The sequence below is a fragment of the Kocuria sp. UBA5001 genome (assembly GCF_002398425.1).
Lineage (GTDB): Bacteria > Actinomycetota > Actinomycetes > Actinomycetales > Micrococcaceae > Kocuria > Kocuria salsicia.
Genome location: NZ_DGYR01000002.1, coordinates 1 through 113,376, shown reverse-complemented (window position 1 = coordinate 113,376; position 113,376 = coordinate 1). Strand labels below are relative to the sequence as shown.

At 69.4% G+C, this 113,376-nt stretch carries 107 protein-coding genes and 4 pseudogenes (1 of these 111 only partly in view); 40 read left to right on the top strand and 71 right to left on the bottom strand.

What is annotated here, in order from left to right; translation table 11 throughout:
- A protein-coding gene (locus B3G12_RS02170; protein WP_290498869.1) for a GntR family transcriptional regulator crosses the window boundary here: on the bottom strand, nt 1-65 show its start. The gene continues 625 nt to the left of window position 1, outside the view; 65 of the gene's 690 nt are visible here — the first part of the coding sequence; the start codon lies at nt 63-65; the stop codon falls past the left edge of the window.
- 47 nt (nt 66-112) lie between these two features.
- Nucleotides 113-1,645, bottom strand: coding sequence for a fumarylacetoacetate hydrolase family protein (locus tag B3G12_RS02165; RefSeq protein ID WP_290498868.1), 1,533 nt, complete (start codon nt 1,643-1,645; stop codon nt 113-115).
- 314 nt (nt 1,646-1,959) lie between these two features.
- On the opposite strand from B3G12_RS02165, the gene B3G12_RS02160 reads away from it, so the two are divergent.
- Nucleotides 1,960-3,846 (top strand): FAD-binding monooxygenase, encoded by a 1,887-nt coding sequence (locus tag B3G12_RS02160; protein ID WP_290498867.1) that lies wholly within the window; start codon nt 1,960-1,962, stop codon nt 3,844-3,846.
- A gap of 90 nt (nt 3,847-3,936) precedes the next feature.
- On the opposite strand, the gene B3G12_RS02155 is transcribed toward B3G12_RS02160, so the two are convergent.
- From B3G12_RS02155 to B3G12_RS02130, 6 genes are all read right to left on the bottom strand, one after another.
- Complete coding sequence (locus B3G12_RS02155) at nt 3,937-4,737, bottom strand: family 1 encapsulin nanocompartment shell protein (RefSeq protein WP_102613629.1); 801 nt, start codon at nt 4,735-4,737, stop codon at nt 3,937-3,939.
- 46 nt (nt 4,738-4,783) lie between these two features.
- Nucleotides 4,784-5,824 (bottom strand): Dyp-type peroxidase, encoded by a 1,041-nt coding sequence (locus tag B3G12_RS02150; RefSeq protein ID WP_290498865.1) that lies wholly within the window; start codon nt 5,822-5,824, stop codon nt 4,784-4,786.
- A gap of 105 nt (nt 5,825-5,929) precedes the next feature.
- Nucleotides 5,930-6,259 carry a DMT family transporter gene (locus tag B3G12_RS02145; protein WP_102613631.1) on the bottom strand — a complete coding sequence of 110 codons (330 nt, stop codon included), beginning with the start codon at nt 6,257-6,259 and terminating at the stop codon, nt 5,930-5,932.
- Nucleotides 6,256-6,669: a DMT family transporter gene (locus B3G12_RS02140; protein WP_290498858.1), complete on the bottom strand. Its 414-nt coding sequence runs from the start codon at nt 6,667-6,669 to the stop codon at nt 6,256-6,258. Before B3G12_RS02140 ends, B3G12_RS02145 begins: the two co-directional genes overlap by 4 nt.
- Nucleotides 6,666-7,241 carry a TetR/AcrR family transcriptional regulator gene (locus B3G12_RS02135; protein ID WP_290498857.1) on the bottom strand — a complete coding sequence of 192 codons (576 nt, stop codon included), beginning with the start codon at nt 7,239-7,241 and terminating at the stop codon, nt 6,666-6,668. The genes B3G12_RS02140 and B3G12_RS02135 overlap by 4 nt, the downstream gene beginning before the upstream one ends.
- 184 nt (nt 7,242-7,425) lie before the next feature.
- Entirely contained in the window at nt 7,426-8,439 is a 1,014-nt protein-coding gene (locus tag B3G12_RS02130) for an NAD(P)H-dependent flavin oxidoreductase (protein ID WP_290498855.1), read from the bottom strand.
- Between the two features lie 23 nt (nt 8,440-8,462).
- On the opposite strand from B3G12_RS02130, the gene B3G12_RS02125 reads away from it, so the two are divergent.
- Nucleotides 8,463-8,984: an NUDIX hydrolase gene (locus B3G12_RS02125; RefSeq protein WP_290498853.1), complete on the top strand. Its 522-nt coding sequence runs from the start codon at nt 8,463-8,465 to the stop codon at nt 8,982-8,984.
- Here B3G12_RS02125 and B3G12_RS02120 read toward each other — a convergent pair.
- The 4 genes from B3G12_RS02120 to B3G12_RS02105 form a co-directional block, all read right to left on the bottom strand.
- Complete coding sequence (locus B3G12_RS02120) at nt 8,981-9,208, bottom strand: hypothetical protein (RefSeq protein WP_290498852.1); 228 nt, start codon at nt 9,206-9,208, stop codon at nt 8,981-8,983. The genes B3G12_RS02125 and B3G12_RS02120 overlap by 4 nt on opposite strands.
- Nucleotides 9,209-9,249: 41 nt before the next feature.
- A complete protein-coding gene (locus B3G12_RS12385; protein WP_349678110.1) occupies nt 9,250-9,744 on the bottom strand; it encodes a hypothetical protein in 495 nt (164 codons plus the stop codon).
- Nucleotides 9,745-10,199: 455 nt separating this feature from the next.
- Nucleotides 10,200-11,084 carry a 5'/3'-nucleotidase SurE gene (gene surE, locus B3G12_RS02110; RefSeq protein WP_290498851.1) on the bottom strand — a complete coding sequence of 295 codons (885 nt, stop codon included), beginning with the start codon at nt 11,082-11,084 and terminating at the stop codon, nt 10,200-10,202.
- Between the two features lie 107 nt (nt 11,085-11,191).
- On the bottom strand, nt 11,192-12,154 hold the full coding sequence (locus B3G12_RS02105; RefSeq protein WP_144942989.1) for a 1-phosphofructokinase family hexose kinase: 963 nt from the start codon (nt 12,152-12,154) through the stop codon (nt 11,192-11,194).
- Nucleotides 12,155-12,215: 61 nt separating this feature from the next.
- Here B3G12_RS02105 and B3G12_RS02100 point away from each other — a divergent pair, with 61 nt between their 5' ends.
- Nucleotides 12,216-12,695 (top strand): GNAT family N-acetyltransferase, encoded by a 480-nt coding sequence (locus tag B3G12_RS02100; RefSeq protein ID WP_144942990.1) that lies wholly within the window; start codon nt 12,216-12,218, stop codon nt 12,693-12,695.
- A gap of 152 nt (nt 12,696-12,847) precedes the next feature.
- Here the strand turns inward: B3G12_RS02100 and B3G12_RS02095 are convergent, their stop codons facing one another.
- Nucleotides 12,848-13,267 (bottom strand): ChaB family protein, encoded by a 420-nt coding sequence (locus tag B3G12_RS02095; protein ID WP_290498903.1) that lies wholly within the window; start codon nt 13,265-13,267, stop codon nt 12,848-12,850.
- 292 nt (nt 13,268-13,559) lie between these two features.
- On the opposite strand from B3G12_RS02095, the gene B3G12_RS02090 reads away from it, so the two are divergent.
- On the top strand, nt 13,560-14,033 hold the full coding sequence (locus B3G12_RS02090; RefSeq protein ID WP_144942991.1) for an Hsp20/alpha crystallin family protein: 474 nt from the start codon (nt 13,560-13,562) through the stop codon (nt 14,031-14,033).
- Nucleotides 14,034-14,279: 246 nt separating this feature from the next.
- On the opposite strand, the gene B3G12_RS02085 is transcribed toward B3G12_RS02090, so the two are convergent.
- Together B3G12_RS02085 and B3G12_RS02080 are read right to left on the bottom strand one after the other, a co-directional pair.
- Nucleotides 14,280-15,278: a phosphatidate cytidylyltransferase gene (locus B3G12_RS02085; protein WP_290498848.1), complete on the bottom strand. Its 999-nt coding sequence runs from the start codon at nt 15,276-15,278 to the stop codon at nt 14,280-14,282.
- A 3-nt stretch (nt 15,279-15,281) separates the two neighbouring features.
- Nucleotides 15,282-15,944 carry a CDP-alcohol phosphatidyltransferase family protein gene (locus tag B3G12_RS02080; protein ID WP_290498846.1) on the bottom strand — a complete coding sequence of 221 codons (663 nt, stop codon included), beginning with the start codon at nt 15,942-15,944 and terminating at the stop codon, nt 15,282-15,284.
- A 140-nt stretch (nt 15,945-16,084) separates the two neighbouring features.
- Here B3G12_RS02080 and B3G12_RS02075 point away from each other — a divergent pair, with 140 nt between their 5' ends.
- A complete protein-coding gene (locus B3G12_RS02075; protein ID WP_290498844.1) occupies nt 16,085-16,660 on the top strand; it encodes a hypothetical protein in 576 nt (191 codons plus the stop codon).
- 96 nt (nt 16,661-16,756) lie between these two features.
- Here the strand turns inward: B3G12_RS02075 and B3G12_RS02070 are convergent, their stop codons facing one another.
- From B3G12_RS02070 to B3G12_RS02055, 4 genes are all read right to left on the bottom strand, one after another.
- Nucleotides 16,757-18,103 carry a D-serine ammonia-lyase gene (locus B3G12_RS02070; protein ID WP_145011352.1) on the bottom strand — a complete coding sequence of 449 codons (1,347 nt, stop codon included), beginning with the start codon at nt 18,101-18,103 and terminating at the stop codon, nt 16,757-16,759.
- Nucleotides 18,100-19,974, bottom strand: coding sequence for a bifunctional sugar phosphate isomerase/epimerase/4-hydroxyphenylpyruvate dioxygenase family protein (locus B3G12_RS02065; protein WP_290498840.1), 1,875 nt, complete (start codon nt 19,972-19,974; stop codon nt 18,100-18,102). The genes B3G12_RS02070 and B3G12_RS02065 overlap by 4 nt, the downstream gene beginning before the upstream one ends.
- Nucleotides 19,971-20,888, bottom strand: a complete 918-nt coding sequence (locus tag B3G12_RS02060; protein ID WP_290498838.1) for a shikimate dehydrogenase — start codon at nt 20,886-20,888, stop codon at nt 19,971-19,973. Before B3G12_RS02060 ends, B3G12_RS02065 begins: the two co-directional genes overlap by 4 nt.
- Nucleotides 20,889-20,974: 86 nt before the next feature.
- Nucleotides 20,975-21,859, bottom strand: a complete 885-nt coding sequence (locus B3G12_RS02055; protein WP_290498836.1) for an IclR family transcriptional regulator — start codon at nt 21,857-21,859, stop codon at nt 20,975-20,977.
- A gap of 151 nt (nt 21,860-22,010) precedes the next feature.
- Between B3G12_RS02055 and B3G12_RS02050 the strand changes: the two genes are divergently transcribed.
- Nucleotides 22,011-23,435 carry an MFS transporter gene (locus tag B3G12_RS02050; protein WP_290498834.1) on the top strand — a complete coding sequence of 475 codons (1,425 nt, stop codon included), beginning with the start codon at nt 22,011-22,013 and terminating at the stop codon, nt 23,433-23,435.
- A gap of 94 nt (nt 23,436-23,529) precedes the next feature.
- On the opposite strand, the gene B3G12_RS02045 is transcribed toward B3G12_RS02050, so the two are convergent.
- The gene (locus B3G12_RS02045; protein ID WP_290498832.1) at nt 23,530-24,423 is read right to left on the bottom strand and encodes a ribokinase; all 894 of its coding nucleotides are present in this window, start codon (nt 24,421-24,423) and stop codon (nt 23,530-23,532) included.
- 100 nt (nt 24,424-24,523) lie between these two features.
- Nucleotides 24,524-25,807, bottom strand: a complete 1,284-nt coding sequence (locus B3G12_RS02040) for an MFS transporter (protein WP_290498830.1) — start codon at nt 25,805-25,807, stop codon at nt 24,524-24,526.
- A gap of 168 nt (nt 25,808-25,975) precedes the next feature.
- Here B3G12_RS02040 and B3G12_RS02035 point away from each other — a divergent pair, with 168 nt between their 5' ends.
- Nucleotides 25,976-27,580, top strand: a complete 1,605-nt coding sequence (locus tag B3G12_RS02035; protein WP_290498828.1) for a GMC family oxidoreductase — start codon at nt 25,976-25,978, stop codon at nt 27,578-27,580.
- A gap of 308 nt (nt 27,581-27,888) precedes the next feature.
- On the opposite strand, the gene B3G12_RS02030 is transcribed toward B3G12_RS02035, so the two are convergent.
- From B3G12_RS02030 to B3G12_RS02020, 3 genes are all read right to left on the bottom strand, one after another.
- Entirely contained in the window at nt 27,889-28,977 is a 1,089-nt protein-coding gene (locus B3G12_RS02030; RefSeq protein WP_068469683.1) for an alkene reductase, read from the bottom strand.
- Nucleotides 28,978-29,310: 333 nt separating this feature from the next.
- A complete protein-coding gene (locus tag B3G12_RS02025; protein ID WP_145011361.1) occupies nt 29,311-30,162 on the bottom strand; it encodes a transporter substrate-binding domain-containing protein in 852 nt (283 codons plus the stop codon).
- Between the two features lie 41 nt (nt 30,163-30,203).
- The gene (locus B3G12_RS02020; RefSeq protein ID WP_290498823.1) at nt 30,204-31,610 is read right to left on the bottom strand and encodes an aldehyde dehydrogenase family protein; all 1,407 of its coding nucleotides are present in this window, start codon (nt 31,608-31,610) and stop codon (nt 30,204-30,206) included.
- Between the two features lie 209 nt (nt 31,611-31,819).
- Between B3G12_RS02020 and B3G12_RS02015 the strand changes: the two genes are divergently transcribed.
- Complete coding sequence (locus tag B3G12_RS02015; RefSeq protein WP_290498822.1) at nt 31,820-33,304, top strand: APC family permease; 1,485 nt, start codon at nt 31,820-31,822, stop codon at nt 33,302-33,304.
- A gap of 169 nt (nt 33,305-33,473) precedes the next feature.
- Nucleotides 33,474-34,805, top strand: coding sequence for an NAD(P)/FAD-dependent oxidoreductase (locus B3G12_RS02010; RefSeq protein ID WP_012399304.1), 1,332 nt, complete (start codon nt 33,474-33,476; stop codon nt 34,803-34,805).
- A gap of 145 nt (nt 34,806-34,950) precedes the next feature.
- Here the strand turns inward: B3G12_RS02010 and B3G12_RS02005 are convergent, their stop codons facing one another.
- On the bottom strand, nt 34,951-35,901 hold the full coding sequence (locus B3G12_RS02005) for a helix-turn-helix domain-containing protein (RefSeq protein ID WP_290498817.1): 951 nt from the start codon (nt 35,899-35,901) through the stop codon (nt 34,951-34,953).
- A 201-nt stretch (nt 35,902-36,102) separates the two neighbouring features.
- Here B3G12_RS02005 and B3G12_RS02000 point away from each other — a divergent pair, with 201 nt between their 5' ends.
- The gene (locus B3G12_RS02000; RefSeq protein ID WP_290498816.1) at nt 36,103-36,543 is read left to right on the top strand and encodes a PaaI family thioesterase; all 441 of its coding nucleotides are present in this window, start codon (nt 36,103-36,105) and stop codon (nt 36,541-36,543) included.
- On the opposite strand, the gene B3G12_RS01995 is transcribed toward B3G12_RS02000, so the two are convergent.
- The 3 genes from B3G12_RS01995 to B3G12_RS01985 form a co-directional block, all read right to left on the bottom strand.
- A complete protein-coding gene (locus tag B3G12_RS01995) occupies nt 36,540-37,526 on the bottom strand; it encodes an IS481 family transposase (protein ID WP_290498814.1) in 987 nt (328 codons plus the stop codon). The two genes, B3G12_RS02000 and B3G12_RS01995, sit on opposite strands and share 4 nt — an antisense overlap.
- Nucleotides 37,527-37,669: 143 nt before the next feature.
- A complete protein-coding gene (locus tag B3G12_RS01990) occupies nt 37,670-38,056 on the bottom strand; it encodes a VOC family protein (RefSeq protein ID WP_290498813.1) in 387 nt (128 codons plus the stop codon).
- A gap of 10 nt (nt 38,057-38,066) precedes the next feature.
- On the bottom strand, nt 38,067-38,864 hold the full coding sequence (locus B3G12_RS01985) for a helix-turn-helix domain-containing protein (protein ID WP_290498812.1): 798 nt from the start codon (nt 38,862-38,864) through the stop codon (nt 38,067-38,069).
- Nucleotides 38,865-38,981: 117 nt separating this feature from the next.
- Between B3G12_RS01985 and B3G12_RS01980 the strand changes: the two are divergent.
- A pseudogene (locus tag B3G12_RS01980) lies at nt 38,982-39,365 on the top strand (transposase); the annotation flags it as partial.
- Between the two features lie 1,329 nt (nt 39,366-40,694).
- Here B3G12_RS01980 and B3G12_RS01975 read toward each other — a convergent pair.
- The 11 genes from B3G12_RS01975 to B3G12_RS01925 all read right to left on the bottom strand — a co-directional run bounded on the left by B3G12_RS01975 (nt 40,695) and on the right by B3G12_RS01925 (nt 54,187).
- Entirely contained in the window at nt 40,695-41,438 is a 744-nt protein-coding gene (locus tag B3G12_RS01975) for a DUF6338 family protein (protein ID WP_290498810.1), read from the bottom strand.
- 10 nt (nt 41,439-41,448) lie between these two features.
- Nucleotides 41,449-41,607 (bottom strand): hypothetical protein, encoded by a 159-nt coding sequence (locus B3G12_RS01970; protein WP_290498808.1) that lies wholly within the window; start codon nt 41,605-41,607, stop codon nt 41,449-41,451.
- A 417-nt stretch (nt 41,608-42,024) separates the two neighbouring features.
- Complete coding sequence (locus B3G12_RS01965; protein ID WP_290498806.1) at nt 42,025-44,865, bottom strand: DNA methyltransferase; 2,841 nt, start codon at nt 44,863-44,865, stop codon at nt 42,025-42,027.
- A 97-nt stretch (nt 44,866-44,962) separates the two neighbouring features.
- On the bottom strand, nt 44,963-46,021 hold the full coding sequence (locus B3G12_RS01960; protein ID WP_290498804.1) for an IS481 family transposase: 1,059 nt from the start codon (nt 46,019-46,021) through the stop codon (nt 44,963-44,965).
- 71 nt (nt 46,022-46,092) lie between these two features.
- Complete coding sequence (locus B3G12_RS01955; protein WP_145012765.1) at nt 46,093-46,509, bottom strand: carboxymuconolactone decarboxylase family protein; 417 nt, start codon at nt 46,507-46,509, stop codon at nt 46,093-46,095.
- A complete protein-coding gene (locus B3G12_RS01950) occupies nt 46,506-46,970 on the bottom strand; it encodes a MerR family transcriptional regulator (RefSeq protein WP_290498802.1) in 465 nt (154 codons plus the stop codon). The genes B3G12_RS01955 and B3G12_RS01950 overlap by 4 nt, the downstream gene beginning before the upstream one ends.
- Before the next feature lie 89 nt (nt 46,971-47,059).
- The gene (locus tag B3G12_RS01945; protein WP_144943012.1) at nt 47,060-48,721 is read right to left on the bottom strand and encodes an amidohydrolase; all 1,662 of its coding nucleotides are present in this window, start codon (nt 48,719-48,721) and stop codon (nt 47,060-47,062) included.
- Between the two features lie 119 nt (nt 48,722-48,840).
- Nucleotides 48,841-50,199, bottom strand: a complete 1,359-nt coding sequence (locus B3G12_RS01940) for an MFS transporter (protein ID WP_290498799.1) — start codon at nt 50,197-50,199, stop codon at nt 48,841-48,843.
- Nucleotides 50,200-50,328: 129 nt separating this feature from the next.
- Nucleotides 50,329-52,086, bottom strand: coding sequence for a choline/carnitine O-acyltransferase (locus B3G12_RS01935; protein WP_290498797.1), 1,758 nt, complete (start codon nt 52,084-52,086; stop codon nt 50,329-50,331).
- 43 nt (nt 52,087-52,129) lie between these two features.
- Nucleotides 52,130-53,335 (bottom strand): PLP-dependent aminotransferase family protein, encoded by a 1,206-nt coding sequence (locus tag B3G12_RS01930; protein ID WP_290498796.1) that lies wholly within the window; start codon nt 53,333-53,335, stop codon nt 52,130-52,132.
- A 168-nt stretch (nt 53,336-53,503) separates the two neighbouring features.
- The gene (locus tag B3G12_RS01925; RefSeq protein WP_144943016.1) at nt 53,504-54,187 is read right to left on the bottom strand and encodes a DedA family protein; all 684 of its coding nucleotides are present in this window, start codon (nt 54,185-54,187) and stop codon (nt 53,504-53,506) included.
- A 168-nt stretch (nt 54,188-54,355) separates the two neighbouring features.
- Here B3G12_RS01925 and B3G12_RS01920 point away from each other — a divergent pair, with 168 nt between their 5' ends.
- The 5 genes from B3G12_RS01920 to B3G12_RS01900 all read left to right on the top strand — a co-directional run bounded on the left by B3G12_RS01920 (nt 54,356) and on the right by B3G12_RS01900 (nt 57,624).
- On the top strand, nt 54,356-54,802 hold the full coding sequence (locus B3G12_RS01920; protein WP_094393306.1) for a pyrimidine dimer DNA glycosylase/endonuclease V: 447 nt from the start codon (nt 54,356-54,358) through the stop codon (nt 54,800-54,802).
- 142 nt (nt 54,803-54,944) lie between these two features.
- A complete protein-coding gene (locus tag B3G12_RS01915; protein ID WP_145011364.1) occupies nt 54,945-55,448 on the top strand; it encodes a methylated-DNA--[protein]-cysteine S-methyltransferase in 504 nt (167 codons plus the stop codon).
- Between the two features lie 74 nt (nt 55,449-55,522).
- Nucleotides 55,523-56,311, top strand: coding sequence for a glycosyltransferase (locus B3G12_RS01910; RefSeq protein ID WP_145011368.1), 789 nt, complete (start codon nt 55,523-55,525; stop codon nt 56,309-56,311).
- 62 nt (nt 56,312-56,373) lie between these two features.
- Nucleotides 56,374-56,907 (top strand): hypothetical protein, encoded by a 534-nt coding sequence (locus B3G12_RS01905; protein WP_244944859.1) that lies wholly within the window; start codon nt 56,374-56,376, stop codon nt 56,905-56,907.
- Between the two features lie 102 nt (nt 56,908-57,009).
- Entirely contained in the window at nt 57,010-57,624 is a 615-nt protein-coding gene (locus B3G12_RS01900; protein WP_290498794.1) for a class I SAM-dependent methyltransferase, read from the top strand.
- 410 nt (nt 57,625-58,034) lie between these two features.
- On the opposite strand, the gene B3G12_RS01895 is transcribed toward B3G12_RS01900, so the two are convergent.
- Together B3G12_RS01895 and B3G12_RS01890 are read right to left on the bottom strand one after the other, a co-directional pair.
- On the bottom strand, nt 58,035-58,715 hold the full coding sequence (locus B3G12_RS01895) for a hypothetical protein (RefSeq protein ID WP_094393302.1): 681 nt from the start codon (nt 58,713-58,715) through the stop codon (nt 58,035-58,037).
- Nucleotides 58,716-58,986: 271 nt separating this feature from the next.
- Complete coding sequence (locus tag B3G12_RS01890; protein WP_055085784.1) at nt 58,987-60,063, bottom strand: 2,3-butanediol dehydrogenase; 1,077 nt, start codon at nt 60,061-60,063, stop codon at nt 58,987-58,989.
- Nucleotides 60,064-60,575: 512 nt separating this feature from the next.
- On the opposite strand from B3G12_RS01890, the gene B3G12_RS01885 reads away from it, so the two are divergent.
- Nucleotides 60,576-61,253 carry a hypothetical protein gene (locus B3G12_RS01885; protein WP_290498791.1) on the top strand — a complete coding sequence of 226 codons (678 nt, stop codon included), beginning with the start codon at nt 60,576-60,578 and terminating at the stop codon, nt 61,251-61,253.
- A gap of 86 nt (nt 61,254-61,339) precedes the next feature.
- Here the strand turns inward: B3G12_RS01885 and B3G12_RS01880 are convergent, their stop codons facing one another.
- Entirely contained in the window at nt 61,340-61,927 is a 588-nt protein-coding gene (locus B3G12_RS01880; RefSeq protein ID WP_144943022.1) for a GNAT family N-acetyltransferase, read from the bottom strand.
- Nucleotides 61,928-62,111: 184 nt separating this feature from the next.
- On the opposite strand from B3G12_RS01880, the gene B3G12_RS01875 reads away from it, so the two are divergent.
- From B3G12_RS01875 to B3G12_RS01865, 3 genes are all read left to right on the top strand, one after another.
- Nucleotides 62,112-64,331: a catalase gene (locus tag B3G12_RS01875; RefSeq protein ID WP_290498790.1), complete on the top strand. Its 2,220-nt coding sequence runs from the start codon at nt 62,112-62,114 to the stop codon at nt 64,329-64,331.
- Between the two features lie 132 nt (nt 64,332-64,463).
- The gene (locus B3G12_RS01870; RefSeq protein WP_145011402.1) at nt 64,464-65,561 is read left to right on the top strand and encodes an iron-containing redox enzyme family protein; all 1,098 of its coding nucleotides are present in this window, start codon (nt 64,464-64,466) and stop codon (nt 65,559-65,561) included.
- Entirely contained in the window at nt 65,558-65,869 is a 312-nt protein-coding gene (locus tag B3G12_RS01865) for a CDGSH iron-sulfur domain-containing protein (protein WP_307723023.1), read from the top strand. Before B3G12_RS01870 ends, B3G12_RS01865 begins: the two co-directional genes overlap by 4 nt.
- Before the next feature lie 73 nt (nt 65,870-65,942).
- On the opposite strand, the gene B3G12_RS01860 is transcribed toward B3G12_RS01865, so the two are convergent.
- Nucleotides 65,943-66,110 (bottom strand): hypothetical protein, encoded by a 168-nt coding sequence (locus tag B3G12_RS01860; RefSeq protein ID WP_170221141.1) that lies wholly within the window; start codon nt 66,108-66,110, stop codon nt 65,943-65,945.
- A gap of 220 nt (nt 66,111-66,330) precedes the next feature.
- Between B3G12_RS01860 and B3G12_RS01855 the strand changes: the two genes are divergently transcribed.
- On the top strand, nt 66,331-67,248 hold the full coding sequence (locus B3G12_RS01855) for a sulfite exporter TauE/SafE family protein (protein WP_035965671.1): 918 nt from the start codon (nt 66,331-66,333) through the stop codon (nt 67,246-67,248).
- Nucleotides 67,249-67,407: 159 nt separating this feature from the next.
- Here the strand turns inward: B3G12_RS01855 and B3G12_RS01850 are convergent, their stop codons facing one another.
- Entirely contained in the window at nt 67,408-67,830 is a 423-nt protein-coding gene (locus B3G12_RS01850) for an organic hydroperoxide resistance protein (RefSeq protein WP_055082468.1), read from the bottom strand.
- Nucleotides 67,831-68,118: 288 nt separating this feature from the next.
- On the opposite strand from B3G12_RS01850, the gene B3G12_RS01845 reads away from it, so the two are divergent.
- From B3G12_RS01845 to B3G12_RS01830, 5 genes and pseudogenes are all read left to right on the top strand, one after another.
- Entirely contained in the window at nt 68,119-68,271 is a 153-nt protein-coding gene (locus B3G12_RS01845; RefSeq protein WP_157053080.1) for a hypothetical protein, read from the top strand.
- Between the two features lie 243 nt (nt 68,272-68,514).
- A complete protein-coding gene (locus B3G12_RS01840) occupies nt 68,515-68,706 on the top strand; it encodes a rhodanese-like domain-containing protein (protein WP_144943025.1) in 192 nt (63 codons plus the stop codon).
- Nucleotides 68,700-68,750: pseudogene (locus tag B3G12_RS12415) on the top strand (hypothetical protein); the annotation flags it as partial. The gene B3G12_RS01840 and the pseudogene B3G12_RS12415, both read left to right, overlap by 7 nt.
- A 196-nt stretch (nt 68,751-68,946) precedes the next feature.
- Nucleotides 68,947-69,881, top strand: a pseudogene (locus B3G12_RS01835) (AMP-binding protein); the annotation flags it as partial.
- Nucleotides 69,882-69,963: 82 nt separating this feature from the next.
- A complete protein-coding gene (locus B3G12_RS01830) occupies nt 69,964-70,395 on the top strand; it encodes a helix-turn-helix domain-containing protein (RefSeq protein ID WP_290498782.1) in 432 nt (143 codons plus the stop codon).
- 128 nt (nt 70,396-70,523) lie between these two features.
- Here B3G12_RS01830 and B3G12_RS01825 read toward each other — a convergent pair whose 3' ends face one another.
- Together B3G12_RS01825 and B3G12_RS01820 are read right to left on the bottom strand one after the other, a co-directional pair.
- Complete coding sequence (locus tag B3G12_RS01825) at nt 70,524-70,748, bottom strand: hypothetical protein (RefSeq protein ID WP_222126507.1); 225 nt, start codon at nt 70,746-70,748, stop codon at nt 70,524-70,526.
- A gap of 11 nt (nt 70,749-70,759) precedes the next feature.
- The gene (locus B3G12_RS01820) at nt 70,760-71,446 is read right to left on the bottom strand and encodes an EthD family reductase (protein ID WP_198145159.1); all 687 of its coding nucleotides are present in this window, start codon (nt 71,444-71,446) and stop codon (nt 70,760-70,762) included.
- Nucleotides 71,447-71,585: 139 nt separating this feature from the next.
- Between B3G12_RS01820 and B3G12_RS01815 the strand changes: the two genes are divergently transcribed.
- On the top strand, nt 71,586-72,638 hold the full coding sequence (locus tag B3G12_RS01815) for a LacI family DNA-binding transcriptional regulator (RefSeq protein WP_290498780.1): 1,053 nt from the start codon (nt 71,586-71,588) through the stop codon (nt 72,636-72,638).
- Between the two features lie 50 nt (nt 72,639-72,688).
- Here the strand turns inward: B3G12_RS01815 and B3G12_RS01810 are convergent, their stop codons facing one another.
- Nucleotides 72,689-73,027 (bottom strand): hypothetical protein, encoded by a 339-nt coding sequence (locus B3G12_RS01810; RefSeq protein WP_222126508.1) that lies wholly within the window; start codon nt 73,025-73,027, stop codon nt 72,689-72,691.
- A gap of 24 nt (nt 73,028-73,051) precedes the next feature.
- On the opposite strand from B3G12_RS01810, the gene B3G12_RS01805 reads away from it, so the two are divergent.
- Nucleotides 73,052-73,222: a type II toxin-antitoxin system RelE family toxin gene (locus B3G12_RS01805; RefSeq protein ID WP_222126509.1), complete on the top strand. Its 171-nt coding sequence runs from the start codon at nt 73,052-73,054 to the stop codon at nt 73,220-73,222.
- Between the two features lie 30 nt (nt 73,223-73,252).
- Here B3G12_RS01805 and B3G12_RS01800 read toward each other — a convergent pair whose 3' ends face one another.
- The gene (locus B3G12_RS01800) at nt 73,253-74,011 is read right to left on the bottom strand and encodes an SDR family oxidoreductase (RefSeq protein WP_145011410.1); all 759 of its coding nucleotides are present in this window, start codon (nt 74,009-74,011) and stop codon (nt 73,253-73,255) included.
- Nucleotides 74,012-74,148: 137 nt separating this feature from the next.
- Between B3G12_RS01800 and B3G12_RS01795 the strand changes: the two genes are divergently transcribed.
- Nucleotides 74,149-75,264 carry a 3,4-dioxygenase subunit beta gene (locus tag B3G12_RS01795; RefSeq protein ID WP_145011413.1) on the top strand — a complete coding sequence of 372 codons (1,116 nt, stop codon included), beginning with the start codon at nt 74,149-74,151 and terminating at the stop codon, nt 75,262-75,264.
- Between the two features lie 159 nt (nt 75,265-75,423).
- On the opposite strand, the gene B3G12_RS01790 is transcribed toward B3G12_RS01795, so the two are convergent.
- Complete coding sequence (locus B3G12_RS01790) at nt 75,424-76,740, bottom strand: HAAAP family serine/threonine permease (protein WP_290498779.1); 1,317 nt, start codon at nt 76,738-76,740, stop codon at nt 75,424-75,426.
- Nucleotides 76,741-76,980: 240 nt separating this feature from the next.
- Between B3G12_RS01790 and B3G12_RS01785 the strand changes: the two genes are divergently transcribed.
- Nucleotides 76,981-77,403 (top strand): MarR family winged helix-turn-helix transcriptional regulator, encoded by a 423-nt coding sequence (locus B3G12_RS01785; RefSeq protein WP_055082456.1) that lies wholly within the window; start codon nt 76,981-76,983, stop codon nt 77,401-77,403.
- Between the two features lie 43 nt (nt 77,404-77,446).
- Here B3G12_RS01785 and B3G12_RS01780 read toward each other — a convergent pair whose 3' ends face one another.
- Nucleotides 77,447-79,204 (bottom strand): oleate hydratase, encoded by a 1,758-nt coding sequence (locus B3G12_RS01780; RefSeq protein WP_055082454.1) that lies wholly within the window; start codon nt 79,202-79,204, stop codon nt 77,447-77,449.
- Between the two features lie 93 nt (nt 79,205-79,297).
- Here B3G12_RS01780 and B3G12_RS01775 point away from each other — a divergent pair, with 93 nt between their 5' ends.
- The gene (locus B3G12_RS01775) at nt 79,298-80,011 is read left to right on the top strand and encodes a TetR/AcrR family transcriptional regulator (protein WP_232300186.1); all 714 of its coding nucleotides are present in this window, start codon (nt 79,298-79,300) and stop codon (nt 80,009-80,011) included.
- Between the two features lie 210 nt (nt 80,012-80,221).
- Here the strand turns inward: B3G12_RS01775 and B3G12_RS01770 are convergent, their stop codons facing one another.
- Nucleotides 80,222-81,691, bottom strand: a complete 1,470-nt coding sequence (locus tag B3G12_RS01770) for an amino acid permease (protein WP_145011416.1) — start codon at nt 81,689-81,691, stop codon at nt 80,222-80,224.
- The gene (gene hutG / locus B3G12_RS01765) at nt 81,684-82,712 is read right to left on the bottom strand and encodes a formimidoylglutamase (protein WP_144943034.1); all 1,029 of its coding nucleotides are present in this window, start codon (nt 82,710-82,712) and stop codon (nt 81,684-81,686) included. Before hutG ends, B3G12_RS01770 begins: the two co-directional genes overlap by 8 nt.
- Before the next feature lie 284 nt (nt 82,713-82,996).
- Between hutG and B3G12_RS01760 the strand changes: the two genes are divergently transcribed.
- Both B3G12_RS01760 and B3G12_RS01755 read left to right on the top strand, forming a co-directional pair.
- Nucleotides 82,997-83,782, top strand: coding sequence for an IclR family transcriptional regulator (locus tag B3G12_RS01760; protein ID WP_145011419.1), 786 nt, complete (start codon nt 82,997-82,999; stop codon nt 83,780-83,782).
- A gap of 128 nt (nt 83,783-83,910) precedes the next feature.
- On the top strand, nt 83,911-86,199 hold the full coding sequence (locus B3G12_RS01755) for a restriction endonuclease (protein WP_145011422.1): 2,289 nt from the start codon (nt 83,911-83,913) through the stop codon (nt 86,197-86,199).
- A 322-nt stretch (nt 86,200-86,521) separates the two neighbouring features.
- Here the strand turns inward: B3G12_RS01755 and B3G12_RS01750 are convergent, their stop codons facing one another.
- Complete coding sequence (locus B3G12_RS01750; protein ID WP_244944861.1) at nt 86,522-86,791, bottom strand: hypothetical protein; 270 nt, start codon at nt 86,789-86,791, stop codon at nt 86,522-86,524.
- A 284-nt stretch (nt 86,792-87,075) separates the two neighbouring features.
- Here B3G12_RS01750 and B3G12_RS01745 point away from each other — a divergent pair, with 284 nt between their 5' ends.
- The 6 genes from B3G12_RS01745 to fmdA all read left to right on the top strand — a co-directional run bounded on the left by B3G12_RS01745 (nt 87,076) and on the right by fmdA (nt 94,866).
- Nucleotides 87,076-88,794, top strand: a complete 1,719-nt coding sequence (locus B3G12_RS01745) for a urocanate hydratase (protein WP_290498773.1) — start codon at nt 87,076-87,078, stop codon at nt 88,792-88,794.
- Complete coding sequence (hutI, locus tag B3G12_RS01740) at nt 88,791-89,966, top strand: imidazolonepropionase (RefSeq protein ID WP_290498772.1); 1,176 nt, start codon at nt 88,791-88,793, stop codon at nt 89,964-89,966. Before B3G12_RS01745 ends, hutI begins: the two co-directional genes overlap by 4 nt.
- A gap of 114 nt (nt 89,967-90,080) precedes the next feature.
- The gene (locus B3G12_RS01735; protein WP_290498771.1) at nt 90,081-91,400 is read left to right on the top strand and encodes a YjiH family protein; all 1,320 of its coding nucleotides are present in this window, start codon (nt 90,081-90,083) and stop codon (nt 91,398-91,400) included.
- Nucleotides 91,401-91,467: 67 nt separating this feature from the next.
- A complete protein-coding gene (gene hutH, locus B3G12_RS01730) occupies nt 91,468-93,030 on the top strand; it encodes a histidine ammonia-lyase (RefSeq protein WP_290498770.1) in 1,563 nt (520 codons plus the stop codon).
- 227 nt (nt 93,031-93,257) lie between these two features.
- Complete coding sequence (locus B3G12_RS01725; RefSeq protein WP_145011442.1) at nt 93,258-93,551, top strand: FmdB family zinc ribbon protein; 294 nt, start codon at nt 93,258-93,260, stop codon at nt 93,549-93,551.
- Between the two features lie 58 nt (nt 93,552-93,609).
- A complete protein-coding gene (gene fmdA, locus B3G12_RS01720) occupies nt 93,610-94,866 on the top strand; it encodes a formamidase (protein WP_145011445.1) in 1,257 nt (418 codons plus the stop codon).
- A 124-nt stretch (nt 94,867-94,990) separates the two neighbouring features.
- On the opposite strand, the gene B3G12_RS01715 is transcribed toward fmdA, so the two are convergent.
- The 4 genes from B3G12_RS01715 to B3G12_RS01700 form a co-directional block, all read right to left on the bottom strand.
- A complete protein-coding gene (locus B3G12_RS01715; protein ID WP_145011448.1) occupies nt 94,991-95,869 on the bottom strand; it encodes an alpha/beta fold hydrolase in 879 nt (292 codons plus the stop codon).
- Nucleotides 95,870-96,027: 158 nt separating this feature from the next.
- Entirely contained in the window at nt 96,028-96,591 is a 564-nt protein-coding gene (locus tag B3G12_RS01710) for a DUF3349 domain-containing protein (RefSeq protein WP_145011452.1), read from the bottom strand.
- Nucleotides 96,588-96,848 (bottom strand): hypothetical protein, encoded by a 261-nt coding sequence (locus B3G12_RS01705; RefSeq protein ID WP_226905803.1) that lies wholly within the window; start codon nt 96,846-96,848, stop codon nt 96,588-96,590. Before B3G12_RS01705 ends, B3G12_RS01710 begins: the two co-directional genes overlap by 4 nt.
- An 11-nt stretch (nt 96,849-96,859) precedes the next feature.
- Complete coding sequence (locus tag B3G12_RS01700; protein WP_145011455.1) at nt 96,860-98,083, bottom strand: inorganic phosphate transporter; 1,224 nt, start codon at nt 98,081-98,083, stop codon at nt 96,860-96,862.
- Nucleotides 98,084-98,221: 138 nt separating this feature from the next.
- Between B3G12_RS01700 and B3G12_RS01695 the strand changes: the two genes are divergently transcribed.
- A complete protein-coding gene (locus tag B3G12_RS01695) occupies nt 98,222-99,787 on the top strand; it encodes an MFS transporter (protein ID WP_145011458.1) in 1,566 nt (521 codons plus the stop codon).
- A gap of 181 nt (nt 99,788-99,968) precedes the next feature.
- Here B3G12_RS01695 and B3G12_RS01690 read toward each other — a convergent pair whose 3' ends face one another.
- The 14 genes and pseudogenes from B3G12_RS01690 to B3G12_RS01625 form a co-directional block, all read right to left on the bottom strand.
- A complete protein-coding gene (locus tag B3G12_RS01690; RefSeq protein ID WP_226905974.1) occupies nt 99,969-100,202 on the bottom strand; it encodes a sulfurtransferase TusA family protein in 234 nt (77 codons plus the stop codon).
- A gap of 315 nt (nt 100,203-100,517) precedes the next feature.
- Nucleotides 100,518-101,348: pseudogene (locus B3G12_RS01685) on the bottom strand (YeeE/YedE family protein); the annotation flags it as partial.
- Between the two features lie 422 nt (nt 101,349-101,770).
- Nucleotides 101,771-102,253, bottom strand: a complete 483-nt coding sequence (locus tag B3G12_RS01680) for a hypothetical protein (protein ID WP_144943047.1) — start codon at nt 102,251-102,253, stop codon at nt 101,771-101,773.
- Complete coding sequence (locus B3G12_RS01675; RefSeq protein WP_144943048.1) at nt 102,250-103,239, bottom strand: NAD-dependent dehydratase; 990 nt, start codon at nt 103,237-103,239, stop codon at nt 102,250-102,252. Before B3G12_RS01675 ends, B3G12_RS01680 begins: the two co-directional genes overlap by 4 nt.
- A gap of 144 nt (nt 103,240-103,383) precedes the next feature.
- Nucleotides 103,384-105,714, bottom strand: a complete 2,331-nt coding sequence (locus tag B3G12_RS01670; RefSeq protein ID WP_244944862.1) for a bifunctional anthranilate synthase component I family protein/class IV aminotransferase — start codon at nt 105,712-105,714, stop codon at nt 103,384-103,386.
- A 156-nt stretch (nt 105,715-105,870) separates the two neighbouring features.
- Nucleotides 105,871-106,083, bottom strand: coding sequence for a DUF2945 domain-containing protein (locus B3G12_RS01665; protein ID WP_144943050.1), 213 nt, complete (start codon nt 106,081-106,083; stop codon nt 105,871-105,873).
- A gap of 30 nt (nt 106,084-106,113) precedes the next feature.
- Nucleotides 106,114-107,133 (bottom strand): NADP-dependent oxidoreductase, encoded by a 1,020-nt coding sequence (locus B3G12_RS01660; protein WP_012399383.1) that lies wholly within the window; start codon nt 107,131-107,133, stop codon nt 106,114-106,116.
- Nucleotides 107,134-107,298: 165 nt separating this feature from the next.
- A complete protein-coding gene (ykgO, locus tag B3G12_RS01655) occupies nt 107,299-107,421 on the bottom strand; it encodes a type B 50S ribosomal protein L36 (protein ID WP_019310359.1) in 123 nt (40 codons plus the stop codon).
- Nucleotides 107,422-107,446: 25 nt separating this feature from the next.
- Entirely contained in the window at nt 107,447-109,036 is a 1,590-nt protein-coding gene (locus B3G12_RS01650) for an ATP-binding protein (RefSeq protein ID WP_290498764.1), read from the bottom strand.
- Nucleotides 109,033-110,478: a glycosyltransferase family 2 protein gene (locus tag B3G12_RS01645; protein WP_290498762.1), complete on the bottom strand. Its 1,446-nt coding sequence runs from the start codon at nt 110,476-110,478 to the stop codon at nt 109,033-109,035. The genes B3G12_RS01650 and B3G12_RS01645 overlap by 4 nt, the downstream gene beginning before the upstream one ends.
- Nucleotides 110,465-111,562, bottom strand: coding sequence for a HEAT repeat domain-containing protein (locus B3G12_RS01640; RefSeq protein ID WP_290498760.1), 1,098 nt, complete (start codon nt 111,560-111,562; stop codon nt 110,465-110,467). The genes B3G12_RS01645 and B3G12_RS01640 overlap by 14 nt, the downstream gene beginning before the upstream one ends.
- A 7-nt stretch (nt 111,563-111,569) precedes the next feature.
- Entirely contained in the window at nt 111,570-111,953 is a 384-nt protein-coding gene (locus tag B3G12_RS01635; RefSeq protein WP_290498758.1) for a response regulator transcription factor, read from the bottom strand.
- A 121-nt stretch (nt 111,954-112,074) separates the two neighbouring features.
- Nucleotides 112,075-112,701 (bottom strand): YdhK family protein, encoded by a 627-nt coding sequence (locus B3G12_RS01630; protein WP_144943053.1) that lies wholly within the window; start codon nt 112,699-112,701, stop codon nt 112,075-112,077.
- A gap of 120 nt (nt 112,702-112,821) precedes the next feature.
- Nucleotides 112,822-113,340, bottom strand: a complete 519-nt coding sequence (locus tag B3G12_RS01625) for a DUF4396 domain-containing protein (RefSeq protein WP_144943054.1) — start codon at nt 113,338-113,340, stop codon at nt 112,822-112,824.
- Between the last annotated feature and the right edge of the window lie 36 nt (nt 113,341-113,376).

The window sequence follows — 113,376 nt, the reverse complement described above, 5'->3', positions numbered from 1 at the left end:
TGGGCCTTGATCCAGTCGTACGCGCGCTGCGCCTTGGAGGGTGCGGCATTCGCGGTCAGAGGCATGTGGTCCTCGGTTCGGTTCGGTGGGTTCGGGGGGGGTCAGGCGCGGGTCACTCAGAGGGCGGCGGGTTCTCGGCCAGCCACTGCTGGAACTTCTGCTTCCACTCCCCCGTGGGCGGGAACAGCCCGTCCACCGGGTGGCCCTCGGCCACGCGCTCGGCTACCCAGGCGTCCTCGTGCTCCTTGGCCAGGGCATCCTGGGCCACCTCCTCGGCGAGCTCTCGCGGGATCACGACGACGCCGTCGTCGTCCCCCACGACCACGTCACCCGGGAGCACCGTGACGTTGCCACAGGCCACGACCACGTCCGACTCCCACGGCACGTGCCGCCGGCCGAGCACGGCAGGGTTGGGGCCCTTGCAGAACACGGGCAGCCCGATCTCCTGCACCGCCGCATAGTCACGCACGCCGCCGTCCGTGACCACACCGGCCGCGCCGTTGTAGCGGGCCCGCAGCGCGAGGACGTCACCGAGGGTCGCGGAACCGGTCTCCCCGCGCGCCTCGATCACGATCACCTCGCCCTCGCCCACGGCGTCGAACGCGCGCTTCTGCGCGTTGTAGCCGCCGCCGTGACTCGTGAAGAGGTCCTCGCGGTTGGGTACGAAGCGCAGGGTCTTGGCGGTGCCCACCAGCTTGGCGCCGGGGGTCTGCGGGAAGACGTCCGCGACCACCACATTGTTCAGCCCGCGCTTGCGCAGCTGGGCGGAGAGGCCCGCGGTGGGGGCCTTGTCGAGCTTCGCCCGTAGCGCCGGGCTGAGCGTGTGCTCCCCGCCCTGCTCGGGCAGTCCCGCGGCGTCGCGCGAGCCCCACGCCTCCTCGCGCTGGGTGTCGTTCACGGCGGGCATTGCGCCCAGGCCCTCGTCGAAGCCCTCGCTGCCCTCGGTCACGAGGCTGAGCAGGCGGCCCGACGACGGCGCTCCCGCGGCGTGCGGCGCGTCCACCTCCACCTCCACGACGTCCCCGGGCTGCGCGACCGAGGACCCCGCGGGTGTGCCGGTGAGGATCACGTCCCCCTCCTCCAGGGTCACGTGCTGGGAGAGGTCCGCCACGAACTGGGCGAGCGGGAAGATCATGTTCTCCGGGGCCGTGGTGTCCTCCTGCACCACCTGGCCATTGAGCCACGTGCGCACGCGCAGCTGCTCCGGGGAGACCTCGCGGGCGTCGATCAGCGAGGGGCCCAGGGAGGTGTAACCGTCCCGGCCCTTGTTGCGCAGGTTGGAGCCCCTGTCCGCGGCGCGCAGGTCGTAGAGGCCCCAGTCGTTGGAGGCCGTCACGGCGGCCACGTGGTCCCACGCCTCCTCCAGCGACACGTTGCGGGCGGGCGTGCCGATGACGAGGGCGATCTCCCCCTCGAACGCGAGCAGCTCGGTGCCCGCGGGGCGCTCAACGACGGCGCCGGAGCCGGCCAGGGAGCTGGCGGGCTTGAGGAAGTAGGACGGCACGGCGGGCTTGCGACCGCGCTGGGCCGCGCGGGACTCATAGGCAACGTGCACGGCGACGATCTTGCCGGGACACACCGGCACGGGCTGCGCGGCGGCGGTGCCGTCCGCGGCGTGCTGGGCGTTCTGGGGGTTCTCGGTCACCGTGACCGCCTCCTCGTGATCGGCAGAATGTTATTCAAAATCGTATATTATTTGACCAGAGGCGACAAGTGGCTTGCGTCACACCATTGTGAGGGGCAACGGCCCGGCGGGCAGGACCCGGGCCTGTGACCCGCGAAGCTCCCGGGGCGACCACGCGTCACACTTCGGTGGGATCGAGAACATCCTGTTACCCGCACCACATATCGTATATGATCTGCACGACAGACTTTCATGCGCACCGGTCCACGGCGGTCCGAGCACTGTGGCTCGCACCGCACCGCAGGCCCGTCCCATCGCAGAACGCAGGAGAAGGCATGCTCTTTCATCAGAACGGATACGTCTCGGAGGACCCCCGCGTGGAGGAGGCCCGCGGCCACGGAGTGGACCGCCCCGAGGACCTCCCGGACACCATGGACGTGCTCATCGTGGGGTCCGGTCCGGCCGGTGTGATCGCCGCGGCGCAGCTCTCCCAGTACCCGGAGGTCAGCACCCGGATCATCGAACGTCGCACCGGGCGCCTGGAGATCGGCCAGGCGGACGGGCTGCAGGCGCGCAGCGTGGAGACGTTCCAGTCCTTCGGCTTCGCCCAGGAGATCATCCAGGAGGCGTTCATGCTCCGGGAGATGTGCTTCTGGAACCCGGACCCCACCAACCCGCAGAACATCGTGCGCACGGGCCGCCCCGCGGACGACCCCCACGGCATCTCCGAGTTCCCCCACATGATCGTCAACCAGGCGCGGGTGCTCGACTACTTCCTGCGCTCCGCCAAGCGGGGCCCCGGGAAGATCGAGCCGGACTACGGCATCGAGTTCGTGGGCCTGGAGGTGGACCAGGAGCAGGAGTACCCGGTCGCCGTCACCGTCCGCTACGTTGCCGGTCCCCGCGAGGGCGAGGAGCGCACGGTGCGCGCCCAGTACGTCTTCGGCTGCGACGGCGCCGCCTCCCGAGTGCGCAAGGCCATCGGCCGCAAGCTCGAGGGCAAGGGCGCCAACCACGCGTGGGGCGTCATGGACGTGCTCGCCAACACGGACTTCCCGGACATCCGCACCAAGTGCGCGATCAACTCCGTGCACGGCTCCATCCTGCACATCCCGCGCGAGGGCGGGCTGCTGTGCCGCATGTACGTAGACCTGGGAGAGGTCCCGGAGGACGACAACCACGAGATCCGCAAGACCCCCGTGGAAGAGGTCATCCGCCGCGCGAACGAGATCATCCACCCCTACAGCGTGGACGTGAAGTCCGTGGCGTGGTCCTCCGTGTACGAGGTGGGCCACCGCCTCACGGACCACTTCGACGACGTCGACACCGAGGACCGCGGCACCCGCTGCCCCCGTGTGTTCATCGCCGGGGACGCGTGCCACACCCACTCCGCGAAGGCCGGGCAGGGCATGAACGTGTCCATGCAGGACGGCTGGAACCTGGGCTGGAAGCTCGGGGCCGTGCTCTCGGGACGCGCGGACGAGTCCCTGCTGGACACCTACTCCGAGGAGCGGCAGGACATCGCCAAGAACCTGATCGACTTCGACCGTGAGTGGTCCACCCTGATGGCCACCCCGCAGGACAAGCTTCCGGACCCCAAGTACCTGGAGGAGTTCTACGTCAAGACCGCCGAGTTCCCGGCCGGGTTCATGACCGAGTACAAGCCCTCGCTGATCGTGGCCGGAACCGAGCACCAGGACCTCGCGGAGGGCTGGCCCGTGGGCAAGCGCTTCAAGTCCGCGAAAGTCCAGCGCGTGTGCGACTCCATGGTGGTGCACCAGGGCCACGAGGCCACCGCGGACGGGCGCTGGCGCATCCACGTGTACGCGGACCCCGCCGTGGCCGGTGCGGACTCCCCCACCACCGCGTTCGCCGAGTGGCTGCAGAACGACCCCGCCTCACCGCTGGTGGCCTACCGCCGCGAAGGCGACGGGGACGCCACGCTCTTCGACGTGGACGTCACCTACCAGCAGCCCTCCACGGACGTGGACATCACCAAGGTGCCGCGCGCGTTCAAACCGCAGGTGGGCCCATTCGAGCTGAACTACTGGGAGCGCGTCTACGCAGCGATCCCCGGCGAGGACATCTTCGACGTGCGCAAGATCAGCCGCGACGGCGCCATTGTGGTCGTGCGCCCGGACCACTACGTGGCCGCCGTCCTCCCACTGGATGCCACCGCTGAGCTGGGCGAGTTCTTCGCCGGGTTCCTGCGCAGGGGGTGACCCGCAGGGCCCCTGCTGCCCCCGGGGATGAAACGACCCGCCGCGCGCTCCTTGGGGGAGTGCGCGGCGGGTTCTTCGTGCAGACCGGGGTCAGTGGGAAATGACCACGCTCGCCTCGGAGGTGTTGACCCGGAACGTGAGGGTCTCACGCAGGTACAGGTCCACGGTCTCAGCCGTGTGAGAGGAGTAGCCGATCGCGGTGTCCAGACCCAGGTGCAGCTCGTAGTCGCCACCGCGCGCGGAGAGCAGCAGGGCGTCGTCGAGCGCGGGGGCCCAGATGATGCTGCCGTCGCCCAGGATGCGGGAGATGTGGTCGTAGATCGGGTAGCCGTGGTCGGTGGTCTCCGTGACCTCCGTGTAGAGGTCCGCGGGCAGCAGCAGGTTGTACGGCCCGGCCACACCGGCCAGCCGCAGCTCCGTCTTGGCCTTCGCCACCGCGTTGGGAAACTCGCGGACGTCCTGCGGCATGGTGACGCGGCCGTTGTCGCTCGCGGGCGCGATGCCCTGGATCCCCGCGGCGTCCGAACCGTAGAACACCGTGCGGTCCTCGGCGGAGGCCAGGGCCACGGCGGCGTCCTTGACGGGCTGCCAGTCCGGGTCCGTGGCGCCGCGCTCGACGTCGTCCACGTCCGAGCGCTTCACGGTGAACGGCGCGCGCAGCTCCACCACGCGCACCACGTGGCGCTGCAGCGCCTGCACGCCGCTGGTGTCCGCCTCGATGCGACTCACGTGGCCGGTGCCCAGCGCGGAGAACTCCGCTCCGGCGGGCTCCGGCATGTCGACGACGCGGCGCGCGGCCACGCGGGCCCGGAAGGTCCTGCGGGCCTCGTCCTCCATGTCGGACCAGGCTGCGGAAGATATGGGGGCGAGATCGCGGTACAGGTTGTTCATCGTCAGCTCCTTGGATCAGGTTGTCGTGTGGTGGGTCCGGCTCGTGTCAGGGTCGCTTCAGGCTGCCGATGCCCAGGGAGCCGTCCGCTGGGGCGGCGGGCGCAGGGGAGGCGGACACGGCGTCGTCGTCCGGGGCGTCGGCACCGGAGGATGTGTCCTGGGCGGGAACCGTGGTGGGGTCGTCCAGGAAGGACCTGGGCGGGGCGAAGAACAGGCCGCCCGTGACCGCCGTGGAGAAGTCGAGGATGCGGTCGTACGTGCCCGGCGGGTTGCCGATGAACATGTTCTCCAGCATGGTCTCAGTGACCGCGGGGTCCGCGGCGTAGCCGATGAAGTAGGTGCCGAACTCGGCCGAGCCCACCTCGCCGAACGGCATGTTGTCCCGCATGATCTCGCGGGCGTGGCCGTCCACGTCGTCGAGGTCGTTCAGTGCCACGTGGGAGTTCGCCGGCTTCTGCTCGTCCGACATCTCAATGTCCTCGAGCTTCGAGCGCCCGATCACCCGCTCCTGCTCACCCGTGGACAGGGCCTCCCACTCGTCCATCTGGTGCAGGTACTTCTGGACGAGCACGTAGCTCCCCCCACGGTAGGAGGGGTCCTGGTCGCCCACCACGGCGGCCGACTGGGCGTCCTCGTCCTCCGGGTTGGCGGTGCCGTCCACGAAGCCCAGCAGGTCCCGCTCCTCGAAGAACTTGAAGCCGTGGACCTCGTCCTGCACCCGCGTGTACGGGCGCAGCCTGCTCATCAGCTGCTTGGCGAGTTCGAAGCACACGTCCTGTGTGCCGGCGCGCAGGTGGATGAGGATGTCCCCCGGGGTGGCCGGTGCGGAGTGCACCTCCCCGTGGAACTCCCGGAACGGGTGCAGGTCCCTGGGCAGCGGAGCGTCGAAGAGCCGACCCCAGGCGTCGTGCCCGATGCCCACCACGCACAGCAGGTTGCTCGTGGGCACACGGAACGAGACCGCCTTGGTGAGGTCCGAAACGCCGGTCAGGACATCCGCCACCTGGGCCTCCGCGCCCTCGTTGACGGTGAGGACCAGGAACATGGCGGCTTTGGCCGGTGGGGCCACGATCTTCTGAGTGGGCATGGTCCCTCCATGGGGTGAGCGGGCTACCGTTGCGGGCCGATGACTGATCCCACAGTAGCGCCCGAGCCCACCTCCTTCAGTGGGCCGCGCCCGAGCCCACCTCCTTCAGTGGGCCGCGCCCGTCTCGATGAGCAGCACGCCGCCCACGATCAGCACCAGCCCCAGGCTCATGACCCACGTGAGGGGTTCCTTGAAGACGAGACGGCTGATCACCGCCGTCAGCGCCACCCCGGCGGCGGCCCAGATGCCGTACGCCACCCCGAGCGCCATGCCCTGGGCGAGCACCGCCGCCAGCAGGGTGAAGGCGGTGAGGTAGCCCGCCACCACACCGATCCACCACCTCCCACCGCCCGCGCTCGCCATGCGCAGGCAGACCGTGGCGGTGACCTCCGAGAGGATGGACAGCGCGAGGAGCAGAAGCGGGAACGCGGTCATCGGGTGGCCTCCGTTGCGGTGGGGGTCGAGCAGAGGCTCCCGGGCGTCCGGCCGTCGCCCGCCCCGCTCTGGTCCGCCCCGCCCCGCCTGTCCAGCTGTGAGCCGACCTCCACGAGCAGCACGCCCAGCATGACGGCCACGAGACCCACGCCCATGAGCAGGGTGATGGGCTCGCCGAAGATCAGCATGGACATCACGGCGGTGGCGGCCACCCCGGCGGCACCCCAGATGCCGTAGCCCACGCCCAGACTCATGCCGTTGCGCAGCGAGACGAACAGGCAGACGAACGCGCCCCCGTAGCCGAGCGTGGCCAGGGCGTAGAAGCCGGGCGACTCCACGGCGGCCTTCATGGACAGCGAGCCGATCACCTCGCAGCCGATCGCGAGGACCAGGAAGAGCCACTTCTTCACGAGTCCGCCCCCTCTGCCCCGAGGCCTTCCGCCGTGGGGCCGTCCCCTACCAGGCCCAGGGTCACGTCCACGACGGCGCGCCGGTGGTCCTCGTCCAGGTCCAGCATCCCGAGGCAGCGGTCGATCCACGCACCGTCCGCCACCAGGCGGGCTGCCACGATGTTCGGGCGGTCGGAGTCCCCGAACCACTCGCTCATGCGCTCGCTCCACCGGGCGGCAAGCTCCGGACGCAGCCGTGAGTCTGCGAGGACGGCGAGGTCCGGACGCAGCCGTGAGTCTGCGAGGACGGCGAGGTCCGCCGGGTCCAGCTCGTTCAGCAGCGCGAACTCCACGTAGGCGCGCAGGCGTGTGACGGCGTCCGGGTCTGGTCCCGCGCGATGCATCAACTCCGTCTCCCAGTGGTCGAGCAGGTGGTCCACCACGGCCACGGAGAGCCTGTCCTTGGTGGGAAAGTGGTGCACCACCCCGGGCTTGGTGATGCCGACGGCGCGCGCCACGGCGTCCAGCGTCAGGGCATCCCCCGCGCGCAGCACGTCCAGCGCGCGGTCGAGGATCTCGGGTTTGGTCGTCATGCGGTGCAACCTACCATACGTATGGTAAGCATCGCCGAGTTGGCACGTGCCGCGAAACGCCGTGCGGCTCGGCCGGAGCACGTGCCCGAGAGCGTCCCAGTGACCGCGGCAGATCTCCTCGGTGCGTGCTCGGCTCGGCAACCGGCGGCCGGCCGCGGGTGCGATGACCTCCTCCGAACGGCGGTCACAACCCCCTGAACTGCTCCACCACGTCCGTCGCGGTGGTCTCCCGGCACGCCGCGAAGCCCGTTCCGGCCCACAGGTTCAACCCCGCGGGGTCCTGCGCGGAGGCCGCCCGCAGCGGGGCCGTCATGTGGTGGACCTGCGGGTAGCCGCTGATCTGCTCGACCTCCAGCCGGTCGGTGAACGCGTTGCGCAGCGCCCGAGCCGCCCGCCCGGAGAACACCCGGGTCACCACCGTCTCCCCAAACCTCCCGCTCAGCAGTGCCTCGCGGTGCGCCGGTTTGGTGCCCGCCTCCTCGGTGGTCAGGAACAGCGTGCCCACCTGCACGGCGTCCGCGCCGCGCTCCATCAGGTCCTCCGCGGTCTCCCGGTCTGCCACACCGCCCGCGGCGATCAGCGGCAGCGCCGTCGTCTCCCGCACCGCACTCACGAGGTCCGCGGTGGAGATCTCCAGGGGGGTTTTCGCCTGGCCGTGGGTGGCCCGGTGGCCCCCGGCCTCGCTCCCCTGCACCACGATCGCGTCCGGGTCCAAGACCAGCGCCGCGCGGACCTCGGCCTCGTCGGTCGCGTTGAGCACCACGACCGTGCCCGCGGACCGCAACCGGGCGACGTCGTCCGGGGACGGCAGCCCGAACGTGAAGGAGACGAGCGGTACGGGGTGGGTGACGAGGTGGTCGAGCTTGGCGGCGTAGTGGTCGTCGGAGAACTCGCCGGGCTGCGGCGCGGCCACGCCCAGCTCAGCAGCCACCGGGGCCAGTGCGCGGGCGTAGGCCTCGAGCTCCCCAGGGTCGGACGGGTCCTGCTCAGGGACGAAGAGGTTCACGCCGAAGCGGTCCGTCTTCACGGCGACCTCCCGGATCTCCTGTGCCATGGCCTCCACGGTCTTGTACCCGGCGGCGAGCATCCCCAGCCCGCCGGCCCGGGCCACGGCGACCGCGAGCGCCGCGGTGGACGGCCCGCCCGCCATGGGCGCCTGGAGCAAGGGCACGGGCAGTTCGCTGAGGGGGTTGGTCACGGCGTCTCCTTAGACTGGCGGGCATGTCCGCTTCCCATGATGCTCGCCCGGGTGCCCTCGCGTCCTCTTCGAGTCCCCCGGCTGCTCCGATTGTTCCAACCGCCTCGGCTTCCCCCGCCGACGACGACGCCCGCCCCGTCATCAAGGTCACCGGCGTGGTGCTGCGCCGGGCCCGAGACGGCCACGTACTCACGGTGCGCAAGCGCGGGACGTCCATGTTCATGTTCCCCGGGGGCAAGCCCGAGGCCGGGGAGTCACCCGTGGAGGCGGGCGTCCGCGAGGTGCGCGAAGAGCTGGGGTTGGACCTGTCCCCCGCGGACCTGATGACGGTGGGCGAGTGGCACACGGACGCCGCGAACGAGCCGGGCCACGCCCTGCACAGTCACGTCTTCCTCAGCACCGTCCCGCTGGAGGGCACGCCGACGCCCGCAGCCGAGATCGAGGAGCTGCGCTGGCAGCCGCTCGACGGCGTGGAGGACGTCGAGGACCTCGCGCCCCTCTCCCGGTGGCATGCGATTCCGGCAGTGCGGGGGATGGGAATCTAACCCCGGGAGTCGTCGACCGCGGTCTTCTCAGCAGGCGGTATCTGCCCCGTGTTCTCCAGCATTCGTGAGCGAGCCCTGCGGCTCAAGAACTGGATGATCACGCTGAACGTGGCGAACGCGGCGGTGTAGGTCACGTAGTACCACCCGAACTCGTGGTCCGGAACCATGAGAATGATGAACGCGGTAAGCCCCAAGAAGAAAAAGAAGTACGCCAGCCATGCCACGGCCGCCCGCCACCCCGTGTGCGGGTAGTAAGGATCTGCTCTCAGAATCTCCTGCCGCCGGGGCCGGGACTCGCCGGAGGCCCCGCCGGGGCGCCCTTCGCGGAGACCGCTCCGCCATCCCGTTGTAGATGCCACTGCCGCTCACCTGTTCCGATCGTTCCACAGGAAATCTCCCGAGCAATCACCGTCTCAGACCCGTCTCCGCCGGGACAATGGCCGTTCGGCCAGAGTTTCCGAGGACAGGGGCACTGCCCCGAATACAACGGGGCAGTTGCGGACGCCTGGCCCGACGACGCCACGGTCACGTCCCGCAGCACGGTTCCGGTCGGCTGCGCGGAGGCCAGGCAGAGGCCCACGCCGTAGCCGACGAGCGGCAGCGCGACGAGCCACGCGGAGGTGCTCGGCCCCATGAGCAGGGCCAGCACCACCACGCCAACCACCTCGAGACCGAGCCCGATCAGCACCGTCCCCGGCGCGGCGAACCGGGCGGCCAGGTGGCGGGCGGAGGCACCGGAGATGAACGCGCCGACCGCCATGGCGGCGGCCAGGTGGCCCCACGAGAACGTACGCAGCTGGAAGAGGTCCAGGTCCAGCAGGGCAGACCGGCGGACACGAACCCACGGGACGTCCCACGGAACAGGGCGTTCACCGTGGACAGGGTGGACGGCATGATGAACGCCGCACCCAGCGCCTGGACGGCACGAGCTGCGATCAGTGTCCCCGCCGTGCCGGACAGTGCCGCAAGCAGGCTGCCCCGGCGAAGACCACAAGCCCCGCGGCGAGCGCAATCAAGTCCCTGCGGATCGGGGCGGGGTCGTTCTCGACGTCACCCGGTTGCGGTTGCGCCGCAGGTGTCCGCGCCGTGGTCAGGCCTTCAAAGATGGTTCGTGCCGGTGCGCCGTCCCGTGGGCTCCTGCCCGGCGGCACCTGTGCTGGCGCGAGCTCTATCCGCCCGGTCCATGCGGGTGCATCTTCCCGTGGCGGCGTGAGCTCAGGTGCGGCGCATGACCGTGGCCGCGTCCACGGGGACGTCCCCTGTGCCCGGGACCGCGGCGTCGTCGTCCGTGAGACCCGCAAGGGTGACGTCCCAGAAGGGCGTGGGGGCCGTGGTCCCCAGGTCCTCGCGGGGGACGGCGTGGGTGTCCTGGGAGCGGTCGTCCACCGGGGCGCGCAGCAGCGTGGCCGTGGCCCAGCCGTGGGTGAGGAGGTAGTGGTCGCTGTCTGGCTCCTCCGGGCCGGTCTCCGCGCTGTAGGTGACCGCGATGTGCTTCTCGTCCCCGCGGCCGATCTGCGCCTGCACCGCCCCGAAGCTCGCCAGGTGGGCGGGCTTGAGACCGCGCAATCGCCCGGGGGCCACGTCGGGGACGTTGAGGTTGAGGATCCACTCGTCGAAAGGCCGGTCCTCCCAGTGCTCCAGCGCGAAGCGGGTGACCAGCAGGGCCGTGTCCCAGTGCTGCGGGGCGCCTGAGGTGATGGAGACGGCGATCCCGGGGATGCCGTGGGACGCGGCCGTCAGCACCGCACCCACCGTCCCCGAGTGCAACGTGGCCTTGCCCGTGTTGGCCCCCAGGTTCACCCCGGAGAGCACCATGTCCGGGCGCTTGCCGAACGCGCCGTAGGAGGCCAGGAAGGCAATCAGAGCGGGGGCGGCCTTCACACCCACGCACTCCACACCGTGGGGCATGTTCGGCGGCGCGGCCTCCACCAGGGCGATGCGGCCATCGACCTCCTCGCCGGACAGCGAGGCGCTGGCACCCGAGTACTCCTCGGCCGGGGCGGCCACCGTGACGCTGTGCCCGCGGTCCAGGGCTGCCTGCGCGAGAACCGCAAGTCCCGCGGAGGAGATGCCGTCGTCATTGGTGACCAGGATGTGCATGGGCACCATGGTGGCACGCGGCGTGCGAGCGGGCCAGGGTGGATCCGGACGGGAGCACGCGGTACCGGACGGAACGGGGCGGTGCCGGGCAGGTCCGGCGCGACGCCTCAGGAGACGGTGCGCACGGTGATCTGCCGGGCGAACTTCTCGATGGTCGTGCGGTTGCCCGTTCCCAGACCCCGGCGGGCCACGTTCAGTGCCCCGGCGGAGGCCCCGAGCGCGACGGCGTCCACCAGGTCCAGGCCCCGGGCGAGCCCCACCGAGATCCCCGCGGTCATGGAGTCCCCGGCGCCGCGGTGGTCGAGTGGGGTGATCGACGGCGCGGAGACCTCCCGCACCCGGTTCTTCTCCACGAGCAGGGCAGGGTCCTTCGCGCGGGAGACGACCACGGCACCCGCGCCACGCTCCAAGAGCATCCGGCCCGCCTCGACCAGCGACTCCGGGGTGTCATCCGAGCCCAGGTCCAGGTCCCGGACCTCCTCGTGGCTGATCTTGAGCACGTCCACCTTCGCGTCCACGGCCGCGAGCGCCGGGGCACCGCTGACGTCGGCGACCACCGTGGTTCCGGCATCCCGGGTGTCCCGGATGAGGCGGCCGAAGAAGGACGCGGGCACCACGTCCCCGGGCTCCGCTCCCGTGACGGTGAGGACGTCCGAGGCCAGCGCATCCACGAACGCCGTGCCGTAGAGGTCGTCCAGCTCGTGGCGGGAGAGCTCGGGAGGGGGCATGTGGGCCACGGTCTCGCGATCCTCGCCGCGCAGGTCGTAGACATACCCGCCGTTGCCGTAGCCGTAGCGCACCGCGTTGACCTGCATGCCGAGCCCGTCCAGCATCGAGCGGATCAGGGCGCCCAGCTCACCGCCGAACGGACCGCTCACGGACACGTTCGCCCCGAGCGAGCTGGCCATGCGCGCCACCCACAGGCCCTGCCCGCCAGGGTGCATGTGCACGTCCGACTCGTGCGGGCTGCGGTTGCGGTACGCCGCCGGCTCCGTGATCTCGGTGATCAGCAACGGAGTGGGCACCAGCACGGACAGGCGCGGTTTCTGGGGGCTGCGGGTCTCGGTCACGAACGAAAGCTACAGGAGAGGGCCGCTGGTGAACAGCACATCAAGGTGCCACCATGGTGGGATGAATGCCACCGCACCGATTCGCATCGTGGAGGGACAGGCCGCCAGTGAGCACACGCTCAAGGCCCTGAGTTCCTACTTCAGCGAGCTGGACAACAGGATCGACGGCGGCTTCGACCCGGAGCTCACCGAGGTCACCCGCCCCGAGGACGTCACCCCGCCGCACGGCGACTTCTTCCTCATGACGGACCTGGTCACCGGCTCCGTGATCGCGTGCGGGGCCGTCCGCAGGATCGACGACGAGCGCGTGGAGCTGCGTCGGATCTGGGTCACCCCCGAGCACCGCGGGCAGGGCCACGCCCGCACCCTGGTGCGCGCCCTGGAGAACAAGGCGCGCTCCTTCGGTGCCACCACCGCTGTGGTCTCCCTCAACCCGGAGATGACCGAGGGCGTCGCGATGTTCCGCAACCGCGGCTACGAGTCGGTGGAGTCCTTCCACGACGCCACCACGGCCTCGGTGTTCCTGGCGCGGCAGCTCTAGCGCCGCGGCCGGTCCCCCGGTGCGGCCGGTCTGACATCTGAGGTGTAGAAGTACCCGGATTCTGTGCCGCTGGGCCGTCATCTCTACACCTCAGATTCGCGGGGTCCCGCGCCGGTGACGACGACGCCGCTCGCCCCCCGAGCGCGCGAGGCTCAGGACCGCGCGTCCCGCGTCTTCTTCTCGTTCGCCTTCTCGATGGCCGCCACCAGCTCGTCCTTGCTCATCTCCGAGCGCCCCTGGACGTCCAGCTCCTGAGCGATCCCGTAGAGGTGCTCCTTCGTGGCGTTCGCATCCACTCCCCCGGCGGTGTCCTCGGAGTTCAGCCCGCCCTTCTCCGCGCTCACGTCCGAGGGGCCGTTCTCCTCCTTGGGCTCCCAGCGGTCCCCGACCTTCTCGTGGGTGTGCTTCACGGCGGCCCACGCAGTGCGGGCGGCCCGGGCGTCGTCGTCGTACTCGTCCTGCGCGGCGTCGTAGGTCTGCGCGAACGTGTCCTGCGCCTTCTCGTCCGAGCGCCGCAGCGTGGACGGGATCTCGTCCTGGATCGCGTGGCCGTTCTTCTTCGCCTTGGGCACCGCTGCCTCCTGGGTCCGTGCCGGAATGGTGGGCACCTCCGATCCTAGGGACGACGACGCCGCCCGCCCCACCCTTTCGGGTCCCCCTGCGGAGTTCTCTGGGCACTTGTGCGCCTTGAGCTGAATCCGCTCAACTTTGCTGCGCAGGGTCTTGGCACTCGCTTGGGGTGAGTGCTATCTTTTCAGTAGTTGAGTCACAGGGACTCAAGAAACGTGAAGGCTCCACTCCCAGGGGATGAACAGGACGGCGGGGCACCTCACGGTGGCACCACGCATGCAAGGAGCAGACATCATGGCTACTTTCGATCCGTTCTCCGAGGTCCAGAACTTCGCCAACCAGGTCCTCTCCAGCCGCAACGGGCTGGAGCAGATGCCCATGGACCTCTACCGCCAGGGTTCCGACTACTTCCTCGCGGCTGACCTTCCGGGCATCGACCCGTCCAGCGTGGACGTGGACGTGGACGGCCAGCTGCTGACCATCCGCGCTCAGCGCCGCCTGCCCTCCGCAGAGAAGGACACCAAGTGGATCGTGCGGGAGCGCCGCAACCACTCCTTCGTGCGCCAGCTGAACCTGGGTCAGGGCATCGACACCGAGAACATCACCGCCGCCTACGACAACGGCGTGCTCACGGTGCGCATCCCCGTCTCCCCCAAGTCCCAGCCGCGCAAGATCCAGGTGGCCACCGGCCAGAACCAGGACAACGTGGTGCTGGAGCACGGCGGGAAGTCCGAGAAGTCCGACGAGAAGAAGGACTCCGAGAACTGACGGCACCACGGTTCGACATCATGACGGTCTGACGGCGTCCCGTCATGACGGTCATGCGACCACGGCGAACGGGCCCGCGGGAGAGATCCTGCGGGCCCGTCGTCGTACCCGGGGGGCCGCGAGTGGACGGTGCCGGTAGCAGCGCGGAAGGTGCGGCCGCGGCAGGGACGGACGGAGCGGCGTCGTCGTGCCCCGCACGCAGGACCCCCGCGACGACGCAGCCCGGGACCCGGCCCGCGCCCCACCTCACCCGGCGAAGAAGAACCTCGTGAGGTGGAAGAACACCGGGGCGGCGAAGATCAGGGAGTCCATGCGGTCCAGGATGCCGCCGTGGCCGGGGATGAGCGTGCCGAAGTCCTTGATCCCGCGGTCCCGCTTGAGGCTGCTCATCACCAGGCCGCCCGCGAATCCGAGGAGGCACGAGAGCAGAGCCAGCACGGCGGCTTGCCACGGGGTGAACGGGGTGAGCCACCACAGGGCGGCACCGAGCGCCGTCGCCGAGAGGATCCCTCCGACGAACCCCTCCCACGTCTTGTTGGGACTCACGGTGGGTGCGATCCTGTGCCGCCCCACAGTATTGCCCCAGAGGTACTGGAGCACGTCCGAGCCCTGCACCACGACCACCAGGAACAGCAGCAGCGCCCCGGCCTCCGGCCCGCCGGATCCCACCGGGGAGCCGTCCGCCGCAGCCTTGCCGTCCCGGAACACCACGGGCAGCTGGAGCACCGCGGGCAGGTAGCTCAGCGCGTAGACGCACACCATGAGCCCCCACTGGCTCAGCGCGGCCCTGTGGAGGAAGGACTCCGTGCGCCCGGACAGGGCCAGCAGCACGGGCAGGAACAGGAACACGTAGACGGGGATGAAGATGGCGTACATCCCGTACCAGTGCTGCCACAGGAACCAGAAGTGCAGGGGGCTGAGCACGGCCATGATCCACACCATGACCCGCTGGTCCCGTTCCCCTCGCGGCATCAGGTCCGCGAACTCGCGCATGGCCACCAGCGAGAGCGCCAGGAACAGCAGCACCACCGCAGTCTCGCCGAGCGCCAGGGCGCCCACGAGCACACCCACCATGAGCCACCACGCGACGATCCGCTGCCGCACGTTCACGAGCGTGGTCCGCAGCCCGTCCGAGCGGGTGCGGCGGTACATCACCTCGGCCGCGAGCGTGGCCAGCACCAGGACCACGAGCAGTCCGAGCACCAGGCGCCAGCTCTGCGGGCCGAGCAGGCCGATGGTCGTCACGGCCTAGCCCCGGGCCCGCAGCTCGCGGGAGATCGCGCCCAGCCGGGAGGCCACGGTGAGCGCACTGCCCAGCGCCACCACCAGGAGCGTGAGCCACAGGACGATCCCGGGCTGCCACCCCAGCAGCGGCTCGACGAGGCTCAGCAGGATGCCTCCCATGAGCACCCACATGCGCCGCTGCTTGGGCAGCACGCCCCCGAACTGCTGCGCGCACCCCGCGCTCACGCCGAGCGTCCGCACGTAGGCGGTCAGCACGGCGAGGCTGCCGGCGAGCCAGCCGAGGGTCACGCCTCCCGTCACGGACGACGCCGCCCAGCCCGCCCCCGCGAGCAGCGCGAGGTCCGAGACACGGTCCGGCACCTCGTTGTACAGCTCCCCGGTGGGGGTCCGCAGACCGCCCTCGACGGCGAGCATCCCGTCCAGCATGTTGCACAGCAGCCGCAGCGGGATGCAGAGAGCGGCGAGCAGCAGCGCGACCGCGCGCAGTGCGCCGTCCGCGTGGCCCGCCACGACCAGGAAGCCGCAGCCCACGAGTGCTGTGACCACCGACGCCACGGACACGTGGTTGGGGCGGATGCCGGCGCGCTGCAGGGTCGAGGCGGCAGCGGTCGCCCATCCGGCGGTGCGCTGGGGAATGGGGCGGCGCAGGGGGCCGGTGGGGGACATGTCGCTCCTCGTCTCATGGGTTCCTCATGCATTTTCACAGAATTTGCGCCCTGTGGATACGAGGCAACAGTGACACGGCGGGCGGCCCGGTGGGATTGGATGTCCACAGGACAGCATTCGACACCGCTGAGGAGCGTGCCATGGACAGGACGTCTGGTCGTCGCAGGGACCACGTGGTCGCCGGACTCTGGGGTTTCGCGGAGGCCACGGGGTTCTTCGTGGTGCCGGACATGTGGATCTCCGCGCTGGCCGTGAAGAACCTCCGGCGGGGACTGGCGAGCACCGTCTCCGCGACGGCCGGGGCCGTGGTGGGCGGGGCGCTCATGCACCGCTGGGGCGGGCGAGTTCTGGCGGGGCGCTCGGCCTGGCTGCTGACCCGGCTGCCCGCCGTCTCTCCCGCGATGCTGGAACGGGTGGAGCGGGAGATGGCCTCGCACGGATTCGCCGCCGTGCTCCTGGGTCCGCTGCGGGGTACCCCGTACAAGCTCTACGCGCGGACGGCCGGGCTGCGCGGGGACCCGCTGCCCGCGTTCCTGGCGTGGTCGGTTCCCGCCCGTGCGCCGCGGTTCGTGGTGGTCACGACGGCGGTCGGCGCGCTCTCCGCCCTGCTCCGGTCTCTGCGTCCCCACGCCCCGGGAGGGGTGCGCTGGGCGATCTTCACCGCCGGGTGGACCGCGTTCTACGCGTGGTACTTCCGCACGGTGGGCCGGGACTGAGTGGGTCTACGCGCGGGAGGGGCGCGGCTGACTGCGGCTCACCGCGGCTGACCGCTGCTTTCTCTGGCTGGCGCACCCGGGGACGACGACTCCGCGTCACGCCACGTAGCGCGCCCGCACCTCCTCCGGCAGCATCCCGCCACCGGTCAGCCACGCCATGTGGGTGATGTTCTCCGGTGCGGCACCGAAGGGCTCGCCCTCCTCCGAGACCCGCCGGATCGACTCCAGAGCAGCCGCGGCGGACGGCTCCACCACCATGCCCTCAGCCCTGTGCAGTGCCCTGACCTGCACGGACATCTGCTCGTCGGTCGCAGTGACGTAGCCGTCCACCAGCCTCTGGACCGCGCGCCCCACGAAGCCGGAGGGCCTGCCCACGGCCAGCCCGTCCGCAATGGTCCGGGTGCTCAGACCAAGCTCCGCCACGGATATCCCGTCGTGCCGGCCGGTGCGCACGCCCAGCAGCATGCACGGGGCCTGCGTGGGCTCCACAAACACGCAGTGCACGGCGTCACCGAACTCACGTTTGAGCCCGTAGGCCACGCCTCCCGGCGCACCGCCGATCCCGCAGGGCAGGTGCACCACCAGCGGGTGCTCGCTGTCCGCCGCAACACCCTGTTCTCGCAGCTGCGAGGCAACGCGGGCCCCCGCTACCGCATACCCCGCGAAGAGGCTCAGGGAGTGCTCGTCATCCACGAAGTGCACGGTCTCGTCCTGCTCCGCGGCGGCGCGTCCGGCGGCCACGGCCTCGGTGTAGTCGGTGACGTGCTCCACCACCTCCACGCCCCGGGAGCGCAGGAGGTCCTTCTTCCACTGCTGCGCGTGCGTGGACATGTGCACGGTGGCCTGCAGTCCCAGCGCGGAGGAGATGATCCCGATGGACATCCCCAGGTTGCCGGTGGAGCCCACCACCACGCGGTGCCCACCCATGAGCTTCCGGAAGGGCGCGGTGGCGAAGACGGAGTAGTCCACGTCTTCCCCAGCAGCTGTGAAGTGGGAGGGGGACGACAGGGCCAGCAGCCCGTGCCCGACGGCGAGCGCCTCCGCGTACTGCAGCACCTCGTGCACCCCGCCGCGGGCCTTGACGGAGCCGCTCACGGGGAGGATGTCGTCCCGTTTGAGCAGCACGCGCCCGACCGCAGGGGCCTGGTCTGCGCGCCACGCGGGAGCCGCGTGCAGGGGCGACTCGATGAGTCCACTGGCGGCAGCGGTGTCCGGGAACGTCGCGGCGATCCACGGCCGGAACCGTTCCAGCCGCGCGGCGGCGTCGGCCACGATGGATGGGTCCACGCCGGAGGCGGCGAGACCGCGGATGGTGTCCGAGGCGGCGTCGTTCCACCAGGTCACGGGCTCCTCGCGGGCGAGCCGGGAGACGAGCGGATCGGCGAGCAGAGCGGCGTCGGGCTCCGGGGAAGCGGCGGGCGGGGTGACTCCGGAGTTCGTCATGACCTCATCATGTCGCGCCGGGCCAGCTCCCGGTACTGCGACGCCAGGCGCACCGGTGCGTTGGGTGCGCCGAAGCCCTCGTAGCCGTCGAAACGCTGCACCACCTCCACGAACACCTCCCCGAGCGTGGGCGTGTAGAAGTGCAGGAACTCGCCGGTCTCGTCCCGGTCGTAGAGCAGACCGTTGGACTCGAGCGTCCCCACGAAGTCGGCGTCCAGGTCGAAGCGGGCCACGAGGTCCTCGTAGTAGTTGGTGGGGACCGGCAGGAAGGCGAGGCCGCGGCGTCGTGCCCGCTGGGCCACGGCCACGATGTCCGAGCAGGCGAGCGCGATGTGCTCCGGGTACGCCGCCCCCGTGAAGGCGACCTGCTCGGCAGCCATGGGCGCCACGTTGAGGGGGATACGCACGACGCCGCCCGCCGAGCGCATGACCTGTGAGCGCACGAGCCCGGAGGGGCCCGCCACATCCTGGGACGGCGCGGGGTGCAGGTCCAGCAGGGAGGTGAGGAACAGGACGGCCTCGTCGTAGTGCTGCCACGGCTGGGCGAGGTTCACGTGGTCCACCCCCGTGAGCAGGGACGCCGGGGCGTCGTCCTGCGGGTCCGCGCCGAACTCCGCGAGCCACGGGGGCACGCCCTGCTCGCCGCAGGGCCCGAAGAAGATCTCGGTGCCGTCCGGGGCGACGACGCCGTGCAGCACGGTCTCGTCCGGCAGCTGGGCGCGGTCCACGGTCTGGGCGAGCAGCCTCTCGGCGCGGTACGCGGCGACGTCCGGGTCCGTGACCTGGAAGCCGAGCGCCGCGAGCCGCGTGGGCTGGGCCGTGGCGCGGGGGTCCTCCGAGACCACGATCCGCACGGGGCCCTGCGTCCACGCCTGCACCGAGTCCTTGGAGCGGTGGTGGCCGGAGAGCGAGAAGCCCAGCTGGTGCAGCATGCGGGTGACGTGGCCGAGCTCGCGGGTGCGCAGCTCCAGGAAGTCCCACGCGCGGGGCGCCTGGGGTGCCGGGAGATCCGTGAGCATGAGCGGCGCCCGGTCCGGGTCACCGCCGGCCCCGCGGACCGCGTCCGCCGTCTGGTCCTCCAGCCAGCGCAGGGAGCGCAACCCGTCCACCGCGGTGCGGTGCACGTCCGCCTGGCGGAACGAGTCGTTGAAGATCTCCAGGGAGACCGGGCCCGCGTAGCCGACCTCGTGAAGCCGTCCCAGCAGGTCCACCAGGTCGAAGTCCCCCTCGCCCGGGAACACCCTGTGGTGGCGGGACCACGAGAGGACGTCCTGCTTCAGCAGGGGTGCGTCCGCGAGCTGGACGAAGAAGAGCTTGCGGGGATCGCAGTCCTCCGACCCCTCCACGGTGTCCCCGCGGGAGAAGATGTGGAAACTGTCCAGACACGTGCCCACGCGAGGGTGGTCCGCGAGCTCCACGAGTCGGTGGGCGTGGCGCCACGTGTTCACGTGCGCGCCCCAGGCCAGGGCCTCGTAGGCCAGGTCGACGCCGTACTCGGCCGCGACGTCGCCCGCCGCGCGCAGCTGCTCCGCAATGGCGGCGTCGTCCTTCAGGACTCCCGTGGCCACGTTCGAGCACACCAGCAGCACCGAGGTGCCCAACCGGTTCATGAGCTCGCACTTTACGCGCAACCGCCGCAGGGAGTCCGGGAACGCCTCGGGTGCCACCTCCACGCCGTCCCGGAAGGGCTGGTACATGTCCAGGGAGAGGTCCAGCTCGGCGGCGAGATCCCGCAGCTGCTCGGGCGAGGAGTCGGAGACCACGAGGTCCGGCTCGAAGACCTCGATGCCGTCGAAGCCGGCCGCCGCGGCGGCGCGCATCTTCTCCTCGAGCGTGCCGGACAGGCACACGGTCGCGATGCTGGTCCTCACAGGGCATCACCGCCGAGCACGTGGCCGGAGTCCGTGCCCGCCGGGGCCTCCTGGCCCGTGAGCTGCAGGAAGTGGGCGCGCATGCGTGCGCTGTCCGGCGTCGTTCCCGTAATCAATGCAAACGCATCGACAGCCTGGCCCACCGCCATGTGGCCGCCGTCCAGCACGGCGCAGCCCAGCGCGCGGGCCGCCCGCACGAGCGGGGTGTCCATGGGCAGGTAGACCACGTCCGCCACCCAGTGGGTGGGCCGCAGCAGGTCGAGGTCGAACGGGGCGCCCGGGTGGTGGTGCATTCCCATGGGGGTCGCGTTGACCACCCCGTCCGCCGCGGCGATCTGCTCTGGAGCCTGCGCGGCGGTGACCGCCTCCACGGTGGCCTGCGGATAGCGTGCGGCCAGCTCCGCGGCCCGCTCCGTGGCGCGCGCCACGTCCATGTCCACCAGCGAAACCTGCACGGCGCCCAGGCCCAGCAACGCCTCCGCCACCGCGGAGCCGGCACCGCCGGAGCCAAACTGCACCACCCGGCCCGGCGCCACGCCATCGAGCCCCTTCTCGAAGCCCCGGGTAAAGCCGGAGCAGTCCGTGTTGTGGCCGATGAACCTGCCGTCCTGGAGCAGCACCGTGTTCACTGCCTGGATCGCCTCGGCCTGCGGGTCGATCTCGTCCAGGTGCTCCAGCACCAGCTGCTTGCACGGGTGCGTGATGTTGAAGGCGTTGAAACCCAGGTCCCGACCGGCGCTCAGCAGCTGCCCCACGTCCTCGCCCGGGCGGCCGATCACCGCGAGGTCCACGGGGCGGTAGAGGTAGCGCAGACCGTGGTGGTCCGCCTCGCGCTCGTGCATGGGCGGAGTGAGGCTCTCGGTGATGCCGTCACCGACCAGCCCCACCAGGTAGGACTCGTTGCGAGTGGACATGGGATTCCCTTTCCGAAGGATGCGTGAGGCGCGAGATCCGCGGGATTCGTGGAGCACGTGCGCGGCGACATCGCCGCCCCAGGTTTTCAGCGTCGTTGCGGGAGCAGAGCGGCGAGCCTGTCGGCGGCCTCCCGCAGCAGCGGCAGGTGCTGCACCAGCTCGTGCGGGTCGCAACGGTGGACGGGGGCGGCCAGGGCGAGCGCGGCCCGCACGGGAGCCCCCGGGGACAGGACGGGGACGGCCAGGGCCGCCATGCCATCGTCGTGCTCCTGGTCCTGCAGCGCCCAGCCCTGCTCGCGGACGCGGTCGAGTTCGGCCCTCAGCCCGTCCCGATCCGTGAGCGAGTTCTCCGTACGGGCTGACATCTCGATCGTCTCGACGAGGTGCTCCCGGGTCTGCGGGTCCGAGAACGCGAGCAGTGCGCGGCCCAGCGCGGAGGTGTGCAGCTCTCCGCGGTCCCCGGGGTCCGTGGTGGTGCGGTGGTGGGGCCCGTCCACGGTGTGCACGGTCAGGAAGCGGTCCCCGTCCAGCACGGCCAGCAGGCAGCTCTCACCGGTGGCCTCCACCACCTCGCGCATCACAGGGAGCGCGGTGCCGGCCCAGCCCCTCGCCGAGGCCACCCTCTGGCCCATCGCGAAGAGCAGCAGCCCCAGCCGGTAGCGCTTCGTCTCCGGTTCGAACTCCGCGTAGCCCTCGTCCACGAGCGTGGACAGCAGCCGGTAGCACGTGCTGAAGGCGTAGCCCGAGTCCTCGACCAGCTGCTTCGCCGTGGCACCGTCCGGGTGCTCGGCGAGCAGCGGCAGCAGGGCCAGACCCTTGCGCACCGTACCGGAGCGGTCGCCGGCACGGGACGTGCCGTTCGCCGCGGAGGCCCCGGACGACGTCGCCTCGCGGTCCAGGCGGGGCGACGCCGCCCCGTGGACCGGGCTCGCGACGTCCTGCTGCGCGGACGTGGAGGGGGTGGGGGACATGAGGTGCTCCTGCTTCACGGACGAACTTCTTGCGAAACCACTTGACGAACAGTGTGACCCACACCATGCTGGGTTTCAAGTATTCGGAAGTGATTTTCATTATTCAGCAATCATCGTTCGTGCTTGCCTCTTCACCCGTTAGGACACGCTCATGACCACGACCCCGGAAACGGGCGGCCGCGACGGCGCGGCCCCCACGGGTGCCGAGCACTCCGGCCCCGCCAAGACCCCCAGGAAGGCCGCACTCGCCAGCTGGGTGGGCTCCGCGCTCGAGCACTACGACTTCGCGGTGTACGGCACGGCCGCCGCGCTCGTGCTCAACCACCTGTTCTTCCCCAAGGACACCTCCCCGGGTGCGGCCATCCTCTTTGCCATGGGGACCGTGGGTGTGGCCTACATCGTCCGCCCGCTGGGCGCGCTCATCATGGGTCCGCTGGGCGACCGCCTGGGGCGCAAGTTCGTACTCATGCTGACCCTGTTCCTCATGGGCGGCTCCACGTTCGCGGTGGGCTGCCTGCCCACCTACGACCAGGTGGGGCTGCTCGCGCCCGCGCTGCTCGTGCTGTGCCGCGTGATCCAGGGGCTCTCGGCCTCCGGGGAGCAGGCGAGCGCCATCTCCGTGTCGCTGGAGCACGCTGACGACCGCCACCGCGCCGTCACCACCTCGTGGACGCTGCAGGGCACTCAGTTCGGCACCCTGCTCGCGACCGCCGTCTTCATCCCCTTCACCCTGCTGCTGAGCGAGGAGCAGCTGTTCAGCTGGGGCTGGCGTATCCCGTTCTGGATCTCCGCCGTGGTGGTCCTGGCCGCCTACCTGATCCGCCGCCACCTGGAGGAGCCGCCGGCCTTCGAGGACGCCCAGTCCGAGATGCCGGAGGAGAAGCCCGCCACCCCGCTCTCGCTGATGTTCAAGTACCACAAGACCGCCGTGATCCGGATCGCCGCGGCCGCGCTGATCAACACCGTGAACGTGGTCTTCCTGGTGTGGTCCCTGTCCTTCGCCACCTCCGTGGTGGGCCTGGAGCGCTCCACGATGCTGTGGGTGTCCGTGCTGGCCAACTTCGTGGCCCTGTTCACGATCCCCGCGTGGGCCACCCTCGCGGACCGGATCGGACGCAAGCCGGTGTTCATCGGCGGCGTGGTCGGCTCCTCGCTGCTGATGTTCCCCTACCTCTCGGCGATCTCCGCCGGGAACTGGGTCATGATCTTCGTGCTCGGCGCGGCGCTCTCCGGCGTGCTGTACTCCATGGCCAACGCCGTGTGGCCGGCCTTCTACGCGGAGATGTTCCCCACCCGGGTGCGCGTCTCCGGCCTGGCGCTCGGCACGCAGATCGGCTTCGCGATCTCCGGCGGCGTCACGCCGATCCTGGCCACCGCTGTGGCCGGCAGCGCGGGCGACAACTGGTTCAACGTGGCCCTCGTGGTCTGCGGCGCGGCCCTGATCGCCGCCGTCGCCGCCTTCACCGCCACCGAGACGAAGGACCGCTCGCTGCGCGACATCGACAACCTGCACACCACGCGCACCGAGGCACTCGCCATCATCGCGCTCGACAAGCAGGGCCCCGCCCGCGGCTGACCCACCTCGCACGACACAGCCGTGGCGGCCGGGCTCCCCCGACCGCCACGGCTTTCTCATGCGATCTCATGCTGTGGTCCGGGGCGCCCTGGATTCAGCGCAGCTCCGGCAGCGTGGCACCACGTTGCGGGTAGGAGGACTGCGTCCCTGCGGCGAGCACGGCTCCTGCGGCAAAGCGCGCCGCGTACGACGTCGCCTCGTCCAACCCTGCTCCGGCGGCCAGTCGGGCCGCCACGGCGCCGACGAACGCATCGCCCGCACCGGTGGTGTCCACAGCCCTCACCCGGGCCGCAGGCACGGTGCGCACACCAGAGGCATCCGCCACGAAGGCACCGCGAGCACCCAGGGTCATGACCACGTTCGGCACCCCGGCTGCGAGCAGCGCCGCCACGGTGGCTTCCTCCCCCAGCCCCTCCGGGCTCCCGCCGAGCAGACGGAGGGCCTCGGCACCCTCGTGCTCGTTCACGATCAGCGGGTCGGCGGCGGTGAGCACACGGGTGGGCACCTCGATCACGGGCGCGAGATTCATCACCACGCGCCCCGGAGCGAGTTCCGCCGCACGGGTCACGGCCTCCGCCGGGATCTCCCCCTGCAGCACGACGACGCCCTCGAGCCCACCGCCGTCCGCCACCGTGTCGACGTCCGCCGCCGTGAGGCTGCCGTTAGCGCCGGGAACCACCACGATGGAGTTCTCCGCGGAGTCATCGACCCAGATCAGCGCCGTGCCGGTCGGCACCCCCTCGCGGGTGAGCACCGTGGAGAGGTCCACGCCGTCGGCCCGGAGGTGGCAGAGCGCAGTGGGCGCGGCGTCGTCGTCCCCCACCGCCCCCACGAAACGGACGGAGGCGCCGGCACGGGACGCCGCAAGTGCCTGGTTGGCGCCCTTGCCTCCCGGGGACGAGACCAGGGACGTACCTAGGAGGGTCTCACCCCGCCCGGGCAGACGCGGGACGGTGGCGGTGACGTCCACGTTGGTGGATCCCACCACGGTGACGTCAATGGACCGGGCGCTCCCGGGTGAAGCGGGTGGTGGCAACGATGACACGGGTCTTCCTCCAAAGGGTCTGCATCTGGTGGATGGTCAGTGGTCAGACGACCCTGCGGTCGGGCCCCGGGCGGGTGACGTGCAGTGCCACGGCGGCCACCATTCCCACGAGCCCTGCGGCGAGGGTGAGCAGGAAACCGTGCCGGGGCACCGCGGAGAGCACACCGCCCAGGGCGGAGCCGAAGGCGACTCCCAGCACCAGGCAGGTGGTCAGCATGGTCATCACGCTCGCGATCCGGTGGGACGGCGCCACGTGCTCGCCGCGCGTGTAGGCGCTCACGAGCATCGTCCCGACGCCCAGGCCGGTCACCATGAACAGCAGCCCCAGCACCGCGGGCCCGGGAATGCTCAGGAGCACGAGCGCCACGAGCGAGACGAGCATCGCCCCGCCCGCCACGCGGACAGACAGCGGCAGCCGCCGGGGCAGGCGGGAGACCAGCATGCTCGCCAGCGCACTGCCCACGCCCATGCAGCCGTAGATGAGACCCGTGTACCCGGCCGTACCGCGGGCGTCGTTGATGGCGGTCAGCACTGTCTGCGTGGAGCCGAACACGGTCCCCACGCACAGGCACACGAGCATGGGCGGCAGCACAGCGGCCCAGCGGATCCGGGGTGCGGTGCCGTCGGCGACGTCCAGCGTGTGGGTGTCCACGGCGAGTCCGCGGCGGCTGAGCAGGTACACGATGAAGCACCCCTGCCCCAGCACCACCCAGGCCATCAGCACCCCCAGCGCTGGGTTCGGTCCGAGCAGGCCCACCAGCACACCCGCGATCACGGGGCCCAGGATGAACCCCACCTCGTCGCACGCGGTCTCGTAGCCGAGCGCCCTGCTCACGAGCCCCGGGAGACGACGTCGCCGCGCGATCGCCGACCAGCGCGCCCGCGCGATCGCACCCACCTGCGGGTTCGTGGAACCGATCAGTGCGGCGAAAACGAGCACGAGGGCGGAGGGCCCGTCATGGAGGACCACGAGCAGCAGCGACCCCATGCCGAGAAGCTGCACCACTGTGGCGGCGGCGACCACGGGCAGCGGCCCGAACCGGTCCACCAGCCGCCCCACCAGCGGTGCACCGATCGCGGAGCCGAGACCGGCCGCGGCCACGGTGAGCCCGGCGAGCCCGAGACCCAGCCCGGCCCCGCTCACGTAGAGCAGCAGCCCGAGCTGCACGGTCGCGGCGGGCAGGCGCCCGATCAGCGCGGTGACGAGGAACGCCCAGCCGCCCACAGCCGGGAGGGACAGGGACCCGCCCGCCTCAGAGGGGTGGGACGACGTCACGGGGGCGGCAGCGGCGTCGGGCGCCGTGCCGGGCGAGGGGGAGGAAGTCATCAGAGTGCTCCAGGGTAGGGCGAACGCCCGCGCACCCGACCACACGCGCGGAGAATCCCCTGGCAACACCACGATGCTACCGGGAGGCCCGCACAAGTCCGCACGCAAAGACAACCACCGCACGTCCAGAAACGAGACTCACATCACATCGAAGGGCAGGATGGCCCCATGACTGAACAGACAAACCCCGCCCGCCACATCGTCGTCGTGGGCGCGGGAACCGCCGGATCCATCGTCGCGGGGCGCGCCGCCGCCGCGGGCCACCGGGTGACGCTGCTCGAGGCCGGCAGCCAGGACACCAACCCCGTCATCACACGGCTCGCCCGCCTGGGAGAGCTGTGGCACGGCCCGGAGGACTGGGACTACTTCACGGTCCCGCAGGAGCACGCGTCTGGCCGCGTCATCCACTGGCCGCGCGGACGGGTCCTCGGCGGCTCTCACGCCCTGAACGCCGCCATCTGGGTGCGCGGCAACCCGCTGGACTACGACGACTGGGCCGCTGCGGGCTGCAATGGCTGGGCCTGGAGCGACGTCGCCCCCGTCTTCGAGGCGCTGGAGGCCTACGACGGCCCCACCACGGACGACGCCGCCGCGGCGCCCCGCGGCACCGACGGTCCCGTTCCCGTGGTGGGCACGTACGAGCTCAGCCCCGTCTTCGACGCGATCATCGCCGCGTCCGAGGCGGTGGGCGTGCCCTTCAACGAGGACTACAACGGGGCCACCCAGGACGGTGTGTCCCAGGAGCAGCTCACCGTCCGGGACGGCAAGCGCGTGACCACGTACATGGCGTACGCGAAGCCGTGGGTGGACAAGGGGGCGATCGAGGTCCACACCGGCGCGGTCGTGGAGCGGCTGGTCATCCGGGACGGGCGCGTGGTCGGCGTCCAGCTTCACGCGGGGACGACCTCCGAGGTGGAGGGCATTTCCGGCGAGCCGCCCACGGCTGGTGAGTCCTCGGACGGCGAGGTGATCGAGGTGGACGAGGTGGTCCTGTGCGCTGGGGCCCTGGACAGCCCCAAGATCCTCATGCGCTCCGGGATCGGCCCGGCCGAGCACCTGCGGGAGGTGGGGATCGAGCCGGTCGTGGACCTGCCCGGCGTAGGGGAGAACCTGCACGACCACCTGCTGGTGCCGGTGATCGCTGAGGCCACCGCGAGGACCATCGAGCACGCCGAGGACGAGATCGCGGTGACCCAGACCCACCTGTTCTGGCGCTCCACGAAGGACCAGGACCGCCCGGACACCCAGCCCATCCACTTCTGCGTGCCCATGTACGACGACTGGATGGAGGGCCCGGGCAACGCCTTCACCCTGCACTCCGGCCTGGTGCGCCCGTACTCGCGCGGGCGGATCACCCTGACCGGGCCCAGCAGCACGGACCCCGCCCGGTACGACCCGAACATCTTCGCCGACCCTCGGGACCGCGAGGCCCTGCGGGCGTCCTTCCGCCAGGCACGCGCGATGCTCGCGACGCCGCCCCTCGCGGACGAGTGGGGTGCGCGGGAGATCTACCCCGGGCCGGAGGTCACGGACGAGGCGTCCGAGGACGCGTACATGGACCGCGCCGTGACGACGTACCACCACCAGGTGGGCACGTGCCGCATGGGACCGGACGAGCTGGCCGTGGTGGATCCCGCCACCCTGGAGGTTCACGGTGTGGCGGGCGTTCGGGTGGTGGACGCCTCGATCATGCCGTCCATTCCCACCGGCAACATGAACGCCCCGTCCGCGCTGATCGGCGAGAAGGGCGCGCGGATGCTCCTGGGCGAGTGACACCGCAGCTCATCCCGTGCAAAAACTGAGCAGATGCTGATTTCAGGGCTGAAATCTGCATCTGCTCAGTTTTTTGCAGCGGTAGGCGCGGCGCTCTACTGCACCGCCGTTGAGCCCACGGGGCGCTTTCGGCCCCTGAACTTCGCCGTCAGCGCCTGGTACGCCTCCTTGCCCACGCAGACTGTGGCAAGCATGAAGGTTCCCTTGGACGTCAGCAGGATGCCCGTGACGATGATGGCCCGCGTGCCTCCGCTCAGCGGCGCGAGCTTACCTTTGCGGGTATTCAGCGTTTTCCCACGGTTGCCGTGTCACACCCGGACGCGCGAGTCCGCGAACGGGTAGTCCACGTACCCCTTGGGACCCCCCAGGTAGAAGGTCTCGGGGTCCGGGGTGTTCAGAGCCAGCCCATCGCGCCAGCGCTCCACGAGGTCCGGGTTGGCGAGGAGCTCGCGGCCCACCATCACGCCGTCTGCCAGGTCCGCGGCCATGATGTGCTCCGCCTCGGCCAGCTCGGTGTACTCGGAAAACCCGCTGTTGAGGTAGAAGACGCCGTCGAACTGCTCGCGCAGCTCGCGGACGAAGGGGCCGTCGATGTCCCGGTGCAGTACGGAGAGGTACGCAAGACCCAACCCGCGCAGGCCGGCGAGCAGCGCGGCGTAGGTGGCGCGGACGTCCTCATGGTCGTCCTCCAGAGCGCCCTGGACGTTGTGCTCCGGCGAGATCCGCAGGCCCACCCGGTCCGCGCCGATCTCCTCGGCGACGGCGCGCACCACCTCGACCACGAAGCGCGCACGGTTCTCCGGCGAGCCACCATACGAGTCGGTGCGGTGGTTGGCGGACGGCGCGAGGAACTCGTGGAGGATGTAGCCGTTGGCGCCGTGGACCTCCACGCCGTCGATCCCGGCGTCCACCGCGCGGCGGGCGGCGGCGACGAACTCCTCACGGATCCGGGGCAGCTCGTCCGTCTCCAGCGCGCGAGGAGTGGGCACTGCCTGCTTGCCGCTGGGCACGTGGATGGACTGGTCGATGCCGACGGCGCTCGGCGCCTCGGGCAGCGGACCACCCGTGAGCTCCGGGTGGGAGACGCGCCCGGCGTTCATGACCTGCAAGAACATCACCCCGCCCTTGTCGTGGACGGCCTCCGCCACGCGGGACCACCCGAGGGCCTGCTCGGCCGTCTCGATCCCCGCCTGGCCCCAGAAGCCGCGGCCCGTCACAGCGGGGAACGTCCCCTCGGTGACCACGAGCCCCGCGGAGGCACGCTGCGCGTAGTACTCGACGTTCATATCCTTGGGCACGCCGTCCTCGTCGGAGCGCATACGGGTGAGCGGCGCCATGGCCACGCGGTTCTTCACGTGCACGGCACCCACGGTCATGGGGTCGAAAAGACTGGGCACGGGTTTTCCTCCGTCGGGACGAGGTCTACTGACTGGTCATCAGGGCCAACACGCTTCCCCGCATCACTATTCCCCCGCCCACAGTTCCCCCGGAAAGTTCCCGCGGGAAGCTCATGGCCTCCGGCACCCACGACGGTGCGGACGACCCGAGACCTGGGCCGCCCGCACCGTCGTGCCTGGTGGGCATCCAGGAGGGGGTCGGCGAGAGAAAACCTGCCCGCAGTCACGCCGAACCCGGCCCGCCCCACCCTGTCGAGTGGTCGCGGGCCCGTCTCCCCGTGGGGCCCGTCGAAGGAACCGGTCATTCCCCTGTTCCTGCAGGCAGGCTCCTGCTCAGCCGTACCACTTCTCCTCTGCGGCGGCCTTGGTGCCGTCCTGGCTGGCGATGTCCAGCCAGTTGTCCACGTACTCCTCCCACACGGTGTCCCCCTGCGGCAGCAGGTAGCCCTTGTCGAAGTGGTCGAAGGGCTTGTCGGGATGCACCGAGCACAGCTCCGGGTGGGTGTGCGCCACCCAGCGCGTCTCGGAGGCGTCCGTGACCATCACGTCCGCCGTGCCGTCCACGATCTGGTCGAAGATCGTGTTGTTGTCCTTGTACTTGGTGACCTGGGCGTCCGGGAAGTTCTTGTCGGCGAACTTCTCGTTGGTCCCGCCCAGCGGGGTGACGACCTTCACCGAGGGCTTGTTGATCTCCGCCACGGTGTCGTACTTCTCCTCCTCGCCGCAGCGCACCACGGGCGTCTTGCCGTCCGGGGAGGTCGTGTCCGAGAAGGCCGCCTTCTGGGCGCGGTCGGTCGTGTAGGAGATGCCGCCCACCGCGATGTCGCAGCTCGCGTCCATGTCCGTGACCACGTTCGCCCAGGAGGTCTGCACGAACTCCACCTCCGCGCCCAGGGACTTCCCCAGGCTGCGGGCCATGTCCACGTCGATCCCGGACCACTCACCGCTCTTCGGGTCCTTGTAGGTGTACGGCCGGTAGTCGCCGGTGGTGCACACCTGAATCCTCCCCTCCCGCTGCACCTCACCGAGGTGCGAGTGCTGGGCCGTGGGTGCCACACCGGCACTCGCGAACGACGACGATGTCGTGCCCTCCTGCCCCTGCGACCCGCACCCCGTGAGCACGGCGGCGATCCCCACGGCCACCGCAGCGGCCGTGATCCCTGCCGGGCGTGACCGTGTGATCATGCGCTTCCTCCCGTGCCTCACGGGGTGCCGGGCGGCAGACCTCAACGGGAGATGACCCTGCTGGCCGCGACCGACTTGAGGCCCTCCACGCCGAACTCCAGGCCGAAGCCGGACTTCTTGACGCCGCCGAAGGGAATGCGGGGGTCCACGGCGCCGTGCTTGTTGATCCACACAGTGCCGGCCTCCAGGCGCCGGGCCACGTCCATGGCGGCGTCCCGGTCCGAGCTCCACACGGAGGCACCGAGCCCCACGTCCAGGGCGTTGGCCATGCGGATGGCGTCCTCAACGTCCGAGTACTTCACGATGGGCAGGGCTGGGCCGAACTGCTCCTCGGCCACGAGCGGGTTGTCGTCGGACAGGTCTGCGACGAGCGTGGTCGGGTAGAAGTACCCGGGCTGGTCGGTCTCCGGGTCCCCGCCCAGGAGCACGCGACCGCCACCCCTCTTGGCCTCCTCCACGAGGTTGGCCACGATGTCGTACTGCTGCTTGTTCTGCAGCGGGCCGAGCACGTTCTTCTCCTCCAGCCCGTTGCCCATGGGCATCTGCTGAGCCACCCCCACGAGTGCCTCGCACACGGCGTCGTACACGTCCTCGTGCACGTAGAGGCGCTTGAGCGCCGCGCAGGTCTGGCCGGTGTTGATGAAGGCGCCCCAGAAGAGGTCTCCCGCGATGGCCCGGGGGTCCACGTCCGGGAGCACCACACCGGCGTCGTTGCCGCCCAGCTCCAGGGTGAGCCGCGCGAGCCCGTCCGCCGCGGAGCGCATGACGGCCTGGCCCGTGCGGGTGGAGCCCGTGAACATGATCTTGTCCACGCCGCTGTGGGTGGACAGCGCCTTGCCCACCTCACCGCCACCGGGGACCACGCGCAGGACGTCCTCCGGCAGGGCCTGGTTGAGCACGTGCACGAGACCCAGCACGGACAGCGGGGTATACTCGGAGGGCTTGACCACCACGGTGTTGCCCATGCGCAGGGACGCGGCCACCTGCCACACGGTGATCATCATGGGCCAGTTCCAGGGGCCGATCGCCCCCACCACGCCCAGCGGCACGTACTCCATCTCGGCGTAGCCGGACTCGTCGTCCACGAGCACCTCCGGCTCCAGCGGGAAGTCCGCGCTCGCGCGCAGCCACGCCGAGCAGCCACCCACCTCGAACGCCGCATTCGGGCCGTTCTTCACGGGCTTGCCCTGCTCGCGGGACAGCAGCTCGGCGAGCGCCTCGGCGTTGCCCTCGACGGCGTCCGCGGCCTTGTGCAGGTACTCGGAGCGCTTCTCGTGGCCCAGCCCCGCCCAGTCCGGCTGGGCCGCGCGGGCGGCGGCCACGGCGTCGTCGAGATCGGCGGTGGTGGACTCGTGGACCGTGCCGACCACCTCCCCCGTGGCGGGGTCCAGGATCTCGCGGCCGGACGGGTCCGTGATGGCGGAGAGCAGGTCTTGGCAGGTGTTCACAGTGGCTCCTCTGGGGCGGTGGACGGGCGGCGCGGGTGAGCGCGGTGAGCGCGGCCGGCTGCCCCCATTGTGCCGTGGATCACTCGCGCGCAGCAGGCGCCGGAGGTGCTGCGCAGGCAGAGACAAGTGGGGCGCACTGTGGGACAAGGTGCTGCGATGTGGTCCAGGACACACTGGGGACAACGATCCCCGGACCACAGGAGGCCCCCGTGGCAGAGACCACCACCCTTGCGAGACGTCACCTGTCCACCACGTCCGTGGTGTTCATGATCATTGCGGCATCCGCCCCGCTGACCGTGCTGGCGGGCGGCGTCCCCACCAGTTTCGCGGTGTCCGGGCTGCTGGGCGTGCCCCTGGGCTACCTGGCGCTGGGGATCGTGATCATGGTCTTCGCCGTGGGCTACGGCGCCATGAGCGGGCATGTGCAGAACGCCGGAGCGTTCTACGCCTACGTGACCGAGGGTCTGGGCAACCGGCAGGGCATTGCCGCGGCCATCCTGGCCCTGGTGTCCTACAACATGATGCAGGTGGGCCTCTACGGCCTGTTCGGCTTCTCCCTGGCCACCCTGCTGTCCTCGACCCTGGGCGTGGCCGTCCCGTGGTGGGTGGCCGGGGGGATCGGGTGGCTGGTGGTCGCCGCGCTGGGCGTCAACAGCGTGGACCTCTCCGCGAAGGTGCTGGGCTTCCTGGTGGCCCTGGAGTTCCTGGTGGTCACCGTGGTCTCCGTGATGGCCCTGGTCAGTGCCCCGGAGGGCCTGTCCCTGGAGACCGTGAACCCCTCACACTTCCTCACCGGGGGTGTGGGCGTGCTGCTCGCCTTCGGCATCGCCGCGTTCATGGGCTTCGAGTCCGGCGCCATCTACTCGGAGGAGACCAGGAACCCGCGCCGCACCGTGGCCCGTGCCACGTACATCGCGGTGGGTGTGATCGCCGTGTTCTACGCGCTCTCCGCGTGGGCGCTCTCCGTGGGGGTGGGCCCGTCCGCGATCGTGGGGGCCTCCCAGGAGCTCGGGCCGGGCCTGGTGTTCGCGTGGCTCGGCGAGCGCAGCCCCGCCCTGGCCACGGTGGCCAACGTCCTGTTCATCACCTCGCTGCTCGCGGCCCTCGTGGCGTTCCACAACGGCGCGGCCCGCTACTTCTTCGCCCTGGGCCGCACCGGCGTGCTGCCCCGCGTGCTGGGCCGGGTGTCCGCCCGCTCCGGCGCCCCCTTCGCGGGGTCCCTCGCGCAGTCCGTGGTGGGCCTGGTGGTCATCATGGTCTTCGCGGTGGCCGGAGAGGGGTCGGAGCTCGGGGAGATGTTCCCCGTGCTCACCCTGTTCACGTGGCTGACCAACGCCGCCGCCTTCGGCCTGGTGTTCCTGCTGGCCGTGACGTCCGTGGCCGTGGTGGCCTGGTTCGCACGGGACCACCACGGCCACGGGCTCTGGACCCGGCTGGTGGCCCCGGTGATCTCGGCCGTGGCCCTGATCGCCGTGGCCGCACTGATCCTCTCCAACTTCGACCTCATGATCGGCGCGGAGGGCTTCTCCCCGCTGGTGGTCGTGATGCCCGGGATCATCATCGGCTCCGGCGTGGTGGGCCTGCTGTGGGGCGAGGTGCTGCGCCGCACCCGCCCGGAGATCTACGCCGGGATGGACCACGTGGACCGGATCCCCGAGGCCCAGGAGATCCCCGTGGCCCCCGAGCGCCGCTGAGCCCACCCCGTTCCCGGACGACGACGCCGCACCCGGCCCACGGACGCCCTGCGCCACCGTGCACCACCCGCCGGCACCGGGCGCCCGAGGCGCGCTCGGCACCCGGGTGACCGGGCGGCGTCGTCCGCACCCTGTTCGTCCCGACAACCCGCAACCCCTGGAGGTACCCGTGAGCAACCCGCATGTCGTGATCGTCGGAGCCGGCTTCGCCGGCCTGGTGGCCGCCCGTGAACTGCAGATGGCAGGCGTGGACGTGGAGATCGTGGAGGCCCGCGACCGCGTGGGCGGCCGCGCCTGGACCGAGGAACGCATGGGCCGTCCCCTGGAACTGGGCGCCACGTGGGTGCACTGGATGCAGCCGCACGTGTGGAGCGAGATCACCCGCTACGACCAGAGCATCTACCCCAGCCCGTTCTGCGACGACGCCTACTGGATCACCGGGGGCCGGGTGGAGCACGGCACCGAGGCGGACCTGGATGCCGCTCTGGCCCGCCCCATGGCCAAGATCTTCGAGGACTCGCGGGAGTTCTTCCCGTACCCGTACGAGCCCCTGCACGTGCTGGACGAGAGCAGCGGCAGCACCCCCGAGCTGCGGGAGCGCTTCCGCGCGGCGGACCAGGGCAGTGTCCTGGACTGCCTCAAGGGCGGTGACTTCACCCAGGAGGAGCGGGACCTGTGCGACGCGTACTGGTCCGCCGCGTACATCGGGGACCCGCACCAGGGGTCACCGCTCATGGCCAAGCAGTGGGCGGCGCTGTCCGACCACCGGTTGAGCCTGGTGGACGAGCAGACCCTGCGCTTCAAGCTCACCCACGGCATGCGGGGACTGTACGAGAACATCGCCGCGGACCTGCGCTGCCCCATCCGCCTGAACACCCCGGTCACGGCGGTCGACCACCGCTCCGACGGCGCCACGGTCACCCTGGGCACCGGCGAGAAGATCTCGTGCGACAGCGTGATCGTCACGGTGCCGGTGGGGGCGCTGCCAACCATCGAGTTCACCCCGGGCCTGCCCTCGGGGATGCGCACCGTGATCGACCAGCGCTGGAACTCCACGGGCTGCAAGATCTGGGTCAAGGTCAAGGGCCACCACAGCATCCTGGGCTACGCCCCCACCCCTCACAAGGCCGCCGTGTTCCGCAGCGAGTTCTTCATGGACGACGACACCACCATCTGCGTGGGCTTCGGCTCCCACCACGACGCCGTGGACCTCACCGACCCGCGGGACGCCCAGGCAATCGTGGACCAGTGGCGCCCCGACCTGGAGGTCGTGGACTGCACGGGCCACGACTGGGTGGCGGACAGGTGGAGCGGTCAGGCGTGGGCCACGCTGCGCTCAGGGCAGTTCACCAACGGCTGGCACCACTTCCGCTCCACCGACTCGCGGCTGCGCTTCGCCGGGGCGGACTGGGCGCGCGGCTGGCGCGGCGTGGTGGTGGACGGCGCCATCGAGACAGGCCTGTCCACCGCCCGGGACGTCCTCCGGGACATCCGCGCCTGAGCCGCACCGCAGGACGACGCCGCTCGCGCCCTTCCCGGGGCGGGCGGCGTCCGCGCGTGCGAACCGTGCCGGTGTGTCTGCGGCGCGCGGGATGCTCCGCGCGGTGCGACACGGAGGCCGCCGGCGGCGTCGTGCGCCGGCACTTTCAGGAGGAGCTGAGCACGCGGCGTCGGTAGGCGGTGGGGGACTCCCCGTACTCGGCCTTGAAGGCCTTGCTCACGTGGGCGGGATCCGTGAGGCCGTGCCGGGCGCTGATGGTGTGGACGGTGTCGTCCCGGTGGGCCGGGTCCACGAGCTCCGCGCGGATGGCGGCCAGGCGCACCGCGCGGATGTGGGCGGCCACCGTGAGGTGCTGCGCCGCGAACCGGCTGTGCAGCTGACGCACCGACACGTACAGGGCGCGGGCGATGGACCCCGGGGAGAGCTCCGGATCCGCGAGGTGGTCGGCGATGTACGCGGTGGCCTGCTGCACCAGGAGGTCCCCCGCGTGCGCCCCGGCCGGCTCCACCACCTCCGCGGAGAGCACACTGACCAGCATGTCCAGCGCGGAGCGCACCAGCTTGCTCGCGTGGGGGCCGCGCAGCAGGTCCATGTTCTCAGCCAGGTTGCGGAACATGGGAACGGCCACCCGGCCCAGACCGTCTTCCTGGCCGATACGCTGGGCGGTCACCAGGTCCAGCTGGGCGGGGATCAGCTGCACCACCGAGCGCGGGAAGGTCATCACCAGGCTGTACTGGGGGCCGTCGTAGACCAGCTCGTACGGGCGGTAGGCCGCGTACAGGCCCAGTCCGCCGGGACCCAGCACGCACTCCCGCCCGTCCTGGCGCAGCCGCGCCCGACCCTGCAGCTGCAGGCTCAGCTTGAGGTACTCCCCCGCGTCCCGGGCCACCATCTCGGCGGTGCGCACCACCCGGTGGGCGCCGGTGGTCATGTCGAAGAGGTGGACGTCGTCCAGTTCCACCGTGGTGAGATCCGCACGGAACTCGCTGTCCACGGGAGCGGTGATCTCCAGGGCCGCGAAAGAGGCGTTGATGGTCTCGCGCCACTGCGCGAGGGTGAGGTCCGTGCGGCGCCCGGCGGCTTCCTGGCCCGTCATGCGCGCCCCCTCTCCGATCCGCCCGCGGCACTGCGGGCCCGTGTCCGCATGCTACGCCGCCGCGGGCCGCGGCTCCGGGCGTCACCAGGGAAACACCCGCACCCCCTGCCCCTAGAGTGTTCTCAGACCGCGCCGCCGCCCGCCCTCGGGTGCGGCTCCCCGGGCCTGCACCGCTGCGGCCCCGACGTCCGGAGGACCACCATGTACGCCGATCCCACCGACATGAACGCCATCCGCGAGCTGCTCCACGAGATCCTGCGCAACGACCCCGCCCCGCTGCACCTGGGGATCGACCTGGGCGAGATCGAGCAGGGGCGTGTGAGCATGTCCATGACCGTCTCGGACTTCATGGCCAACAGCCACGGCATCTGCCACGGCGGATACCTGTTCACCCTCGCGGACACCACGCTCGCCTACTGCTGCGCCACCGCGGGTGCCCCGATCGTCACGCGCAACGCCGAGATCACGTTCACTGCCCCCGCGCACACGGGCAAGACCGTGACCGCCACGGCCACGCGCCAGGTGAGCTTCGGCAGGAACCAGATCTGCGACGTCGTGCTGGAGGCCGACGGTCACGTGGTCGCCTACTTCACCGGCCAGGGCACCACCCCGCCAGCCCCGAAGACCCAGGTACAGGCCTAGGTGTACTGCCCGGAGACGTTGATCAATCGCGAGAAGGGCGGGAGGTTCCCGCAGGCCGTGTGCGGCCGGTGATGGTTGTAGTAGTGCAGCCAGTCGTCCAGCTCGCCCCGTCGTTCGGCTTCGGAGGTGTAGCAGCGGGCGTAAGCCCATCCGTCGGCCAGGGTGCGGTGGAAGCGCTCGATTTTCCCGTTGGTCTGCGGCCTGTAGGGCCGGGTGCGCTTGTGCCGGATACCGAGTTCGGCGCAGGTGTCGCGCCACAGGTGTGAGCGGTACGCGCCGCCGTTGTCGGACAGGACCCGCTCGACGGTGACGCCGCGGGCGTTGAACCACTCGACGGCTCGGACCAGCACGGCGGTGGCAGTGCGGGCGGTTTCGTCGTCGTGGATCTCGGCATAGGCGACGCGGGAGTGGTCGTCGATGACGGTATGGACGTAAGCCATGCCCATCAACGGGTCGTAGTGCTTGTTCTTCGGCTTGTCGGGTGTAGCGGCCCGGTTCTTGTCGCCCTGTCGCCGCCCGACGTAGCGCCATCCTCCGCCGTCGGGAATGTTGCCGAGCTTCTTCACGTCGACGTGCAGCATCGAACCTGGGTGATCGTGCTCGTAACGGCGCACCGGTTCTCCCGTGGCGCGGTCGACGTGCGACAGCCGGTTCAAGTGCACGTCTGTAAGGATGCGGTGGACCGTGGACGGGGCTATCCCAAGTCGGCTGGCCAACTGCACCGGCCCCTCCCGTAGTCGCAGGCGAAGACGGACGCAGCGCCTGGCAGTCTGCTGGTTGGTCTTGTTCGGTGAGTGATGCGGCCTGGATGACCTGTCCTGCATTGGCTCGCCGGTGCGGTAGCGGTCGGCCCAGCGCTTCACCGTGGGCCAGGAGACCTGGAACCTGGCGGCGACCTGGCTGATCGGCCAGCCGTCATCGACGACCAAGCGGCCGACGATCAGGCGGTGGCGAGGGGTGAGAGCGGCGTTCGCGTGGGACATGACGAGGCCGTCCTGGGGGCATGCGCCGCCCAGGAAGGCCAGTTGCCGCCGCGGGCGGCGAGATTGTGTGGGTCAGGGCTCATTGAGATGTGCACGAACTCGTGAGCCGTGGCACATGACGGTGTCGAGGGGTGTTCCCCGGCTCAGGCTCCTGGGTAGGAGTCGAGGTTCCACCAGTGGCCATCGAAGTCAGCGACACATGCGTTGCGCCCTCCGTGGGGGGCGTCGTTGGGCTCCGTGACGGTGGTCGCGCCGTGTGCCAGGGCTGCGGCGAAGAGGCTGTCCACGTCCTCATCACTGGCGACCGCCAGGTTGCAGATCCCCGGCCCGTAATGCGGGTCATCGTCCCGAACAGAGCCGAGCATGATGCCCCCGTTGTCACGCCAGGCAAGTTGCGCATGGGCCACCAAGGTCGCGTCATCAGGATCCCGCACGATCATGGCGGTGGTGAAGCCGATGGCTTGGAGGAAGTCGATGCCTCGATCGGCGTTTGTATAGCGCAGGCAGTGGAACAGCTGTGGTGTCGTCATGGCTCTAGCCTCACGCCGGAAGCATGTCGGTGTCTTGAAGCAATGGGAAATCGTCCTTCGACTGGCGCAGCGTCCATCCAGTCATCGACTTCCATTCCCGGGACAGGTGCGGTTGGTCGCTGTAGCCGGCCATCGCCGCGACGTCCGAGGGCTGGGCGCCACGCTGGACCAAGTCTTTGGCATGGGTGAAGCGAGCGATGCGCGCCACCTGCTTGGGCGAGAGACCGGTCTCGAGGTCGAACAGGCTTGAGAGCCGCCGTCTGGACAGGCCAACGTCCTGAGCCAGGCCGGAGATGGGGATCGTGCCTCGGGTCCGATGGATCCGCGCGAGTGCCTCGACCAGGTCTGCGCGCGGTGCATGAGGGTGCTGCTCGAGCCTCTTGGTGAGGAATGCCGCCAAGAGGTGGAACCGTCGTGGCCACATTGACTGCCGCAGCTGGTCGAGCAGGTGCCTGGGCCACGAGAGATCATTCACATCAACCATCGAGCCGGCCAGTTCCCCGGCCGGCAGCCCGAGAAGCCGACGGGTCGAGAGCGGGTGGAGCGACAATTCGAGGCCCTGCTGGCGTCCCCTCGACTGGATCAGAGCCGGAGTGGTGTGCAGGCCGGAGACTAGTACGTCACAGAGATGCCGCGCGTCGCCATGAAGCCAGCCACAGTCGATGGGCTCTCCGAGCGACAGCACCACCGTGACGCCCATCGAGGGAACCCCGTGGTGGACGGTGTCGGTACTGGTGAAGTCGTACCCCACCCAGGAAAGGAGATGGGGGCGCAACCCTTGCGGGATAGCTGGCTGCCAAACGGGCATGCACCCACCCTAGGGAAGCCCCGGCCCAGAAACAGTCACTTGTCTGACGACCACTGTGGTGTCGCTACACGACCGCCAGGGCCGTGGCGGCTCGATCAACGTCTCCGGGCAGTACACCTAGAGACCCTGTTCGCCGGCGATGACCACGTCGAGGTCGAGACCACCTGGGGCATCTACCAGAAGATGATCGCTGCCTACCGGGAACCCGACCGGGCCACGGGACGCATCCGCATGCAGGCCGGCATCGACGCCATCGGCAGCGGTGTCCCCGCCGCTCTGAAGGAGGTTATCGTGCTGGGCCGCACCCTGAACAAGCGGGCCGCTGACATCCTCGCCTACTTCGACCGGCCCGGCACCTCGAATGGCCCCACCGAGGCCCTGAACGGTCGGCTCGAACACCTCCGCGGCTCAGCCCTCGGCTTCCGCAACCTCCTCCACTACATAGCCAGATCGCTGCTCGAGACCGGCGGATTCAGACCCCAACTACACCCTGGATCCTGAAGAGCCAGTAAAGCCAGCCCCGGGCTAGCAGTGCCCCAGGGCCGGTGGCGGGGTGGGAGGGGCCGATCAGTGAGTCAGTAGAGCGATCTTGTTGATGTCCTCGGGTTCTATGTAGTGGCGCCCCCTGGACAGACGGATTTTTCCGAAGACAATGACATGCCCCCCCAAAGGTTATGAAAGTTATCCCATCCAAGTATTTCTAGTAGCTCTCCGGCTCGCTCAGACGAAAGCGTAACTGGGCACGGGTTGTTCATGTACGGTCCGGTATTGAGATACTGCGTTCCGCCTGGCTTTCCCCCACTGAGACAACTTTCCCCCAAACTATAGTAGTGCGGTCCAGATCAGCGGCACTAACCTCATGGGATGCCCTGATGAGATCCCTCAAGGGGACGTCCCCCCGGTCGGGAACACTCATGCGTTCATTGGATTGGGTGTATTGCGGATCGTTGACAAGATTACTTAGAAGCACGCGCAGGCCCATCGAGGCATGGTTTGCTCTTCTGCGCTCCCCATTATCGGTACCTGGCACATACCGCCGTACCCCGTCGGGGTTGGGAGTCTCGTCCACGGCGCGGCGAGAGGACCCGGCCGGGCGAGGAACGGGGCCGTCCAGTCTCAGTTGCAGGACGCGGCCCTCGTTCTCGATGGCGGGGACCACAGCCACACCTTCGCCCTCCTGGGTTTCGCTGACGCGGCTAGCCTGGGTGCAACCCAGCGTATGGCGAGCGGCGAAACAAGCCGCATGACCTTTTGGTGTTTTTCCCCGGTAGTAAGCGGGGCCATCGCACTCGATGCACTCCAAGGTGCCTTTGCGTTCCTGTCGCCAGGCATCGTCCTGCTCACTAAAGTCCTGAGAAGAATAGTTCATGTCATCAAGGGTGCACCGCGCTCTGCGCATGGTTTGGTCTCCTTTTTCAGGTAGTGCATCCAGTTATACAAGAGTGGTCTGACGCTCTTGACCCAGACTCGCTCGAGGTTCTCGCGTTCTGCTACTGCGGGGACGAGCAGGTGCCTGAGTGGTGGGGCCGGCGATGCGCTCTGGGTTTCGCGCCGAGTTCAAGGCGGTTCAGGAAGACACCCTCCTACCGGGAAACTGCGATGACAGCGGAGGTCTGGGCGAGGTACAGCTACGGGTGCTCCGACACGATCCGCGCGCACCTCCTGAGCAGCTGGGGATCAATCTCTTTCGGTATGCCGTCCATGCTTCCGAGCTCAAACAGCAACGGCATTAAACTCAAGGTGATTCATCATGCCCACCAAGGGCAACCCGGACACGGTGGCCAGAGTGAAACACAGTTCCTGCCAAACGGTACAAAGGTAGGCACCCAGTCAAACCGATGTGGACGGTGAGACGTATTTCTGGACGGCGATCACCTTGATCTGGTCACCGCGAAGCACAATTCGCTCCCACTCCTGAGGCACCCGCGTCAGACCTTTGCTTAAATCGCGCTCCACCCACAACGGCTGGGCCAGGGCCAGCTCCCGGTCGGCCATCTCGAGGTTCGGGGTAAAGGTAGCCAGTACACCGACATACTGCTCGCCACTGAGCATCTCAACCTTCACCACACGGCCGGCCCCCGGCCCGGGGTGAAACCGGGCCATGAAACGACCAGCAGCGGTGCCATCGAGCTTGCCCTTAAACCACCTGATGGGTCTGGTTTGGAGTCGGCCCGGAATCTCGAAGGCGACGGACCAGGCGGAGATTTGCTGTACCTGCAGACGCATGGGCCCTAGACGCCAATACTGAAACCCCAGGGCGGCCAAGCACCCAACCACCGACACCAGCCCCACCGCGGTGACTGACCACCAAAAGTAGTCGGTGGCGTAGGCAGAGTCGCGCACTGCCCGCAGTGGGTTGAAGCCGGTCCATCCCTGCAACCCGACCAGCACGACACCCACCACCGCAGCTCCGGCCACAGAACAGGCTAAGGAGAAGAGCCCCACCCGGCCGATCTCACGGAAGGCGGACTCCTTGGCCCCAGCGCGACGCCGCGCTTCCAGCAGGTCAGCCAATAGACCGGGGGCGATGAAGAACAGGAAACCGAACAGGGTCGCCAGACTCGAAGGCGTCACGCTTGCCGACTCAGAAGAAGCGCGGCGGGACTTCGCCCTGGCCCACCCGATCCTGACCGTTGTCCGTCTGAACGAACTGGACCTGCTCAGTGTTCATCACCACGGTTCCTCGGCTCTCGCTCAAGCAGTCGATCTTGTCCTCGGTGATCCTGCGCGGGGTCTCAGCCATAGTTGGTCCTATTTCCAGTCCGGGGGAACGACCCCGGAGAAGGAGCCGCCACCTCCATTCTTACCCACATCCCAGACACCGCTACAGATTAGCCTCTGAGCTTTACGTCTGCGTGGGCCCGCCTGGTCGCCACCAGCAGTGCCTTGGCCTCGAGAGCACAGCCCCCTTCTTCCGGGCACCGATCGCGTGCTGGTGGGATCTCGCCACAGTGGAGTCACAATGATTGCCCACTGATGTCACCGGCGTCGTCGCCCTTAGCTAGTACACGGTTCAAGAGATATTCCCAGAATTTATCCATGCTCCACTTCCGGAGTCGTTAATATACGATCTCCTGCAATCCACAGCACTCTGGTAGATCCTGCCATAGAGCCCCAGTAGCAGCTTCCACGGGCTCTATCCCGCCAAATCACCATGATTCTACTGGCGCACCATCCCGGCATAGGCCTTGAACAGCACTTCTTGACGCTGCTCTTCGGTGGTGAGTTTCCGGGGGGCACCGAAGGCTTTGTCTACCTCCCGGTCGAGAGCGTCGTGGGCGCGGATCAGGGCGGGGTCCATGGCCAGCGGAGAGTAATGGGCAGCCAGCGATCGTTCTGGGTGCAGTGCGCGGGCGTCGAGCACCTTCTGCCCCGCAGCGGTGATTCTGGCTCGGGTGGCATCGTCCACCTCGGGGAACGGGAACGTGTTCCAGGTCAGTGTGGACCCAAACCGCAGATCGGACTTGATGCGCCCGCCGATAGCTTTCTGCCAAGCCAAGAACATCGAGGAGGACAAGACCGCAAATTGAAGGCCGTCTGGGTCGGAGATCGTAAAAGTCGCGTTGCTGGCAATCGTGTCGGGACCAAACCGCTTGACCGGGTAGTACCGCCGGTTCTCTGCGACGTGAATGGGGATGCACACGTAGGCCGAATCGGGCTGCGCGCGCTGGCCGAACAGGTGCGGGGTCTGAGCCATCTTCTGTGTGCTTCCGGCGCTGCTCTTGGCGCGGAACGCAGCCACAGCCTCCAGCCGGCGTTTCAGCTCTGGGCTGCGCCGAATGTCTTGGGGGTCCATGTCTTCCAACCATAGGCACCACCGGTCCCGGTTGTTCACCAGCTCACTGGCCCCCACGAACTGCCGCACGTACTTAGCGGCCACGGGATCACTCACCACGGTGGGGTATTCCTCGGGGCTCACCAACAGGTTGCCGTCATCGCGGGCCATGCTGCCGTAGGAAGCCTTGTGCAGAACCGGGGACAGAAGCTTGGATCGCTTCTCCACCAGTAGGTTCGGGCCGTCCACCAGATAGGCATTGAGGCTATGGGTCACGGGAACTTCCCGGGGTTCAGCGTGAACCGAGTCGTACTCGAACAGGCGGGGTTTGGTGGCCCGGTCGCGGTCGAAGCCCACGATGACGCAGTGCACCGCGGCCTGCCCTGGTGCTTGGGAGTCCCAGGCGAAGGTGCGGTGGGCGAAGGCCACCCGCCAGCCTTCCTTGAAGATCAGCCCGAACAGTCGGGGCACCTGGTCCCCCTGGGTGATGGAGTTGGTGGTCACGAACGCGAAAGCGCCGCGGCGGTCTCGGTAGAGCTGGAGGGCTTTGGCGTGCCAGCTGGTGACGAAATCCAGGCGGGAGAGCTGGTCGATGTTGCCCCAGGCGTGGCGCATGTCCGCCAGCTGCGCGGCGTCGCGGGTCTCATGCCCCAGGAAGGGAGGGTTGCCGAAGATGAACGTCTGTCCTGCCGGTTCGGGCAGGATCTCCTCCCAGTTCAGGCGCAGCGCGTTGCCGTGGGTGATATGGGCGGTGATGGTGATGGGCAGCCGCTCGGGGGCCTGGCCGATGGCCGCGGCCAGGCGCAGGTTAGCTTGGTGGTCCACGAGGAACATGGCGGTCTCAGCGATCTTGGCCGGCCACCAGTTGATCTCGATGCCGTAGAACCGGTCGATGGTGAGCTTCTGGTCCAGGGTCGCGTCCAGGCTCATGGTCATACCCTGGGTTTCCGAGTAGTCCTTGGAGCGCCGGCGCTTCTCCGCGAGCACGTCTGTTTCGATCTCGCGTAGCCGGGCGTAGGCGACGTTGAGGAAGTTGCCGCCACCGCAGGCGGGGTCCACGTAGATGTTCGCCGCCATCTCTTCCAGGAAGCCGTCGAACTCGCGGGCGCTGGTGGACTTGTTGCGGATCAGCCGGTCGGCTCGGGCCCGGTAGTCGTCCAGGAACAGCGGGCCAATGGTCTTCAAGATGTTCGCCTCGGAGGTGTAGTGCTCCCCCGCCGCCCGGCGAGCCTCCTTGGACTTCACGAGCTGAAACATCGCCCCGAACACCGACACCGAGATCCGTGACCACTGGAACCGGCACGTGGCCAGCAGGGCCTCGCGGGTCTCAGGGGTGAACCAGTCCACCTCGATCCGGTCAGCGAAGATCCCACCGTTGACGTAGGGGAACTGGGCTAGCAGCTCCGGGGTGCGCGGGGAACGCCGGGCGGGGGGCGTGTTCAGGTGGCGGAAGAGGGCCTCGAGCTGCGTGGAGAGGGTGTCGGCGGTGGTCTCCTCCAGCACCCATTGGTAGAACAGGTCGCGGCGCCACAGGCCGGCGTCGTCGCCGTAGAGCATGAACAGCAGCCGGGTCATCAGGATCGAGGTGCGTTCGGCGCGCTCGTCTTCTTCCTCGCGGGTGCGCGGGGCTTGCTCGCCCACGGTTTGATCGGCGTCCTCGCCGAGCACGGAGGTGTAGAGCCCGGCCATCAGCCGGGCGGCGACGATGGAGGCTTCTTCTTGCTCCCGGTGGGTGACGGTCTCTAAGCCGATGAGGAACTTCAACGTGTCGTAGTGCTGGGGCAGCTGCTCCAGAGTGAAGCGCACTTCGGGTTCGGTGCCATCCAGGCGCAGCACGCGGAGCTGCTCGAAGTTGGTGGCGATCGCGTACTTGGGCCACTCGGTCTGGGCGATCCCGCCGCGCAGGTAGTCGTTGATCTGCTCCACGGCGTCATCAAGGTCCACGCCGAGGCTCTTGGCCTCGCCGATGGCCACACCGGCCATGAAGAAGTCGATCCATCCTCGCCGGCCTGTGGAGGCGCGGGTGGCGTCTTGCTCGAACAGGTTGATGCGTTCGGGGATGATCCCGAAGCACCGCAGCAGCCCGGACCAGAACTGCTGCGCATACCGCCTCTCGGTCGCGGTCTCGCCCTCGGCGCGCCACTGGACGATGCGTTCAGCCCAACCGGTAGCGAAGTCCTGGAGGTTGGCAATGATCTCGGCGCGACCGAGCTGATCTTGTGACATACGCATGAGACTACGGGGCAAGGCTTCTATGGGTGGGACGCCGCGCGGAGCCCTCGAGGTGGACTGTTTGCGGTGGCACATAATGGTGCCGCCCCCCTTAAGGAAAGTGAGCGGGTGATGCCCCGGCCCCGTTTGTTGCCCGACCCCGATGTGATCCGGAAGCTGAACACAAGTTGTACTGACCGGGGACGTTGATCAATCGTGAGAAGGGCGGTTGGTTGCCGCACGCCGTGTGGGGGCGGTGGTGGTTGTACTGGTGCAGCCATGACTCGAGGGCCTCTCGGCGTTCTTGCTCGCTGGTGTAGCAGCGGGCGTAGGCCCAGCCGTCGGCCATGGTCCGGTGGAAGCGCTCCACCTTCCCGTTGGTCTGGGGCCGGTACGGCCGCGTCCGCTTCGGGGTGATCGAGAGGGCCTCGCAGGTGTCGCGCCACAGGTGCGAGCGGTACGCACCGCCGTTGTCCGACAGGACCCTTTCGATCGTGACGCCGCGCTCAGCGAACCAGTCGACAGCGCGGTGCAGGACGGCGACGGCGGTGACGGCGGTCTCGTCGTCGTGGACCTCGGTGTACGCGACGCGGGAGTGGTCGTCGATGACGGTGTGTACGAACGCGTATCCGAGCTTCGGGTTGTGCCACTTGCTCTTGGGCTTGCCCGGTGTCGCCGCTCGGTTGCGGTCGCCCTGCGGCCGTCCGACGTACCGCCAGCCGCCGCCGTCGGGGATGTTCCCGAGCTTCTTCACGTCCACGTGTACCAGAGACCCGGGATGGGGATGCTCGTACCGGCGGATCGGCTCGCCCGTGGCCCGGTCGACATACGACAGGCGGTTCAGGCGCGCCGATGTCAGGATTCGATGCACGGTGGACGGGGCGATGTTGAGCCGGGATGCGAGCTGGACATGCCCTTCCCGCAACCGGATTCGCAAGCTGACGCATCGCTTGGACACCGCCTTGCTGGTCTTACTGGGCGAGGTCTTCGGCCGTGAGGAGCGGTCTTGCATGGAATCACCGGCCAGGTAGCGGTCGACCCAGCGCTTCACCGTCGGCCAGGACACTTGGAAGCGAGCAGCAACCTCGCTGATCGGCCACCCGTCATCGACGACGAGACGAGCTACCTTGAGCCGGTGTCGTGGTGTGAGAGCTGCGTTGGCGTGTGCCATGGAAGTCCTTGTGCGTGCGCCAGGAGGGCCGCCGGATGCTCTGGCGCCCTCTTGGCCGGTGTGATTCTTTGTCAGGCGTTGGCGCGTCGCGAAGCAAAGACCTCCCTAGCGACGAACGTCGCGTTGAGGGCGCGGGGAAAGCCGGCGTAGACCGCGCAATGCAGCAAGGCCTCGACGATCTCCTCTTCTGTGAGGCCGACGTTCAACGCGGCGCCGATGTGGACCCGCAGCTGCGGCTCGCAGCCACCCAGCGCGGTCAAGGCGCCGATCGTGACGAGCTGACGGCTGCGCGGGTCCAGGCCGGGGCGGTCATAGATGTCGCCGAAGGCAAAGGCCGCGACGTGATGTCCCAGGGCTGGGCTGATGTCAGCGAGGGACTCGATGACGGCTTCGCCCTGGTGGCCGTCGATGCGCGAGAGGACATCTTGGCCGTGCTGGCGGCGGGCGAGGTTCTCGCATGAGGTGATGTCGTGCTGGGGCGTCGTCATGGCTGGGGGCCTTCCTGGTAGGTGGCGAGTTTGTACTCGGTCGCGGCGAGGGCGAGTTGAAGTTGGGCGATCTGGGAGCGAAGGGTGTCGCGGTGTTCGAGGAGGAGGTCGAGTCGGTCTGGGATCGTGTCAGCGCCGGCGTCGACGAGATCGACGTAACGGCGCAGGTCGGCGATGGGCATGCCGGATGCCCGCATCCGGGTCAGGAAGACGAGGCGCCGGACGGTCGGGGCGTCGAACCGGCGGTGACCTGCCTGATCCCGAGGGATGACCACCAGGCCGGCGCGCTCGTAGTAGCGCAGGGTGTGAGGGCTGACGCCTAAGTGCTCGGCGGCCGCTGAGATGTCCCAGTCCTCTTCGGAATCGGCTCGGGTGAGTTCTCTCAAAGCGTCGACGTTCACGCCCCCGGGCGGATCGACGGCGAGTCGCAGGGCATCTGCCAGGGCCCGATCGTTCGTCATGTCCCGCACGCTAGGGGTTCGAGCACGCTCGAAGACAAGCCGCAACGTCGATCAACGTCCGCGGTCAGTACACCTAGGGGGAGCTCCACTCACACGGCGTCCGTGCGGTGGACGATCCGCCCGTCGCACACCGTGAGCTCCGCCGTGACGTCCTTGAGCTCGGAGGGGTCCGCGTCGAACGGGTTGCGGTCCAGGAGGACGAGGTCCCCCAGGAACCCCTCCTCGATGCGGCCCAGCCGGTCCTCGTCGAAGGACGCCTTGGCAGCCTCCACGGTGTAGGCGTCCAGGGCCTCGGCCACAGTGACGTTCTGGACGGTGTCCGCGACCTGCCCGGAGACGGTGGTGCGGGTGACGCACGCGGAGATCCCGAGCCACGGGTTCGCGGTGGTCACGGGAAAGTCCGAGTTGCTGGGCGCAAGGATCCCGCGGTCCAGGAACGTGCGCATGGGGTACGTGCGGGCCATCCGCTGCGGGCCGAGGTTCCGGCAGTAGGAGTCCCCCAGCTCGTGGATGAACGCCGTGGAGGACGCCGCCACGATCCGGTTCTCCACCAGCCGCCGCAGGTCCTCCTCGGTGGGCAGCGCGCAGTGCTCCACCCGGTGCCGCCGGGTGGTGACGAGCGCGCGGTAGGCAGCCTCGGCGTCGTCGTCCTCCGCCGCGACCTCCCGGCCCGCGCCCTCGATGAGGTCCAGGGCCTGCTCCACGGCCCGCTCGCCGATGCCGTGGATGGCCAGCCGCAGCCCGTTGCGCAGTGCCTGGGCGGCCATGGGGGCGATGTCCGGGGTGTCGTAGTAGAGGATGCCGCACGAGTCGCCGCCCTCAAACGGTTCCGCGACCGCCGCGGTCTGCCCGCCCACGGAACCGTCCAGGATGAACTTCATGCCCTGGATCCGCACCATGTCGTCCCCGAGCCCGCTGCGGATGCCGGTGCCGATCACCTCGTCGTAGCTGCCGTGGAAGTCCCCCAGCTCCAGCGCGAAGTACCACGGGCGGAACCTGGTGCTCAGCTCCCCGGTCTCCTGCAGGTGCAGGTACGTGCCCATCTCCAGGGGCCCGGTGCTCATGTCGTGGACCGTGGTGAGGCCCCACGCCGCGAAGTCCTGCTGCGCCACGCGCATCCCGTCCAGCAGCTCGCGCGGCCCACTCTCGGGCAGGTCCGCCAGGGACATCGCCGTCTCCTGCAGCAGGCCCGTGGGCTCGCCGGAGCCGTCCCGCACGATCCGACCGCCGGAGGGGTCCGGGGTGTCCGCCGTGATCCCCATCCGCTCCAGTGCCGCGGTGTTCACCAGGGCCATGTGGGCGCAGGTGCGCTTGAGGTACACCGGGTGCTCCGGGGCCGCCTCGTCCAGGTCCTCGCGGGTGGGCCCGGGTCCCTCCATGCGGTGCTCGTCGTAGCCCCAGCCGACCACCCACTCGCCCGGCTCCGCGGCGGTCGCGGCCTCGCGGATGGCGGCCACGACATCGCCCGCGCGCGGTGTCGTGGCCGGGCGGCAGTCCGCGTTCAGCGCCAGTCGGGCGTAGAGGCCCGGATGGCCGTGGGTCTCGATGAACCCCGGCACGAGGTACCGCCCGCCCGCGTCCACGACCGGTGCGGAGGGGGCCGCGCGGCGTCGTGCCTCCTGCGGCTCCCCCACGAACGTGATCACGCCGTCCTCGACCACGACCCCCTTCGGCTCGCGCTCGAACGCCCCTCCGGGGCGGTGCACGACGGCGTCCAGCACGGTGACGCTGCGGGTGGTCGGCTGCTCCATGGGGGTCTCCTGGTGGTTAGTGGAATGCGGGCCTCGGTGCGCCGGCCCGGTCCGCCAACTCGGGCCCTGTGCTCCGGAGCTGCGGCGCGGCCCGACGGCGCGCTGGCCGCACGTCGTCGTCAGCGCTGCAGCAGGTCGCCGGTGATCTGGTCCACGTTCTGCTCCTCGTCCCGGCGGATCAGGCGCCGCGCGAAAATCGAGGAGACCAGGGAGATCAGCGCGAGCACCAGCAGCAGCAGGGTGGGCCCGAGCGAGGTGCCGCCGGTCGCCCCCAGGATCCACGCGGCCAGGGCGGGCATGAACCCGGCGACCACGCCTGCAATGTTGGCGCACAGGGCGATGGCCGAGTACCGCACCTTCACCGGGAACAGCTGGGTCAGCACGGTGCCGACCGGGGCGTACGGGATGGAGGCGAAGCCGATGCCCAGGACCATGGCGGCGGTGATCAGCACCGTGCTGCGCGTGTCCACGAGCCAGAAGATGGGGAACGCCAGGACCGCCGCGATGGCGTAGCCCACGACCACCACGATGGAGGGCGAGGTCCGGTCCGCGATCTTGCCCGCGATGGTCATGGTGATGATCTCCGCGACCGCGCCCCACGTGATGGCCGTGAGGATCACCGTGGAGGGCACGCCCAGCTGGCCGGTGGCGTAGCTGATCATGAAGGTGGTGAGCACGAAGAACCCGGCGTTGCCGAAGAGGTACGTGCCGATGCCCAGCAGCAGCCGGCCGGGCACGGTGCGCACGATCTCGACGGCGGGCAGGCCCTCCTTGACCTCGGGCGCGGCGGCGCGGGCGGCCTGGGCGTCCTTGTAGTCGTCGGTCCCGTCCACGCGCAGCCGGATCCACACGCCCACCACGACCAGCAGGATGGAGATCAGGTACGGGATGCGCCAGGCGCCCTCCAGGAACTTCTCCCCGGACAGTCCCACCACGGCGGCCACGATCATGGAGGAGAGGATGGTGCCGGTGGGAGAGCCCAGCTGCACGACGGCTCCGTAGAACCCGCGCTTGTCCTCCGGTGCGTTCTCCACGGCCATCAGGGTGGCCCCGCCCCACTCGCCGCCAGCGGCCATGCCCTGCACGAACCGCAGCGCGGCCAGCAGGACCGGTGCCACGATGCCCGCCGTCTCGTAGGTGGGCAGCACGCCGATCAGGGCGGAGGCCAGGCCCATCACCACGATGGTGACCATGAGGATGGTGCGCCGCCCGAGCCGGTCCCCGAAGTGCCCGGCGAGCAGCGCACCCACGGGGCGGGCGAGGAACCCGATGCCGAACAGCAGGAAGGACTGGATGACCTTCAGCGCCGGGTCCTCCCCGCCGAAGAACAGCGGCGCGAAGACGATCGAGGCGGTGGTGCCGAACAGGAAGAAGTCGTACCACTCCAGGGACGTCCCCACGTAGGCGCCGATCAGGGCGCGGCGGGCCTTGCGGGGGTTGTGCTCGCGGACCGGGGCGGTCTCGGGCGTGGGGGACATGTGGACCTCTGGGTCGGGGACGGCTGGGCGGGCCCGCGTGCTCACGATCATTCGCGAGGTCGCGGCCCTGGTCATGTCACTATGTGACCTGCTCCGCACGCCGTCAACTGGTGCGGGACGGCCCCCGCCTCAGCCCCGCAGCGTGCGCACGAACTCCCACAGGGTCTCGGCGGCCGCCGGGAGGTTGTGCGCGAAGCCCTCGAGGTCCTCGCTCGTGTCCCGGCGGTAGTTCACGCAGAGCTCGTAGCCGTCCGTGTGGGTGGTGTAGGTGACCCCGAAGCCCTCGGGCGTGGTGGGGGCGAATGCGTAGCGCACGATCCGGTCCGAGCTGCCGATGGACGTGGTGGAGAGGAAGTCCCGGCGCAGCGCGGCGAGCGCGGGGAGCTCGAAGAACGGAGACTCCTCACCCAGCGTGGCGGCCACGGTGGCGAGTCCCAGCAGGTGGCGGTCCACACCGTGGGCGCGCTTGCACGCCTTGACCCAGGCGCGGTGGGCGTCCAGAGCGGCGGTGAACTGCTCTGCGGTGGCCGTGCCCTCGTGCAGTGCGCGGACGAACGACACGGCCTGCGGGGTGACGGGGCGCAGGCACTCGGTGCGCCCGGCCTGGTACTCGCGCACATCCACGGCCTCGTAGACGCCGCGGGGCCTGCCGTACGTGGCAACCTGGGCGAGCAGCATGATCAGCTGCTGCGCAGCGTCGTCGCTGATGCGGAAGGGGCGCTCGGCGCGGTGCAGCCGGGGCACGAACACACGGTGCACGCCCAGCAGGGCGGCCTCGCTGCGGTAGGCGGCGGTCGCGGCCACGAGCTCCTCGCGCAGCGGTGCGTCCAGTTCCCAGGTGAGCGCGCGGGGTGCGGGGGTCTCGGCGGGCGGCTCCTCGTCCGGGATCGTGACCTCCTGCAGTGCGCCGACCACCGCGAGGATCGTGGCGCCGTCCACGGTGCTGTGCTCCACGTGCATCGCGAGCCAGTCGTCCTCCAGGCACACCCCGTACGTGATGGGCTTGTACGCCCACGCGTGGCCCACCTCGAACGCGGAGCGCTCCAGGTGCTCCACCACCTCAGCGCGAGCCTCCACCACGTTGACCACGAACAGCATGCGCGTCAGCCGCTCGTAGACCTCCCGGTTGTGCTCCACGCCGGTGAGCCGCTCCAGCAGGGGCGCGGCCACCTCGCCACCCAGGTAGGACAGCGCCCCGAAGGGCAGCTCGGTCTCGCGCGGCTCGTCCCGCTCGACCACGGCGCGCAGGGCCTCGGCCACCGAGCGCAGGGGCAGCGGCTTCAGCTGCGGGGTACCGATGGGCATCGCGTACAGCCTGCCGCGGTGGATCACGCCGATCTCCGGGACCGCGGCGGGGGCCGGCTCCGCCGTGGTTTCCCGGTGCGGTGACGACGACGCCGCCCAGCCCGGTCTGCGGATCTCGTCCCGTTCCGGAAGGGGGTGCCTGATGCCTCCCTCCAGGCACTCCCACTGGGTCATGTCCACGGGGTTGCCGCGCGGATCGACCTCCTGCGGGGTCTCCCGGCGGACCTGCCGCAAGTGCACGGACGCCGCCCGGTACACGAGCTCGGCGGCACGACCCACGCCCGGCGCCCCGAAGTCCCCGGTGATCTGGAAGCCCACGCTCGTGGTCAGGGGCAGGGGCGTGCGGACTGTGAGGTAGCCGTCCAACCACTGGCAGGAGAGCCAGCTGCGCCCCTCGGCGTCCTCGGAGCGGGCGAAGCCCTCGAGGGCGGCCTGCAGCCGCGGGCCCTCCTCAGACCCGAACCGCCGGACCTCGGTACGGGTCGCCGCGAGCGTCTCCGCGTCCACGAGGGGCTCGGCAGCGGTGAGGAAACGCTGAAGCGTCTCGCCCAGGGGCGGCACGGGGAGCGGCTTCACGCTCATGGCGGGGTCCTTTCGGTGGGTGGGGCAGGCCCTGGGGTGGAACTCAGTTCTCGCGCTGGTACCTCTCGATGGCGCTCGCCAGCCGCTCCACGCCCTCGCGGATCACGTCCGGGGCGTGGGTCACGAAGGACAGCCGCATGGTGGAGGTGTCCGGATCGTGCGCGTAGAACGAAGCACCGGGCACGAAGGCCACGCCCTCCTCCACGGCCATCTCCAGCAGCCGGGTGGTGTCGATGCCGTGGCCCAGACGCGCCCACAGGAACATGCCGCCGTCCGGGCGGGTGACCTGGGCACCGTCGGGCAGCACCCGCTCCAGCTCCGCGTACATGGCCCGCGCGCGCTCGGCATAGACGGGACGGACACGCTGGAGGTGCGCCTCGACGTCGGCGGTCTCCAGGTAGCGTGCCACGGCCAGCTGGTCCGGCACCGGGGACTGCAGCCCGATGGCCTGCTTGGCCACGGTGAGCGTGAACTGGATGGCGCCCTCGGAGCGCATCCACCCCACCCGCACGCCCGGGGCGATGATCTTGGACACCGAGTTCAGCAGGATGGTCTGCGCGGACATCCCCGGCAGGGACGCGATGGGCGGCATGGGGTCGCCCGCGTAGGCCAGTTCGCCGTACGGGTCGTCCTCCACGAGCGCCGTTCCCGTGCGCAGCAGCACGTCCGCGACGGCGCGGCGCCGCTCCATGGACATGCAGATGCCGGCGGGGTTCTGGAAGGACGGGATCAGGTACACGAACTTGGGGTGGTGCTCCCCGATCAGCCGCTCGAGCTCGTCCGGCAGCACACCGTGCTCGTCCGTGGGGACACCCACCATGTGCGCGCCGTTGAGGTCGAAGGCCTGCACCGCGGCGAGGTACGTGGGGCGCTCCACCAGGATGGTGTCCCCTGGGTTCACGAGAGCCTGCGCCACCACGAAGAGCCCCTCCTGGGAGCCCGTGGTCACCTGGATCTGCTCCGCGGTGGTGGGCAGGTCACGGCTGATCCGGAGCGCCGCCTGCTCGCGCAGCTCCGGCTCCCCCTCGCTGGAGGCGTACTGCAGGGCACGCTGCGGCTGGTGCTCGAAGACCCACGCGTAGGCCGCCCGGACGTCCTCCACCTCGAAGTAGCCCGGATCCGGGACACCGCCCGCGAAGGAGATCACCCCTTCCTTGGAGACGATCTCCAGCAGGTCCCGCACGGGCGAGGTGTCCACCCCTGCCAGACGGTCGGCAACGCGGAACGAGAAGGTCTCCGAAGTACTCATGCCGCCAGTATCCCACCGGCTCAGGACCCGCTCCCGCAGCGGCCGCGCCGTGTGCTCAGGAGGCCTGCAGGGGGTCCACGCACCACGCCCGCACCAGGGAGAGCACGTGCCGGTCGAAGGAGCGCTGCGCGCCCTCCCCGGCAACCACGGGACGGCGCAGCTTGATGGTCACCCAGCAGCGCCAGGCCCCGGCGCCCCCCGGCTGCCGCGGCGCAGCCGCCGTACCACCCACCACACGGCGACGAGGACCACGCTGACCAGCACCACTCGGGAGAAGATCCCCGCGTACTGCTCGGCGATGTGCCAGTTCTCACCCAGCACGTAGCCGACCAGCACAAAGAAGGTGTTCCAGATCAGCGAGCCGGCCGCACTGAGCAGCACGAAGCTTGCAAAGGGCATCCGCTCGATGCCGGCGGGGATGGAGATCAGGGAACGGAAGATGGGGACCATCCGGCCCAGGAAGACGGTGGCCCTGCCGTGGCGCGCGAACCACTCCTCGGTGCGGTCCAGATCCGCGAGGTCCACCAGGGGCATCTTCGCCACCACGAGGCGCAGGCGACGGCGCCCCACGGCCGCGCCGATCCAGTACAGGGCGGTCGCCCCCACCACCGAACCGAGCGTGGTCCAGAAGATGGCCTCCACCAGGGTGAAGCTGCCGCGGCTCGCGGTGAACCCGGCCAGCGGCAGGATCACCTCGGACGGCAACGGAGGGAAGAGGTTCTCGAGCGCCACCAGAAGACCCGCCCCGGGGGCTCCGATGGACTCCATGACGTCCACCACCCACCCAGAGATCCCGGTCATCGGTGAAGCGCTCTCGGACGGTGTGGCAGCCAGGGTGACAGGCAGGGACATGAAGAAGTTCTCCGCGCGTGGTCGTCAGGGGAGTCAACCACGCTATCCGAGGCGGCTGGGGTTGTACTCCGAGCTCTCCGGGCAGAACCTGGGCAGATCCCGTGGAACCGGGCGCCCTGCGGAACGCGGGAGCAGCACCGGCCTCCCGCAATGCGTTTGAATGGGCGCATGCGTCTGTGGTCCGTACACCCGTCTCTGCTCGACCGTCGCGCCCTCGTAGCCTGCTGGCGGGAGGGTCTGCTCGCGCAGAAGGTGCTGCTGGGGCGGACGAAGGGCTACACGAACCACCCGCAGCTGGAGCGGTTCCGTGCCACGAGCGATCCTGTCGCCTCCGTGGTCACCTACCTGCACGGCATCGCGGACGAGGCGGACCGCCGCGGCTACTCCTTCGACCGCACCCGTCTGGTGGGTCCGCCGGAGCCGGGCGTCTCGCTCACCGTCACGGACGGCCAGCTCGCGTACGAGTCCACCTTCCTGCTGCAGAAGGTCCTCGGGCGGGACCCGGGGTGGGCGGCCACCACCCTTGCCGAGCTCTCACCGGAGGAGGTCCGGCCACACCCCGTGTTCGTGCGCGTCGAGGGTCCCGTGGCCTCGTGGGAGCGCGTCAAGGACTGAGCTTACGATCACCTCGTGCCCTCCCGCGGACGCGGCCGTGCCGATGCTCCCCTACCTGGGACGAGTCACGGTCGCCGCCGCGCTGAACCCGAGGATCGCGCTGTTGAACTGAGCCAGCCTGCCCAACGAAAGGCCACCACTCATGAGCCACCTCTTCCAGACCGTCGACACCCCGGACGGCCCCTTCACCGCCGTCGCCGGACCGAGCGGCGCCGTGATCGCCTCCGGGTGGACGGACTCGGTGACCACGCTGCTCTCGCGGGTGCGGCCGGAGAACCGGCCCGGCGCCGTCGTGCCCGGAACCGTGACGGCGGTGGACGCGGTCCTCGCGTACTACGACGGTGGTCCCCGCAGCGTGACAGACGTTCCCGTGGAGCTGCACGGCACCGACGGCCAGCTCGCCGGGTGGGAGGCGCTGCGCCGGATCGCCCCCGGGCGGCCGTTGACGTACACGGAGTTCGCGGCGCAGCTGGGGAACCCGCGGGCGGTGCGGGCGGCGGCGTCCGTGTGCGCGCGCAATCCCGTGGCGCTGTTCGTGCCGTGCCACCGGGTGCTGCGCGCGGACGGATCACTGGGCGGGTTCGCGTGGGGTGAGGACGTCAAGCAGCGTCTGCTGGACCGCGAGGAGCGGACCACCACGGTGTGAACGGGCTCCCGGGCAGTCGTCCCGGGACGGGATGACAGACTGGACGGGTGGAACGAGAGCGCACGGAGAACGGTATGAGCTGCAGCGTTGTCATCCCAGTGCGCAACGACGTCCGCTACCTCGAGCGCTGCCTGCGGGCCCTCGGGCAGCAGACGTGCCCTCCGAACGAGATCGTGGTGGTGGACAACGGCTCCACGGACGGCCTGGCGCACCTCCTGGACCGCCACCCAGAGGTGCGCAGCGTGGCGGAGCCCGTGCGCGGCGTCGCCATCGCGGCAGCCGCGGGGTACGACGCCGCCCGAGGGGACATCATCCTGCGCTGCGACGCGGACAGTGTGCCGGCCCCCGGGTGGATCGAACGGCACGTGAGCATTCTGGACGCGGCGCAAACGGCACCCCGCGGCTCTTCGGCGCACAGGGGCACCGGACGGCAGCGGGAGACCGTAGCCGTCTCCGGGATCGCCCGTTTCGGCCCCCGCCACCCCGAGCTCGGACGTCTCACCGGCGCGGCCTACATCACGGCATACCGGCTCGTGGCTGGCACTGCCCTCGGCCACTGGGCCCTGTGGGGCTCCAACGTGGCGTTTCGGCGGGAGTGGTGGGAACAGGCGTCACCCCACGTCCACCGGACTCCGCGCGTGCACGACGACTTCGACCTCAGCTTCCGGGTCCAGCCCCACCAGCGTGTGGTCATGGACCCGCACAACGTTGCGGTGGTTTCCTGGCGCGCGGTGGTCTCCCCCGCGCGCATCCGCCGCCAGCTGGGCATGGCCGCCGCCACCGTTCTCACGAACTGGGCGGACGAACGGCCGTGGGTGCGGTGGGAAGGCCGCCTTGCCTGGCGGAGCGGCGGGCATCGGTGACCCGCGGGGCGGCTGGGGCCGGTGAGGCACGGAGGACACGTGGAGGAGTGGGCTGGGCCTCCGTGGGACGGCCGCTCGGGTCGGTCCTGGGGGCCACCACGTGCTTCACCGCGATCCTCGCGGCGGCGTACTACGCGCTGGACACGTGGTGGGTGGACACGGCCGTGCTGATGCTCGCGGGGCTTGGACAGGTGCTCGCGTTCCTGTGGTTCCGGGCGGCGGCGCCGCGGGCCATCTGCTCGCTGGTCCTGCTGGCCGCCGCGCTCAGTGCCGCCGCGCAGCTCTACAGTGCGATCTGGTGGTGGGACATCCTCATGCACTTCGTGACGCTGCACGCCCTGGTGTGGATGGCGTGGAACCGTGCCCTCACGGGGAGCCCTGAGCTGCGGGCACGTGCGCGGTCCCGGCCAGGGGAGGCATTTGCGCTGTGCGCGGTGGTGGGGTTCCTCATCGCGGTCGTGTGGGAGGTCATGGAGCTGCTGGGGTTCCTGTTCGTGACACCGGAGATCCACATTCCGCTGCTGGACACCCTCGGGGACGTGGCCGTGGGCGTGCTCGGTGCGGCGCTGGTGGGCTTCAACCGCGAACCGCGCTGAGTTCCCACCGGCTTCCTGCCGAGCCTCCCCGAGACCGGGGTGCCCGGGGGCAGTGCGGTGGCGGGGCGACGTCGTCGGGCCCGGCATGCGATTCTTGATCCCATGTCGCACGAGAACCCTTCCCAGAAAGCCCCCACCACCGCCGAGGAGTGGGACGAGCGCTACGGCACCGCGAACCTGTGGAGTGGTGAGCCCAACCAGACCCTCACCACGGTGGTTGCGGACCTCGTGCCGGGAACGGTGCTGGACGTCGGGTGCGGCGAGGGCGCCGACGCCGTGTGGCTGGCCCGGCACGGCTGGAGCGTGACCGCGCTGGACCTCTCCCGCGTGGCGGTCGAGCGAGGGCGGGCACGGGCGGACGCCGCCGGGCTGGCGATCACGTGGCTCGTGCAGGGGTTCGGGGAGGCGGAGACCGGGAAGTTCGACCTGGTCTCCGTGCAGTACCCGGCCATCCCGCGCGGCGGTGACGAGCATGTGGAGGAGGCGCTCGAACGGGCCGTGGCGCCGGGAGGAAGGCTGCTGTTCGTGCACCACGACATGGACGAGGCGCCCCACGGGTACGACACGCAGGACTACGTGATGCCGCAGCACCTGCTCGCGCACGTGGCCGGGCGCGGGTGGGAGATCGAACGGGACGAGGTCCGCGAGCGCCATGTGCCGGGCGGGGCCGGTGCGGGGCACAGCCGGGACCGGGTGGTGCTGGCTCGAAAAGTCTGACGCACCGGGCAGGCCGCGCGGGTCCGCGAGCGCCATGTGCCGGGCGGGGGCGCCGGCGGTTCCTCGTTGAACGACGCCGGGCCTGCGGGCCCAGGGCAGCACGCCCCACAGAGCGGTCCCCCACTCAGCGAGGCTCGATCCCCCAAGAACCGAGTCTCGCGTCGAACGCGTCCTCAGCAACGGCGGAGCTCCATTGCCTCGGGCAGAGGGTACCTCCGGTGCAGGCGTGCTGCTGCCTTCCACCGACGACACCGGGACGAGATCCTGGACGCGCCGGGAAAGGCCGCGAGTGAGTTTAGTTGCTCGCTTCTAAGTTGTCCACAATTGAATGCATACGGGTGGCACTTCCTCGTGGTCGGCCAGGGCTCCGGGCGCGTCGGGGAGCCCTGGCCGTTGAACTGGCGGGCGGTTCAGAAGCTGCCGCCCACGCCACCGCCCATTCCACCCGGGCCGCGACCGCCGGGCCCGCCGGGGGCCCCACCGGGACCGCCGCCGGGGCCACCACGACCCGGGCCCCCGAAACCGCCGGATCCGCCGTCGGGACCACCGGGGCCCCTCTCGCGGACGGACCCGCCGCCGCCGAAGAACCCGCCGCGGTGGCCGCCGCGGGAGGAGCCGTAGCCCTGGTCGTCGCCGTAGCCGCTCCCGTACGAGGAGCCGCCGAAGAGTCCACCCAGCCCGCCCGGGCGACGGCCACCACCGAACAGTCGGGAGAGCAGCCCGGGACGCCCGCCCACACCGTCGCCGCCCGTGAGTCCGCTCCACACCGCGGAGCCGACGAACCCGGCCGCCAGCGACGCCAGGACCGTACCGCCCCCGCCGAGCGAGCCCGTGAGGCTGCTCATGCTCCCCGGCTGGCGCATTTCCAGGCGGGTCGCCGAGCGGGCGAGCGACGCGGAGGACGTGTCCGCGGGAGACTCACCGTTCCGAGCGAGCGCGGCAAGAACCTCCTGACGCTCGGTGGGCGTCATCGCCGCGAACGCCTCCTCGTGGGCCTTCTCGATCTGCTCCGGGCTGCTCGTGGACAGCAGGTACCGGTACCGGGCCACGGCGTCCGTGCTCTGGGCGGATCCGTACGCGCTGGTGGTCATGGTCGCACTCTCCTTCGTGGATTCCTTGCGGGCTGTCGGCCCGTGCTTCCACGGTAGGAACGGCAGGTGTGGCCCGTGCTGGCGGCGGCTGTGCGGGGGCTGTGGGGCGTGTGCCGGTGAGGGGTGGCGACAGCGCGGGAGGTGCGCATGCGACGTCGGCAACGGGTCAACCCGTCCCGGGAACCCGCCCAGAGAGGGGCAGCGACCCCGGGACGAAGAACGTCGCAGGGGCCGCCGCATGCCTGTCCGTGGGGGCTGGGCCTGATAAGGGCTACAGACCCTCGCCCGAGGGGGAGACCAGGATCTTGACCGCGGTCTCGGTGCGGTTGATGAGAGTGTCGAAGCCCTCCTCGACCAGGCCCTCCAGGCCAATCTTGCCGGTGATGAACGGCTTGAGGTCGATCTTGCCGGACTCCACGAGCGCGATGGTCGCGGGGTGCGAGTTCACGTAGGCGATCGTGCCCCGCAGGTCGATCTCCTTCATGACCAGCTTGTGCATGTCGAAGTCCGCACGCTTGCCCCAGATGGAGACGACCACAAGTACCCCTGTGGGACGCAGTGCATCCATGAGGGTATCGAGGACCACCTGGACGCTCGTGCACTCGAAGGCGACGTCCGCGCCCTTGCCGTTGGTGAGCTTGCGGACCTCCTCAGCCACGTCCGTCTCCCGGGGGTCCAGTGCGTAGTCGGCGACACCGGCCTCGACGGCCTTCTCGCGGCGCAGGGTGCTCAGTTCGGACATCACCACGGTGACGCCCAGGGCCTTGAGGACGGCGGCCGTCAGCAGACCGATGGGGCCGGCACCACCCACGAGGGCGACGTCACCGGCCTTCGCGCCGGAGCGCTCGACCGCGTGGTAACCCACCGACAGCGGCTCGATCAGAGCAGCCTCGTCCAGGGGGATCTCATTGGAGATCGGGTGCACCCAGCGGCGCTTCACGGAGATCTTCTCCCCCAGACCGCCGCCGCCACCGGCCAGGCCGATGAAGTTCATGTTCTCCGAGAGGTGGTAGTCCCTGCTGTCCGGACCGGTGTCCACACCCTCACCGATGATGTAGGGCTCGACGACGACGTGCTGGCCGACCTCCACGTCGTCCACACCGTCGCCAACGGCGTACACGACGCCCGAGAACTCGTGTCCCAACGTGACCGGGGACGTCTCGCCCGAGATGGGGTGCGGGGTGTCCGGCGTGGGGCAGAAGATGGGACCCTCGAGGTACTCGTGCAGGTCCGTGCCGCAGATGCCGCACCAGGCCACATCGATTCCCACCATGCCGGGTCCGACCTCTGGCTCGGGCAGGTCGTCGATGCGAATGTCCTTGCGTCCGTAGTAGCGTGCCGCTCTCATGAAGGGCTCCTCCCATAGGCGGACGCGGACGTCCCGCGCCCTGCCCCCAATTTTATGCTTTTGCGGCGCCGATCATGCGGTCGAAACTTCAGGACATCTGTTGTGGGAGGTAGTCACGCCAGAAAGCATCATCCGCCCAGCCCTCGAACATTCCCCTGGGCCTCAGCGCAACGGCCGGCGTCTGGTCCAGACGTTCGACCAGTCATTACACCCAGCTGCTTCGAGGAGACACCGTGTCGAGAACGGATACAGAGACGCTAGGACCGGGTAGAGACGCTTCCGCCGATGCGCCTCCTCCTCCAGGACGCTTCTTTCGTCCAGCCAGGCTATGGAACGGCCGGCGGGAATGGCGGGGTACACTCCCAGGCCAACATTTCAGAGACGACCGTGGTGAGCACAGACATTCAGCACTCGAACATATGTTTTCAGCCAGGACGACATCACGGACTCATTGAGCCCCAACCACCTGGCGACCGGTGCTCTGCGCCGCCGCACTCACTACCCTTGGCCCCATGACCTCCTCCCCCACCCACCGCTTCACCGGCCACATCGCCGGCGTCGGAACCGAAGGCGGCACGCGCCTTGTCCTGGGCTGCTGGTCGAGCACCCCGCACGGGCCGTTCGCTGACGTGATGGTCGCGCACCCGGACGGCCGCCGTGAGCTGCTCGCCCCGGACCCGTGGGTCGCCGAGTTCGTCTCCGCCACCTACACGTTCGACGCCGTCACCCGCGTGCCCGTGAGCGTGACCCGCACCGGGTTCTCCCGTGGCTCGCGCTGGACGGTCACCGCCGGGCCCCTCGCCTGGCAGTTCAGCGTGGGCCCGCGAGCACCGCTGGGGTACCTCCTGCAGGTGGTGCCGCGCCCGCTCGGCGCGTCGCTCGGTTTCGCCCGCCTCACGGATCCGGTGGCGCGCCGCGTCATGCCCGGCGTGCGCACGCTGGGCACCGCGGGCGGCGGCCGCACCGAGTGGTACTCCGCGCACGACCTCCACACCATCACGTTCTCGCATGCCACGTGGGGCGGCCACGATCTGGGCCCCCTCACGGACATGACCCCCGCCCCGGACTTCGGCTTCAGCTCCACCCCGCGCCGCCCGAGCCTCACCGCCCTGACAAGTTCCGTCCGCCTGCCGGACGACGCCGCTCACGCGCCCTCCGCACAGCAGCTCACCTCGGGCGCACCCACGTGACGATCCGGCTGTGGACCACCAGCCCGGCAATCGCCAGCGCGAGCCACTGAACGGACTGAGCCATCGTTTCTCCTGGGGTGGCGGGCTCAGCGCCGGGCCACCCGCGCCTCCAACCCGGTCTTCACCGAGGGCCACTCGTGGGCGAGGACCGAGTACACCACGGTGTCCCGCAGCACCCCGTTGCGCTCCAACCGGTCCGCGCGCAGCACACCGTCCAGGCGCGCGCCAAGGCGTTCGATGGCGGTGCGCGACTGCTGGTTGGCCCAGCTGGTCTCGTAGCGCACGCACTGGCAGCCGAGCTCCTCGAACGCGTGGGTCATCAGCAGCAGCTTGGACTCCGCGTTGGTGCCCGTTCCGTGGGTGGAGGCCCGGTTCCACGTGTGGCCCACGCTCACGCGCGGCACTGCCCACTGGGGGTCGTAGAACGTGGTCATCCCCAGCACGGCGCCGTCCGCCTGCCGCACGGTCACGAAGGGCAGCATGAATCCCTCGTCCTGCCACGTGAGCCGCTGCTCCACGGCCGCCGCCATCCCGTCCGGGTCCGCGACGCTCGTGTACCAGCGCTCCCACATGCGCCCGTCCTCGGTGGCCCCGATCAGCCCGTCCAGGTGCTCGCGGCTGAGGGGTTCCAGGCGGACCAGCCGCCCGCGCAGTGTCACCGGTGTCCACGTCATGGGATCACTGTCTCACGACGACGCCGCGCGGTCCGCGCGCGCAGCCCGTGACAGGTTCACAACCGGGCATGACGGCGACTGCCTCCCTACAGGTGTATGCCCACCCCCAAGGGTGCTGACAGTATGGGAGCACCAGGTCGCACTCCATGTCCGCGGCGTGCGTCAGCTTCGTAGGAGGATCGTCATGTCCGCACACGAGAACCAGTCACCCCAGGTCCCGGGAGTTCCCGGCACCAGCGAGCCGACCGTCGAAGAGCCCACCGCAGCACACCCGCCGCTGCCACCCAAGCCGGATCAGGGCTCGCCCGAGCGTGTCACCCCCACGGGTGCCACCACGGACGTCCCGGCCACGAGCATGGCCCAGCAGGGTGACTACCTGACCACCGCCCACGGCACGCGGCTGACCACCTCGGACCTGACACTGAAGGCCGGTGCCCGCGGGCCCGTCCTGCTGCAGGACCACCACTTCCGCGAGAAGATCTCCCACTTCGACCACGAGCGCATCCCGGAGCGCGTGGTGCACGCCCGCGGCGCGGGTGCCCACGGCACGTTCCGCGGCTACGGCTCGGCCACCAAGCTCAGCCGCGCGGGCCTGTTCGCCAAGGACAAGGAAACCTCCGTGTTCGTGCGCTTCTCCACCGTGCTGGGCTCCCGCGGCTCGGGCGATCTGGCCCGTGACACCCGCGGCTTCGCCACCAAGTTCTACACGGACGAGGGCACCTGGGACCTGGTGGGCAACAACATGCCGGTGTTCTTCATCCAGGACGCCATCAAGTTCCCGGACGTCATCCACGCCGGGAAACCCCACCCGGACCGCGAGATCCCCCAGGCGCAATCCGCGCACGACACCTTCTGGGACTTCGTGTCCCTGCACACCGAAGCACAGCACCACGCCATCTGGAACATGTCTGACCGCGGCATCCCGCGCTCCTTCCGCACCATGGAGGGCTTCGGCGTCCACACCTTCCGCCTGGTGGCAGCGGACGGGAGCACCGTGCTGGTGAAGTTCCACTGGAAGCCGCACCTGGGTGTGCACTCGGTGGCGTGGGAAGAGGCCCAGCTGATCAACGGCGCAGATCCGGACTTCCACCGCCGTGACCTGGCGGACGCCATCGAGGCCGGGGCGTTCCCGCAGTGGGAGCTGGGCGTGCAGGTCTTCGAGGACAACGAGGAGCAGAGCTTCCAGGGCATCGACCTGCTCGATCCCACCAAGCTCGTGCCGGAAGAGCTGGTTCCCGTGCAACCCGTGGGTCTCATGACCCTGGACAGGAACCCCTCCAACTACTTCGCGGAGACGGAGCAGGTGGCGTTCAACCCGAACAACCTGGTCCCGGGCATCGACGTGACCAACGATCCTCTGCTGCAGGGTCGGCTCTTCTCCTACTTGGACACCCAGATCACCCGCCTGGGCGGTCCCAACTGGAACCAGCTGCCCATCAACCGTCCGCACGCCCCGGTCAACGACATGCTGCGGGACGGCTATCACCAGAGCGCCGTGCACTCCGGTGTGGCCCCCTACCGCCCCAACTCGCTGGACGGCGGCAATCCGTTCGAGACGCCCGAGGGCGAGCACGCGTTCATCGACTACCCGGCCCCCGTGGCGGAGTCCGTGAAGGAACGCGCCCGGCCACAGTCCTTCGACGACCACTTCTCCCAGGCGCGCATGTTCTGGCTCTCCCTGAGCGAGGTGGAGCGTGAGCACACCGCGCAGGCGTACGCGTTCGAGCTCGGCAAGTGCTGGGACGAGACCATCCGGGTGCGTCAGCTGCGGCACCTCTTCGCGATCGATCCCGCGCTCGGCCACGCGGTGGCGCAGGCGCTGGGTCTGCCGGACCAGGAGCCCACCGTGGCTCCCGCCCAGGACGTGGACCCCTCACCGGCGCTGTCCCAGGTGGGTGGCACGTGGCCCGTGGCCGGGCGCCAGGTGGGTATCCTCGTGGGCCCGGATACGGACGCCACCCAGCTGACCGAGCTGGTCTCGGGCATCGACGCCGCGGGCATGGTCCCGCTGGTGATCGCACCCCAGGGCGGGGAGGTGACCCCCGGCGTCGTCGCCCACCGGACGCTGCTCACGGCGCGTTCCATCGAGTTCGACGCCGCCGTGGTCACCACCGCGGGTGCCCCCGCGCACCAGGTGGCTGCGGGCCTGGACGCGAAGGCCGGTGCCCCCAGCCCGGGCGACATCGACCCCCGCGTGAGCCTGCTGCTCAACGAGATGTGGCGCCACGCCAAGGCGATCGCCGCGTTCGGCCCCGGCACAGACGTGCTGGACGCCCTGCAGATCGCCCAGACGCCCGGCGTCGTGAGCGCGGACTCCGCCAAGGACGTACTGAGCACCGTGTTGGAACTGCTCGGCAGCCACCGGGTCTGGGAACGTTTCCCGACCACGGGTATGTTGGCCTAATGAATAGGAAGTAGTCGTACTATTTCCGCCGATTGCCCGCGGACCGCACCACCGCGGTCCGCGGGCAATCCCCGTCTTCAGAGGCACCCCGCCCGCGCCGAGCACCCATCTTCCCGAGCGGAGAACACCATCATGACGACCGCCCCCACCCGAACCGTGGCCCCGACCGCTCGCGGACCCGTGAGCACGGCCCTCCTGGAGATCCTGACCGGCCCGGAGGAGACCCCGGCGAGCGGGTACGCGGCAATGTCCGAGGCTGCGGCCACCGCGGTTGACGCGTCGCAGGACGTCCTCGCGGACGAGGACCTGCAGCTGGCCCTGTTCCTGCTCTACCTGTTGCACTACGGGCCCGCGGAATTCGTGACCGCGGACCGCGAGTGGGATCCCGAGCTGCTGCGCGTGCGCACAGTGCTCGAGGCCGGTTTCGAGGCCGAGCTGCGCCGTCGCGTGCCCCTGCCCGATCCCCTGCCCGGTGACTCCGCGCAGCTCGTGGACACGATGTTCGCCATGACCGGCGGGGACGCCAAACCCACCCTGGCCACGTGGCTCGCCCGGCACCCGAGCGAGGAGATCCTGAGCGAGTTCCTGGTCCACCGCTCCATCTACACGCTGCGCGAGGCGGACCCCCACGCGTGGGGCATCGCCCGGTTGCGGGGCCGCGCGAAGGCAGCGCTCGTGGAGATCCAGTCGGACGAGTACGGCGGGGGCCGTCCCGAGCGCGTGCACGCCACGATCTTCGCGCAGACCATGCGAGGTTTCGGCCTGGACGACACCCCGGACCACTACCTGGACCTCGTGCCCGCCCCCACGCTCGCGTCCATGAACCTCATGAGCCTGTTCGGACTGCACCGCCGGTTGCGCGGGGCCATCGCGGGTCACCTCGCGGCGTTCGAGATGACGTCCTCGATCCCCAACAAGTACTACGGACGGGCGTTCCGCAAGCTCGGCTACGACGCGGACGTCACCTGGTACTACGACGAGCACGTGGAGGCCGACGCCGTTCACGAACAGATCGCCGCGCGTGACCTCGCCGGGGCGCTCGCCCAGGACGAGCCCGAGCTGCTCGAGGACGTCCTGTTCGGCGCGGCCGCGTGCCTGTACGTGGACGGGCTCATGGGTGATCACATGCTCGAGTGCTGGTCTGACGGGAGGACCTCCCTGCGCGGGAGCATGCCGGGACTGCAGACCGTGGGTTCCGAGGCCCCGGCCGAAGAGCGGGTGGCCCTGTGAGCGAGCAGGATCCCCGCACCACGGACGACGGGAGCCCCGTCCTCTCGGTGGCGCACGACGCCGAGGATCCCGTGGTGATCACCCCGTGCCCGGACGGACCGCTCTTGGTGCGCGGTGACGTGCTGATCGCCCCGGAACCGGGGGCCGAGCCGCAGAAGCCGCCGCGGCGCGTCGTCGCCCTGTGCCGGTGCAACATGTCGTCGATCGCGCCGTTCTGCGACGGTTCGCACAAGCTCGCGAACTTCCGCACCCGCCCGCCGCGGTACAACATCGGCAACCCCCGCGAGGATCCCGGCGAGGAGGACTGAGCCGGACACCAGAGACCTGAATACGCGATCGGCCCGTGGCACATGCCACGGGCCGATCGCGTAGTGGTTCAGGTCAGTTCTCGGTGGCGGGCTCGTCGCCCTTGTTGTCCGTCATGGCGCCCACGCCCTCGTCGGCGGGTTCGGCGTCCTCCTGGGTCTCCCGGCCCAGGGCCGCACTCTCTTCCTGGGGGCTCATCTTGATGGATTCCTCGCCCGCGTTGGCGGGATTCTTCTCTGCCACGTGCTGTCCTTTCCTCGGACGTCTCGGTCGGCGGAATCGCTGACCCTCCCATCCTCGTCAGCGTACTGACGGCTGACAAGGGGAGACGTCCCCCGGCCGATGTCAAGCGGATGTCATCGCACTACACGTTGTGACGCACGGCGCAACATTCCTTAGGTGAGCGCCCGCCCGGTTCCTAGGCTGAGCCATCTCACCCCTTCGACTGCACAGGAGTCGCACCGTGCGCACATTGATCTTGCTGGCCCTGGTGGGTTTCGGGGCGCAACTCGTGGACGGTTCGCTCGGTATGGCCTACGGCGTGACCTCCTCCACCCTGCTGTTGGCCGTGGGCCTGACCCCCGCCTCGGTCTCCGCGACCGTGCACCTCGCGGAGGTGGGCACCACCCTGGCCTCCGGGCTCTCGCACTGGCGCTTCGGCAACATCGATTGGCGCGTCGTGGGCTTCATGGCGGTTCCCGGCGGGATCGCCGCATTCGCGGGCGCCCATCTGCTGACCCTCTCCGGGGAGGCCGCCGCACCGGTGATGTCCGTGATCCTGCTGCTGCTGGGCTGCTACGTGGTGTGGAGGTTCTTGCGGCTCGGCGGGCGGCGCCCCAACTTCACGGGCAAGGTGCGCGGATTCTTCCTGATCCCCCTGGCCACGGTCGCGGGCTTCATGGACGCGATCGGCGGCGGTGGGTGGGGCCCCGTGGGCACCCCCACCCTGCTGGCCTCCGGCAAGATCGCCCCGCGCAAGGTCATCGGATCCATCGACACGTCCGAGTTCGTGGTCAGTCTGGGTGCCTCCATCGGGTTCCTGATGGCACTCGGCAGCCAGGGCGTCGACTTCGGCATGGTCCTGGCTCTGCTGATCGGCGGTGTGGTGGCCGCGCCGATCGCCGCGTGGCTCGTGCGTTGGCTCGCCCCGCGCATCCTCGCCGTCGGCGCCGGCGGACTCATCATCTTCACGAACACGCGTACCCTGTTGCGCCTGGACGCCGTGCAGGCGCGCCTCCCCGGCGACGCCGCGTACTACGCGATCCTCGGCGCGCTCGCCCTGCTGTGGATCGTCGCGGTCGTCTGGGTCGTGCGCCGCGAACTCGCCGACCGCCGCTCCGCGACCCTGCGCACCGAGGTGCGCGTCCCCGAGAGCGTCTGAGGGCGACGTCGCGCCGAGGGGACGTGACATCCCCCTCGGCGCCGTGGGGCTCGTGGCCCCCGCCCGTGCGTCACGGCACGGCCCCGTCAGGGCCTCAGTGGGCCCCAGGACGCCGGGGACGTGCCGTGCGCTCTCGTCGGGCGCAGTGCGACGCGCTCGTCAGTCCTCCACCACGGTCACGGTGACCTCGATGTTGCCGCGCGTGGCGTTGGAATAGGGGCAGACCTGGTGCGCGGCGTCCGCGAGCTCCTGGGCCGCGTCGTGCTCGAGTTCGGGGATGATCACTTCCAACTGCACGGCCAGGGTGAACCCGCCTGCGCCGTTGTCGCCAATCTGCACGCGGGCACCCACGGCGGAATCACCGAGCGAGACCTTCTGCTGGCGGGCGACCATCTGCAGGGCGGAGTGGAAGCAGGCCGCGTACCCGGCGGCGAAAAGCTGCTCGGGATTGGCGCCGTCCCCGGATCCCCCCATCTCCTTCGGCACGGCCAGGTCGAACTGCAGCGACCCGTCCTTGGTGGCGACGCTGCCGTTGCGGCCCGCGCCCTGGGCAAGCGCTTCCGCGGTGTACATAGCGTTCATGGTGATTCCTCGTCCTTTCCGTGGCCGGTGAGCCCCGGCACTGAACGCCGGGTGGTGCGACCGCAATCGATGGTAGGTCGCGGTATTTGGATTGTCCACAATCTAGACGTGCACTTTTCATGCGGGACGGGCCGGTGAGGGCCACCCGGAATCCCCCTCCCCTGCACCCCACCGCGTGATCCGCACGCCGTTCTCCCTCGCTCCAAAATTGCCCCCCCGGGGGGCATGTGCTGCAGCGAGCACGGCTCGCTTCGGCACGCACCCCAGGACCGTCATCATCCCGCAGGGGTGATCGCGCTCATCGTCGTCATCGCAGGGCTGCTGGTGGGGCTCGTCATGGGCGCGCTGGGCGGCGGCGGGGCCATCATGACCGTGCCGATGCGCACCTTCGCCCCGGGACTCCCCCGACCCACGCAACGGTGGGTTCCCTGGTGGTCGTGATCTCGGGTGCGATTTCGGGCCTGGTCCCGCCCGTCCTCGAACCACGACGACCCCGAGAACCGTCCCGCGTGGGCCACCGGATCAACACGCGCCTGCTGTCGTTGGGCTTCGCCGGTCTGCTGGTGCTCACGGGGTGTTACACCGCCCTGCAAAGCGTGCCCCGGCTCCTGGGCTGACCCTGTGACACCCCGCACCCGAGCCGGGCACCGTCCCGTCCGACAGCCACTCGAGAAGGAGAACACCATGTCCTCACCCGCCACCGTTTCCGCCTCCGAACTCCAGGACCCCCATGAGGGTGCACCGCTGTTCCTGGACGTCAGGACCCCCGTGGAGTTCGGCATCAGTCACATTCCGGGCTCCGTCAACGCCCCCTGGCTCTCATCGAGAAGCACACCCGGCAGATCGGGCAGCTACTACCCCGCGTCACCGTGGTGATCTGCCGCTCCGGAGCCCGCTCAACGCGCGCCGCGGAGCTGTTGACCTCGGCGGGTATGACGAGCGCAACCGTCCTGACCGGCGGGATCGACGCATGGCGCGACGCCGGACGCGCGGTGCGCACCGGTCACGAACGCTGGGATCTGGAACGCCAGGTCCGACTGACCGCCGGGTCCCTGGTACTCGCAGGGATTCTGACGAGCACCGTGGCGCCGCGTGCCACATGGTTCTCCGGCGCCGCCGCTGTACCACTGCTTCGGGATGGTGATGGGAAACCTCGCGGCCACGTCCCACGGCAGCGCGATCATCCTGTCGGGGCCGGGGTTCGACCCGCGGGCCGCGCTGCGCGCCGTCTCCCAGGAGAAGGCCACAAGTGTGTACGGGCTGCCCACCATGTTCATCGCCGAGCTCGAGCTGCCAGACTTCGGGGACTACGACCTGTCCTCGCTGCGCAGCGGCGTGATGGCTGGTTCCCCGTGCCCCATGGAGGTCATGCGCAAGGTGATCGACAAGATGCACATGAGCGAGGTCGCGATCTGCTGCGGCATGACGGAGACCTCGCCGGTGAGCTTCCAGACGCGCGCGGACGACTCGTTGGACCGCTGCGTGGAGACCGTGGGCCGGGTGCGCCCGCCCGTGGAGGTCAGGATCGTGGATCCCTCCATGGGTGAGACCGTGCCGCGCGGCACGGCCGGGGAGTTCCACACCCGCGGCTACTCGGTCAGGAGGGCTGCTGAGGTCAGGAGGAGAAGACCCGCGAGACCATCGATTCCGACGGCTGGTTGCACACCGGGGACATCGCCGTGATGGACCAGGACGGCTACGCGCGGATCACCGGGCGCATCAAGGACATGGTGATCCGCGGCGGCGAGAACATCTACCCGCGCGAGGTGGAGGAGTTCCTCTGCACCCACCCGGACATCGTGGACGCCCAGGTGATCGGCGTGCCCAGCGAGAAGTACGGCGAGGAGCTCATGGCCTGGCTGCGGCTGCGCGACGGCGCTCCCGCCCTCACCGCCGAAGCCATCCTGGAGTTCGCGGACGGGAAGATCTCCCGCCACAAGATCCCCCGCTACGTGCACGTGGTGGACGAGTTCCCCATGACCGTGACCGGCAAGGTCCGCAAGGTGGAGATGCGCGAGGAAGCGCTGAAGCTCCTGGACCTGGAGCGGTGAGAGCACCAGTCGTTCGTTTATAAGTGGAAATGCGTTAGGTCTAACTGCACGAACAGTGACCACTGCACTCCAGGAGCACGCCATGACGACCACCGTCGAACGGATCAACATCTCGGCACAGACCGTGCGGGAGGCGCAACCCCCGGCACAGCACGGCACGAGCCTGGTTCTTCGCGATGCCGCAGGCCACGATGTAGCCCTCCCGGCGGAGGTTCAGAGAACACTTCTCCGCGCGCTGTCCGCCATCGCGGAACACGGCTCGGCGAACATCGCCCAGACGCCCGAGGAGCTGACGAGCACCGTGGCCGCCAATCTCCTGGGCGTCTCCCGCCCCACTCTCCTGCGGTGGGCTCGCGAGGGCATGATCGACTCCTTCACGGTCGGATCCCATGCCCGGTTCCGCCGCACTGACGTGCTCCGCTTGCGCGAGGAGCGCGAAGCACAGCGGCGCACGGCCTTCCAGAAGCTGCGGGAGCTGGATGCCGACAACGACTTCGAGTTCTACACAGACTGACGACGCCCGCCCACAAGCGGTGGGCACCTTCCCGAAATGCCCGTGGCCTGCGAGGGCGCAGAGGCGCTGCGCCGCTTCTGGGGATCGACTGCGGCTGACCCGGCCCCGGAGTGCGACGCACGGGGCCCTCAGCGGGCCGGCGGCGTCCAGACCTGGATCTCAGCGGTGTCGTCGTACCAGTGCCCGCCCGGGATGGCCTGCAGCTCGAAGAGCGTTCCCCACGGCGCGCGCACGTAGACGCTCGCGTTGCCCTCCGTGTCCTCGTGCGGGGAGTTCGGGTGGGGCTCCGAGAGGGCTTCGCCGCCCGCCGCGACAGCCCGGCGCAGGGCGTCGTCGACGTCGTCCACGAACACCGAGAGGTGGTTCAGCCCCAGGTCGCTGAGCTTCGCGGGGGCCTGCTGCTGGGCCCCTCGACCTGGAACATCTCGATGCTCGGGCCCGTCCCGATCTGCACCATGCGCTGCCGGGTGATCGCGGCCCCGGACGGCAGCCCCAGCTGCTGCTCGGTCTCCTCGCCCTCGCGCGGCGGATCGCCGGGTCCCAGGCCGTCGTAGGCGAGCTTCGCGTCGAAGGCCGCGCGCAGGAAATCCGTGGCGGAGTCGATGTCGGGGACGGTCAGCCCCACGTGGTTGCACCCGCGGGGCAGGGTCCCGAACCGGTCCTCCCGGGGCCCCAGGGGCAGCACGGCGGACGTCTCGGTGGTCGCGTCACCGATGATCGGGTGGGCCTCGCCCACCACCACGAGCGTGGCCCGCTGGTCCAGGAAGTTCGGCTCGTCCGCTGCCACCACGTTCCTGAACGTCTCGGAGCCCATGACCGCGTCGAGCCCCTCGGGGCTGTCGAACCACAGCTGCGCGGTGCCGTCGAAGTCCGCGGGCGTGACCGAGGAGATGCCCGTGTCCCCCGGGTGGGTCTGCAGGTAGCGCAGGATGTGCTGGCGCCCCTCCGGAATGGAGCGCATCAGCGCGCCGTGCACCGTCACGTGGTGGTGCACGAACTCCTCGTGGGTGATGCCCGGGGCCTTCTTCAGGGACATGGTCATGGTGATCATTCGGGGGTGCCTTCCTCGTGGGACTCGGTGTGCTTCCGCTGTCGTTCCCCAGTCTGCTGAGCACCCGGCCACCGGATCCACGCCGCAGCACCGTTCCGGCCAAGTGGCGTGGTCAAACGATTTACCAAAGGATGGGGCCATGCACCGTTCCAGGATCACCATGTCGGAGGTGGCCCGCGCCGCCGGGGTTTCCGTCTCGAGCATCTCCAACGCCTACAACCGCCCGGAGAAGCTCTCACCCGCGGTGCGCAACCGCATCCTCGACGTCGCAACCTCCCTCGGTTACGTGGGACCGGACCCCGTGGCCCGCAGCCTGCGCCGCCGCCGGACAGGAGGCGTGGGGGTGGTGTTCACGGACGACCTCGAGTTCGCCTTCTCCGACCCCGCCTCCTCGGGCTTCCTCGCCGGGGTGGGCCGGGAGCTCATGGCCCGCAGCAACCACCTGGTCCTGCTGCCCACGGGCACCCCGGACCGGGACCGGCTGGCGGAACTGGACCGTGCCGCCGTGGACGGGGTGATCCTGCACTCCCTGCCCTCGCGCAACGCCACCCTGGACCTGCTCGAGCGCCGCGGTGCACCCGCTGTGGTGGTGGACCAGCCGGGCCCCGTCCCCGGCCTGGGATGGGTGGGCCTTGACGAGGTCGCCGGAATGCGCGCCGTGGGCGAGCACCTGCGCGACCTCGGCCACCGCCACGTGGGCGTCATCACCTCGCGCCTGTCCACCCGGCCCTACGACGGCCGGGTCGGCGGGGCACGGCGTCGCCGCAGCGTCTACGACATCCCCCGCTGGCGGATCCACGGACTGGAGGAGGGCCTCGGCCGCACCGTCACGGTGGAGGAGCGGTGGCGGGTCAGTGAGGACGACGGCGCCCGGGCGGCCGCCGCGCTCTGGTCACAGCACCCGCGGGTCACCGCGATCGCCTGCATCGCGGACACCTACGCGCTCGGGGTGCTGCGCTGGGCGCGGGAGCGCAGCATCGAGGTCCCGCACCACCTGACCGTGACGGGCTACGACGACGTCGCCCGGGCCGCGGAAGTGGGTCTGACCACCGTGGCCCAGCCGTTCAGCGAGAAGGGACGCGCGGCCGCCGGCCTCCTGCTGGAGATGGTCGACGGCGTAGACCCCCGCCACGTGGTCCTGCCCACCCGCCTGCACGAACGCGCCAGCAGCGGCCCGCCCCTCGTCCGCTGACCCGTCCGGCTGCCGACACGGGGTATGACCGACCCCGAATCTACAGTTGACTACAAGTAGTCCTCTTGCTCCCAGCAGGAGAGGAAAACCATCATGACCACCGCGACATCAGTCAAACTGTCCGACGAGACGGCGGCGAAGCTCGAACGGCTGGCGGCCGAACCGGGCGCTCCAAGCGCTACTACCTTCGTGAGGCAGTAGAGACCCACATCAACCGGCTGGTACAGGAATACGAGATCCTCGAGACCGCCCAGAACGTCCGAGCTGGGCGGGAACGCACCTACACCCTTGCCGAGGTAGAGAAGATCCTTGACCTGGGCGATTGAGTTCTCTGAAACGTCCCTGCGAGCGTTGAAAAAACTCGACCGACAGGTCGCCAGGCAAATCACGGCATATCTCCGTGACGTGGTGACGTGGTTTCCCTGGACGACCCGCGAGCAGGCGGCAAGGGACTCACCGGAAACCTCGCGGGGCTCTGGCAATACCGCGTGGGCAACTACCGCGTCATCTGCGAGATCCACGATGAGATCGTGACCATCTACGTCATTGACGTCCCGCACCGATCAAGTGTCTGCCGCGGGTGAGATCCTCCCCGCCGCACTCTCCCGGCAGCCCTACCCCGCAAGCCACTCCTCGAACCGCGTGCTCGTGACGAACGCGTCCTGCGGGATGAGCCCGCCGTTGGCGATGCCCCGGCCGAGGTACGGCGCCTCCTTGACCGTGCGGGGTCGCTGACCGCCCAGGTCCCCGCCGGCCGCGAGGATGCGGCGTGCAAAGTTCGCGATGGTGTCCGCCTCCGGGCCGCGGATCGCGCGGATCTCGTGCCGCGCCTGCCCGGGTGCGGTTACGACGTCGGCGACGAAGTCCGCGACCTCCTCGCGCAGGGCCGGCGCCATGAGCATGGTGGGCGCCAAAGCCACGGACCCCTTGGAGACCATGCCCACGGTGGCGGGGACGAGGTCGAACCACTGGGTGGAGCGCACCGTGGTGGAGGGCACCGGGGCCTGCTGGTAGATGCTCTCCTGCGCGGCCTTGCCCTTGTAGTAGCCGAACCCGCCGTTCACGCGGGGATCCGCGGCACCGGCGATGGACAGGCACACGATCCGGGACACGCCCTGCTCGTGCGCGGCGGACGCGACGTTGCCGGCGGCCGCGGTGAAGAACGGGACGGACTTCCGCGCCCCGAACGTGTTGATGTGCAGCGCGTCCACCACGGCGTCAGCACCCTCGAACGCCCGGGCCAGCCCCTTGCCCGCCACCGCGTCCACGCCGGTGCTGCGGCTCGCGCGTACCACTGTGTGACCCCTCTGCTCGATGACGTCCGCCACGTTCGTCCCGAAGTTTCCACTTGCTCCCAGCACTGCGATCTTCATGGACCCCAGCGTAGCCACTGTCTCTTACGCCCTCACAGCCCCGGCACAGCACCGCCCCACACCCGACAAAGCCTCGGTTCGTAGCGTCGTGGGCAGCACGAAACCAGGACCACCACCTGTCGATGAGGAGACCCTCCATGACCCCGATCTTCCCCCGCCGCAGCATCCGCACCTACCCGGCCGCGTCCGAGGCGCCGCGGGTGCGCAACGACACAGGGGACGCCGCCCCGGGAGCGCAGGGCACGACGTCGCCCGCGGACTCCGCGCGCTCCGACCAGCAAGGTACCGGGCAGCAGGCCGGCACCACCCACGAGCAGCCCACCTTCGAGGGGCGCCCTCTGGACCGCCCGGAGGAGGACGTCGAGGACCAGGGCCTCGCTTTCGACCTCGGAACGCTGATCGACCGCCGCCGCGCGCTCGGCATCTTCGGGGCCGGCGCGAGCGTCTTCGCACTGGCGGCGTGCACGGGCACCACGACGTCGGGCTCGTCCGGCTCCGCCTCCGCGACGGCATCGGCGTCCGAGACCGCGAGCGCCACGCCATCGCCCTCCAAGACCTACGACGAGGAGATGCCGCAGGAGACCGCTGGGCCCTACCCCGGTGACGGCTCCAACGGTGCAGACGCGCTGGACGTCTCCGGGGTGGAGCGCAGCAACATCACCGCGAGCATCGACGGCGGCGCCGCGGTGGACGGCGTAGCCATGACCCTGACGATGAACATCGTGGACATGGTCAAGGACAACGGCCCCATGACGGGCGCGGCCGTGTACGTGTGGCACTGCGACCCGGACGGCAACTACTCCATGTACTCGGAGGGCGTGGAGGACGAGACGTACCTGCGCGGCGTCCAGGTGGTGGGTGACGACGGCAAGGTCACCTTCACGTCGATCGTCCCGGGCTGCTACGCGGGCCGCTGGCCGCACATCCACTTCGAGGTCTTCCCGGACATCGGCTCGATCACGGACGCCACCAACGCGGTGCTGACCTCGCAGATCGCGCTGCCGGAGGAGATGGCCAACACGGTCTACAAGGACTCCCGCTACCCGGACTCCGCCACGAACATGTCCCAGATCACCCTGGAGACGGACAACGTCTTCTCGGACGGGGTGGACATGCAGATGCCGAAGGTCTCAGGCAGCGTGGCCAAGGGGTACACGGTGACGATCGACGTCCCCGTCGACACGAGCACCGAGCCCACGGCCGCCGCAGCACCGGGCGGCGCGGGCGGTCCCGGCGGCGCCCCGGGCCAGTGATTCCGTCGAACGAGTGATCCCGCAGGTCCCGCCGCGGACGACGCCGCCGCACCGCCGGCTCCCCGGCACCCGTGCGCCGGGGCGCGAAGCCGGGTGGAGCGGCGTCGTCCGCGGGTCAGGCGTCGCCGCCCGGGCGTGGGAGCCTGCCGGGGTGGGGACTCAGGGCAGCAGCCCGTAGACGATCCCGCTCACGGCCACGATGCCGGCCACGGTGACGAACACGTTGGAGATCTTCCCGCGGTACGGCTCCAGCGCGGGGAGCCTGCGGATGGCGTACATGGGCATGAGGTAGAGGATCACGGCGATCACGGGTCCGGCCAGGGACTCGATGAGCGAGAGGATGCTGGGGTTCGCAATGGCCACGAGCCACGTGGTGATGAAGATGAACACGGCCACGGCGGTCTTCAGGGCCTTGTCGCTGATCTTCGTGCCCCGGGGGTCCACGGTGGAGCGGACGATGCCCACGGCGCCCTCCGCGGCACCCATGTAGTGCCCGAAGAAGGAGGAGGCGATGGCGGCGAGCGCCACGGCGGGGCCCAGGTAGGTGATGAACGGGCTGCCGTGCTCGTTGGCCAGGTAGGACAGCACGGGCAGGTTCTGGTCCTTGGCGGCCTGCAGCCCGGTGGGGCCCAGTGCCAGGACGCAGGACCACACGAAGCCCATGGTGAAGATGACCAGCAGCACGGTGCTGCGCTTGAGCACCACGGAGGCACGCTCGCTCGCGCGGTCCCCGTACTCGTGCTTCATGGCCACGGAGAACTGGGAGATGGCGGGCGAGTGGTTGAACGCGAACACCAGCACCGGGATGATCGTCCACACGGACATCAGGAAGTCGCCCGGGGCGTGCGCGCCCTGGAAGACGCTGAGGTCCCACCTGGGGATCAGGTAGAGCGTCACGCCCAGCAGGATCAGGATCAACGGGTAGACCAGCCACTGCGTGATGATCAGCATGATCCGCTGGCCCGCGAGCATCACGGCCATCATGGCGGCCACGAGCAGTCCGGAGAGCAACCAGCGCGGCGGGGAGGCCAGGTGGAACTGGTTGACCAGGAGGCTGTCCACGGTGTTGGTGATGCCCACGCCGTAGATCAGCACGATGGGGTAGATCGCCAGGAAGTACACCACTGTGACCACCCGGCCCAGCCCCTCACCGAAGGCGCGGCGGGCCACTCCGGTGATGTCCTCGCTGGGCACGGGCGAGGCGCACACGAACCGGGACAGCGCCCGGTGGGACAGGTACGTCATGGGCCCGATCAGGACGGTCACGACCAGCAGCGGCCACAGTCCACCGAGGCCCGCGTTGATGGGCAGGAAGAGCACACCCGCGCCCACCGCGGTGCCGAAGAGTGAGATGGCCCAGTTGGTCTCGAACCGGCGGTTCGCGTGGTCCGAAGCCGGGGCCGGCGCGGAAGTCGCCGTGGCCGTGGACGACCCCCCGGTGCGGGCGGTCGTGGGGTCGTGGTCGTGTTCCGCCACCGGGGTCTCCATGCTGTCGGGGAAAGGGAAGAGCAAGAGGATGCGGACACCCTGTGAGCCGGGTCATAGCTATACGCGACTCCCCCGGATTGTTCAACAAGTTTGCGTTGACCCAGTTCACGCGGCCCTCGCCGCCGCTGCCTCCGCGACTCGGCGAAGGGTGGCGGGCAATTGCGTGGCACGCCGCACGATGTGCTGTCGCATGTCCCCTGCACGCAGTGCGCCCCGTAGCATGTGTGCATGACTCCCGACCTCCGCCTGGACACGCAGCTGTGCTTCGCGCTGTACTCGGCTTCCCGCAAGGTCACCAGCGCGTACCGGGAACCCCTGTCGAAGATGGGGCTCACCTACCCCCAGTACCTTGTGCTCCTGGTGCTGTGGGAGCAGGACGAGCGCACCGTGAACCAGCTGGGGGAGGCGCTGATGCTGGACAGCGGCACTCTCTCCCCCCTGTTGCGCCGCATGGAGAACGCCGGTTTTGTGACCCGCCGACGCTCCGAGCAGGACGAGCGCTCCGTGATCGTGTCCCTCACGGACACCGGCCGCGCCCTCGAGGAGGACGCGGCCGGAATGCAGGAGAACCTGCTGGACAGTCTGGACATGAGCGTCCGGGACCGGCTGGCCCTGCACGGGCTGGCGCAGAAGCTGTGCCGCATGCTCTGACACCTCCTGCGCCGCGCCCGCGCGGCCACACCGGTCATCGGGCTCACATCACGCCGTACTCCTCCAGCAGCTCGCCGATCTCGCCGTCCTCCAGGCGACGGCGCAGCCGCTTGCGCAGCGGCTCCGGGCCCGGGATCCGGACCTTCTCACCGTCACGCAGCCGCGTCAACGCATCCAGCAGCACGCGGACGTCGTAGGTGCTGCCCCAGGTCTCGGGCACGCCGCGGTCCAGGTCCAGCAGCTCGTACACAGCCTCCATGCCGGTGCGCACCGAGTACTCGGTGGTGAAGATGCAGTCCCGGCCGGTCTCCGCGAACTGGCCCAGGAACGCGAAGTTCTTGGCGCCCTCGGGAACCACCTGCGGGCGGTCGCCGGCGTGACGGGGCATGAAGAAGCTGGTCACGTACGGCATCATCACGGGCACCGTCTTGGCGCCGGTGGCCGCGAGCTCCGGGATCTCCTCCACGGGCACACCCATGTGGTACAGCCACTCCTGGGTGATCTCCTCGCCGGTGCACTCGGACATGGACTTCTTGACGAAGTCGCCCGGGGTGTCCACGAACAGCGAGTAGACCCACACCACGATCTGGTCCTTGGGCTGCTTCTTGAAGTGCGGCTGCCGGTTGACCGTCCAGCTGAGCAGCCACGAGGAGTCCTCGGCGGTGACGATGCCGCCGGTGACCACGCGGCCGCTGAACGGGTCCCGCTGCGCGATCTTGCGGATGTACTCCGGGATCCGCTCGTCCAGGGTGGTGACGGTGGCGGACTCCCACTTGGTCTCGTCGATCGAGGAGCAGAACACCTCGGGACGCCCGAACGAGGGGTCCTTGGCGGCAATGCGCTTCCACAGGTCCCACGCGGAGGCGGGTCCGCGGTCCAGCTTCGCGGGGGTGGCGTGGTCGCCGTCGTTCGAGTTGTCCACCAGGGAGCCGATGGTGGTGAACACGAGGTCGTGCTCACCGAGCTCCTGGGTCTCCTCGGCGCCCTCGCGCGTCCAGTGGATCGCGGTGGCACGGATCTCGCCGTTGCGGTGGGAGAAGTCGATGTCGCGGACGTCCGTGTCGTACTGGAACGTCACACCCTTCTCCGTCAGGTACTTGATCAGGGGCAGCACGAAGGACTCGTACTGGTTGTACTTGGAGAACTTCAGCGCGGAGAAGTCCGGCAGACCGCCGATGTGGTGCACGAAGCGGTGCAGGTAGAGCTTGAACTCCAGCGCGGAGTGCCACTCCTCGAACGCGAACATGGTGCGCCAGTACATCCAGAACGGGGAGGCCAGGAACTCCTTGCTCATCACGTCCTGGATGCGCTTGCCCTCCATCTCCTCACGGGTGGCCAGGAAGACGTGCAGCAGGTCCTTCTGGGCGCGCTGCGGGAGGTCGAACTTCCCCTCGTGCCCGGCGTCCTGCCCGCGCTTCACCGTGGCGCGGCGCAGGGAGTAGTTGGGGTCGTCCCGGTTGAGCCACGCGAACTCGTCCAGCACGGACGCGCCCTCGATCTCCAGGGACGGAACGGAGCGCATCATGTCCCACAGGCACTCCATGTGGTTCTCCAGCTCGCGTCCGCCGCGGATCACGAAGCCCTTCTCGGGGACGTCCAGGCCGTCCAGGGCCCCGCCGGGCAGGTGGCCCTTCTCCACCACCGTGACGTTCTCGCCGGGAACACCGCCGTCACGGACCAGGAACACGGCGGCGGCGAGCCCCGCGAGCCCGGACCCCACGATCCAGGCGCGGGTGTCCTGCGCGTGCTCTGCCGGCCGTGCTTTCACGAAGGCCTCGTAGTTTCCTGCTGTGTGCTGCATGACGTTCCTCCTTCGTCTCCTGGGACGCCCGTCCGGCGTCCCGTGGGAATGTTCTTGAGTGTACTCAATATTGAGTGTCATACAATAATTTTCGTGCACACTTCAGCCCAGCCTTCGTCGCAGTCCCCCGAAAACATTCGGGGGACGACGCCGCCCGCGCCCCGCCGCGCGGCTGGCGCAACGCCCCCGACCACCGGCCGCCGGGCCCGTGCCAAAGCGGAGAAGCGGGCCAGGATCCTGCGCTCGGCGCGCTCGCTCATCAGCGAGAAGGGCTACGCGCAGATGTCCATGAGTGAGGTGGCCGCCCGCGCGGACGTGGCCGCCGGAACGGTGTTCCAGTACGCCGCCACCAAGGCGGAGCTGCTCATGATGGTCACGGAGAGCCTGTGGGCGGAGCACATCACCACCGTGGTGGCCACTCCGCTGGCCCCGGGCAGGCAGTCCCCCGCCGCGGTCGTGGAGCGGATCGTGGAGTTGCTCTCCCCGTTCTTCGAGATGTCCCTGCACTGGCCGGAGACCACGGCATGGATCGCGCGGGAGATCCTGTTCGGGGAGGAGCTGCCCCACCGAGCAGAGGTGCTCGCCCTGGTGGAGAAGCTGGAGGAGCACATCGCCCGGGTGCTGGGCGGGTGCCTGGACGAGGTGTCCCCCCGGCACGTCGCACACCTGGAGGTGGGGGCACGCATGATCGTCACCAGTTCGCTCGCGGAGCTCAACCGCGCGCGGCAGGGGCGCACGGAGGAGCGCACCCTCACGGACCGCATCCGGGGCGCCGCCACCCTCGTGGCCGCGGGCGTGAGCCACTGAACGGGCGGCCCCATGCTGCGGCGGTGCGCTGCCCCTGGAGGCGCAGCGCCCGCTCCCGCGCACGACGCCACCGCTCCCAGCCCCCCGTGGTCGCCCGGTGGCTTGCGCCCGAGAGGGCGAGGCAGCGCGAGGGGCCGGGCGTGCGGCGTCGTCTCCCGGGCATGAAAGAGCCCCGGCTCGCTGACGGGCCGGGGCTCTCTCCGGGGCTGATCAGGTGCGCGGCAGGGTGATCAGTGCGGTGTGGTCGTCGAGGTGCGGACGGTTGCGGCCGTTGCCCCTCACGAACAGGACATAGCCCACGCCGAGCAGCACGAGCCACACGGCTCCCACGATCAGCGCTACCCGGGTGTCCGGGAACCAGCCGAGGAGCACGATCACGAAGAGGATAGCGGCGGTGGCCACCCACGAGGCCACGGGCCACAGCGGCACCTTGAACGCGGACTCCGGGCGGCCCTTCTTCTCGATCTCGCGGCGCATGGCGATGTGCGAGAAGAGGATCATGAGCCACACCCACACGGTGGCAAACGTGGCGATCGAGGCGATCACCAGGAACACGTTCTCCGGGATCACCGCGTTGAGTACCGCGCCGATGCCCAGGGCCACACCCATGACCACCACGGTCAGCCAGGGCACGCCGTTGCGCGAGACCTTGGTGAACGCCCGGGGGGCCTGACCCTGCTCGGCGAGGCCGAAGAGCATGCGCCCGGCGCCGAAGGTGTCCGCGTTGATCGCGGAGATCGCCGCCACGATCACCACCACGTTGAGGATCGCGGGGGCGGCGGGGATGCCGAGGGCGGAGAAGATCTGCACGAACGGGCTGGCGTCCCCGGTGATCTGGTTCCACGGGACCAGGGACATGATGACCACCATGGTGCCCACGTAGAACAGCATGATGCGCGCGGGCACGGCGTTGACGGCCTTGGGGATGGAGCGCGCGGGATCGCCCGCCTCACCGGCGGTGATGCCGATGGTCTCGATGCCGCCGAACGCGAAGACCACCACGGACAGCGCGGCCAGCAGACCGCCCACGCCGTTGGGCATGAACCCGCCGTGGTCCACGAGGTTCTGCGGGCCCACGGTCTCCCCCGGGGCGAACGAGACACCGATGACCATCAGCGCGATGCCGCCGGCGATCATCGCGAGGATGGCGCCCACCTTGACGATGGTCAGCCAGAACTCGAGCTCACCGAAGATCTTCACGTTGCGGGTGTTGATCGCGGCGATGAACAGGATCACCGCGGCCACCCAGATCCAGCGGGGCGTGTCCGGGAACCAGAAGCCCATGTAGACGCCGAACGCGGTGACGTCCGCGATGGCCACCACTATCATCTCGAACACGAACGTCCAGCCCGTCACAAAGCCCGCGAACGGGCCCAGGTAGCGGGCGGCGTACTGACCGAAGGAGCCGGGCACGGGGTGGCGCACGGCCATCTCACCCAGGGCGCGCATGACCATGTACACCGCCGCACCCGCGAGCACGTAGGCCACGATCACGGCGGGACCAGCCATCTGGATGGCGGTCGCCGAGCCGTAGAACAGCCCCGTGCCGATCGCCGAGCCCAGCGCGATGAACTGGATGTGGCGCATGCTCAGACCGCGGGCCAGGGTGTGGGTCTCGTGCGCAGACGCCTGTGGAGCCGGGCTCTGCGGTGCGGGCGATGGGGACGCGGGACTACTCATGGCGCTCTCCTGTGGTGTTCCCGGCGCGGCCGGTCGGTGGGGTGGGTGTCGTGCTCAGGACGTCGTGCGCCAGGGTGGTGATGAGGCGCGCGGCGGTGCGGGCGGTGCGGCCGTCCACGTCCAGGCGGGGCAGCAGCTCCACGACGTCCACCAGCACAAGCTTGCCGCTGCGGGCCACCCGGTGGCACACGGCCTGGATGGTCTCCACGGGGACACCGTATCCCGCCGGGGCGCTCACACCGGGAGCCACGGAAGCGGGGAGGACGTCCAGGTCAATGCTCAGGTGGATTGCGTCCACACGCTCGACGAGGCGGTCCACGACCTCCAGGACGGCGTCGAGGTGGCGGGGCTGGCACTGCTCGTCCGTGAGGAACTCGACGCCCAGCTCCTCCGCCGTGCGGAACAGGATCCCGGTGTTGTTGGGCTCGCTGATGCCCAGCACGGTGTAGTCGAACTCGCGGCCGGCCGCCTGGTCCGCCTGTGCCATCTGCAGGAACGGGGTGCCGGATGAGGGCTCGTCCGCCTGGCGGAGGTCGAAGTGGGCATCCAGGTTCAGCACGCCCACCCGCTGGCCCCGCAGACGGTCGCTGCGGATGCGGCCCAGGTAGCTGCCCCACGCGGTGTCGTGCCCGCCGCCCAGGACCACCACGGGATTGCCTGTGTCCAGGAGCTTTGCGACCTCGTTGCCCAGGGTGTCCTGGCCGCCCTCCAGGTCACGGTCCGGGACCACCACGGTGCCGGCGTCGTGGATGCCGACATCGGCATGGAGGGCGAGCGGGGCGAGAGCGGCGCGCAGGGCGTCGGGCCCCTCGGAGGCACCCACGCGGCCCTTGTTGCGGCGCACACCCTCGTCGCAGGAGAAGCCAACGAGTTCGACGGCGGGCGCCTCCGCACTGGCGCCGCCCTGGTCGCTCCTTGCGGGGCGCACCCTCTGGTGCCAGCGCAGGTGCTCGGGGGTGTCCCCGTCCGTCCTGCCGCTCCACACCTCGGGGTTCGGCGGTGTGATCCGGGTGGTCGTCATGCAGCGTCCTCCCCCGCAGTGCCGCCTCCCCGGGCCGCCTCGCGGTACTCGCGTGTGATCTGAATTACCTTCTGCTCCACACAAGCCCATCACCGGGGATCGCGGGGCATCCCGACACCAGATATCGTCTGGTATTCCAGACACGCAGATCGTACGACACACGACGTCGACGGCGCCGCTCACCAGCTCTTCGGGGTGGGGCGCGGCACGGTGGAGACGGCCGGGGTGCGCGCAGGGTGACCGTGCGGCGTCGTCGAACACCACCACCGACCGGAGGAAACGCGATGACCGGAGCGAAAGTCCCCGCGGCGCAGAACACGCTGCGGATCCTGCGGTTCCTGGCGTCGCGGAAGGGGCCGGTGGCGGCGTCGTCGATTGCGACGGCGCTGGAGCTGCCGCGGTCCAGCGTGTACCACCTGCTGGCGGTCATGACGGAGCAGGGGTTCGTGGTCCACCTGCCGGAGGAGCGGCTGTACGGGTTGGGGATCGCGGCGTTCGAGTTGTCCTCTGCGTACACGCGGCAGGACCCGATGGCGCGGCTGGGCGAGCCGCTGCTGCGCGCTCTCGTGGACGCGGTGGGCGAGAACGCGCACCTGGCGGTGATGCACGGGCGGGACGTGGTCTACGTGGTGGAGGAGCGGGCGCCGTACAAGCCGTCGCTGGTGACGAACGTGGGGGTGCGCATCCCGGCGCACCTCACGGCGAGTGGGCGGTCGATGCTCGCGGGCCTGCCTGCGGCTCAAGTGCGGGCGCTGTACCCGGACCGGGGCTCGTTCGCGTCGCGCTGGGAGAGCACGGCGATCACGACGCCGGGTCAACTGCGCGCCGAACTGGAGCGGACCCGTGAGCGCGGCTGGGCCGTGGAAGAGGGGGACGTGACGCCGAACTTCGCATCCGTGGCAGTGGCGGCCCACGACCATCGGGGACTGCCGGTGGCGGGGGTGGCGCTCACGTTCCTAGGGCACAAGATCGACGACGAGCGGCGGGCAGAGCTGGTGGGGCACGTGCGGCGGACAGCGGAGGCGCTGACTCGGCGCTTGCACGGGGCGGTGCCGGGGGTTGGGGGCTGACAGTTGGGTGACTCAGCTAGTGCGTTCGCCGCAAGGGCCGATCCAATCCCACTTAAAGAGAAGCGGGTTTCGCTCACTTAGGGTGGCGTCAACAGCGACACACCTGCACTTCGCCTATCATTACCGCCATGTCCGACTACGACTTCCGCTCCCTCTCCCCCATCGATTTTGAACAGTTCGTCCGAGATCTACTCAACGCCGACCTTGGAACGCGCTTCGTGAGCTTCGCCGTGGGCCCGGATGGTGGGGTGGATCTGCGTGACACGAGCCATAATCAAGAAATTATAGCTCAATGCAAACACCGCCCCGACGCAAAAAAAGGCGAGCTGGCTGCAATGGCCAAAGCGGAAACCAGCCCTGATCGCTGGCAAAACAAAAACCTTAGCAAGTATTACTTCGTCGTGTCAGCACCCATGACCCCCGCCGTAGAGCAACAGGTGAAATTAGCCCTAGCGCCCCTCCCCGTAGATTCCGATTCAGTTTGGCATCAAGGTTCGTTGAACGCAGCCTTAGCGCGCCAACCGCATGTAGAAGAATCCCACTTTAAACTCTGGTTGTCGAGCGCAACCGTGCTCGGCAACATCATTGACGCAGCTTTATGGAAGCGGAGCGAGGAGCTGTTGCAACGAGTCAGCGAGCGTGTCAAGCTTTATGTACACACGCCCGCATATGCTCAAGCTTCGGACATCTTAAAGCAAGAGTCTGTAGTAATAATTTCCGGCGCCCCTGGCGTGGGCAAAAGTACCCTGGCAGAAATGATGCTGCTGGCCCTTTGGAACCAAGGCTGGACGGTGGTAAATATAGCTTCTGACATCCAGGAGGCATGGAGAAACCTCAAGGTCCAGGACGAAAAGATTGTATTTTTTTACGATGACTTTTTGGGTCAAACCAATGTCGCAGAGATGCAGAAAAACGAGGCTCCTGAAATTCTCGCATTGATGGATTTGGTTCGAAAAAGCCAAGGAAAGAAATTACTCATATTGACGACCAGGGAACAGGTACTCGGACAGGTCGAGTCAGGGGGAGACGATAGGGCACGTCGAATTGCTAAAGACCGCGCGAAAATGCGGGTTGAATTAAAAGAGATAGATCGAAGCAAGCGGGCTCAAATATTATTCAACCACTTACATTTTGGGTTTTCAGATAAAACGTCACGTCGATTGCTTGCGCATGATGTTCGATATCGCGATGTGGTCGATCATCAAGGTTTCAATCCGCGCGTATTAGAGTCAGTAATCTTGCGGCAGGACCACAAGAATATTGACTCATTTTATGCTACCCTCATGCATTCCCTTGACCATCCTGAAGATATCTGGTCCGGCAGTTTCCGTCAGCTTTCAACCACAGCTGTAGACATTTTGTTTCAGATCGCGAGCTGTCCCCCCTCCATGATTTCACTGGAAGAACTAAGGGAATTTGTCAGCTTCACAGATGCTCGAGAGTGGAATTCCGCCCTCAAAGTCCTTGAAAATACATGGGTGCGCCTTGTCTCTAAAAATAAGCAGAAAAATCCTGGGGTCGTCGACACAATTACACTCTTTGATGCTAGTCGCCGGGATTTTTTGCTAGATCTATTAAACGATCCAGCTTATTTCGATATGAATCTGGATAAGTTGTCATCTCTAAAACAATTGAATTATTTGTTGCGTCTTGCCAATTTATTAGGTTCTAAAATTACTAGAACGAACACTAGCCCCAAGGTGTTTCTGACCCAATCTTTCAAGCGTAGATCGAATGAAATCGACCAAATTTCCGCTTATCTGGCTAAAAAGGACCTCGAACGGGCAACCCGAAAGAAACAGAATTCACAAGAAAAAATTGAAGTTTTGATAAGGCTTGCTACCGTATGTTTTGACTCAAAATTACCCACTATTGAATCTGAGAGTTTCCTATATCAGCAGCTCGATGGGCTACTGCAGGTGCTCGGTCAGCGTAATTACATGCGTACTTCGTCAATTTTCAAGCTTTCTAGTCTTCTAGCAACTGATCTTGAACTACCCCATTTTGAAAAATACGCTTTCCCACTTGCACGTCTGGCCATTGAGGAAATGGATGATTTAGATGGCTTGGAGGCTTACTTTGAGTTGCCGGATGTATTTCGCGAAGATTACTTGGATCAACTTGCGAAAGTTCAAATCCAAAATGTATTTGATTGGGAATTGGAGAGTATAGATCAGGAAAATGATCCTGAGCTAATGAGATCGCTCCTGGACGACCTTGAAATGCTCGCACATATCAACGGATATGAGATCGATTCAGAGGCACTAAGTGAAAAAATTGAAAGTCTGGAAGACCTGGAGGAGATGCGGCGTGCAGACCGCGCACAAGATGGCTACTTCATGCCCGCACCTAGCGAATATTCTAGTCCCAGCGACGGCAATGAGGAATTGCAGGAACTTTTTAAAAAACTTATATAGTTCAGAGTTACGTAACTTTCACAATCTTCATTAGGCACTTATGTTTTTTTGCTATTTTGGCCTCGCAGAATTTCAATCGCATAATATACGCTCTACCCGAATTGCATGCTCCGTGAACCAGTTGATTGCCTGTCGAACAACCTACTCCACGTGAGCTTCACGTGTGCCCTACACGTTTTGGATACCGCCCCGATGGTCTCCCTTGGCCAAAACCATACCCGTCCATCATAGCGACGTAGACAGGGCCAGCGCTAGTGCACTATTTTTCCTTCGGTACATCTAACTGTTGTGGGTTATGACTTTGTTGACGCGGGCCCCACCATCACGCCACGAGCCGGGTGTACCGCTGCCGAGCGGCCTCACCGGTCGTTCCGACGAAAGTGCCGATTGCAGCCCATGACATGCCCGCGTGGCGAGCCGTGCGCACGGCGTCGATGACATGACGTTCCGCAACAGACTGTTCCGCAACGGCCGCGCGCAGAGCCGTGATTGCATCCACGTCCAGCTCGTCCTCGGGCCGCGCCTCGTACTGCTCGAAGCGCGCGGCCAGCTCATCGGCGTGCGCGAGGATCTCCTCCACAGTTCGGGGCATGGTCATCACCTCAGATATTTCCGACGGACAGGCATGGCGTGGAGAATGTCAGCCTCCGCGAGTCCATGCTTCAACGCTGACGGCGCGATGATCGGCTCATCCACACTTACAAGTTATTTCGCATTGCAGTAGAGCTATAAGGGTTTTGCCCCGCGCCTCTGTCTGGGATTCCAGACACAACCCCCTCCGGAACCCGTGACCCCCGTCACCGTCCGTGGTCCCATGGACTCATTCGCCGTCCGCAGCCCGCACGCCCCGGACCGACCCGCACCAGGAGGCACCTCATGGCACTGCCCAACGCCCGCCCCGTCCGCGCACCCCGCGGCGCCGACATCAGCGCCAAGAGCTGGCAGACCGAAGCGCCCATGCGCATGCTGATGAACAACCTGGACCCCGAGGTCGCCGAGCGTCCTGACGACCTGGTGGTCTACGGCGGCACCGGCCGCGCGGCCCGCAGCTGGGAGGCATTCGACGCCATCGTGAAGACCCTCAAGGAGTTGGAGGACGACGAGACCCTGCTGGTCCAGTCCGGCAAGCCGGTTGGCGTGTTTCGCACGCACAAGTGGGCCCCGCGCGTGCTGATCGCCAACTCCAACCTGGTGGGCGACTGGGCCACGTGGCCCGAGTTCCGCAAGCTCGAGGACGAAGGTCTCATGATGTACGGCCAGATGACCGCCGGGTCCTGGATCTACATCGCCACGCAGGGCATCCTGCAGGGCACCTACGAGACGTTCTACGCCGTCGCCCGCAAGATGCACGAGGAGGGGCGCATCCCCGAGGCCACCCTCGCCGGCACTCTGACCATCACCGGCGGCTGCGGTGGCATGGGAGGTGCCCAGCCGCTCGCGGTGACGCTCAACGGCGGCGCGTGCCTCGTCGTGGACGTGGACGAGACCCGCCTGAAGCGCCGCCAGTCCAAGCGCTACCTGGACGAGGTGGAGACGGACCTGGACACCGCGCTCGCCAAGGTCATGGCAGCCAAGAACGAGCACCGCGCGTTGTCCGTGGGGTACGTGGGCAACGCCGCGGACGTGTTCCCGGAGCTGCTGCGCCGCCACCGCGCGGGCGAGATCTCCGTGGACGTCGTGACCGACCAGACCTCCGCGCACGATCCCCTGTCCTACCTGCCCACCGAGTTCACCGTGGAGCAGTGGGATGCGGAGGCCAAGGCGGACCCGATCGGCTTCACCAAGAAGGCCCGCGAGGCCATGGCCGCGCAGGTGCAGTCGATGGTCGAGTTCCAGGACGAGGGCGCCGAGGTCTTCGACTACGGCAACTCCATCCGGGACGAGGCCCGCCACGCCGGCTACACCCGCGCGTTCGAGTTCCCGGGCTTCGTCCCGGCGTACATCCGACCGCTGTTCTGCGAGGGCCTCGGCCCCTTCCGCTGGGTGGCGCTCTCCGGTAACCCCAAGGACATCGAGGTCACGGACAACGCGATCAAGGAGCTCTTCCCGGACAACAAGCACCTGCACGAGTGGATCGACGCCGCGCAGGAGCACGTGGAGTTCGAGGGCCTGCCCGCGCGCATCTGCTGGCTGGGCTACGGCGAGCGCCACAAGGCCGGGCTGCTCTTCAACCAGCTCGTGGCCGAGGGCAAGGTCTCCGCGCCCATCGTGATCGGCCGCGACCACCTGGACTCCGGTTCGGTGGCCTCGCCCTACCGCGAGACCGAGTCCATGAAGGACGGTTCGGACGCGATCGCGGACTGGCCCCTGCTCAACGCGCTGACCGCCGCGTCCTCGGGCGCCACCTGGGTGTCCATCCACCACGGCGGCGGCGTGGGCATCGGCCGGTCGATCCACGCAGGCCAGGTCTCCGTGGCGGACGGCACGGATCTCGCGGCCGAGAAGCTCGAGCGCCTGCTCACCAACGACCCCGGCATGGGCGTGATCCGCCACGCGGACGCCGGCTACGAGCGTGCCATCCAGGTGGCGGACGAGCGCGGCGTCAACATCCCCATGCACAACGACCTCGCCACCACCCGGGACGCGGACCAGTGAGCGAGCTCATCACCGGCATCGGCGAGCTGCACACCGTGGACCCCGCCCGCGGCGAGGACTCCGTGCTCAGGGACGCGGCCGTCGTCGTCGAGAACGGGCTGATTGCGTGGGTGGGTCGCGCTTCCGAGGCGCCCGCGGCGGACCGCGCCGTGGGCGTGGAGGGACGCGCGGTGCTGCCCGGCTGGGTGGACTCGCACACGCACCTGGTGTTCGCCGGGGACCGCGGGGAGGAATTCGCGGCGCGTATGGCCGGTGAGGCATACGCGGCGGGCGGCATCGGCGTGACCACGAACGCCACCCGGGAAGCCAGCGACGAGACCCTGCGCGGGCTCGTGGCCGGGCGCGTGCGGGATGCCGTGGCCGGTGGCACCACCTACCTGGAGACGAAGACGGGCTACGGCCTGGACGTCGAGCAGGAGCTGCGCGCCGCGAAGATCGCCGCGGACGCCGCGGACGAGGTCACGTTCCTGGGCGCCCACCTGGTGCCCGAGGGTGTGGACGCGGACGAGTACGTGGAGACGGTGTGCGGGCCCATGCTCGAGGCCGTGACCCCGTACGTGCAGTGGGCGGACGTGTTCTGCGAGCGCGGCGCGTTCAATCCGGAGCAGTCCCGCCGCGTGCTGGAGGCGTGCCGGGAGGCGGGGCTCGGGCTGCGGGTGCACGGCAACCAGATCGGCCCCGGTGAGGGTGTGTCCCTGGCCGTGGAGCTGGGGGCGGCGTCCGTGGACCACTGCAACTTCCTCTCGGACGAGGACGTGGCGGCGCTGGCCGGCTCGGACACCGTGGCCACCGTGCTGCCGGCGTGCGACCTCTCCACCCGCGCCCCGCTGGCCCCGGCCCGTGACCTGCTGGACGCGGGTGCCACCGTGGCGATCGCCTCCAACTGCAACCCCGGCACCAGCTACACCACCTCCATGAACTTCTGCATGGCCACCGCCGTGCTGCAGATGAAGCTCACGGTGGACGAGGCGATCCGCGCGGCCACGCTCGGCGGTGCCAAAGCGCTGCGTCGTGACGTCTCCACCCCGGGCCGGCCCGCCGTGGGCCACCTCGCGGTGGGAACCCGCGCGGACCTGCACGTGCTGGACGCCCCGCAGGCCGTGCACCTGGCCTACCGCCCCGGCATGCCCCTCACGTGGGGCGTGTGGCGGGCGGGCCGCCGGGAGATCTGAGCCGGAGGCCCCGCGATGTGCCGCGGGGCCTCCCGGATCGGGTTCTTGCCCGGCACTGCCGCACCACGCGGCACACGACCACCACCCGCGATCCACCCATCACGAGGACGTGACATGAGCACACTCCAGGAACCCGCGCGCACCCGCCGCGCCGACGTGCTGCGCTTCGTGCTCTACAGCGCCATCGGCATTTTCATGTTCTTCGTGCCCGTCACCATCGGCGGCAAGAGCACCATTCCGCTGGATCACATTGTCACGTGGCTCCGGGAGAATGTGGGCGCCGCCGTGCCCTATTACGCGCTGGCGGTGATTCTCGCCGGGACGGTGTTCCCGTTCGTCACGGGCTCCTGGCGGGCCTCCCCTGTGAAGATGGTGTTCGCACTCCTGAACATCCTGGGTCTGGTGGTCGGCTGCGCCCTGGTCTTCGGCGTGGGCCCGGACTGGCTCATGGCCAAGGACATGGGCCCGTTCCTCTTCAACTCCCTGGTGATCCCGGTGGGGCTGATCGTGCCCATCGGGGCCGTGTTCCTGGCCCTGCTCATCGGGTACGGACTCATGGAGTTCATCGGGGTGTTCCTGCAGCCGGTCATGCGCCCGGTGTGGCGCACCCCGGGCCGCTCGGCCATCGACGCCGTGGCGTCCTTCGTGGGCAGCTACTCCCTGGCGCTGCTGCTCACCGACCGCGTCTACCGGGAGGGCCGCTACACGGCGCGGGAAGCGGCCATCATTGCCACGGGCTTCTCCACGGTGTCCGCGAGCTTCATGGTGATCGTGGCCAAGGCCCTGGACCTCATGGACCACTGGCTGCTCTACTTCTGGCTGGCCCTGGTGGTCACCTTCCTGGCCACCGCCATCACCGTGCGGATTCCTCCGCTGAGTCGCATTCCGGACGACCCCTACCCCGGCGTGGAGCACCAGCCGGAGAAGCTGGTCACCGGGCGGCGGTTTCACCACGCATGGGCCGAGGCACGCGAGGCCCTGCACACCGCCCCCAGCCTGGGCCGCAACGTGTGGGACAACCTGCGGGACGGTCTGAAAATGGCCATGTCCATCCTCCCGTCGATCCTCTCGATCGGTCTGATCGGACTGGTGCTGGCCCGCTACACTCCGATCTTCGACTGGCTGGGGTACCTCTTCGTGCCGTTCGCATGGATCGTGGGCCTGCCGGAGCCCCTGCTTGCGGGTAAGGCCTCGGCAACGGGCATCGCGGAGATGTTCCTCCCCGCCACCCTCGTGGCCGGGCAGGAGTCGCTCGTCCTGCGCCTGGTGATCGCGATCGTGTGCGTCTCGGCGATCATCTTCTTCTCCGCCCTCGTGCCCTCCATCCTGGCCACCAGGATCCCGGTCTCCATCCGATCGCTGGTGGTCATCTGGTTCGAGCGCGTGGCCCTCACCATTCTCATCGCCACTCCCCTCGTGAAGCTGCTCACCTAGCGCGCGGCACCCGGACTGCCCTGACACACTTCGCCCGAACCACTCCCGACCGGAAGGACCCTTCCCCATGACTCTCTTCGACACCGACCTCCCCACCACCGTGCAGCTGGGATCCTCCGGCGTCACGGTGGGTGACGTGATCGCCGTCGCCCGCCACGACGCCGGCGTGGAGCTGACCGGGGAAGCCCGCGAGCACGTCGCGACGGTGCGGCGCCACATCGACGAGCTGGCGGCGTCGGACGTGCCCGCGTACGGCATCTCCACCGGCTTCGGGGCGCTGGCCAACAAGCACATCCCGCTGGAGAAGCGCACGCGGCTGCAGAAGTCCCTGGTGCGCTCCCACGCCGCGGGCACCGGGCCCACCGTGGATCGCGAAGTGGTGCGGGCGCTCATGTTCCTGCGCGCCAAGACCCTGGCGTCCGGACACACGGGCATCCGGGTGGAGACCCTGGAGACGATGCTCGCCGTGCTCAACGCGGGCATCACCCCGGTGGTGCACGAGTTCGGATCCCTTGGCTGCTCGGGGGATCTAGCCCCGCTCGCGCACTGCGCGCTCGTGCTCATGGGCGAGGGCCGCGCCGTCGGACCGGACGGCACCGAGCGCCCCGTGCCCGAGCTGCTCGCCGAGGCCGGGATCGAGCCCGTGATCCTCGCCGAGAAGGAGGGCCTGGCGCTGATCAACGGCACCGACGGCATGCTGGGCCAGCTCATCATGGCGCTGGCGGACCTGCAGAACCTGCTCACCGCCGCGGACATCACCGCCGCGTTCTCGGTGGAGGGTCTGCTGGGTACGGACCGCGTGTTCGTCCCCGAGCTGCACGAGCCGCTGCGCCCCCACCCGAGCCAGAAGTATGCCGCGGCGAACATGCTCAAGGTGCTGGAGGGCTCCGGCATCGTGGCCTCCCACCGCGTGGGTGACAACCGCGTGCAGGACGCCTACTCGCTGCGCTGCGCCCCCCAGGTGGCGGGCGGCAGCCGGGACACCGCGGCGTACGCCCTGACCGTCGCACAGCAGGAGCTCGCCGCGGCCGTGGACAACCCCGTGGTGCTGGACGACGGCACCGTGAGCTCCAACGGCAACTTCCACGGCGCCCCCGTGGCCTACGTGCTGGACTTCATGGCCATCCCCATCGCGGACCTGGCCTCCATGTCCGAGCGCCGCACGGACCGCATGCTGGACCCGGCCCGCTCCCACGGCCTGCCCCCATTCCTCGCGGAGGACCCGGGCACGGACTCTGGGCTGATGATCGCCCAGTACACCCAGGCCGGGCTGGTCTCGGACATGAAGCGCCTCGCGGTGCCGGCCTCGGTGGACTCGATCCCCAGCTCGGCCATGCAGGAGGACCACGTGTCCATGGGCTGGCACGCCGCCCGCAAGCTGCGTCAGGCCGTGCTGAACCTGCGCCGCGTGCTCGCCATCGAGCTGCTCACCTCCACCCGCGCAATCGCCCTGCGCGCTCCCCTGGAACCGGGCGCGGCGGCGTCGGCGGTCATTGCGGACCTGGACGGCCGCGTGGGCGCACCCGGTGAGGACCGTTTCATGGCGCCGGAGATCGAGGCCGCCGAGGAGTACGTGGCCTCGGGGCGCCTGGTGCGCACGGTCGAGTCCGCGGTGGGTCCGCTGAACTGACCGGCACGCGCGGGGGTGGGGCACGACGTCGCCCGCGCGTCTCCCCGCGCGCGGCGGGTACGCGCGGTGCGGAACGCCGCGTTTGCGGAGAGGCTCTGCCGCTGGATATTGCGTTGTCGGGGGCAGGACCTCTCCCTGCACGTCCGGCCTCCCGCAGGGCAGCCCCCGGCCCTGTCCCCTCTTCAGACCGGGTTGTATTGTGGCTTACACGCGTGAAGGGAGCATCCATGCCCGTCTACGAGTTCCGGTGCGAGGCCTGCGGGCCGTTCGACGCCCACCACGCCATGGCGCAGGTGCCGCGCTCCCAGGACTGTCCCGCGTGCGGCGCGGACGCACGGCGCGTGTTCTCCGCTGTGGGCCTGTCCCGCGCGAACTCTCCCCGGGCACGCGTGATTGACGACGCCGCCCGCACGGCTGACGCGCCAGACGTCGTACGATCCCTGCCCCGCCAGCTCGGCGCCCCCGGCGCGGCCCCGGCCGTGACCCGGGACCCCCGGCACGCGAAGCTGCCGCGGCCGTAGCTTCCCCGCACTGCCGCGCGGGAACCGCCCGCGGGGCTCTCCAGAAAGGTCACGGACCATGCCAGAAGTGATTTTCCCGCTGGACTCGACCAAGCCCTTCACCGAGCAGAAGCTGGCCGGCCACAACCGCTGGCACCCGGACATCCCGCCCGTGGCCACGCTCAAACGTGGCGAGAGCTACCGCATCGACTGCCGCGAGTGGTTCGACGGCGCCATCAAGAACGACGACTCCGCGGACGACATCAGGGACGCACCCCTGAACCGGGTGCACGCACTGTCCGGGCCGTTCCGGATCGAGGGCGCGGAGCCCGGTGACCTGCTGATCGTGGACATCCTGGACGTGGGTCCCATTCCGCAGGAGGAGGGGCCGCTGGCCGGGCAGGGCTGGGGCTACACCGGGATCTTCGCGCAGAAGAACGGCGGCAGCTTCCTGGTGGACCAGTTCCCGGACGCCTACAAGGCCGTGTGGGACTTCCGCGGCGGCGAGTGCACGTCCCGGCACATCCCCGGCGTGAAGTTCACGGGCATGGTCCACCCCGGTCTCATGGGCACCGCGCCGTCCTCCGAGCTGCTGAAAACGTGGAACAAGCGCGAGGGCGATCTGATCGCCACCGATCCGCAGCGCGTGCCCCCGCTGGCTCTGCCACCCGAACCCGACGCCGCGATCCTGGGTTCGCTGACCGGTACCGACTTCGACCGCGTGGCCGGCGAGGGCGCCCGCACGGCTCCCCCGCGCGAGAACGGCGGCAACCAGGACATCAAGAACTTCACCAAGGGCTCACGAGTGTTCTACCCGGTGTACGTGTCCGGGGCGAACCTCTCCATGGGGGACCTGCACTTCTCCCAGGGGGACGGTGAGATCACGTTCTGCGGCGGCATCGAGATGGGCGGGTTCATCGACATCCACGTGGACGTAATCAAGGGCGGCATGGACACCTACGGCGTGAGCGAGAACGCCATCTTCATGCCCGGGCGCAACGGTCCCGTCTACTCGGAGTGGCTGGCGTTCTCGGGCACGTCCGTAACGCTCGACGGCGAGCAGCGCTACCTGGACTCGCACCTGTCCTACCAGCGCGCGATCCTGCACGCGATCGACTACCTCGCCAAGTTCGGCTGGTCCAAGGAGCAGGCGTACCTGCTGCTGGGCGCCGCGCCCATCGAGGGCCGCTTCTCCGGGGTGGTGGACATCCCCAACTCGTGCGCCACGGTGTACCTGCCCACGGAGATCTTCGACGTGGACATCCGCCCCTCCGCCAGCGGCCCCACGCAGGTGGACCCGGGAATGGGCGCGCCGCGGGCGATGAACCCGGGCTGATCCCGCCACGGCCCCGCGCGGACGACGCCGCTGGGTCGCCTCGCGCAGGTGGGCGCACTTCCGTCGCGGGAACCACGGTTGCCCGCCGGTGGGAGTGCGCACGCATGTCTAACGGGAGACCCCCTCAGTTTCGTGCAGCGGCCGCCAGGTGCTCCTGGATCTCCGCCAGCACCTCGTCCGGGCGCTCCTCCACCATGAAGTGCCCGGTGGGAACCGCCCGGCCGGTGATGCGCGGCAACCACGGCCGCCACGCCTCCAGCGGATCCGTCTGGGCACCCACCACGCCGTTGCTGCCCCAGAGCAGCAGGGCGGGGAGGTCGCGGGAGGTGCCGCGGTCGGCGTCGTCGTGCTCCCGATCCACCCCGGCGGCTGCGGCGTAGTCCGCGCACCACGCGGCCACGACGGACGGGTTCCGGGCGGCGGCCTCGTAGGCGACGAGCGCCTCGGGGTCGAACGTGTCCAGGGAACCGGGAGTGCCACTGAGTCCCCCGAGGGCCGCGTGCAGGAACGTGAGGGGCTCGGCGCTGATGAGCCCCTGCGGCATGGGTGCTGGCTGGGCCAGGAACAGCCAGTGGTAGTACCGGATGGCCAGCCAGTCGTCCATGAGCTCCCACACGGTGGGGGTGGGGAGGATGTCCAGCAGCGCCACGGAGCGCACGGCGTCCGGGGCGTCCAGAGTCATGCGGTGGGCGGTGCGGGCGCCGCGGTCGTGGGCCACCACGTGGAAGGACTCGTGGCCCAGGTGGCGCATCACGGCCACCATGTCCGCGGCCATGGCCCGGAAGCTGAAGTCCTCACTGTCCGCGGTGGATTCTCCGTAGCCGCGCAGGTCCGCGACGACCATGCGGTGGTCCCGCGCGAGGGCCGGACCCAGGCGGTGCCACATGGCGTGGGTCTGCGGGAAGCCGTGCAGCAGCAGGAGCGGCTCGCCCCGCCCGGCGGTCCGCACGTGGATGGTGGCCCCGGGGACCGGGATGCGGTGGGTCTCGAAGTTCTCGAACATGGGGCCATTGTGCGCTTCCCAGGTGGGAGACCATCCATGTAGCCGGGCCCGCGCCACCAGGCCCGTCAATACGTTCGAGGCGGGATGCCACACGGCTGCGGTCGGAGCAGCACCGCGAGACGGCCGACGACGTCCCGTGGGCCTGGGTTGTCGGAGCCCTACTCCCCCTCGAACGGCCAGCCGTGGGCCTCGAGCATCGCGCGGATGCGTTCGAGCTCCTCGGGCTTGGGCTCGTCCTCGGTGGCGCGCTGGATGGCGGCGCGGGCGTCCGCCTCGGAGGGCGCCACCCCCTGCTCACGGGCGTCGTGGGCGAGCTGGTCCGCGATCGCGGCCATGTCCTCGTCGTTGAGCTGCGGGCGCAGCACGGCGAGCACGGGCAGGTAGTCCTGCGCGGGTACCCCGTTGGGGTAGTCTGCGCGCAGCCAGTTCATCACCCGGGCCACGTAGCCCGGCTGCCGGGGTGGCTCGTCCTGGCTCGCGCCCACCAGGGGCCACCCGGCGCGCGCGAGCTCCGCGGCGACGTCGCCCAGCTGTTCCGCGGAGGCCGCGGCGGGCCCCAGAAGGTCTCCCGCCTGGATGCCCAGGGTCTCGAGCAGCCGCTCGGTGCGGTGAGGGCCTACCGTGCGGGCCAGCAGCTCCGCGAGCGCCACGTGCTGCTCCGAGGGAACACCGTGGGGGTAGGCGGCGCGAATGTGGTCGAGTGCCGCATCGAAGGTCATCATCCGAACACCGAGATCCCTAGGTAGTGGTCCAAGCTCTTGCGGGTGATCCACAGGACCCCGATCACCACGGCAGCGAGCACGATCGCAAAGCAGAGTACCGCCCCGGCGAGCGCCAGCGGTTTGCGGCGGGCAACGCCGTCCGGGCCGGGCTCGGGGGTGGCCCGGCTCCACAGGGTGATGCCCACCGTGAACAGCGCGGGCAGTCCCGCCCCGAAGCACAGCCCGGCGAGCAGCACGGCGAGGACAGATCGGGCCATCTCGACAATCATCAGCGGGCCACCTCCTGGGCGTCGGCGCGGTCGGAGTCGGCGGGGACCACGGAGTGCGTGTCCTCGTCCCAGTCCGCGTTCACGTTGTGGCGGTCCACCTTCTGGTGCCGGGACCGCGCGAAGATCACGGCGGAGGCCACCACCAGCAGCAGGAAGATCACCACGGCGCCGGACAGCCCGCCCACGGCCCGAGCGATGATGAAGCACACCGCACCCACCACGGCCGCGGCGGGCAGGGTGAGCAGCCACCCCACGACCATGCGCCCGGCCACACCCCACCGCACGCGCGCGCCGGGCTTGCCCACGCCCGAGCCCAGGATGGAACCGGTGGCCACGTGCGTGGTGGACAGCGCCATGCCGAAGTGGCTGGAGGTCAGGATGATGGCCGCCGAGGATGCCTCGGCCGCCATCCCCTGCGGCGGTTCGATCTCCACAAGGCCCTTGCCGAGCGTGCGGATCACGCGCCATCCGCCCAGGTACGTGCCCAGGGCGATGGCCACCGCGCAGCTCACGATGATCCACACCGGCAGCCCGCTGCTCTCGATTCCCTGGACGCTGAGGCTGCCGTGGGCGATCAGCGCCAGGGCGATCACGCCCATGGTCTTCTGCGCGTCACCGGTGCCGTGGGCCAGGGACACCAGCGACGCCGTTCCCACCTGTCCCCAGCGGAACCCCCGGTCCCGGTGCGCCTGGGACGCCGCGCGGCCGATGAGGTAGACCAGGGCGGTGCCCACGGCGGCCACGCACCCGGCGATGAACGGCGCCAGCGCGGCCGGGACGAGGATCTTCTGGACCACACCGGCCCAGTTCACGCCGGCCACGCCCAGGGAGGCGAGCCCGGCCCCGATCAGCCCGCCGAACAGCGCGTGGGAGGAGCTGGAGGGCAGCCCGAACAGCCACGTGGCAAGGTTCCAGAGGATGCCCCCGATCAGCCCGGAGAAGATGAGGGTCAGGGCAATGGTGGGGTCCAGCCCGGAAACGAGTCCGCCGTCCTTGGTCTGGATGAGCAGCACGTCCTTGGTGACCGTGGTGGCCACTTCCACCGACAGGAACGCGCCCACCAGGTTCAGCACCGCGGACAGGGCCACCGCGGTACGGGGCTTGAGCGCCCCGGTGGCGATGGAGGTGGCCATCGCGTTGCCGGTGTCGTGGAATCCGTTGGTGAAGTCGAAGGCCAGAGCGGTCACGACCACCAGGCCCAGGATCACCAGTTCAGCTGTCATGGTCCCAGGATGACGGCCCCTGGCGCCGCACACCAAACCCGCCCCCAGGACGGCCCAGAGGAGCATGCGACGGGCAACCAGTTCATGCACACGAACAGGAGCGTTGGGCGCGTCTGAACCCGGGGGCATACTCTCCCCATGACCTCTGGCTCCCACCACGGACCGGGCTCCGGCGAGACCTGGCACGAACGCTCCCCGGCCACGGGAACCGGCGAGCTGCCCATCCTCAGCCCGCGCCCGGATCCCCAGACCCACCGGGGCTACGCCCACGGCACGGATCCGCGGCGGTGGCGGATCCTGGCCGTGCTGCTCGTGGCCATCTTCATGTCCCTGGTGGCCGTGAGCATCATCAACGTGGGGCTGCCCTCCATCCAGGAGGGGCTGGGCGCCTCCGAGTCCCAGCTGCAGTGGATCCTCTCCGGCTACGCACTGACCTTCGGGGTGGTCCTGGTGGCGGGTGGCCGCGCCGGGGACGTGTTCGGGCGCGGGTTCCTGTGGATGCTCGGGGTGGCCATCTTCACGCTGTCCTCGATCGCCGCGGGCCTGGCAGCGGATCCCACCATGCTGATCGTGGCGCGCTTCGTGCAGGGGGTGGGCTCCGGGCTGCTCAACCCTCAGGGCGTGGCCATGATCCAGCAGTACTTCAAGGGAGCGGAGCGCGGGAAGGCGTTCGGCATGCTGGGCAGCGCCGTGGGTGTCTCCGTGGCCATCGGCCCGGTCCTGGGAGGTCTGCTGATCCAGACGGGCGGCGCGGCCGAGGGGTGGCGGTGGCTGTTCGTGGTGAACGTCCCCGTGGGCGTCGTCGCGCTTGTGCTCGCGTTCCTGTGGTTCCCCCGCCCGCTGCTGCGCGGGCCCGAGGGCACCACCATCCGCCACGCCCTGCGGGAGATGGACCCCACGGGTGCGGTGCTCCTGGGCATCGCGCTGCTCGCCACCCTGCTCCCGTTCATCGAGATCGGCTCCCCCGGCACGAGCCCGTGGGTGTGGGCCCTACTCGCGGTCGCCGCCATGTTCCTGGCCCTGTGGATCGCGTGGGAGAAGCACTTCAAGGCCTCTGGGCACCAGCCCATGGTGGACCTGAACATCTTCAAGGTCAGCAGTTTCCTCAACGGCACCCTGCTGATCTCGCTGTACTTCCTGGGCATCACGAGCGTGTGGGTGCTTGTCACCCTCTACATGCAGAAGGGGCTCGGCCACACCGCGCTGGCCGCCGGTTGCGTGGGCCTGCTCAATGCCCTCGCGAGCGCGGTGGCCTCCAACCTTGCCGGCAGCCGCGTGAACCGGATGGGCCGCAAGATCGTGGTGCTCGGCATGCTCAGCGTGGTCGTGGGCCTGCTGCTGAGCATGGCGGTGATCCTGCTGCACGACTCCTGGCACATCAGTGAGTGGTGGCTCGTGCTCACCCTGGGCTTCGTGGGTTTCGGCCAGGGCGCCGTGGTGAGCCCCAACCAGACACTCACGCTCGCGGAGGTGCCGCTCGAGTACGCGGGCAGCGCCGGTGGTGTGATGCAGACCGGCCAGCGCGTGGGCACCGCCGTGGGCATCGCCATGATCACCGCGGTGGCGTACGGAGTGATTGCCGACCAGGGCTGGTCCGTGGGCATCGCGGCGGGACTGGGCGTTGTGGTGCTCGTGGTGCTCGTCGCCCTGGCCGTGGCCCTGCGGGACATGCGCCACCGCGCCCGGCAGGACTCCCGCGCCTGAGTCACGGCGCGCACACCACGACGACGCCGGAGCGCTCACCCCCCCGGGGGGGGGGCCGCGCTCCGCACTCTCCCGGTGGTACGACGATGCCGCCGCGCCCTCCCAGCCCCGGCCCCCGGCAGACGGGGATGTGAGGCGCGGAGGTGGCGCGGCGGCGTCGTGAACCGGGATGCCTGCCGGGTCAGCCCTTCTTCAGGGTGATCTGCCAGCTGGCGTCGCCCTTCTCCACGAAGTCGGTGACCTCGTGGCCGTCCGTGGCCGCCCACTGCGGAATGGCCTCGGTGGCCTGGGTGCAGTCGAAGTCGATCACCAGGTGGTCGCCGGTCTGCAGGGTCTGCATGACGTCCTTGGCCTCGATCAGCGGGAACGGGCACACGGCACCGAGCGAGTCCAGGGCGTAGTAGCCGTCGCCCAGGTCCGTGAGCTTCTTCGACGGTGCACCTGCCGGGTCCTTGACCATGAGCGCGGTGGGTGCCGCGGCGAAGCCCGAGAACACGTTCGCACCCGAGGTGCGGGGAGCGCCCGCGGTGGGGGCGGCGTCGATCGAGTTGTCGTCCGGTGCGGTGGCGTCCACCGTGTGGTCCAGGCTCTGGGCGGTGGAGTAGGTGCCGTCTTCGCCGGTGGCGGGCTGCGTGACGGTGGGCTTGAGCCAGATCTTCGTGGCCGCCCCCACGCCCAGGGCGATGAACAGCAGCGCGATCCAGCCCTGGAAGGTGAACAGGCTGGTCTGGACCATGCCGTTGCCCACTGTGCAGCCACCGGCCAGGGCCGCGCCCACACCCATGAGCAGGCCGCCCGCGATGGAGCGCACCGTGGTGGTGGCGTCCGGGACGCGCACGCGGAACTCACCCGTGGACTTGGCGGCGATGAACGAGCCCACCAGGATGCCGAGCACGAGCATCACGCCCCAGTCCAGCTTCCCGTCCGCTCCGGTGACCAGGAAGTTCAGCAGGTTGGCGGTGGGAGTGGTGATGCCCAACCCGTCATTGCGGCCGGTCGCGGCGGACAGCGGCCACGCGATGACGCCGATCAGACCCACGAGCGCGCCGGCGGTGTAGACGTGCAGGGGCTTCTTCCATGCGGGACGGCCGTTCAGCCGTGCGGGCTTCACAGTGTTCTTCTCGCGGTTGAGGAAGTGGCGCACCATCACACCGGTGACCGCGGCCAGGACGATCACGAACAGCCACGGGGAGACGCCCAGGGCACTGGGGATGGTGGTGAGCCCGGTGTCCCACTGCTTCATACCGGAGTTGAAGCCCTTGAGCACGCCGGTCTTCATGGCGGACGCGGACAGCGCGTACATGGCCAGCGCAATCCAGGAGCCCACGAGGCCCTCGCCGGAGCGGTACCACGTGCCGGAGGCGCAGCCACCGGCCAGGATGATGCCCACCCCGAACATGAACCCGCCCACGACCACGGCCAACGGCATGAACGAGGGGTAGTCGGGGGAGATCACCCCGAGGGTGGTGAGCGCAGCGAGCCCCACGGCGTGCACCGTGATCACCACGAGCAGAGCCGTGAACGTGCGCCACGAGCGCTGCAGGAAGATGTCCCGCAGCATGCCCGTCACGCAGAAGCGCCCGCGCTGCATCACGATGCCGAGCACGGCACCCAGGACGAGTCCGGAAAGGATCATGAGTGTGTACCTGGTTCCTGTGCGCCCGGGAGAGCGCACGTGTCGGAAATGGTTGACGAGGGAAGGACCACTACTGAACTACGCTCGAGCGCCGAGGTCCAGGGAGGTGTCACACGGCGCAACAGTGGGCCCAAGTTTGCTGCCCGAGTCGATGTTCCAGACTGAGGTATGCAGTCCACCCCCGCACCACCCCCGAGCAGGCTCCCGGCGACCACAACGGCGTCGTGATCCCCACGGACACGCATTTTGGGATCAGATGCACCGGCGGGTCCACCGCGCCCGCGTGGTCCGGGGCGTTTGCCAACAACTGTGCCACCCAGCTGATCGGGGGCGATGACTCAAGCCGATCACCCGGAGCAAAACTGAGGTTTTGTCGGCCATGATGAGAGGCCCCTGCTCAACACCGCCTTGAGCGCCTCCCCCACCCGCCCCACCGACATCGGCACCTGCCCGAACACCGCTCTGGGGATCGGGCAGCGGCACAGCTCCGCCGTGCGGGACTCGTCCCAGTCCACGTAGACGTACCAGCCGCCCTCGTTGTCGCCTCGGACCTCCGCGGGGTCGGCCTCCACACCGTCCACCTCGAACGCCGTCCGCCGCACCCTCCCCACCGCGCACAGCTCCTGCCGCTTGGACAGGTACGCCCAGATCACGTCCCCCGACTTCATGGTGCGGAAGCCCGTGCGCAGGCACCAGCGGTCGATGGGCTGCGAGCGCCCGATGGCCTCCCACACCTCGGTCGCGTCCTCACGGGTGCGCCAGTCCGCGGGCATGTGCTCCGCGTGCGATGCGGGGTTGATGGGCAGGAACCAGTGGACGTCCTCGCTCATCCTCGCCCCACCCACGAGTCCGCGGAGCCGTCCGCCAGCAGCGCGTCGTACCCCTCCCGGTACGTGGGGTACCGCCACTCCTCGCGGGGCACCAGGGCGTGCACCAGCTCCCCGTCCACGATCTTCCCGAGCGGCCCCTCCCCCGGCCCGGAGTCGTCCGGGGGCACGGGCACGCCCAGCCGGTGCGCGAGGTGCGCGGCCACGTCACCCAGCAGGGCGGCGTCGTGGTCCACGGCGTGCAGCAGCCGCGGGAGGCGGGAAGCAGCCGACGACGCCGCCGCGCCGCCTCCCCCCGTGACCGTCCCGTTCTGCGGGACGTCCGTTCGCTCACTCTCTGCAGCACCGCCCCCACCGGTGGTCAACGCCCGCTCGCCCGCCACGGTGCCCCGCTCCAGCAGGGTGGCCAGAACCGTCACGAGGTCGTCCCGGTGGATCCGGTTGGTCACCCGCCGGTGGGCCAGGGGCGCGCCGCGGCGCACCCGGTCGACCATGGACGTGCGCCCCGGGCCGTAGATCCCCGCGGGCCGCACGATCACGAGGTCCGGGAACAGCTGCCCGGCCAGCTCCTCCGCCGCGAGCAGCACGTGGGCGGTGGGCCGCTGCGGATCGGGCGGGGTGGCCTCGGTGACACGTTCGCCGTCGCCGCCGCCCAGCACACCCGTGGAGGACACCAGGACCACGAGTGGCTCTTGCTCCCCGAGTGCGCGCCGCAGCCCTCGCAGGCCGCCCAGGTAGGTGTGCTCGTAGCCGGCGACGTCGTGGCCGTCCGACGTGAGGGTGACCACCACCGCGTCGACCGCGGGAAGCTTCGTGCCCGCGGGGTCGGTGAGGTCCAGCGAGAGGCCGGTGAGCGGTGCGGGTAGCCGGTCCGCGTGGCGGCGCACACCCGTGGCCGCCCACCCCCGCTCCACCAGTCGCAGGCCCAGCGCGGTTCCCACGTCCCCGCAACCGGCCAGCAGAACGGTTCGCGTCGCGTTTTCAGTCATGCCCTCAGCCTGTCACGCGCACACCGCGTCGCAACCCCGCCGCCCGTTCCCCGGCCGCTCAGCACGACGACGCCGCCCGCCCCCGTTCCGCGCCACCCGCCCTCGTCCAGGGGGCCGGGCGCCAACTTCCGGCACTGCTGCGCGCTACGCGGTCGAACCGGCCAGGAGCTCCTGCACCGCACGCGTCATCGGCCCCGGGGCCCACGAGCCCACACCCGCGATACGACCCACGGGCCGGGCGCCGCGCAGAGCGTTGGTCACGAACACCTCCGAGGCCTCAACGCAGTCCTGCACGGTGAACGGCCGCTCCCGCACCTCGACCCCCGCGGTGCGCAGCGCCGAGAGAACCCGGGCGCGCATCACCCCGGGCAGGATCCGGCCGTCCACGGGCGGGGTGGTGACCACGCCGTCGCGCACCACGAACACGTTGGCCCGCCCGGTCTCCAGCACCGTGCCGTCCTCGTCTACCAGCAGCGGATCGCACACCGGGGACCACGGCCCGGGCACGGCGTCCAGGGCGCAGCGGTCCGCCCACTTGTGGCACCCCCACCCGCCGGGCACCACCACCGGGCGCAGCACCCACGGCTCCACGGGAGGGGCCGCGCCGGGAGGGTTCAGCGGCGCGTGGGGCATCTCGGTGCAGAGACCGCCCGCGTCCGGGACCGCCGTGACCCGCAACCGGTGCGGGCCGTCCAATCCGGCGGCACGCTGGATGATCTGCTCCGCGAGCGCCCCCGGCAGCTCACGGGAGAAGCACTCATGGACGCTGCTCCCGAGTCGCGCCAGGTGCTCCGCCAGCTGCTCGGGGCGGCCCTCACGCACGAGCATCGTGGTGAAGATCCCCAGGGAGGGGTCGGGGGTCGAGCGGATCACGGGCGCGCCCCGCAGGATGGCCGCGCACCCCGCAGGCTCGCGTTCTTTCGTGGCGGACCGCCCGACGAGCGACGTCGCAGAAACCGGTCCCCACCCGTCACCGCCGGGCGCCGCCCCGGCACGAGCGGACGGGCCCGGCGAGGCGGTCGGACCCGTCACGCTGCCGCTTCCCTCAGCCGCCTCGTCGCGGGCTCCGCCGTCCTGGGAGGCATCGACCACGCACCCCGGGGTCTCCACCTCCGCGGACTCCGCGTGCTCCCGCCACTCCCGGGACAGCCCCGCCCCGAACCGGGCGCCCACCGCATCCAGCAGCGGAGCGGCCTTCACGAGCGTCTCGAACGCCTCCCCGTCTGGGTCCGAGTCCGCGACGATCCCGCCGCCCACACCCAGGCGCACGGCCCCGCCGGAGAACTCGAAGGTCCGGATGGCCACGTTCATCGCGAGCCCCGCCACCGGGCTCACGCACCCCACGGCGCCGGTGTAGACGCCCCGGGCCGTGGTCTCCAGCGCGTTGATGATCTCGGTGGCCCTGATCTTCGGCGCCCCCGTGCACGAGCCGGGCGGGAACGTGGAACGCAGCAGGGCGGCGTCGTCGAGCCCGGGGCGCAGCGTGCCGTGGACGTCCGCGACCAGGTGGTGCACGCCCGTGTGCGGCTCCACACGCGGCACGGCGGGGCTCAGGACGGAACCGGGGACGCACGCGCGGGAGAGGTCGTTGCGCATGAGGTCCACGATCATCACGTTCTCCGCGCGGTTCTTGGCGGAGGAGTGCAGCGCGCGGGGGTCCGAGTCCGCGGGCGCGGTGCCCTTGATCGGGGAGGTCAGCACGTCGCGGCCGGTGCGGCGCAGGTAGAGCTCGGGCGAGAAGCTGGCCACCGCGCCGCCCGGCACGCGCAAAAACCCGGCGAAACGCGGCCGCAGCCACTCGTACCCGGCGCAGAACAGGTCCAGTGGGTCACCGTCGAATGCCGCCGTGAGCTCGCGGCAGATGTTCGCCTGGAAGATGTCCCCGTCCCGGATGTGCTCCAGCGCGCGCCGCACGGCCTTCGCGTGGGCCTCGCCGGTCACGGCGGCTTCGAACGGCCCGCACCGGTACGGGCGCGGGGCGCACACCCCGGACGACGACGCCGGGCCGGACCCGAGCGCCCGCCCCACCGCCGCGATCGTCTCGGCCACCCGGGCAGGGTCTGCTCCGGGAAGGGACTCGCAGAACCAGCGGTCCGCGGCGGCGTCGTGCACCAGGACGTGGTCATAGTGCGCGAGGTGGTGCTCCGGCAGGCCGCCCGAGCGCGGAGGGGCGGGCGGAAGCGACTCGAGGCGACGCGAGAGCTGGTAGCCGAGGTAGCCGATCCACCCGCCGCCGAACCGCGCGGGACCAGCGTCATTGCTTCCCGCAAGAGCGCGGACCGGAGCGTCGTCGGTCGCGGAGCCCAGCGCGGCGAACGGGTCCTCGTCCGCACCCACCACGCGCGTGGGCCGGACGCCGATCACCGCGTCCCCGTGCGCCCAGTCGCCGAGCAGCGCCGCGAGCCCGGGCTCGTCGCGCAGCGCGCGCAGCATCTGCACGGGACTCACGCGGTGCGGCAGGGCGGTGCGGGGCACGGGTTCCTCTCGAGGGCGGGGCTGGTCGAGCCCATGATACGAACCCACCGCCCCGCGCGGGTGCGCGGAGCGGCGGGTTCGACGAGGCAGGGGCGGGTGGCAGCGGCGTCGCCGTCCCGGGGGGGGGCACCCGCGGGGCACGACGACGCCGCGCGCTCAGTCCTCGGGCGCGGCCTCCAGGGCAGAGGCGTGGTGCGCGGCCCGCGAGCCGGTCTTCTCCGACTCGACCTCGTGCACCGGATCGTCGTCCGTGGCCTTGAACGTCTGACCCTTGAACTCGAACTCGTCCGTGTGCGTGGACCGGACCGTCCCCCGGGTGGGCCCCTGCGGGGTGTTCCACTGGACGCGGTCGCCCGTGCTGAACGCCATGGTGTGCCTCTCCTCAGTGGTGCGCGGTGATCAGATCTTCACGACCATCTTGCCGGTGTTCGCGCCCTTCATCATGTCGATGAAGGCGTCCACGGCGTGGTCCAGGCCCTCCACCACGGTCTCGTCGTAGGCGATCTTCCCGGAGGTGAACCACTCGGTCATCCGGGAGGTGTACTCCTCGGTGACGTCCCAGTGGTCACCCATGGTGAAGCCTTCGAGCATGAGCGAGTTCTTGATGATGTTGCCCATGTTGTCCGGACCGCAGGGGCGCTCGGTGGAGTTGTACTGGCTGATCGCGCCGCACACCGCCACCCGGCCGTGCCGGTTCAGCACGTCGAGGGCCGCCTCGAGGTGGTCGCCGCCCACGTTGTCGTAGTAGACGTCCACGCCGTCCTCGCCCACGGCCTTCGCGAGCTGCTCACGGATGGGGGCGTCCTTGTAGTTGAGCACCGCGTCGAAGCCGTACTTCTCGGTCAGCAGCTTGGCCTTCTCGTCCGAACCGGCGGAGCCGATCACGTACGAGGCGCCCAGCTGCTTGGCGATCTGACCGGCCGCGGAGCCCACGGCACCGGCAGCACCGGAGACGAACACGCGGTCGCCCTCCTTCAGCCCGGCAATGCGGGTGAGTCCGGTGTAGGCGGTCATGCCCGTCATCCCCAGGATGCCCAGGTACACGGACAGCGGGGTGTCCGGGAGCTCCTGGATGGCGGTGAACTCGTCCGCGGAGCCCTGTGCGAGGTCCCGCCAACCGTACTGGTGCAGCACGGGGGTGCCCTCAGGCAGCTTCTCGGAGCGGGACTCGACCACGCGGCCCACGGCGCCGCCGGTCATGGTCTCGTTCAGCGCGAACGGCGGCACGTAGCTCTTCTCGTCCCGCATACGGCCGCGCATGTAGGGGTCCACGGAGATGAACTCGTTGCGCACGCGCACCTGGCCGTCCTGCAGCTCGGGCAGCTCCACGGTCTCGGTGCGGAAGTTCTCGGGCTCGGGCCACCCCTCCGGGCGGGAGACGAGCTGGATCTGTGTGCTGATGGAATCGTTGGTAGCCATGTATGCATCGTGGCACGCCCGGACGCTTGCCGCAGCAAGGATTCGCGCCCAGCGGACGTTGCCCCCGGTTGCTCGTCACATGGGGCAGCCCAGGAGTAATTTACGCGCCCCACGGTGATTGCCGACGCCGCACGGACCGGCTCCCGGGGGCACCCCGCGCGCGGCTCAGCCCTGACGAGCCTTCATGCGCGGGTTCTTCTTGTTGATCACGTAGGTCTTGCCCCGGCGGCGGACCACCTGCGAGCCGGGGATCTGCTTGAGGGAGCGGAGCGAGTTGCGGACCTTCACGGACCCTCCTTTTTGCGAATAATTCTCATTCAGGAGAATAGCACGGCGGGTCGGCATCCACGGCCCGCTGCACCGGTTCGCCCTGCTGGGTCGCCAGGGGGAGATCCAGCGTGACGGTGGTGCCTTCCCCCTCCACCGACTCCAGGGCCACGGACCCCCCGTGCTGCTCCACGATGGTGCGCATGATCACGAGCCCCAGTCCCGTTCCGGGCACCTGCTGGGCCGTGGCGTTGGAGGCCCGGGTGAAGCTCGTGAAGAGGGACCCCACCTCTTTCTCGGGAATGCCCATCCCGGTGTCCGTGCACGTCAGGCGGACTCCCGTGCCACCGGAGGTGCGTTCCAGCGTCAGCGTGACCGCGCCGTGGGGCGGGGTGAACTTGATGGCGTTGCCCACCACGTTGGTGACGGCCCGCTCCAGACGGTCCCGGTCCCCGGACACGGGCCACGAACCGTCCGTGTCCACGTGGACGGTCACCTCGCCCGCCGCGGCCTGGGGAACGAGATTGGTGACCACCCTGGACACGCACTCTGCGAGGTCCAGCACACGGTGGCGCGCCGAGCGGTTCTCCTGGTCCTGGTCCAGCTTGTTGATCAGCAGCAGGTCCTCGATCAGCAGCCGCAGCCGTTCCGTGTTGCGCCGCACCACTTCCAGCACGCGGGCCTGTTCCGGGCCGACACTGCCGAAGTCCCCGTCCTGGAGCATCTCCACATAGCCGCTGATGGACGTGAGCGGGGTTCGCAGCTCATGGTTGGTGGTGGAGACGAACACGGATTTCTGGCGGTTGAGCTCCGTGAGCTGCTCCAGGGTGCGCTCCCGCTGCTCCACCACGTCCCGGGCCTCGCGGGTGAAGGCGTTGAAGGACGCGGCGAGGCCCACCACTTCAAGAGCGCCGTGGGAGGTTTCCGCGACGGCGTCGTGATCGCCCGCGCGCTGCCTCGCCACCGTGCGCTGCAGCGCGAGCAGCGGCGCCCCGAGGGCGCGGTCCGCGCGGCCCAGGGCGAGGAACGCCACCGCGATCGACAGCATCGCGGCAGTCACCACGGCGGCCGCGGCCAGGGTCATGGACCGGTTCAGGTCCGCTCTGCGCTGCTCCCGCAGGCGGGAGGCGTCCGCCCGGACGTCCTCCAGTGTGCCGAGGGCCCGGTCCATGGCGGATGTCGTAGTGGGCAGGTCCAGAGATCTCCGTGGGGTGTCCCTCCCTGGTTCCCGGGTGAGACCGAGCCAGGTGTCCACGGACTCGTTCAGGGACCGCAGCTGCGGCAGCCGGCCGGCCGCCACCTCACCCAGAACCTCCTGGGCCCCGGTGAGGTCCGCCGTGGCCTCCGCGTACTCCCGCGTAAAGGTCCGGTCTCCGCTGACCGCGTAGCCGCGCGCGGCCGTCTGGGCGCGCAGCAGCGTGGCCTCCACCTGGTGCGTGGCATCCACCAGGGGGGTGATGGTGGTGCGCGTGGTGGCCACGTTCAGCTGCACCGTGTGCAGGCCCCACAGCGCGGTGGCGCCGGTGAAGACCAGCATGAGGCACAGCAGGACGAGCACCTGCAGGAGGATGGCGCGCACCCCGCGGTGGCGGACACCGTCGCGCACGCGGGTCAGTGCCGGGAAGCGGGCGCTCATCCGTCCACCTCCGTGAAACCCGAACGGGTCATGGTGCCCCACTGCTGGCGGCGCCCCAGCAGGGAGGCCGCCCAGCCCTCCATGCGCCACCACGCCGTGAGCTGGCGGTAGCCCAGGTTCTCCAGGACCACCGCGCCCAGCGTAATGCCCAGGTCCCGCCAGCGGGGGTACTTGTGGTAGCTCAGCTCCTCGATCGTCACGGCCGCGAGGGTCACGATGATCGCGTACGCGTAGGCCACGAGCATGAACAACAGGAAGTACTGCCAGGACACGAGTCCCAGCGCGAAGCCCAGGGCGATCAGTACCAACCCGGCGAGTTCCAGCAGCGGGGCGATCAGCTCGAAGAGCCAGTAGTACGGAACCGCCACGAGACCCAGCCGGCCGTAGCGGGGGTTGAACAGCATGTCCCGGTAGGCCCACAGGGTCTCCCACAGACCCCGGTGCCAGCGCGCCCGCTGCCGCCGCAGCACGGGCAGGGTGCTGGGGACCTCCGTCCAGCAGATGGGCTCCGTGAGGAAGGTGACGCGGTAGGGCCGGCGCTGCCTGCGGAGGGTCCGGTGCAGACGTATCACCAGTTCGAAGTCCTCACCGATGCTCGAGGCGTCCAGGCCTCCCACCGCCACGAGGGCATCCCGGCGGAAGACACCGAACGCGCCGCTGATCAGCAGCAGCGCGTTGATCCGGGACCAGCCTGCGCGTCCCAGGTGGAAGGCTCGCAGGTACTCCATCACCTGGATGTCCGCCAGGGGGCTGCCGGGCATCCGCACCTCCAGGACACGACCGCCCTTGACCCGGCATCCGTTGACGGCGCGGATCACTCCGCCGGCGGCCACCATGTTGATCGGGTCCTCGATGAACGGCCGGGACACCGCGAGCAACGAGCCGGGATCCAGGATGGAGTCCGAGTCCACGAACAGCACGAGGTCCTCGCGGGCCAGGTTCACGCCCACATTGATCGAGTCCGAGCGGCCCGAGTTGGCCTTACGCACCACCGTGAGCCGGGTCCGCCCGTCCCGGGGGACGTGGATGCTCGTGGGGGCCTCCCGTACCGGGACGTCCTCGGGCATCCGGCGGGCCACGGGGACCAGGTCGAAGGCCTTGCGCAGCACCTCGAAGCCGTTGTCGCTGCTGCCGTCGTCCACCACCACGACCTCGTGGTGCGGGTGCTGCAGGGACAGGAAGGATTCCACGGCCACGCGGATCCCCATCTCTTCGTTGTGCATGGCGGTGACCACGCTGATCCCCGGCATGGTCCGCGAGCGCATGAGTTCCTCGCGTCCTGCGAACGGGATCCGCCGGTGGTACGCCACGAAGTCCACCGCGGCGAGCACGATCATCACCAGGTAGGAGGAGTTGATCAGCAGGAAGTAGACGAGCACGGGCCAGGCCACGAACGCGAGCACCGCGGCCACCCCGGTGCGCAACAGCTCAATCCAGTCCACGCGTAGCACTCCTCATGGCGGTCAGTTGCAGGGCGTAGGTGGCCGGCTGCACGGCGGGGCCCGGGGCCTTCGCGAACTCCCGCAGTTGCTCGTGGCCCCGCGGGCCCAGTTCCGTGAGCGCCACGGCCGCCCGTTCGGACTGTCGCGGGCGGGTGTCCGCCATGAGGGGTGCGAGCGCCTCCACCGAGGAGGGCAGGCCGATTGCTTCGAGGGCAGCCACGGCGGCGAGCGCCACGGTCTCGTCCGGGTGACGGGCGAAGCGCGCGAGCAGCGTCAGGTCGCTCGAGCCCCCGATCTTGCCGAGCGCTTCCACGAGGGCCGCGAGCGTGCGGGGGTCCTCCTCGGCAGCGATGTGTTCCCGGACCACGGGTGCCGCTTGCGGCAGTGGGCGGGAGCCGATCACCGTGGCGGCGAGGTGGCGCACGGAAGGCTGCGGGTGCGTCGTCGCCTCCATGACCACCCCGGCCACGGGCTCGTCGAACGTGCACAGGGACTCCACGGCCACCCAGCTCGGGAGCCCGCGCGGGCGACGTCGCGGGGCCACCGCGCGTACGACGGGTCGGGCGGCTGCGCCGTCGCCGATGAGCGTGAGCGCGCGCGCGGCGGCGACCACCACGTCCATGGAACGGTCCTGGAGCAGGGGGACGATCTTGCCGCCCGACTCGCGCTCCCGCATCAACCCGAGAGTCCACGCGGCGTACGCGCGGCGGATCGCCCGACGGGAAGACAGCCCGCGAAGGGCCCAGCTCGAGCGGCCGTGCGAGCGCAGCACCTCGGCGAGGGCACGCGCCGGTTCCCCCTTGACCTTGGAGAGCATCGCGGAGACCGCGCGGTCCACCACGCGGGTGCGCCGGGGGGCCACCGAGGTCAGCTGGGTCAACGCGGAGCGGTCGTTGTCCTCCCCCGAGGCGACCTCGAGCATCGCCGGCCTGAGCTCAGCGAGCAATTGGCGTTCCCTGTGGTCCCGCCACAACCGGCCGGTGCGTGAACCGAGCACCAGGGCGAGCAGGAAGATCGCCGCCCACACCAAGACCCACAACACCCCGGACAACAGCTGGGGGGACACGATGGTCTGGGTGGCCACCGCCAGCTCACCGCCCCCGGCCGAGCATCGAGTTGACCCGGTGCAGCAGCTCGCGCGGGCTGAAAGGTTTGGTCACGTAGTCGTCGGCGCCCGTGTTGTAGCCGTCGTCCACGTCCGTGTCCCGGGCGCGCGCGGTCAGCAGCAGCACCTTGACCCCGTCCAACCGGTCCATGGTCCGGATCTGGCGCAGCACGTCCAGTCCGCTGAGACCGGGCATCATGACGTCCAGCACCACGAGGTCCGGGATGGCGTCCTCCAGCGCGCCCAGCGCAGCGGTGCCGTCCTCCACCGCCCGGACCTCGTATCCCGCCTGCTGCAGTTTGAAGACCACGAGGTCGCGGATGTCGGGGTCGTCGTCCGCAACGAGGACGGACGGGTGTTCAGGGCTCACGAGGGCGCTCCGTGTGTCTGGGGGGATGGACACGCTCCGGGTCCGCGGCAGCGGAGGAGATGAGGCCAAGAGTATTCGAATACATGCAGGTTGGTGGGAGGTGACACTTCGCGCGGTGGAATCAGCCGCGGGGCTTCATCTCCTTCTCCACGACCCACTTGTGGTTGGTCATGGTCATGCCGTCCGCCTTGTAGTCCACCATGTAGACGGTCTGGGTGGTGGAGGAGGCAACGGTGCCCGTGGCGCCCTTCATGCCGGGCATGTGGTCCGCCTCGATGGTGACCTCAGTGCCGTCCGCGAGGCGCTCGGAACCGGCACCCTGGAGTTCCTCCTGGACGACCCACTTGTGGTTGGTGACCTCGGGTCCGCCGTCCGTGGGGGTGTAGTTCACGGCGTAGGCCACGGTCTTGTAAGCGCCCACCACAGTGGCCGGGGCGCCCTTCATGCCCTCCATGTGGTCGGCGGTCAGCGTGACCTGCGTGCCCACCGGGTAGGTGGGCTTCTCCGCGGCGGTGATGCCCTCCGGGGCGGGGCCACCGTCCATGGCGTGCATGTGCTCGTGCCCGCCCTGGCTCGCACTGGGCGTGCCACTCGCGGAGGACGACGTCGCCTGGCTCGTCGCGCTGGAGGTCGCGCTGGTCTCGTGGCCCTCGTGGGCGGAGTGGTCCGCGGAATCGGAACCGGCGGAGCAGGCGGTGGCGGTCACCAGGATGGCGAGACCGGCGAGGGTGAGGGGAAGTCGACGCATGGGAAAGGATCCTTTCTGCGGGCCCGCCCGGGTTGCTGGACCCCGGTACGGGCGGGTTTCTGGTGGGAGTGCGCGGTGGCAGCGGAACCCTGCTTCATTGGTTCCCTACAGCAGGGTGCCCTACAGCAGGGTACCGAGGGAGGCGACGAAGCCGCCCAGCATGAACGCGCTGATGCCGTACGCCAGGGGGCGGTTGTCCATGGGGCCGCCGCCGGAGGCGTGGTGGGTGATGGCGTGGCCCTTGCCGCGGCGCAGCAGGGCCTTGTTCACCGGGTACGCCGCGAAGTACGCGATCACGAGGGACAGGGCCATGGAGCCCCAGAAGAGGGCGTCGAGCAGGCCGGCGTCCATGGCGCCGGGGACCAGCCACATGACGAGGTTGTCCACGACCTCCATGGTGAGGATGGAGACGGTGTCCGCGGCGAGCACGAGACGCAGGGCCCGACCCACGCTGATGCCGGCGCGCAGCAGGGGCAGGGAGGACAGGGCATAGCCGAACACGAAGGCCAGGGCGATGGCCACGGCGGTGCCCACCACATTGTCCCAGCCGAACACGGTGGAGAGGATCAGCCCGGCGATCTCGCCGATGGAACACCCGGTGAGGCAGTGCAGGGTGGCGCTGGCTGCCATGTTCGACATGTCGTGACCCGCGTGGGGGCCTTGACCCCGAATCGT

Bases quoted from the DNA above. Each gene is read 5' to 3' on its own strand.
- fmdA (WP_145011445.1), top strand. From the start codon at position 93,610: ATGCCAGAAGTGATTTTCCCGCTGGACTCGACCAAGCCCTTCACCGAG.
- B3G12_RS01680 (WP_144943047.1), bottom strand. From the start codon at position 102,253: ATGAGCGAGGACGTCCACTGGTTCCTGCCCATCAACCCCGCATCGCAC.
- B3G12_RS02125 (WP_290498853.1), top strand. From the start codon at position 8,463: ATGTCCGCTTCCCATGATGCTCGCCCGGGTGCCCTCGCGTCCTCTTCG.
- B3G12_RS02050 (WP_290498834.1), top strand. From the start codon at position 22,011: ATGACCACGACCCCGGAAACGGGCGGCCGCGACGGCGCGGCCCCCACG.
- B3G12_RS01885 (WP_290498791.1), top strand. From the start codon at position 60,576: ATGACCTCCTCCCCCACCCACCGCTTCACCGGCCACATCGCCGGCGTC.
- B3G12_RS02070 (WP_145011352.1), bottom strand. From the start codon at position 18,103: ATGACGAACTCCGGAGTCACCCCGCCCGCCGCTTCCCCGGAGCCCGAC.
- B3G12_RS01770 (WP_145011416.1), bottom strand. From the start codon at position 81,691: ATGAGTAGTCCCGCGTCCCCATCGCCCGCACCGCAGAGCCCGGCTCCA.
- B3G12_RS01830 (WP_290498782.1), top strand. From the start codon at position 69,964: ATGACGACCACCGTCGAACGGATCAACATCTCGGCACAGACCGTGCGG.
- B3G12_RS02025 (WP_145011361.1), bottom strand. From the start codon at position 30,162: ATGATCACACGGTCACGCCCGGCAGGGATCACGGCCGCTGCGGTGGCC.
- B3G12_RS01955 (WP_145012765.1), bottom strand. From the start codon at position 46,509: ATGACGACGCCCCAGCACGACATCACCTCATGCGAGAACCTCGCCCGC.
- B3G12_RS01895 (WP_094393302.1), bottom strand. From the start codon at position 58,715: ATGACCACCAGCGCGTACGGATCCGCCCAGAGCACGGACGCCGTGGCC.
- B3G12_RS01710 (WP_145011452.1), bottom strand. From the start codon at position 96,591: ATGATGACCTTCGATGCGGCACTCGACCACATTCGCGCCGCCTACCCC.
- B3G12_RS01900 (WP_290498794.1), top strand. From the start codon at position 57,010: ATGTCGCACGAGAACCCTTCCCAGAAAGCCCCCACCACCGCCGAGGAG.
- B3G12_RS01700 (WP_145011455.1), bottom strand. From the start codon at position 98,083: ATGACAGCTGAACTGGTGATCCTGGGCCTGGTGGTCGTGACCGCTCTG.
- B3G12_RS01945 (WP_144943012.1), bottom strand. From the start codon at position 48,721: ATGGAGCAGCCGACCACCCGCAGCGTCACCGTGCTGGACGCCGTCGTG.
- B3G12_RS01850 (WP_055082468.1), bottom strand. From the start codon at position 67,830: ATGAACGCTATGTACACCGCGGAAGCGCTTGCCCAGGGCGCGGGCCGC.
- B3G12_RS01870 (WP_145011402.1), top strand. From the start codon at position 64,464: ATGACGACCGCCCCCACCCGAACCGTGGCCCCGACCGCTCGCGGACCC.
- B3G12_RS01925 (WP_144943016.1), bottom strand. From the start codon at position 54,187: ATGTCCCTGCCTGTCACCCTGGCTGCCACACCGTCCGAGAGCGCTTCA.
- B3G12_RS02075 (WP_290498844.1), top strand. From the start codon at position 16,085: ATGGACAGGACGTCTGGTCGTCGCAGGGACCACGTGGTCGCCGGACTC.
- B3G12_RS01705 (WP_226905803.1), bottom strand. From the start codon at position 96,848: ATGGCCCGATCTGTCCTCGCCGTGCTGCTCGCCGGGCTGTGCTTCGGG.
- B3G12_RS01695 (WP_145011458.1), top strand. From the start codon at position 98,222: ATGACCTCTGGCTCCCACCACGGACCGGGCTCCGGCGAGACCTGGCAC.
- B3G12_RS01795 (WP_145011413.1), top strand. From the start codon at position 74,149: ATGACCCCGATCTTCCCCCGCCGCAGCATCCGCACCTACCCGGCCGCG.
- B3G12_RS01660 (WP_012399383.1), bottom strand. From the start codon at position 107,133: ATGGCTACCAACGATTCCATCAGCACACAGATCCAGCTCGTCTCCCGC.
- B3G12_RS12385 (WP_349678110.1), bottom strand. From the start codon at position 9,744: ATGGCGGTCGGCGCGTTCATCTCCGGTGCCTCCGCCCGCCACCTGGCC.
- B3G12_RS02040 (WP_290498830.1), bottom strand. From the start codon at position 25,807: ATGACTTCCTCCCCCTCGCCCGGCACGGCGCCCGACGCCGCTGCCGCC.
- B3G12_RS01910 (WP_145011368.1), top strand. From the start codon at position 55,523: ATGAGCTGCAGCGTTGTCATCCCAGTGCGCAACGACGTCCGCTACCTC.
- B3G12_RS02005 (WP_290498817.1), bottom strand. From the start codon at position 35,901: ATGACGGGCCAGGAAGCCGCCGGGCGCCGCACGGACCTCACCCTCGCG.
- B3G12_RS01940 (WP_290498799.1), bottom strand. From the start codon at position 50,199: ATGTCCCCCACGCCCGAGACCGCCCCGGTCCGCGAGCACAACCCCCGC.
- B3G12_RS01915 (WP_145011364.1), top strand. From the start codon at position 54,945: ATGAGCCACCTCTTCCAGACCGTCGACACCCCGGACGGCCCCTTCACC.
- B3G12_RS01995 (WP_290498814.1), bottom strand. From the start codon at position 37,526: ATGTCCCACGCGAACGCCGCTCTCACCCCTCGCCACCGCCTGATCGTC.
- B3G12_RS01965 (WP_290498806.1), bottom strand. From the start codon at position 44,865: ATGTCACAAGATCAGCTCGGTCGCGCCGAGATCATTGCCAACCTCCAG.
- B3G12_RS01745 (WP_290498773.1), top strand. From the start codon at position 87,076: ATGGCACTGCCCAACGCCCGCCCCGTCCGCGCACCCCGCGGCGCCGAC.
- B3G12_RS01970 (WP_290498808.1), bottom strand. From the start codon at position 41,607: ATGGCTGAGACCCCGCGCAGGATCACCGAGGACAAGATCGACTGCTTG.
- B3G12_RS02080 (WP_290498846.1), bottom strand. From the start codon at position 15,944: ATGTCCCCCACCGGCCCCCTGCGCCGCCCCATTCCCCAGCGCACCGCC.
- B3G12_RS01985 (WP_290498812.1), bottom strand. From the start codon at position 38,864: ATGCCCGTTTGGCAGCCAGCTATCCCGCAAGGGTTGCGCCCCCATCTC.
- B3G12_RS01755 (WP_145011422.1), top strand. From the start codon at position 83,911: ATGTCCGACTACGACTTCCGCTCCCTCTCCCCCATCGATTTTGAACAG.
- B3G12_RS01735 (WP_290498771.1), top strand. From the start codon at position 90,081: ATGAGCACACTCCAGGAACCCGCGCGCACCCGCCGCGCCGACGTGCTG.
- B3G12_RS01930 (WP_290498796.1), bottom strand. From the start codon at position 53,335: ATGAGTACTTCGGAGACCTTCTCGTTCCGCGTTGCCGACCGTCTGGCA.
- B3G12_RS02000 (WP_290498816.1), top strand. From the start codon at position 36,103: ATGTACGCCGATCCCACCGACATGAACGCCATCCGCGAGCTGCTCCAC.
- B3G12_RS02155 (WP_102613629.1), bottom strand. From the start codon at position 4,737: ATGAACAACCTGTACCGCGATCTCGCCCCCATATCTTCCGCAGCCTGG.
- B3G12_RS01935 (WP_290498797.1), bottom strand. From the start codon at position 52,086: ATGAGCGTGAAGCCGCTCCCCGTGCCGCCCCTGGGCGAGACGCTTCAG.
- B3G12_RS01650 (WP_290498764.1), bottom strand. From the start codon at position 109,036: ATGAGCGCCCGCTTCCCGGCACTGACCCGCGTGCGCGACGGTGTCCGC.
- B3G12_RS01820 (WP_198145159.1), bottom strand. From the start codon at position 71,446: ATGATCACCATGACCATGTCCCTGAAGAAGGCCCCGGGCATCACCCAC.
- hutH (WP_290498770.1), top strand. From the start codon at position 91,468: ATGACTCTCTTCGACACCGACCTCCCCACCACCGTGCAGCTGGGATCC.
- B3G12_RS01990 (WP_290498813.1), bottom strand. From the start codon at position 38,056: ATGACGACACCACAGCTGTTCCACTGCCTGCGCTATACAAACGCCGAT.
- B3G12_RS01960 (WP_290498804.1), bottom strand. From the start codon at position 46,021: ATGGCACACGCCAACGCAGCTCTCACACCACGACACCGGCTCAAGGTA.
- B3G12_RS01875 (WP_290498790.1), top strand. From the start codon at position 62,112: ATGTCCGCACACGAGAACCAGTCACCCCAGGTCCCGGGAGTTCCCGGC.
- B3G12_RS01785 (WP_055082456.1), top strand. From the start codon at position 76,981: ATGACTCCCGACCTCCGCCTGGACACGCAGCTGTGCTTCGCGCTGTAC.
- B3G12_RS02090 (WP_144942991.1), top strand. From the start codon at position 13,560: ATGGCTACTTTCGATCCGTTCTCCGAGGTCCAGAACTTCGCCAACCAG.
- surE (WP_290498851.1), bottom strand. From the start codon at position 11,084: ATGCACATCCTGGTCACCAATGACGACGGCATCTCCTCCGCGGGACTT.
- B3G12_RS02160 (WP_290498867.1), top strand. From the start codon at position 1,960: ATGCTCTTTCATCAGAACGGATACGTCTCGGAGGACCCCCGCGTGGAG.
- B3G12_RS01715 (WP_145011448.1), bottom strand. From the start codon at position 95,869: ATGTTCGAGAACTTCGAGACCCACCGCATCCCGGTCCCCGGGGCCACC.
- B3G12_RS02145 (WP_102613631.1), bottom strand. From the start codon at position 6,259: ATGACCGCGTTCCCGCTTCTGCTCCTCGCGCTGTCCATCCTCTCGGAG.
- B3G12_RS01760 (WP_145011419.1), top strand. From the start codon at position 82,997: ATGACCGGAGCGAAAGTCCCCGCGGCGCAGAACACGCTGCGGATCCTG.
- B3G12_RS02100 (WP_144942990.1), top strand. From the start codon at position 12,216: ATGAATGCCACCGCACCGATTCGCATCGTGGAGGGACAGGCCGCCAGT.
- B3G12_RS01880 (WP_144943022.1), bottom strand. From the start codon at position 61,927: ATGACGTGGACACCGGTGACACTGCGCGGGCGGCTGGTCCGCCTGGAA.
- B3G12_RS01665 (WP_144943050.1), bottom strand. From the start codon at position 106,083: ATGGCGTTCAGCACGGGCGACCGCGTCCAGTGGAACACCCCGCAGGGG.
- B3G12_RS01675 (WP_144943048.1), bottom strand. From the start codon at position 103,239: ATGACTGAAAACGCGACGCGAACCGTTCTGCTGGCCGGTTGCGGGGAC.
- B3G12_RS01750 (WP_244944861.1), bottom strand. From the start codon at position 86,791: ATGCCCCGAACTGTGGAGGAGATCCTCGCGCACGCCGATGAGCTGGCC.
- B3G12_RS01780 (WP_055082454.1), bottom strand. From the start codon at position 79,204: ATGCAGCACACAGCAGGAAACTACGAGGCCTTCGTGAAAGCACGGCCG.
- B3G12_RS01630 (WP_144943053.1), bottom strand. From the start codon at position 112,701: ATGCGTCGACTTCCCCTCACCCTCGCCGGTCTCGCCATCCTGGTGACC.
- B3G12_RS01800 (WP_145011410.1), bottom strand. From the start codon at position 74,011: ATGAAGATCGCAGTGCTGGGAGCAAGTGGAAACTTCGGGACGAACGTG.
- B3G12_RS01840 (WP_144943025.1), top strand. From the start codon at position 68,515: ATGTCCTCACCCGCCACCGTTTCCGCCTCCGAACTCCAGGACCCCCAT.
- B3G12_RS01625 (WP_144943054.1), bottom strand. From the start codon at position 113,340: ATGTCGAACATGGCAGCCAGCGCCACCCTGCACTGCCTCACCGGGTGT.
- B3G12_RS02135 (WP_290498857.1), bottom strand. From the start codon at position 7,241: ATGACGACCAAACCCGAGATCCTCGACCGCGCGCTGGACGTGCTGCGC.
- B3G12_RS02055 (WP_290498836.1), bottom strand. From the start codon at position 21,859: ATGTCCCCCACCCCCTCCACGTCCGCGCAGCAGGACGTCGCGAGCCCG.
- B3G12_RS02150 (WP_290498865.1), bottom strand. From the start codon at position 5,824: ATGCCCACTCAGAAGATCGTGGCCCCACCGGCCAAAGCCGCCATGTTC.
- B3G12_RS01725 (WP_145011442.1), top strand. From the start codon at position 93,258: ATGCCCGTCTACGAGTTCCGGTGCGAGGCCTGCGGGCCGTTCGACGCC.
- B3G12_RS02060 (WP_290498838.1), bottom strand. From the start codon at position 20,888: ATGTCCACTCGCAACGAGTCCTACCTGGTGGGGCTGGTCGGTGACGGC.
- B3G12_RS02035 (WP_290498828.1), top strand. From the start codon at position 25,976: ATGACTGAACAGACAAACCCCGCCCGCCACATCGTCGTCGTGGGCGCG.
- hutG (WP_144943034.1), bottom strand. From the start codon at position 82,712: ATGACGACCACCCGGATCACACCGCCGAACCCCGAGGTGTGGAGCGGC.
- B3G12_RS01890 (WP_055085784.1), bottom strand. From the start codon at position 60,063: ATGAGAGCGGCACGCTACTACGGACGCAAGGACATTCGCATCGACGAC.
- B3G12_RS01950 (WP_290498802.1), bottom strand. From the start codon at position 46,970: ATGACGAACGATCGGGCCCTGGCAGATGCCCTGCGACTCGCCGTCGAT.
- B3G12_RS01815 (WP_290498780.1), top strand. From the start codon at position 71,586: ATGCACCGTTCCAGGATCACCATGTCGGAGGTGGCCCGCGCCGCCGGG.
- B3G12_RS01920 (WP_094393306.1), top strand. From the start codon at position 54,356: ATGCGTCTGTGGTCCGTACACCCGTCTCTGCTCGACCGTCGCGCCCTC.